We start from the raw sequence: 114,964 nt of genomic DNA, 5'->3' as shown, positions 1-114,964 counted from the left end.
AGGTTTGCCTGTCCTGCGGAGGGAAGACTGCGATACATCGAGAATTCGCTGATCAAAGGGTAGAAATAGCGTCGAGCAAAGACGGCGTTCGCCTTCAAATAGTCATATAGCCCATCGCGGTGCAGCGAAAAATCATGCTCCACGAAAATCGGGAAATAGGAATAGTTCTTACGCTGGGCGCAGTTTGTCTGTGCCATTGATATGCCCTTTACGTCCTTCAGTCCTGCACGGTAGCGCGCGTCAATTTCTTTCCGCCAACTGATCACGTTGTCCATGTGCTTGAGCTGGAGCAAGCCGAACGCAGCCTGGATCTCGTTCATCTTGCCGTTGATTCCGGGGGCAACGACAGTCAATTCATCTGCAAAACCGAAATTCTTGAGGTAGTCGATGCGCTGTTTGGTCTTTGCGTCTGGACAGATAATCGCGCCGCCTTCAAAAGTGTTGAACACCTTCGTGGCGTGGAAGCTGAGCACCGACAAATCACCGTGCTGCAATACGCTGTTTCCGTTGCACTCCACTCCGAAGGCGTGTGCTGCGTCGTAGATCACCCTAAGCCCGTAGGTGTCGGCAATTCTTTGTATGGCTTCGACGTCGCACGGATTGCCATAGACATGCACCGGCATGATTGCCGTGGTCTGGGGTGTGATCGCGGCTTCGATCTTTTTCGGGTCGAGATTCAGGGAAACAGGGTCGATGTCTACGAACACCGGCTTGATGCCGTTCCAGAGAAGCGAGTGGGCGGTTGCGACAAAGGAGTACGGTGTGGTAATTACCTCGCCGGTTATGCGGAGCACTTGCAACGCGGTAACAAGGGCTATCGTTCCGTTCGAGAACAGCGAGAGATGCTCGACGCCGAGATACTCAGCCAACTCTTCCTCAAGTTGCTGATGATAGGGCCCGCCATTGGTCAACCATTTGCTCTCCCAGATCTTCTCCAAGTAGGGAACAAACTCTTCCAGCGGAGGAAGATACGGCTGAGTGACGAAGATGTTTCTCATGCGATTTCCCGAAGCTTGGCCGTGCTGCAGCTCATGGCGCCACCGACTCGTCTTTCTGGTTGCGCTCGCGGTAGTGGCTGAGCAGCACGTCCGGATGGCGTTCCGCGTGAACCCCGAGGTAGCGGAACTTGCGAAAGCGGTTCCAATCGCCCGGCTCAAGGTAACGCCAAGCTCCAATATCCCAAGGAATTGACTTGAACCAGCGATGATAGAAAGCCGATGACGTCGTAACCTGATTCACTGCAAACTTGGGAGCATGATTGATGTGCCACTCATCTGGGATCCTTTCGTACTTGAATGGGTGCCAGACAATATCCGCTCGCTTTTCGCGAATGAAGGCCACGAGTTTTCTGATGCGATCGCGGGGTTGCTCATCGTCGTCATCCAGATGTGTGATGAACTCACCCCGCGCCAACGAAAGCGCATGATTTACAGCCACCGTTCCCGCCACCATCCATCGCAAACGAGGCTCATCCGGATAGCGACCCCGCTCTGGTAAGTTGATGAATTCCACCCGTTGATCCGCCAAAGCGGCCATTCGCTCCGCGGTATCGTCTGTGCAGCAATCGCCAACCACGACTATCTGTAGGTTGCTGTAGTCCTGGTTAAGGATTGACTTGAGTGATCTTTCAAGCAGCAACTCGCCCCTGTTATAAGTGGCTATGCACACCGTAACGAGCGGTGCATCGCACTCAAATGCCCGCTGATAGTCGCGAGACCGCCGCTCGGAACGAAAACGTGATCTTGCTCCCCAGCCTAAATCTGAAAAGGAACGGAATGGCTCCTTAAGGCGAACCAGCGAATTAGAAATGGCCGATTTTAATGTCATGGTGTAGTGACGCTACTCACCGGCAGAAGGAAATATGCCCATACGCTTCATTTGGTGCGAGGGGCTGCGCCCAAGCGCTCCCGATCACCGTCCTTGACTGACTGGAGAACTTCATCGATGAACTTGGCTTGCTGTGTGAAGGCCGCTTTTTCGTCTGGATCCACAGACGAAACTCTGAACAAAAGTCCATCGGGAACTTTTCCTCTCAGGCGGAAGGCAATTTCCGTTAGCTTTTTGTTGATTCCGCCCTGAACCACGCTGTCACCAACCGTTATCCAGTATGTTACGGGCTCGACGCGCTGGCCGAGTTTGGTAACTAAACGCGTGGCGGGAATTGATCCGTTCGGGATGACTATCGATTCATCGTGCCGACTAATTAGAGTGAATCCTTGTGCCGGGTAGCAAACCTCTGGCTTGTGCACTTGAGTCGCACGACTTTGGTCCCCCCCGTACGCTATTGAAAGCATGATGCGATAGCCTCTCGAATTGACGTAGCTTCTAAACAAAGTCTCGCTGTAGATCGTGTCGAGAAATTCCTTCTGCTGAGGATTGACCATATACGCAGCGTTCTGCGCTTCTTGATGCCAGTCGCCAAACTGGGCTGGAATCATTGATTTCAGGTCGAGAGCCGGGCGCTCGTCAGCGAGCTTGGATGATGGGCGCAGTGCAATAGCCGAAGCAGATGCGGCAAGCATCATTAGCAACAACAGAAAGCTCTTGCGGAATAGGTTCATCTAAGCTCAGGGGCAAGGCGCAAGCAAAGGCATTATGGTGACTTGCTGCAGGCGATGATTTCTTGGGATTTGATTTTGCGGCGGACGCGCACCCCTGCCTGCAACAGCGAATCCACGCCGATGATCAGCAACAACGCGCTGAGGAACAACACCATGCCGGAAAAACCGTGCAGGAAGCCCTGCCCCGCCTCGTCGCCCAGATGGTGGGTGATCAGCGTGAGCACCATGACGCGGATGACGTTGGCGGTGAATGAGATGGGCACGATCAGGATCGCCAGCGCGATGTTGCGGAACCATGATTCGCTGCGGATGATGTTGAGGTAAAGAAGGCCCAGCGCTTCGAGGCTGAACAGCGTGTGCAGCCCGGCGCAGGCGTCGGCAACCAGGAGCTCGTACTGCCCGACCTGCAGCACCACGCCGGTGCGGGCGATCGGGTAGCCGACGGTGAAGAGGATGTTCTCGGCTGCGTAGGACGCCGTCATTTTCATCGGCATCGTGACGGTATCGACAATCGCGCCGGGCAGCGGGATCATGAACAGCATGAAGAACAGTGCGAACCACTGGGCCTTGTTGGCGCCGCCGCCGCGCATCAGCAGCAGGACGCCGGCGAGCAGCCAGATCAGCGAGCCGACCTGGCACATTAGGATTTCCTGCGAACGGCCGACGATGTAGAGCAGCAGGCCGACGACGACCACCGGCCAACCCGCCGCCGAGGTTTGCGCACCCTCGCTGCTAGCCCACATCGCCGGCCAGTTGCGCCAAGCCGGCGAGCACGACACCCCGAACACGATCGGCCCGTGGGACTGCTCGTCGGTGCTCCAGATGCCGCGGAAAAGGTCGACAAAACTGGGGCCGTATATGACGCCCAGCCCGGTGACGACCGGGCCCCACGTGAGCAGCGTGGCGCGCTGGTCGGCGGTGGCGGGATGGGGGGCGAGGTTCATGGGGAGAGGATTATGGGACGAGCAGACAGTGCGGCAACTCGGAAGGAAATCGCTGTCTGCAAATGGATTAGGTGCTGCGCTGGGCGCCTTGGTTCAAGGATGCGGCGAGCCTGTTGGCTGCTGTAGCCATTTCGTCGACGCTCATCTCGCCTAGGTAGAGAGGCATACGAGGGGCACGGTTCAACGAGGAAGCCTGGGTTAGGTGGCAGTTCTTGCATGGTAGCCGCTGGCCTTGAACACTGCCAAAAAGTCGTATTCGGGCATTTTCTGCGCGAAACAGGCATCGGTGGCGGACTGGTTGCTCAGGTCGAGTTCGGCATGGGTGCGGGTGAGGATCTCGGTGTAGCCTTTTCGTCCCGAGCTTGCGCACGAGTGGCGAGCCCCGGAGACCCTGGTAGCCGGCGACGAAGATCTTAGCGGTTTTCTTCATTAGTCTGTCTGCAATGGTGTCGAACGGTCAAAAAGCGTCTCGGGGGCAATGTCGAGATCGCCCGGCCAGCAGACTGTATCCAGGGCTACGTAAGCCTGCTTGAACAAGGCCACATTCTGGAGTCGCGTAAAAACACCCTTCTGTAGATAGGGACGCGCGTCGAACAACCGGTGATCGCCTGTGTTGAACCAGAGTTCGAGTAAGTATCCGTCCTTGGGAACAACACGTACGACAGATTCCATAGTCACTCCTAGCGCAATGGGTCGATGGCAAATGGCGTTTGCCCGCTCACGGCGAGCTCCCAGTCGGCAAGTAACGCTTCGCGATGAATCTCGATCCACGCTTGCACGAGCCTCGTCTTGGAAATCGGGATTTCACCGCTCAGAATCGCGCCGTCAAGAATGGAAAAGGAGGCTTCCTGTCCTTGGTACTTGGCGTGAATGTGTGGAAGCTTGTGCCGCTCATCATCGTAGAAGTACAGGCAGATGATGATGCCGTAGAACATGCTTATCGTTGGCATTGTCCTGCCTCCTCTCTCGTACTCGTTGTAATCGAAGGCGGCGTAGCCGTTCTTCTTGAAAAGTTCGTCGCGTTCGGCGCTCTTCAGGTCTTCGCGGACCATCTCGGCTACGAGTTCGTGGAACGCGATCCTTGGTATCCAGCCTGGTGTTTCTTTGGCTTTGGTGGCGTCGCCGAGCAGGGTTTCGACTTCGGTGGGGCGGAAGTAGCGGAGGGCAACGGCGATGATGGGCTGGTCAATGACTGCTGGATTCTGGCCTTCGCCGGACTGACGATGAAAGGGTGCCCCCTCCCCTAGTGCCCCCACCCCCCTCCCGACCTCCCCCTTGAAGGGGGAGGAGATAAGGTATCCATTCTCTTCTATGCCTTGGCCTCGCCAACGGATTTGCATGTCCAGTTCCTTGGCGGCAGCGTTGAAGAAGTCGCGGACGCCGTATTGGACACCGGTGGCTATGACGAAGTCCACGGGCTTTTCCTGCTGGCGCATCAGCCACTGCACTTCGACGCAGTCGCTGCCATGCCCCCAGTCGCGCAGGGATTCCAGTTTGCCGCGGTTCAAACAGTCTCGCAGGCCGAGCGTGATGCGTGCCATGGCGCGGGTGATCTTGCGGGTAACGAAGGTCTCGCGGCGCAGGGGGGATTCGTCGTTGAACAGGCTGCCGTAGCCCTCGCGGTGGTTTACGGTGATCCAGCAGCAGGCAAGAGCTTGACGACCGCGCAAGGGCTGCGCAGGCAGAAGGGCGAGGTTTCCTTCTGCGGGGTTTCCTGCACCAGTCCATAGAGTTCGCTGGTGGATGCCTGGTAGAAGCGAGCCTTCTTCTCCGGTCCGAGGATGCGGATAGCTTCGAGGATGCGCAAGGGGCCAAGGGCATCGAAGTTGGCGGGGTATTCGGGTTCCTCCAAGCTGACCGCGACGTGGCTCTGGGCGGCGAGGCTGTAGATTTCGTCGGGCTGCACCTGCTGGATGATGCGGACGAGGCTTGACGAGTCGGTCATGTCGCCGAAGTGACGGATGAAGTTGCGGTTGTCGACGTACGGGTCCCTGATACAGATGGTCGATGCGGTCGGTGTTGAACAGCGACGCGCACCGCTTGATGCCGTGCACGATGTAGCCCTTCCTCAGCAGGAACTCGGCGAGGTAGGCGCCGTCCTGGCCGGTGAGGCCGGTGATGAGTGCGGCCCTGGTCATTTGTCAGGTCCTGCCAGAGGAGCCTGCGAGGCGTTGGCGCTGTTCAGACGTTACTGAACCAAGCGCTTGGTTGATGAAGTTCGTCTGCAAGTCGTAGGCCCGGGGGGCTTCAGGATCGATGGACGATACGCGGAATGATAGTCCATCCGGGGTCTTGCCGGCAAAGCGGAATCGCATTTCGGCAAGTTTGGTCTGCGCGTTGCCCTGGACGATTCGATCGCCGACTGTGATCCAGTAGGTGATCGGCTCGCGGCGCTGACCAAGCCGTGTGTCGACGTGCGCTACCCGGAGCAGTCCGAAGGGCAATGCAATGCTTGCTACTGCCTTGTTCAGTAACTGAAAACACTGTGCTGGGCAGCAAACTTCGGCCCTGTGCACCTGTGTCAGGTCGCTTTGGTCGCCGCCGTAGGCTACCGAGAGCATGATGCGATACCCCTTCGCATTGATGTAGGTCCGAGACAAGGTCTGCTTGTAGATCTTGTCGAGTACTCCCTCTTGCTGGGGATTGACCACGGCAGCACATTGCGGAGGATCTTCATGGCAATCGGCAAAACGCTTGGGTATCAGCGCAATCAGGTCGATAGGCGAGCGCTCATCGGCAATCCTGGCTGTCGGCCACAGCGCGATCGCCGAGCCGCACGCCGCGGGCATCAGCACCAGCAACAGCAGACTCTTGCGGACCAGGGTCATGGCGTCACCTTGCCGCCGGCGCCGACTGTTGCTTGCGGTGCTGCCGGCGGATGCGAACGCCTGCCTGCAACAGCGAATCCACGCCGATGATCAGCAGCAGCGCGCTGAGGAACAGCACCATGCCGGCAAAGCCGTGCAGGAAGCCCTGCCCCGCCGCGTCGCCCAGGTGGTAGGTGATCAGCGTTAGGGCCATCACGCGAATGACGTTGGCGGTGAAGGAGATGGGCACGATCAGGATCGCCAGCGCGATGTTGCGGAACCATGATTCGCTGCGGATGATGTTGAGGTAAAGAAGACCCAGCGCTTCGAGGCTGAAGAGCGTGTGCAGCCCGGCGCAGGCGTCGGCGACCAGGAGTTGGTACTGCCCGATCTGCAGCACCACGCCGGTGCGGGCAATCGGGTAGCCGACCGTGAAGAGGATGTTCTCGGCCGCGTAGGACACGGCAATTTTCATCGGCATCGTGACGGTATCGACAATCGCGCCGGGCAGCGGGATCATGAACAGCATGAAGAACAGCGCGAACCACTGGGCCTTGACGGCGCCGCCACCGCGCATCAGCAGCAGGATACCAATCAGCAGCCAGATCAGCGAGCCGACCTCGAACATGAGGATTTCCTGCGAACGGCCGACGATATACAGCAGCAGGCCAACGACGACCACTGGCCAACCCGCCGCCGAGGTTTGCGCGCCCTCGCTGCGTGCCCACATCGTCGGCCAGTTGCGCCAGACCAGCCAGCACGACACCCCGAACACGATGGGGCCATGCTTCTGCTCGTCTGTACTCCAGATGCCGCGGACAAGGTCGACGAAACTGGGACCGTACATGAAGGCCAGCCCGGCCACGATCGGGCCCCACGTGAGCAGCGTGGCGCGCAGGTCGGCGGTGGCGGGGCGGGGATGAGAGTTCACGAGACGCGCTTCATTAGCAGGGGTTCGACGGGCGGGAAAAGTCGGCGGTCGCGGGACAGCGGGAGGCGAGGTTGAGTGAGTGCGAGTTCATGTAATCATTCACTCCCCTACGCGGTTGCCGGGATGGCGGGGATCGTGGGGAGCTGCAAGCCTTTGCGGGCGGCGGCGATGACGGTGCCGAGGTACTGCCAGGCGGATGCTCCGCGACGGCGACAGGTTTCGATGAGGCTGGCGAGGAAAGCGAAGGCGCGGGATCCCTCTTCAGAGCGTGTGCCGTGGCTGATGGTGCGCGAAATCACCCAGTGCCGAAGCGCCTGTTCCGCGGCGTTGTTGGAAAGCGGCAGGTGGGGCTCGGCAACGGGACGCAGGATCACGTCCCAGTCGTAGAGGAATTCGCGCACGACGCTACGCAGCACCGAGTGGTCATCCATCCGATGGGCTTCGCACAGGTGCCGCAGTCGCTCAATCTCGTTCGCGTAGCGGGCCGGGAGTCCTTCCGGCGGCGGATCGATCCGCGCCGCGTAGATGGCGGCCATCAGCGTCTTCATGATGCCTTCCATCTCTTGCCCCACCCCGGAGACTCGCGCGTCGCTCGATTCGGCCAGCCCTCTCAGTTTGCGCAGCAGGTGCGGCCAGCAACGCAAGCGGTTTGCCCAGGCGCGATAGACGCCGTAGCCATCGCTGATGAGCAGGCCGGCAAAGCCGTCCTGCAGGGCGTTCTCCAGCATTTCCCGGCTGCGTGGGCCGATCAGGAACAGCACCGTGTGGGTCGTCACCAATGCCCACAGCCACAGCAGCGTGCCGGACTCCGGCCACGAGGTCTCATCGACATGCAGTTGCGCTGCCTGCACGATGTCGGCCACCAGGGCGTCCTCCAGCGGCAGACTGGCGCGGCCCGCTTCCCGGATGGTTTCGTCGATGACGCCCGTACTCAGCGTCAAGTCGAACAGTTCCATCAGCAATTCGCGAATGCTCGCCCGCGACAGGCGCATGCGCACCGCCAGCAGGACGATCACCCCGGCCAGCCGGGGACCCACGAGACGCCATTCCCCGAGCTCAACCTTCTCCCATTGCCCGTCGGCCGGCGCCCGCCAAGCTTGCGCACGGCTGACATGGCCGCAGGAGCAGCTCACTTCAAGCAGCGTGTGACGGGTGACGCTGAACGTCAACCCGATCAGGCTCTCGACCGGCGGCGCAATGTCGACTTCGTCCCAAGCCGTGTAAGCCTGCGACGCGGCATCCGCCGACAACACTGCCGCACAAGCGGCGCAGATCTCGGGACGGTGCTCGCACCGGGCGGTGATCGCCAGCTTCTGACTGCGACCATGACCTGGACTGCCCGGTTGCTTGCCGGGCCGCTTCCCAGACCCCTTCTTGGCCGATTGCCGCTGCCCATCAACCGGTGGAGCCTGTTCCGTCTCTTCCGTAGAGCTTCCAGCCGTCTCCGCGGCGACGTCGGCATTGCCGCGCTCGTCCGCCGCGCCATTCTGTTCCTCCGAGCCACCTGTCTTCGCCCAGGGCGGTTGGCTGGTCGGCGGACGCGAGCTGTTGTCCGGGTTCTGATTCAGCCGATCCTGCAACTCCTTTACGTCGTGCAACAGCCGCTTCGACACTTCCAGCAAAAGCTCCGCCGGCAGCTTCTTCAGCCACTCGTCGTTCATCTGGAACAGGTCATGTTTGCTCAGGTGCATCGTGCCGCGTCTGTCAGGTCGTCTGCAAGTTCCGCAACTATGCCATACAAATCATCAGGCTGGCAGCTTTTCTTAAGGGGGTGTGAACGATTACGAGTTCATGACGCTAGCCGCCCACCTTCCAGTGGCCGCCTTTGTCCTGACCGATGCGAGACAGGCGGTTCTCTTCTTGCCGTTTTTTCAGTGTTCGTTCGATGGTGCGCGTGGTTACGCCGAACTGGATGGCCAAGGCGGAAATCGTCAGCTTCCCGTCCCTGCGCAATGCGGCCAATACTTTCTCCGACATTTTCTCCGACGTTCGTCTGTCCGGCATGACGAAAGTCATGATGACGAAGCCGGCGTTTTCTACGATAGTAGGCGGCTGCAGGCCGGCGTCTTGCATCTGGCTGGCTATCTTTAGCGTGCCGCCACCCCAGGTTTCGATCAGACCCCGGCGGTAGAAAACGCTGGCAATCCATGGGTTCCAAGGGGTTGATTCGTGAGGCTGGAATAGCATTTCCGGTGTCAGGCCGAAGTGAAGTTCTCCTGCGGAGATGATTTTCCAGTCTGTCGTCGTAAAGTGCGACGGCAACGCTGCCCGCGGCGCTTGCATAGTCGCGATGAACAAAGGCATTGGCAAGTGCTTCGCGGGTGGCTTCGGGCGGCAAGGCCGGGGTGTCGATTCGTGCCATTTGTCCGGGAACGATCTTGCTGGCGACCGGCAGCCAGTCGATGAGAAAGCGCTCGGCACGTCGCATCAAGTTAAAGGCGTTGCCTGTGTATTGCCGGTTGTCGAGGAATTCGTCCCGCGTGGCGCCCTTGAAGCGGGCGAGGCGCAGCTTGAACTGGGGGTATTCGGCCAACGGAACATCATCCCTACAGAATAGTGCGAGTGCGGCTCTGGATAGCTGGCCGTGGGGCAACAGGAGACCCAAACCACGCAGGATTGCCTGCGGGTCGCGCGAGCCGGGGTCCTCGCAGCGGCCGCGACGAATGGCTTCTTCAATGGTGGGGAGGATTTCGTTCTGGTCGAGTTGGTCGGCGGTCCAGCCTGCGGCGGGCTCGGTTTCCCAGCGGGTGGTTGCGTGAGCCGATTCGATGATCGGGCGCTGAGAGTGCTCACGCGGCATGACACGGGTGGTGTTGAGTACACGCTCATACGTAACGCCGCGGAATGTAAAGGATGGATTACCTTTGCGCAAGGTGTGGACGACCAGTGCCTGAAGCCCGTTGTCCAGATCGATCCGTTCGATCGATAGCATGAGCGGCGGCTCAAAGCCCTGGAACTCCTGCGCCAACTCTTCAAGAGTCCGGTCGGTCACTTGCTGCCCAACCACTTTACCCGCTGAAGTGACGCCGAATACCAACTGGCCTCCTTGTCCATTGGCAAACGCGCACAGCGTGCGGCAGGCGCGATCCTTTTCCGCAGTCGATTTCTTGAATTCCAGGGTGGCAGATTCGCCTTGGCGGACAAGGTCAGCAAGGCGGGTGACGAGCTGATTGATCATGCTGTGGCGGGACGGGGGGCGAGGTTCAAGGGGCGCGTCGGCAAAGTATGATTATGTGCTACCGGTGGCGACTTTTCTTGGGGTTTGATTTCGCGGCGAAAGCGAACGCCTGCCTGCAACAGCGAATCCGTGCCGATGATCAGCAGCAGGGCGCTGAGGAACAGCACCATGCCGGCAAAGCCGTACATGAAGCCCAGTCCGGCGACGATCGGGCCCCAGGTGAGCAGCGTGGCGCGCCGGTCGGCGGTGTAGATTTTCGAGTTCAGTTCCAAGTCAAAGGTTCAAGTTAAAGAGGCAAGGCCATGGGCAGACTCTTTGCCGTTAGGCGGCCGCCTCGGAATTCTGAATCCAAGCAGGCGGCGTGCCGGTCGCCAACTCGTAAAGCGTTTCCGGAGACAGGTCGAAGCCACACGGCCAAACCAACGTGGGCCACTCATCGAGAAAGAACTTCCGGAACTCGGTTTCGGCCAGGAGCGGTTTCGCAGCCGGGTAGCGCGCAATCACACCAGCAAGATCGACGACATGTGTCTCTCCGTTGCTGAAGCGAAGCTTGATCCGATATTCGCTTTGGTAGGTGGCGCTCTGCACTGAAATCATCCGGTATCTCCTCAGACCAAGGGAGTCAGTTTATGAAACTCCTTGGAGTTCCACATTGCAAGTAGTTCCTGCTGGTGCAACTCGGCCCATTCCTCGACAAGGCCTCGGACCCGCGCCGGCAGTTGTCCTTCCAGCAGGTTGAGGCTACGAATGGCGACCACAGCGCGGTACTCGTTGTATCGCACGTGAAAATGTGGCGGATTGTGTTCGTCGAAATACATGCTGATCACAATTCCGAGAAAGCGGCAGATCTCTGGCATGTGTGTTCCTCACCCGTTGTAGTCCATGAGCTTGTAGCCGTGCTTCTTGACGAGTTCGTAGCGTTCGGCGCGCTTCAGGTCTTCGTGAATAATTTCGGCTACGAGATTGGCAAAGGTGATCCGTGGCGTCCAGCGTGGTTCTTCTTTGGCGGTGGTGGCACCGCCGCGCATCAACAACAGGATACCGATCAGCAGCCAGATCAGCGAGCCCACCTCGAACATGAGGATTTCCTGCGAACGGCCGACGATGTACAGCAGCAGGCCAACGACGACCACTGGCCAACCCGCCGCCGAGGTTTGCGCGCCCTCGCTGCGCGCCCACATCGTCGGCCAGTTGCGCCAGACCAGCCAGCACGACACCCCCAACACGATGGGGCAATGCTTCTGCTCGTCTGTACTCCAAATGCCGGTCAGCAGGTCGTAGAGGCTGGGAACATACAACGCCGCCAAGCCAGCGACGAATCGGCAGCCACGTCAAGAGTGGCGTGGCTTGCACGTTCATCATCATTGGGCCAGTACCGGGGTTCACGCGCATTGGTTTGAGCCAATTGTCTCAAGAAAAAACGGTAGCACGGCCGCGGCCTGAGAGACCGCGCGCTGGCCATATCGGATGCAGTCGACACTGTTGGTGAGTGATAGATCCCCGATTACAGTGCGCGTCGGAGCAGAGTCTCTCTTGCCGACAAGGGAAAGAAGTCGAAATGTCGGCGCGGGTCGCGAGCAACGCTTTCGATCGCGCGCTCTCATCCCGGTTAACCGGCATTGAGGACGGATCCCACCACTGCCGCATTCGTTTCGCCCAAGGTGGCGGTCAGTTGCTGGAGCGACCGGGTAAGGCTGGCGTTCTGACGGGCCACCAGCAGCGCGGATCCGGCGCGGGCGGCGATTGTCTGCGCGTCCCCCATCAGGGCACCGGCGGGTGTGTCAAGCAGGATGACGTCGAACTGCTTCGCCAGGTCGTCGAGCAGGGACGCGAACTGCGGGCGCCCGAGCAATTCGAGCGGGTTGGGCGGGACGAGGCCGGCGGGGAGGACGGAAAGATCGACCATGCTGGTTATGCGAATGACCGCGTCGGTGCCGGCCCTGCCTGCCAGGATAGCCGACAGGCCGGCGCGACTGCCGAGCCGGAAGAGTTCATGCTGGCGGGGATTGCGCAGGTCGGCGTCGATGAGGAGGGTACGTTCGCCGAGTTGCGAGAAGACCACTGCGAGATTGGCTGCCAGGAAGCTACGTCCTTCGCCACGGTCGGCACTGACCAGGGAGAGTGCACGGTGCCCAGGTTCGCCGTTGAACCAGCGCAGCATGAGCTGGCTGCGCAGCGCCCGCAGTTGTTCGACCACGGCGGTGAAGGGCTTGAAGGCGGCGATGACCTCAGCGCTGACGCTCTGGTCGCCGGTCTTCAGATACGGGTATTCGAATTGGGCGGCAAAGGCAAACTGGATGTCCTCGTCACTCACCAAACCCAGCGAGATGGCGGCATCGCCGAAACGCAGGCCCTGCTCCTTCTGCGCCCGGAGGACACGCTCCACAGCCTCCGGGGCAAGCCTGCCGGAATCGACGAGGATCGCACCGAGCGAGCGGTCGCGGCCACACGGAGATATCACCTGTGGAACAGCACAGAGGGTTTGCGACGACATGCTTGCATTCTCCTCGGCGGCCATGGTCAGTGCACCCCACGCTTGAACCTGAGGCGCGCCATGAGGTGGCGCCGGTCCCGCGCGGGCGCAGCCTTGCCTTCTGCTGGTCCGATCACGGCCAGCAGCGGCAGGCCGACAGTCTCCATCAAGTCCTCGGGCGAGCGGATACGGCGGCTGAGCAGTTCGAGCAGCAAGGTAGCAGCAACGCCGAGCAGGGTCCCAAGGAAGATGGCGACCAGAGTATTGAGCAGGATTCTTGGACTCGAAGGTTCGAGTGGCGGCGTCGCCGCGGTCAACACCACGAGGTTGGTTTGCTGGGTCTGGCTTTCGAGGCTGGTCTGTGCGAGGCGCTGGGTGACCAGTTCGTAGGAACGCTGCGCGCTTTCGACATCCTTCTGCAGCACGGAGACCTGGTCGCGCAGATCCTTGAGGGCCAGCACTTTCTCCTTCTGGGCTTCGAGAGCGGTGCGAATCTCGGACTCCCGCCGCACATTGACTTTGGTGGCGGTGCCCAGGCCAGAGGTCACCCGCCTCGTCTCCTGGGTCACGCGCTCACGCAGGGCGTCGATTTCCGAGCTGATGCGCTGGTATTCCGGATGGTTCTTGCCCACCCGGCTGCCGATCTCCTCGCGCTTGGCTTCCTGGCGGGCCACATCGCCCTTCAGCGCCTGGATGAGTGAGTTCTGCAACACCTCGGCGCTGGTTTCGCCGTCCCTACCGGCCTGATTCTGCCGCGACTGGGACTCGGTTTTCTGACCCTCAATGATCACCAACTGGGTGGACAGTTCCGCCAGTCTGGCGTTTTCCACGTCCAGCCGTTCGTCCACGGCGATGATTCCATGCTCGCGCTGATAGGAAGAGAGCTTGCCCTGCGCCTCCTCGACGGCATCACGCAATTGCTTGGTGCGGGCGACAAACCACGCGGCGTACTGCTTGGCCGGTTCAACCTTGAGTTCGAGGGTGGTGTCGATGTACGCCTGAGCAAAGGCATTGGCGACCGCCGCCGCAAAGCGGGGGTCTGCGCCTTTGAAGACGATGTTGATGACGTTGCTCTCGCGCGAGGGCTTGACGTCGAGCTTTTTTTGCAGCGCCTGTGCCAACCACACTTCGACGGTGCCACGGCCTTCGGTCGCGTCCTGCCACTCCTCGATCACGGTCGGGTTCTTGTCCAGGCCAAGCAGCCTCACCGCCAGTTGGGCGACGCGGTCGCTGGTGATGATGTCCACCTGGGTGGCCATGTAACCGGGCAGCACCTGCGCCGGCAGAAGCACCCCGAGGAGCGGATCCGGCGATTTGACATCCACGACCATCGAGGTGTTGGCTGAGTATTGCCTGGGCATGACAAGGCTGACGACAAGGGTGGTCGCCACCGTGGTAGCGAGCGTGCCGAGAAGCACTTTCCAGTGCGCCCGCAGGATGAGGAGAAATTGCTGAAGAGACATGGGATCTGCCGGCGCCCGCTCAGAACAGGCTCTCCTTGACGTAGATGACGTCGTCTGCCTTGAGGGGGTCGTCCATACGAGTTTCGAGGACTTCCAGCTTGCCTTCGGCGTCGCGGCGGTGGACACGGATGCCACGCTCGGTGCCACGCGGGGTGAGGCCGCCACCGGACGCCAGCCCCTGCATCACCGTCATGTCACGTTCGAGACGATAGACGCCGGCTCGCTGCACCTCGCCGTAGATGTAGAACATCGGTGCTCGATGGACATAGATGATGTCACCGCCCACCAGCGGGATGTCACCGCCCGTGCCGCTCTTCAGGAACAGACTCGGGATGTCGATTTCCTGGCGTACCCGCTTGCCCTCGCGCACGCCGGTGAGGATGGCGGTGTCGGCGCCAGTGGCGGCGATGCCGCCTGCCGTGGCGAGCATGTCGGAGAGCCGGGTGTCGAAGGTTTCGAGCGGGTAGCGACCGGGGCGATTGACTTGGCCAAGCACGGCGATCTGGTTGCCGCGAATCTGCAGCAGGAGCAGGTTCACCTGCGGTTGCAGGACGAAGCCACCTTCACGCAGGCGCTGACCAATACGCTGTTCGGCTTCGGGAATGGCCAGGCCGCCCACGGCGACAGTGCCCACCAGGGGATAGGTGATCGAACCGGTTTCGGAGACGCGCGTCTCGACGGTGAGATCCGGATTCTGGAAGACGGAAATCCTGACCACGTCGCCCGGGCCGAGAACGTATTCGGCCTTCTTGTCGGGATCAGCCGCGGCCGCCGCGGTTACGCTCAGCAGGACCATGGACGCCGCCAGCAGCCAGCCCAGAACGCGCGACAGCAACACGCAGCGACCCGTGTCGATGCATCGAGTTACCCGACCCGGAGCCAGATCAAGCGCCGGCATGTGACACCCGGGAGAGACTGCATACAGCATGGACGCAATCACTTGAGGCCCCGGACACCCTTTTCCATATGCGCTGCCGAGGCATCCTTCGATGCCACCGGCGCGGCATCGGGCTGGGTCGCCGGCTGTGCCGATGTGGCGGGCGCACCGGGCGAAGCGGCGAATTCACCGAGGTATTCAATCTTGGCCGCAGCGCGCAGGCGCTTCATCTCTGTCTCCGCCAATTCGGACTTCTTCTTGTTGGCCAGAAACTGTTCAATAGCCGGTCTTGCTGTCTGTTCGTCGACGGGTTGATCCCGCGAGGCAATCAACTGTAGCACCGCGGCACCGCCGGGCATCGTCACCAACCTGATCTGGCCGTCCCGCATCTCCGCCACTATGGGCAGCAGGTTCAGCGGCAACTGCTCGGCACCCTTGGCGCCGCTGCCAGCGTTGAAGGGAATGTTCTGCTCCTTCAGCCAGGCGGCCACGTCGTTGAGCGACTTCGCCCGGTCAACGCGCTCCTGCAAGGCAGGCATCTTGTCTGCGGCAATGGCAACGCCGAGCTCATTGATGTTGTAAATACGGCGAGCGCTGAAGAGGAGTGGGTTGCTCGCGTAGTAGCCATGCACTTCCGCAGCGTCTGGCTTGCCAGCCTGAGCGGTGACGCTATCAACGTAGGCGCGGGCAAGGATCTCCCGCTTGGCCGCTTCGATGGCCTGCACCACGGGTGCGGTGCGATCGAGCTTCTTCTCCATGGCCTCCTGCAGCAGCAACTCCTGACCAATGAGGCCTTCCAACACTTTCCCGCTTGCCTGTCTTGCCTGATCAGCGGGAACGTTGCCGGCGCGAGCCAAGACATCATTGATCTGGTGGACCGAGATTTCGCCACCGTTCACTTTGGCCGCGACCTGGGTGGCGGACTTGGTCTTGTCGTCCTTGCCACTGCAAGCGGTCAGGGCCAGCACCATGACGATGGTGGCGGTAGCCGCGAAGGGCATCCGTGGGTCAATGCAAAACATGAAATCGATCCAATCCTGGCTGATGCCGAGTTCGCGCCGAAAGAAGAGGTCTGTTGCGCCGACAAACCTCCGGCCACATCGGCCAAAACGCATGGCAGGGTACCGCACACGGAGCCTATGAGAATGGCAACCCTCGACATGACCGCCCCCGTCACAGAGCCCCGCCTCCTGATCTATGCAAGGTTCGAGAGCACACCCTACTTGCCGTACGATGTAGCCACGCCACCCCGCCACGCATAATACCAGCAAACATAGGAGTGGCAACCGTCCTACGTCCGATCTCGACACAGAGACGACGGGCAGCTCTCTCCCTGGACTTGGCGCCGATCGTCGACCGGGAAGACGATGCGCCCCGGCTGCTTACGCTCAACAGCCGCCGAGGCCGCGCCTCGCAACAACGGCCCGGCCACCCGCCGGCCGCCTTACCTCGTCAACGCCAGAAACAGCTCCGGCAACCTTTCCGGCAAGCGCTCGACCCTGTCGATCACCGAATAGCGCTGGCCGAAGATCTCGCTGACGTACGCGTCGGCCTGGCGATCGAGGCTGATGCAGTAGGTGAAAATCCCCCGCCGGCCCACTTCGCCAACGGCCTTGCGCGCGTCCTCGACCAGCAGACGCTCGTCCTGCACATCGACATCGGAAGGCCGGCCGTCGGTGAGAATCAGCAACAGCTTCTTCTCTGCCTTCTGCGCGGCCAGGTAGTGCGCGGCGTGGCGGATGGCGCCGCCGATGCGCGTCGAGTAACCGGCTTGCATGGCCGCCAGGCGGCTCTTCACGCTGTCACCCCAGCGCTCGCTGTAGCCCTTGAGATGCAGGTAGCGCACGTCGTGCCGGGTGTCGGAGTGAAAACCGGCAATCGCCAGCGCGTCGCCGAGTTGCTCGATCGACCACGCCAGCAGCGACACCGCCTCCTGACTCAGCTCGAGAACCGTCTGCTGGCCATCGCCCGCCTTGTCGCCGAGGGATTGCGAAAGATCGAGGAGCACCAACACCGCCAGGTTGCGCCCATTCGTCCTGTGGCTCATGTTGATCCGCGGGTCGGGCCGGGCACCGCTCTTGAAGTCGATCAGCGAGCGGATGGCGATATCGAGATCGAGCTCACTGCCGTCTTCCTGGTAGCGGATGCGCACCTTGTCCTGCGGTCGGAGGAGATCGAGCAGGCGCTTCAGGCGTTGGGCCAGGGCGGCGTGTTTTTCCAGGAGCCGGTCGATGATGGCGGCGTCGCCGGCAGGGTGAAGCGATTCGTAGAGGCTGACCCAATCGGGCCGGTAAGTCTGGCTCTGGTAGTCCCACTCCGGGTAGTGACGTGGCGGCAACCGCTCGATTTCGCTCGGCGCGGCCGTCGGCGGCGGCACGTCGAACATCTCCTCGTCGTCGGAGAGTTCGTGGAATCGCCAGAGATGACGGTTGTCGTCGCGGTAGTCGATCACCGTGTCGGCGAAGTAGACGCTGGCCTGTTGGTCGCTCTGCCGGCGCGTGCGCGCGACGTAGGCGAGCGCCAGTTCGGCGATCTGTTCGCTGCTCGATTCGCCACTGGCCATCGTGCGCACGAAGCGGTCGACGAACTCGCCCAGCGCCGCGTCCCGATAGCCGTGCGGCGGATCGAGCAGCGCGCGCGAGAGCATGGCCAGACGATGGCGGAGGCAGGAGTGCGTTTCCGGGTTGCAGGCACCTTCGACCGGCCGGGGGTGCAGCGCCAGAAAAACGCGGCGCAGCCCCGGATACTGGCGGAGGATCAGCGTTTCGATGCGGCTGTCCTCGAAGAACTCGATGGCCAGGCGCTGCATCGGGCTGAAGTTGTCGGCGAACATCGACTGGCTCCAGCGCCGGTGACCAGCGATATGCGCCAGAGTCGCACGATAGCGGTCGATGCCGGCAACGCCGTGAGCATCGTCGAGAGCGTCGGGGAGACGAATCCCCGTGGCATCGTAGTAAGGCAGCAGCGGCAGGGCGATCGCCGGGTCGTCCGCGGCCGGCGCGCTCGCCGAAGGTAGCAGGCTGGTCGAGTACGGCACCAGTTGCGCGCTGTCGTGCCACAGTCCGCGCAGGTAGAGGTCGAGCAGACGCTCGTGGTCGACCAGCAGGGTGCCGTGCCGCTCGCGCTGAAAGACGGCGCGGCTGTCGGCCGACTGCAGGCTGAAGTAGGCGCGCTGTCGATCCGGGTGCGTGGAGTAGTTGCGAATCCCGTAGTCGACCCAGTTCTTCAGGCCGGCGATCGTCAGGCTGTCGAGGAGGGCCGGCGCCTGTGCCAAGAAATCGGGCAGGCCGGGGCTGGCGAAGCTCTTGTGGATTCCGTGGATCGAGCCGGAGGTGCGCTCCATCAGGTCGAGGGTCAGATCGAGGTAGTGCTGCATCTGATCGCGCGTCGCCAAGCGTCGCGATACGGCGGCGAGTGTCTGCAGGAAAGGGGCGATCGCCCTGCCGTTCGGGGACTTCGACAAGGCCTGAATGGTCCGCACGATCGCCGGCAGCGCGTCTTCGCCGATGCTTCTGACGACCGCCGGCCATTCTTCGAGGAAGGCCAACACCGGTTCGACGCCACGGCCCAGGCGCCCGAGCAGACGGCCGGTATCCAGATAGGCGCTGACGCCCTCGGGCGAAAGGACGGCCAGTGCGTCCCGCAGACAGTCCTCGAAGACTTCGCCGACTTGCGGAAAGCGGCAGTCGAGTTGCGCGCGGTACGCCGCCAGACGCTCGGGCCAGGCGCCGTCGAGGGTCTCGCGGGGCGACATCACAGAGCGAAGACGATTCAGGCGAAGACGGCGTCGATCGCGTGATCGAGCGTGTCGCGGATGTCGCGGTCGTCGGTGATCGGCCGTACCAGCGCCATCCGGCAGGCGTCGCCAGCGGCCACACCATTCCTGATCAAGGTGGCCGCATAGACGAGCAGCCGGGTCGAGATGCCTTCGTCGAGGCCATGCCCCTTGAGACGCCGCGCGGCGGCACCGATGCTCACCAGTTGCGCGGCCGTGGCGGCATCGATGCCGCTTTCGCTGGCGAGGATTCGCGTTTCGAGCGCGGCGTCCGGATAGTCGAACTCGAAGGCGGTGAAGCGCTGCTTGGTCGACTGTTTGAGATCCTTCATCAGGCTCTGGTAGCCGGGGTTGTACGAGATGACCAGTTGGAAGTCCGGGTGCGCGTGCAGCAGTTCGCCCTTCTTGTCGAGCGGTAGCGTCCGCCGATGGTCAGTCAGGGGGTGGATGACGACCGTCGTATCCTGACGCGCTTCGACGATCTCGTCGAGATAGCAGATGGCGCCGATACGCGCCGCGGTGGTCAGCGGGCCGTCGAGCCAGCGCGTGCCTGTGGCTTCGAGCAGATAGCGTCCGACCAGGTCGGAGGCCGTCATGTCTTCGTTGCAGGCGACGGTAATCAGGGGTTTGTCGAGCTTCCACGCCATGTATTCGATGAAGCGCGACTTGCCGCAACCGGTTGGCCCCTTGACCATCACCGGCAGCCGCGCGGCATAGGCCGCTGCGTAGAGCGCGACTTCGTTGCGCTGGGGCTGGTAGAAAGGTTCTTCGAGAATCTTGAACTGCTGCGCCTTGTCGGTCATCGCGGATCCCTGGCTGATAGGTGGGCGGCGGAATGGCAAGCGAGGCGGCTGGCGCGGCCAGCGCCATGACCGCGCCGGCCGCTCCGTCACCGGCGATCAGCGATGAACGCCAAGCTTTTCGCGCCAGCCAGGATAGAGCGTGTCGGCGTCGCCCGGGAACGATTCGAAAGCGCGTGCGAACTCCTTGTGCTCCCGCGCCCAGGCGATCGGATCGGCGCCTGCCTTCCAGCATTCGTAGGCCTGGCGCAGCGAAATGGCACCGGCGGCCGGGCTGTCGATGTGCCCGTAGGAGCCGCCACCGGAGGTGTTGATGACGTTGCCGTGACCGAGGTTGGCGAAGAAGCCGGGCAGGCGCAAGGCGTTCATGCCGCCCGAGATGATCGGCGTCGTCGGCTTCATGCCGTACCACTTCTGGTAGTAGGCCGGGCCCTGGTATTCGTCGCGCTCGATGACGTAGGCAATCGCCCGATCGTCGGCGCTGCCCTCCATCTTGCCGTAACCCATGGTGCCGACGTGAATCCCGGAGGCACCCTGCAGGCGGGACATCTTGGCCAGCACGTAGGCGTCGTAGCCGCGCCTGGAACTCGGCGAGGTGACGGCGCCGTGACCGGCACGGTGGTAATGCAGGTACTGGTTCGGATACTGCCGGCGAGCCGTGGTGACCATGCCGGGGCCACCGACGTAGCCATCGACGAGGAAGGCGACCTTGTCCGCGTCGGGTCCGAAGGTCTCGAGAATGTAGTCGGCGCGCGCACACATTTCGTAATGATCGTCGGCGGTGATGTTCGCCGAGAAGAGCTTCGCCTGGCCGGTTTCGTCCTGCGCGCGCTTCATTGCGTCATACACCAGGGGCATCACCTTCTTCATCGGCGCAAACACCTGGTTGCCCTGCGGTTCGTCGTTCTTGATGAAGTCGCCGCCGAGCCAGAACTGGTACGCCGCCTTGGCGAAGGGCTCGGGACGCAGGCCGAGCTTGGGCTTGATGATCGTGCCGGCAATGTAGCCGCCGTCCTTGACCGGTCGGCCGAGCACCCGCCACATGTCGGAGATGTCCTTGGCGGGTCCGTCGAAGAGCTGGATCGCGCGCTCGGGCATGTAGAAGTCGTAGATCTTGGCGTGCTCGATGTCGCCCATTCCCTGGTTGTTGCCGATCACCAGCGTCAGGAAGGAGACGATCATCATCCGCCCGTCGGTAACGTTGCGGTCGAACAGGTCGAGCGGATAGGCGATACGCATTTCCTCGGTCGCTTCGTCGATGTGGTACACCAGCGCATCGACGCCGCGCGTGAAATCGTCGGTGGTGCACACTTCGACATTGGTACCGGTGGACGACTCGGCGGCGAAGTGCGCCGCGGCCGGCAGGTAGTCATAGCCCGCCTTGGGCTTCATCTTGTAGGCCACCAGAATGTGCTTGCCGCCCTTGATCAGATCCTCTTCCTTGAGGCTGAGGTCGGCGTAACGGTTCGATTGATCCATGCTTGTCTCCGTGTCGATGAGGGTAAAGAGATTTTTCGTTCGGTCTAGTCGGCCGCCAGTTTGCCGGCGTGTCGCGGAAGGGTTTTCGTTGCGGCATTGCGGTGCCAGAGGCGAAGCTGCCGCAGATCGACGTACGTACCGGCAAGCGCCTGGCCGCCAAGGCTGCGCGCCGGCGCCGCGGGCTCGCCGAGATTCGAGACGACGGCGTGTGCACCGGCGAAGTCTTGGTTTTCGGTGTAGGCGTGGGTGGTGGTTACCACCGGCAGTCCGCCGGCCATGGCCGCGGCAAACCCGGGGAGCGAGTCCTCGACTGCCAGACAGGCCGCGCGCGGCAGACGCAAGCGCCGCAACACCCAGTGATGGATATCCGGGGCCATCATTGCAAGCGCGCATTCGGTCTGCTGGTCCTGGGACATTGCGTCAGCGGTCAAAGTCGAAGAACAACAAGTTTAGGCGGCTCAAATGATTATTAAAAGTTAAACTTGTTGCACTTTATATTTAGCTTTTACTATTCATAGCGACCCCCTGCGCAGCGCGCACGATCACCCTCGGGCATGGTCGATGGCACTGCCGACGGCGGATTGCAGCGCGCCACAAGGGAAAGTGGCCAAGCGAGCTCTTTTGGTGGATAATTTCACGGTGAGACAGAAACCCCGACTCCTGACTGGCGATTCATTGTGCCCACTGCTTTTACCCCCCTGACCAGCGCCATCCGCGCCCTCGCCATGGACGCGGTTCAGCGGGCCAACTCGGGCCACCCCGGCATGCCGATGGGGATGGCAGAAATTGCGGAAGTTCTCTGGCGGCGCCACCTGCGCCACAACCCGGCCAACCCACACTGGCCAGACCGCGACCGTTTCGTGCTCTCCAACGGTCACGGCTCGATGCTGATCTACGCCGTGCTGCATCTGACCGGCTACGACCTGTCGATCGACGACCTGAAGAGTTTCCGTCAGTTCCGCTCGAAGACGCCTGGCCACCCCGAAGTCGGCCACACCCCGGGAGTCGAAACCACCACCGGCCCGCTGGGGCAGGGCCTCGCCAATGCCGTCGGCATGGCGATCGCCGAAAAGGTGCTGGCCGCCGAGTTCAACCGGCCAGGCCACGAGATCGTCAACCACTCGACCTATGTCTTCCTCGGCGACGGCTGCCTCATGGAAGGCGTTTCGCACGAAGCCTGCTCGCTGGCGGGCACTCTCGGACTCGGCAAGCTGATCGCCTTTTATGACGATAACGGGATCTCGATCGACGGCCGTGTCGAGGGCTGGTTCACCGACGACACGCCACAGCGCTTCGCGGCCTACGGTTGGCGGGTGATTGCCGACGTCGACGGCCATGATGTCCACGCTATCGACAATGCCCTGCTGACAGCGCGGGCCGAGCAGGATCACCGACCGACGTTGATCTGCTGCAAGACCCGCATCGGCCTGGGTTCCCCGAACAAGGTCGGCAGCCACGATGTGCACGGCGCACCGTTGGGGGTTGACGAAGTCGCCGCAACGCGCAGGCTGATCGACTGGCCGCACGCCCCCTTCGAGATCCCCGACAGCGTCTATGCGCAGTGGGACGGCCGGATGCGCGGGAACGTGTTCGAGAGCAACTGGAATTCTCGCCTCACGGCCTACGAGGCTGCTTTCCCCGAACTGGCCGCTGAATTCTCGCGCCGGATGCGCGGCGAACTGCCGACCGACTGGACTGCCTACGCCGCGCAGGTCCTCGCCGAGCTCGCCGCCAGGCGGGACAACGTCGCTACGCGCAAGGCCTCGCAGAACGTCCTCAGCGCCTTCGCTCCTCGCCTGCCGGAACTGATTGGCGGATCCGCCGATCTTGCCGGCTCCAACCTCACGCTCTGGCAGGGATCCAGGGCAATCAGCCGAGCCGAGGGCGGGAATTATCTATACTACGGGGTGCGCGAGTTCGCCATGACGGCAATCGCCAACGGCATCGCGCTGCATGGCGGCCTGATCCCCTACACGGCAACTTTCCTGGTCTTTTCCGACTACGCGCGCAACGCGATTCGCATGGCAGCGCTGATGAAGCTGCGCCAGATCATGGTCTACACGCACGATTCCATAGGTCTCGGCGAGGACGGTCCGACGCACCAGCCGGTGGAACATGTCGCCTGCCTGCGCCTGATCCCGAACGTCGACGTCTGGCGTCCGGCGGACGCCAGCGAAACGGCAGTGGCGTGGCTTGCCGCCATCGAGCGCTGCGATGGCCCGACGGTTCTCGCGCTCTCGCGACAGAATCTGCCGGCGGTGACTGCCGGCGTGGCGCCGACCAGCATTCGGCGGGGCGCCTACGTACTGGCCCACTGCGCGGCGCCACGGATCGTCCTCATCGCCACCGGCTCCGAGGTCGCCCTGGCACTTGACGCGTGTCGAGCGCTTGCCGAAGATGGCGTCGCCGTGCGCGTCGTATCGATGCCATGCGCCGAGGTCTTCGACCGTCAGGACACCGCCTGGAAGGAATCCGTCCTGCCACACGCCGTGCCGCGCGTGGCCATCGAAGCAGGCGTAAGCAGCTTCTGGCGCAAATACGTTGGACTCGACGGTGCCGTCATCGGCATCGATCGTTTTGGGGAGTCGGCACCAGCCGACCAGTTGTTTGACTTTTTCGGTTTCACGGTGGCCAACGTGGTCGCGACCGTGAAATCACTGTTGTAATTTCTCAAGGAGACCGTTTCATGACAATCAAGGTAGGGATCAACGGCTTTGGCCGTATTGGACGCATGGTTTTTCGCGCGGCAGTTCAGAACTTCCCGGAGATCGAGATCGTCGGCATCAACGACCTGCTGGAGCCCGATTACCTGGCCTACATGCTCAAGTACGACTCGGTGCACCGCCGCTTCAACGGCAGCATTGCGGTCGAGGGCAACACGCTCATCGTCAACGGCAAGAAGATCCGCCTGACCGCCGTCAAGGATCCGGCCGAACTGAAGTGGAACGAGGTGGGTGCCGACATCGTCGTCGACTCGACTGGCCTCTTCCTGACCACCGAATCGTGCCAGAAGCATATCGCCGCGGGTGCCCGCAAGGTCATCCAGAGCGCGCCCAGCAAGGACGATACGCCGATGTTCGTGTTCGGCGTCAATTCCGACACCTACGCCGGCCAGGCGATCATCTCGAACGCTTCGTGCACGACCAACTGCCTGGCCCCTGTGGCCAAGGTTCTGCATGACAACTGGGGCATCAAGCGCGGCCTGATGACCACCGTGCACGCGGCAACCGCCACCCAGAAAACTGTCGATGGGCCGTCCAACAAGGACTGGCGCGGCGGTCGCGGCATCCTCGAGAACATCATTCCGTCCTCGACCGGTGCTGCCAAAGCCGTCGGCAAGGTCATTCCCGAGCTCAACAAGAAGCTCACCGGCATGGCCTTCCGCGTACCGACTTCCGACGTTTCGGTCGTCGACCTCACCGTCGAACTGAACAAGGAAGCCACCTACGAGGCCATCTGTGCCGCGATGAAGGCTGCCTCCGAAGGGCCGATGAAGGGTGTGCTGGGCTACACCACCGAGAAAGTGGTGGCCACCGATTTCCGTGGCGAGAGCTGCACCTCGGTGTTTGATGCCGAGGCCGGCATGGCACTTGACGGCACGTTCGTCAAGGTTGTCTCGTGGTATGACAACGAGTGGGGTTACTCCTGCAAGGTGCTCGAAATGGTCAAGGTAATGGCCGCCTAGACGCCGCCGAGGGGCGCTTCCGGGCGCCCCTCCTGTTTTTGTTTCCCGAATACACGTCTGGTCACATCCCAACCGCGCGCGATGGTTTCAGCGGTTCCCCGGCAAACGCAAGCGCCCGCTCGGCACGCTCCCGGCATCGATGTCGGCGGCCCCGGCACCGAGCCGACGTCGCTCTTTCGCCGCCTACGCTTGCTGATGATGCGACTTGCCGCCGACGCTGCCCTGTCCCCGGCAGACGTCTGCCGGCGAAGCAGGCGACCCTGCGCGCGTATCCCGGCGGCACACCGCCACGGATCGCCGGCCGAGCGACAGGCGCATGCCGGTCGACCGGGCACCACGCTACCCGACAAGGCGCCGCGCTCGACAGCGCGTTGTGGACGCCTTTGCCAACGGCGGCACGCTTGCCGATTGTCGCCAGCCACGCACCACACAGCCCCGAAATCCACGGTCGAACAAGCATAGGAAACTCATGTCCCGAGACACCAAAATCGTCGCCACCCTTGGCCCGGCGTCATCCGACGCCGCGGTGCTGGAACGAATGATCCGCGCCGGCGTCGATGTCGTTCGGCTCAACTTCTCCCACGGCAAACCCGAGGACCACGTCGCACGCGCGCAACTGGTTCGCGAGGTTGCTACCCGCGTCGGGCGCCCGGTGGGCATCCTTGCCGACCTGCAAGGGCCAAAGATCCGGGTCGGCAAATTCGCCGACGGCAAGGTCTGGCTGGAGAACGGCCAACACTTCGTCCTCGACGCCAAGTGTGACCTCGGCAATGCCGAGCGGGCCGGCCTCGACTACAAGGATCTGACACGTGACGTGTCGGCCGGCAGCGTCCTCCTGCTCGATGACGGGCGCATCGTGCTCGATGTCGAGCGAGTCATCGGCTCCGAGATCTACACGGTCGTACGCCATGGCGGTGAGCTTTCCGACAACAAGGGAATCAACCGTCAGGGCGGCGGTCTTTCGGCGCCGGCGCTGACCGCCAAGGACATGGACGACATCCGCACGGCGGTCCGCATCGAAGCCGACTTCGTCGCCGTCTCCTTTCCGAAGAGCGCGGCCGACATGTACATGGCGAAACAACTGATCCACGCCGCCGGCGGGCACGCGCACACCATCGCCAAGATCGAACGCGTTGAAGCGGTGGAGGCTCTCGAAGAGATCATCGACGCGTCTGACGGGATCATGGTCGCCCGCGGTGACCTGGCCGTCGAAGTCGGTGATGCCGCTGTACCGGCATTGCAGAAACGCATGATCCGTCTGGCCCGCGAAAGGAACAAGCTGGCGATCACCGCGACGCAGATGATGGAGTCGATGATTCTTTCACCGACACCGACGCGCGCCGAAGTCTCGGACGTTGCCAACGCCGTTCTCGACGGCACCGATGCGGTGATGCTGTCAGCCGAAACCGCCGCCGGCAGGTATCCGGTCGAAACGGTCGAGGCGATGACGCGAATCTGTATGGAAGCCGAGAAGTCCGCCGAAGTGAGCCTTGACAGCGAGTTCCTCAATCAGGTGTTCACGCGTATCGACCAGACGATTTCGCTGGCGGCGATCTGGACAGCACACCACCTTAAGGTGAAAGCCATCGCCGCCCTCACCGAATCAGGCGCCACCGCTTTGTGGATGAGTCGCCTCAACTGCGGCGTGCCGGTCTACGCCTTGACCCCGCAACCCGAGGCGGTCACCAAGATGGCGCTCTATCGAGCGGTCTTCCCACTGTTCATGACCCAGCGTCCGGCGACCCGCGATGAACTCCTGCATGACGCCGAGCAGTTACTGACCAACGAGGGCATTGTCGTCAAGGGAGACTTGATCGTGCTCTCCGCCGGCGATCCGATGGGCACCAGCGGCGGCACCAATACGCTGAAGATCGTCCGGGTCGGCGATCAGAAGCCCTGGAGCGCCTGAGCGGCAGGTCAGTAAACCGGCAGCCGCGACGCAGCCGCAGACCGACAGGTTTTTGGGAAACCGCAGACGCGGCTTCCCGCGTTCAGGAAACTGAACACCACCTGAGCAATCACTGGAGAACGAATCATGCCAATTGTTTCAATGCGTCAATTGCTGGACCACGCTGCGGAAAACGGCTACGGTCTGCCCGCTTTCAACGTCAACAACATGGAACAGGTCTGGGCGATCATGGAAGCCGCTGCGGAAGTCGACGCGCCGGTAATCATGCAGGCCTCGGCCGGCGCCCGCAAGTACGCTGGCGAGCCTTTCCTGCGCCACCAGATTCTCGCCGCGCTGGAAGCCTATCCGCATATCCCCATCGTCATGCACCAGGACCACGGCCAGTCACCGGCAGTATGCATGGGCGCCATCCGCTCCGGTTTCTCGTCGGTAATGATGGACGGCTCGCTGATGGCCGACGGCAAGTCCGTGGCCAGCTATGAATACAACGTCGATGTGACGCGCAAGGTCGTCGAGTTCGCGCACGCCATCGGCGTCTCGGTCGAGGGGGAACTCGGTGTTCTCGGTTCGCTCGAGACGATGCGCGGCGACAAGGAAGACGGTCACGGCGCAGAGGGCACGATGACTCGCGAACAACTGCTGACCGACGTCGAACAAGCGGCCGACTTCGTCAAACAGACGCAGTGCGACGCCCTGGCGATCGCCATCGGCACCTCGCACGGCGCCTACAAGTTCACCAAGAAGCCGACCGGCGACATCCTCGCCATCCAACGCATCAAGGAAATTCACGAGCGCATCCCGAATTGCCATCTGGTGATGCACGGCTCGTCGTCGGTACCGCAGGAACTGCTGGCCGAGATCCGGGAGTTTGGCGGCGACATGAAGGAGACCTACGGCGTACCGGTCGAGGAGATCGTCACCGGCATCAAGCATGGCGTTCGCAAGGTCAACATCGATACCGACATTCGCCTGGCGATGACTGGTGCGATCCGCCGCTACTTCGCCGAAAACCCGTCGAAATTCGACCCACGCGACTACCTCAAGCCGGCCCGGGAGGCCGCCAAGAAGATCTGTCGCGCTCGCTTCGAGGCCTTTGGTACCGCCGGCCAGGCAAGCAAGATCAAGGTCATCGCGCTCGACAGGATGGCAGAGCGCTACAAGAGCGGCGAACTCGAGCAGACCGTTCGCTGATTGCTGTTGTCGATGCCGCGGCACGCCAGCCGGCGGCCGCGGTGCTTCTCTTTCCGGAGCGACCGTGAACGCCGGATTCCCGTTGCCTGGGATCGCACTACATCCACTGCGCGAACTGCTCAATGACGAGTTCCACGCGCGCCCACCCGTCCCACTACGCAGTCCGACGCTGGTTTCGCACCTGGTGTTTACGCACGACGCGTCCACCCAGCAGGAAGAACTGGCCAACCTCCAGAACCTCGGCGAGGTCGCCACCGGCGAACTGCTCGACCGGTCCGAAGCGCACCTGGTGTTTGCTGCACAGGCCTTTCTGCTACGCTGGGAACGGCACAGCGAATTCTCCAGCTACACGGTCTTTCGCGAGCTTACCGCCGGCGAGGGACGGAATCCTGCCGCGAGCGCGCTGCAAGTGGTGCCGGCCGGCTGGTTATCGGCAATTCCCGGTCAGCTGATCGCCGCCACCCATGTCGAACTGCAGGCGAGCCGGGAGGTGTCGCCGGAGTCGGTGACGGCCGGCCTGACGCCAACCGGCCGTCAGGTGGTCGCCGCCCAGGTGGCCGACCAGGCGGCCTGGGTATTCACCGACTTCATGTTCGACAGCGGCTTCTCGCGATTCCTGATCCTTGACGTGGCGCTGACGCAAAGGCAGGCGGGCCGGACGGTGCAGCGACTGCTGGAGATCGAGACCTATCGGCTGCTGGCGCTGCTGGCGCTACCGGTAGCCAAGGAAATCGGCAGTTGGCTGAAGGCTGCCGAAACCCAGTTGGCCGACATGGTCGACCAGATCGGCCAGGCCAGATCACCGGCCGACGAGCGCCAGGTGCTCGCCGCCCTGACCGGACTGGCAGCCGAAGTCGAGCACTCACTGGCCCGCACGGCCTTCCGTTTCGGCGCAGCGCGCGCCTACCACGATCTTGTCATGCAGCGTATCGACGAACTGCGTGAACTGCGCGTCACGGGCTGCCCGACTTTCCGCGAAATGATGCAACGCCGCCTGCTGCCGGCGATGCAGACCTGCATTGCCATGGCCAAGCGCCAGGACGATCTCTCCGATCGACTGGCACGTTCCAGCGAGTTGCTGCGCACCCGCGTAGACGTCGAACTCGAACGCCAGAACCAGGAACAACTGGCGCAGATGAACCAGCGCGCACGCCTGCAACTGCGCCTGCAGGAAACGGTCGAAGGGCTGTCGGTTGTAGCCATCACCTACTATGCTTCGCAACTGGTTCATTACTTGGCCAAGGGATTCAAGGCTCTGCTACCAGCACTCTCGCCCGAGATCGCGGCGGCCGTGTCGATCCCGCTGGTCGCCGCCTTCTCGATACTCGGCATACGGCGGATGCGCCGGCGACTCCGCCAGGAGGCGGGCGGAGACCACTGAACGGCGAGCGATCTGCCCTATAATCCGATCGCGCACCTTCCCCCTGCGACCTCCCATTCCACGACCGGACCAGCGAGTTGACTGAAGCCCTCTTTGAAACATCGATCCAGAGCCTGCCCCTGCTCGGGCGTGGCAAGGTGCGCGACATCTACGCCATCGACGCCGACAAACTGCTGATCGTCACCAGCGATCGCATCTCGGCCTTTGACGTCATCCTGCCCGACGCGATTCCCGACAAGGGCAAGGTGCTGACCCGACTGGCCAGTTTCTGGTTCGCGCGTCTCGCCGACATCGTCCCGAACCAGCTCACCGGGATCGATCCGGAGACGGTGGTCGCCGCCGGCGAGAGGCCGCAGGTGCGTGGACGGGCGCTCGTCGTCAAACGCTTGCGGCCATTGCCGATCGAAGCGGTGGTGCGCGGCTACCTGATCGGTTCGGGCTGGAAGGATTACCAGACCACTGGTAACGTTTGCGGGATCCGGCTGCCGGAAGGGCTGCAACTCGCCAGCCGGTTGCCGGAACCGATCTTTACCCCGGCAACCAAGGCGGCCATCGGCGCTCACGATGAGAACGTCGCCTTCGAACGGGCGCAGGCCGACTGTGCGGCGGCGTTCACAGACTTGCTCGCCACGACGGGCCGCAGCGCCGATACGATTGCCGCCCAGGCACGCGATGTGGCCATCGCCTTGTACACAACAGCTGCCGCGCACGCCGCGGCGCGCGGCATCATCATTGCCGATACCAAGTTCGAGTTCGGGCTCGACGCTGCCGGCACCCTGCATCTGATCGATGAAGCGCTGACCCCGGACTCGTCGCGCTTTTGGCCTGCCGACGACTGGCAAGTGGGCAGCAACCCGCCGTCGTATGACAAACAGTACCTGCGCGACTATCTCGAAACACTGGTCTGGAACAAGCGCGCACCCGCGCCGCGGCTGCCGCAGGCGGTGCTCGAGCGCACCCGTGCAAAGTACGTCGAGGCCTGTGAGCGCCTGACCGGCGAGACTTTCGTCGAATGACGGCGGCGGTTTGCCCGAACGGTAGAGCACAGGCGTCTGCTCGCCACCACGACAGGGAGAACGGATGGGTATAGGAACTGCTGCCCCTGGCCACGACAACGCCGTGCCAAAGGTGCGCAGCGTTTCGCTCGGCCGCCCGCTTGCCTGGCTCACGGCAGGGTGGCAGGACCTGCGCGCCAACCCGATTGCCAGCCTCGCCTACGGGCTCTTGTTCGCGATCGCCGGCGACCTGATCACGATCTTCGCATGGCGTAACGGCCAGATATTCATCGTCGCCACTTCCGGCTTCTTCCTGGTCGCTCCACTGCTTGCCGGGGGACTGTACGAGATCAGCCGACGACGCGAAGCAGGCCAGTCGTCGACCTTCTTCTCGTCGCTCGCCGGCGGCCGCCGCAACGCCCGGGAGCTCGCCAAGCTGGGCCTGCTGCTGGCGACCATCGGATTCGCCTGGGAACGCATCTCGACCCTGCTGTTCGCCCTTCTCGCTCCGGCCATCAGCCCGGACCTGCCCAGCCTTCTGGCCGAGATCCACCTGTCGGCCGACCACCGCGACCTGTTGCTGATCTGGATCCTTTGCGGCGGCACCTTGGCGCTGATGGTCTTCGCCATCACGGTTGTCTCGGTACCCTTGCTGCTCGATCGCCGCATCGACTTCCGCACGGCCATGCTGACCAGTCTGCGCACCGTCGACGCCAACCTTCGACTCATGGTTTTTTGGGGAGCGATCGTCGTCACATTGACCGCGCTCGGTTTCCTCACCCTGTTTTTCGGTTTGATCGTTCTCATGCCGCTGCTCGGCCATGCTTCGTGGCACGCCTACCGCGACCTTGTAGAATAGCGATGCCTTGACCGTATCCGAGCACGGGCAGCCCCGCTCGGGGAACCACGGAATCTCCGATGACCACAGACATCCTGCACGACAATCCGCTTCTCGACTTCTCCGGCCTGCCGCGCTTCGACACCCTGACGCCAGAACACGTGCAGCCGGCGATCAGCAAGCTGCTCGCCGACTGCCGCGCCCTGGTAGACCTGCTGACTTCGGACCAGGTCACAGCGAGCTGGGCGACTTTTTCGGCACCCCTGGCCGACGGATTCGAAGAACTGTCGCGTGCCTGGGGAGTCGTCGTCCATGTCCATTCGGTCAACGACATCCCCGCCTGGCGCGATGCGTACAACCAGATGCTGCCTGAGGTCTCGCGTTTCTACGCCGAGGTCGGTCAGAACCTCAAGCTGTTCGCCAAGTACAAGTCAATTTCCGAAAGCGAGGAATACGCAAGTCTATCGGAACCACAGCGGCGAATTGTCGACCATGAGGTCCGCGACTTCCGCCTCGCCGGAGCGGAGTTGCCCGAAGACCGGAAGCCGCGCTTCCAGGCCATCGCCGAGGAACTCGCCCAACTCTCGGCAAAGTTCTCCGAGAACCTGCTCGACGCCACCAACGCCTTTGCCGAGGTGGTGACCGACGAAGCCGAATTGCAAGGCTTGCCGGACGACACCCGGCAAGCGGCTCGCGAAGCCGCGGCGAAAGAGGGCAAGGACGGCTGGAAGTTCACGCTGCACATGCCGTCGTACCTGCCGGGGCTGCAGTACGCCGACAGCCGCCGCCTGCGCGCCGCGCTCTACCGGGCCTATGCGACACGGGCAGCGGAATTCGGTGCCCCCGAGATGGACAACACGCCGCTGATCCGGCGCATTCTCGAACTGCGCCGGGAAGAAGCAGAACTGCTTGGCTACGCCAGCTTCGCCGAGGTTTCGCTGGTCCCGAAAATGGCCGAGTCGGTGCCGCAGGTGCTCGACTTCCTGCGCGACCTGGCGGTCAAGGCGAGGCCCTTCGCCGAGAGGGACATTGCCGACCTGCGCGCCTTTGCGCGCAAGGAACTTGGGATCGACGAGATGGAAGCGTGGGATGTCGCCTACGTTTCCGAGAAGCTGCTGCAGGCGCGTTATGCGTTCTCGGAGCAGGAAGTAAAGCAGTACTTTACCGAAGACCGGGTTCTCGCTGGGCTCTTCAGGGTAATCGAAACACTCTTCGGCGTCTGCCTGAAACCCGACAGCGCTCCGACCTGGCATGAAGACGTGCGTTTCTTCCGTATCGAGACGCCGACCGGCGAACTGGTCGGTCAGTTCTACCTCGACCTTTATGCACGCGAAACCAAACGCAGCGGTGCGTGGATGGACGAAGCAAGGGGTCGCCGCAGGCGGCGTGCGGCGTCGCTGGCGGCAGGGACGGACACAATCCAGACGCCGATCGCCTACCTCAACTGCAACTTCTCGCGGCCCGTGGGCGAACGCGACGGCAAGCCGCGGCCGGCGACCTTCACGCACGACGAAGTGATCACACTCTTCCACGAAACCGGGCACGGCCTGCACCACCTGCTGACGCGCGTCGACGAACTCGGCGTCGCCGGCATCCATGGTGTCGAATGGGACGCCGTCGAATTGCCATCGCAGTTCATGGAGAACTACTGCTGGGAATGGAGCGTCCTCCCGGGGATGACCGCCCATGTCGACACCGGCGAGCCGCTACCGCGTGCGCTGTTCGACAAGATGCTGGCGGCCAAGAACTTCCTGAGCGGCATGCACATGCTCCGCCAGATCGAGTTTTCGCTGTTCGACCTGCGCCTGCACAGCGATTTCGACCCGACGGGCGATCGCAGCGTCCTCGACCTGCTGGCCGAGGTGCGACGCGAAGTGGCGGTCGTCGTTCCGCCCGCGTGGCATCGTTTCCCGAACACGTTCTCGCACATCTTCGCCGGCGGTTACGGCGCCGGCTACTATAGCTACAAATGGGCCGAGGTCCTCTCGGCCGATTGCTACGGCGCCTTCGAGGCCGCCGGCAACGCCTTCGACCCGCTTACCGGCAAGCGCTTTCTGGATGAGATTCTGTCTGTCGGCGGCAGCCGACCAGCGATCGACAACTTCCGCGCCTTCCGCGGCCGCGATCCCCAGGTTGACGCACTGCTCCGGCACAGCGGCATGATCACCGCCTGAACAGCGAGGAGCTTCAACATGCCCGCCCCCGTCTCCCTGCGCGTCGTCTGCCTCGTCAGTCTCCTGCTCGCCAGCGCCACGCTCGGCGCGCAGACCACTTACCGCTGGATCGACCCAGCAACCGGTCGCACGGTGCTCTCGGACCTGCCACCGCCGGCCGGAGCCAAGCGGGTCGACCGATCTTCGCCCTCGCTTGGCGACGAGGCGCCGCCGACGCAGGCGCTTCCCTATGCGGTACGCCAGGCCAGCGAGAAATTCCCGGTCGTCCTGTACACGAATCCCGGTTGCACGACGTGCAAGCAGGCACGCTCGCTGCTCGATGGCCGTGGCGTGCCATTCGTCGAAAAGGAGCTCGGTACGGCAGAGGAACTGGCCGACGCCGGCCGACAACTCGGCGGCGAGATCCGCCTCCCCAGCATCAGCGTCGGCCGGCAAAACGTCAAAGGCTTCACACCCACTGCCTGGAACGAACTTCTCGACGCGGCCGGATATCCGGCCAGCGCACCCTACCGCGTCAAGCCCACCGGCGAGGCAGCACAATGAACGACGGCAAACACAGCGGCGGCGAGCGACGCGACCCGTGCGGAGACACCGGCCTTCCGCCTCCCGGGCAACTCCAGCCACCGCCGATGACGACGACGAGCGACCGGGCCTGTGCTTCGGGAACCCTGGTGGCAGACGGCGACAGGTGGCTGCTGATGATGACGCACGGCCGGAGCATTCTCCTCGACGTCGCCCCGCTCGACCCCTCGCTGACACACCAGGCAGTGAGTATAGCCGGCAGGATGCGGGTGCCAAGCGATGCACGGCGAGACGCCGCTCTTGGCGTCGAAAGACTTGTCAGGCATGAGGAGATCGCCCAGCGCGCTTATGCGATTTACCAGCTCGACCGTGGAGGCTCGCCCAGCGACCACTGGTTACGCGCCGAACGCGACTTGCTGGCGCTGTCGTCCGCCGGCGACCGGCCGCGGAACGTCCGCACCACGGCCGCCACCGGTGCTGCAGCACGCCCACGAAATGGCCTGGTGAGGTGAGAGGCAGCCACCCTTTGATTGGCACAGGGACCGCGGCGTTACCGGATTTGAGAGCCACATGAAAATTGCCAGCTGGAACGTCAACTCGCTCAAGGTCCGCCTGCCGCAACTTCTCGACTGGCTGGCGGCGGAGCAACCCGACATCGTCTGCCTGCAGGAAACGAAGCTCGAGGACCATGCCTTCCCGCAGCAGGAGGTCGAGGCCGCGGGTTATCACGTCGCCTTCTCGGGGCAGAAGACCTACAACGGCGTTGCCCTGCTGGCGCGCGAGTCGCCGAGCGATGTCGTTTGTGGCAACCCGCTCCATGCCGATCAGCAGAAACGGCTGGTCGCTGCGACGATCGGCGGAATCTGCGTGGTCTGTGCCTATGTACCGAATGGCCAGGCCGTCGGCAGCGACAAGTACGCCTACAAGCTCGCATGGCTGGATGCGCTGACCCGCTGGCTCAAGGGTCGACTGGCCGCCAATCCACGGCTGGTGGTGGCTGGCGATTTCAACATTGCCCCGGAAGACCGCGACGTGTACAACCCGGCGGCCTGGGCCGGCCAGATCCTGTGCTCCGCACCCGAGCGAGCGGCCTTCCAGCGCCTGCTGGACCTCGGGCTGAAAGACAGCTTCCGGCTCTTCGAGCAGCCCGAGAAGAGTTTTTCCTGGTGGGACTACCGGATGCTCGGCTTCCAGAAGAACCAGGGGCTGCGGATCGATCACATCCTCCTTTCCGAGCCGCTTGCCGGAATCTGTACGGTGGCCGGGATCAACCGCCACATGCGCAAGCTGGAGCGGCCGTCGGACCACGCCCCGGTAACCGCCGAACTGACCGCTTGATGAACACACCGCCGGAGGACTTCGCGCACTCGCTGCTCGTTCTCTATCCGGCGCTGCGCTCACTTCCCGCCGACCAGCTCGCGGCGCTCTGCCAGGCAACTGCCTTGCGGACCCTGCCAGCCGGTGCACAGCTATTCACCGAGCAGGAGAACTGCCTGGGCTTCCCGCTGATTCTCGCCGGCACGATCAAGGTCGTGAAGAGCACGGCCGCCGGACGCGAGATGCTGCTCTACCGGGTCGAGCCGGGGGGCTCGTGCATCATCACCTCGAGCTGTCTGCTCGGCCACAGCCCCTATTCGGCACGCGGGGTCGCCGAGACGCCATTGTCTCTGCTGATCTTGCCTGGTTCTCTGTTCGAGCGACTGCTCGCCGGCAACTCGCTGTTCAGAGGTTTCGTCTTCCATCTTTTCGCCGAACGTATCGCGGAACTCATGCAACTGGTCGAGGAAGTCGCCTTTCACCGCCTCGACCAGCGCCTGGCGAAGCTGCTGCTCGCCAGGGGAACCAGCATTCGTACCACCCACCAGGCACTGGCCGAAGAACTGGGCAGTGTGCGCGAGATCGTCAGCCGTCTGCTCAAGGGTTTCGCCGAACAGGGACTGGTAACGCTCGGCCGCGAGCAGATCAGCGTAATCGACCGGCAAGGCCTCAAGGAGCTGGCAGACAACAGGCGGTGACACGCACCCACCACGGACTGTGTGACCCCGGTTACATACAGGGCCAGCACCCTCGCGTATTCTGGCACCATCATTCACAACCCTTGATGGAGTCAATCATGAAAACCAACGTCGGTGGAATCGACAAGATCCTGCGCATCGTCGTCGGCATCGCCCTCATCGCGATGGCCGCCATGGGCATCGTTGGTGCCTGGGGATGGGTCGGCGTGGTCCCGCTGCTCACCGGCCTGTTCGGAACCTGCCCCGCCTACACGCTGCTTGGCCTGAATACCTGCCCGCTCAACAAGAACGGCTGAGATCAGGCCGCTCCGGACTCGCTGCGTGCCGCATGCCGAACGGCACGCCTAAGCGGTCTTCAGGCTGTTGGCCAGGCGAACGTAGTCGTCAACCGACAGGTCCTCGGCCCGACAAGTCGGGGAGACGCCGAACTCGGCGAGACGCGCCTCCCCGACCAGGCTCTTCAGACTGTTGCGCAGCATCTTGCGGCGCTGCGCAAAGGCCGTGGCGACCACTGCCGCGAACTGCGCCTCGTCGTCCGCCGCCAGGTCTCCGGCGAGCCGAGGAATCAGGCGAACTACCGCCGAGTGTACCCTTGGCGGGGGATTGAACGACTCGGGGGGCACCTCGAGCAGCCATTCCATCACGAAGCGATACTGCAGCATCACCGACAGCCTGCCGAAGTCACCACTGCCCGGCGCCGCTACCATGCGCTCAACGACTTCCCTTTGCAGCATGAAGTGCATGTCGCGCACGCCGTCGCCGAAACCGGCAAGATGAAAGAGCAGCGGCGTCGAAATGTTATAGGGGAGATTGCCGACGATCCGCAGCTTGGCCCCGGCCTCGGCCGCCAGGCGTCCGAAGTCGAACGCCAGCGCATCGCCGGCGTGAATGCTCAGCCTCTCCGCCGAATACGCCGCGCGCAGCCGGGCGACCATGTCGCGGTCGATCTCGACCACATGCAGGTGATCGAGCCGCCTCAACAGCGGGTCGGTCAGCGCCGCCAGCCCCGGACCGATCTCGACCACCAGGTCGCGGCGCTGCACCGCGACGAGATCGACGATGCTGTCGATGATCTGTCGATCGACCAGGAAGTGCTGGCCAAAGCGCTTGCGCGCGACATGCGGCATGCTCCGCCTCAGATCCCGCCGCCGGCGCGCGCCGCCATCTCGATCGCCTGCTCGACGGCAACGAAAAGGCTGCCGGGATCGGCTTTGCCGCTACCTGCCAGATCGAGCGCGGTTCCGTGATCGACCGAGGTGCGGATGATCGGCAGACCCAGGGTAACGTTGATGCCGTGACCGAAACTCGCATACTTGAGGGCCGTCAGACCCTGATCGTGGTACATGGCCAGAACGCAGTCACCCCTTGCCAATACCGAAGGAGAAAACATCGTATCGGCCGGCAGCGGCCCAAGCAGTGTCATCCCGGCCTCTGCACGCAGACGTTCGAGCACCGGCGAAATGACGTCGATTTCTTCGTGGCCCAAATAGCCGCCCTCGCCGGCATGCGGATTGAGACCGGCGACCAGAATACGCGGCTGCGCTATACCGTACTTCTTCCCCATCTCGCAGTGCAGGATGCGCAGCGTTTCTTCAACCGCAGCGCAGGTCACGGCAGCCGGCACATCGCGAAGCGGCAGATGCGTCGTCACCAGAGCTACCCGTAGCCCACCGCCAGCCAACATCATCACCACACGGGGCGTTGCCGTATGTTCCGCCAGGTACTCCGTATGTCCCGTGAAGGGAATGCCGGCATCGTTGATCACCCCTTTGTGGACCGGTGCGGTAACCATCGCGGCAAACTCACCACTCCGGCAACCGGCGAGCGCCCGATCAAGCAAGGCCAGCACGTAGCGCGCATTGGCCGGATCCAGCAGACCGGGACAAGCCCTGGCGGCCAGCGGCAGATGGATGACGTCGAGGACACCGGCTTGCGGCGAACTGGCGGGATGCCAGTCGCGGAAAACGACGGACAGATTCAGCGCCGCAGCGGTCTCGACCAGCAAGGAACGATCGGCGAGGACGACGAGCCGCGCCGGCAACGGCTGCGCGCGCACGCGCTCAAGCAGGCGCAGACAGATCTCTGGGCCAACGCCGGCCGGCTCGCCGCTCGTGATGGCAATGGCCGGCAACGGCCCATGGTGGCTCAACGCTCGTCCAGCCGGAGTTCGACGTAGGCCCGGTCGCGCGTCTGGCGCAGCCAGTCCTGATAGGCCTCGTCACGCTTGCGTTCGCGCAGCACCTGCCGTGCGCCGGCGCGTTGGCGGTCACTCGAAACATCCTGGACGCGCCTTTCGAGGACCTCGATGAGATGAAAGCCGAACGGCGACTGAACCGGCTCACTCACCTCACCAGGCGCCAGGAGATTCATCGCCCGCTCGAACTCGGGAACCGTATCGCCAGGGTAGACCCAGCCCAGGTCGCCTCCCTTGGTCGCTGAGCCGTCCTGCGAAAAAAGCTTGGCCAACTCGGCAAAGCTCTCCCCGTGCTTGATCCGTTCGCGCAGACCCTCGAGTTTGTGCCGCGCTTCGGATTCGGAGACGACTTCGTTAACCTTGATCAGGATGTGGCGTGCGTGCGTCTGCTGCACTGCCGCCAGCGTGCCGCCACCGCGCTTGGCCACCAGCTTGATCAGATGGAAGCCGTTCGAGCTGCGCAGCAGCGGCGACACTTCGCCAACCTTCAGCGTGGCAGCGGCCTCGGCAAAGAGCGGCGGCAGGCGATCGAGCGAACGCCAGCCGAGATCGCCGCCTTTGAGACCATCGGGGGCGTCCGAATAGGCGGCAGCGAGCTGCGCGAACTCCTCACCCTTGCGTACACGTTCGGCCACCTGCTCGCCCTTGGCACGAAGCTTCTGGATCTGCTCCGGACTCGCCGACTCGGGAGAACGGAGCAGGATGTGCGCCAGATTAAATTCCTCAACCGCGCCGCCTTGTCCCGACGCACCGGCCAGATAGTTGTCGATTTCGCCTTCCGAAATGAAGATCTTGCTCTCCACTTCGCGTTCGCGCACACGTGCGATCGTCATTTCCCCGCGAATCTCCTCGCGAAAACTCGCGAACGCAATCCCGTCCTTTTCCAGCGCTGCACGGAACTGGGCCAGCGACATCTTGTTGCCGGCCGCAATGCGCTGCAGCGCCTGCTCGAGTTGCGCATCGTCCACGCGCACACCCATGTCGCGCGCCTGCTGCAGCTGCACCTTGTCGATGACCAGGCGTTCGAGCATCTGTCTTTCGAGCACGTCGCGCGGCGGCAATTGCGTTCCCTGTCGCTGCAACTGCGCCAGCGCGCCATCAAGGCGAGTACGCAGTTCGTGCAACGTGATCACCTCGTCATTGACCACGGCAACGATACGATCGACAGGGATCGGCTGAGCGAGGGGTCGAGAAGCGGTCTGCGCCAGCACCACCCCGACCAGACAGGACATGAGCAGCATGCCGCGAAGGAGAAGTATCATCTTGAACCTACTGTTCCGCCAAGCCCTGATCAGCCATCGGCCGCGCCAGGCTGTAGCCGGGAATCCTCCGCTGCAGCACACTCAGCGGACTTGAGCCAACGCGCCCCAGATCGCTCAACTCGAGTTGCACGAAAAACTGCGTGACCGAGTCTGCCTGGGTCGTCTGGATGCGGTGACCCACCGCACGCACGGCCCAGCAGCCGGCGTTGTACTCGAGACCGCCAATGATCTCGACGGGAGTACCACCGGTGCTGGTAACGCTGGTCGTTGTGCCACTGCCGGATGTGTCGTTCTTGAAGGCGTACGTGTAGCGACCAAGCGCCTGCCAGCGGCTGCTGATCGGCCACTGGCCGGACAGGTCGAACTCGTTGATCGGCGTTGCGGCGTCGATGTTGTACCGGTAGGAGGCATTTAGCACCTTGCCCGGCCCCGGCAGGTAACGTGCGCCGACCGCGTAGCGCTGAAAGTCCTGATCGCCGAGGTCGTACTGCAGCGCCGCGTCCAGGTACACCTTCGGCAGCACCTGGCCACTGAAGGCAGCCAGGAAGTCGGACTTGTCCCACTTGCGGGTGGTCGTGCCCGGCAGTACCACCCTGTCGTCAGTGAAGTAGAAAATTTGCCCGATCATTCCGCGCATGATCTCGCCGCCGTTCGACGGATCGATCAGACGCGACGACACTGCAGCCGTCACCTGATTGGCGTTGTTGATGCGATCCCAGCCGGAAAACTGGTTGTCGGCAAAAATCTGCGCAAAGTTGAAGTCCGCCAGCGCCGTATCGAAAATTGGAATGTCGTTCTGGTTCTTGTACGGAATGTTCAGGTAGAAGAGGCGCGGTTCGAGAGTCTGCGTGTAGTCACGACCGAACCAGTTGCTGGGCCGCTCGAACGTCATTCCTGAGTCAACGCTGAAGATCGGCAGCGTGCGATTGATCGAGTTGGGCAGCACACTGCCGGCAACGGGATCCGACAAGGAGTAGTGCGTGACATTGACACCCACCCGCGGTATCACGTACCACCCCGGCGTCACGAAGGGCAGGGAAACCTGCGGCTGCGCTACGGTGCGTTGTCCTTCGACCTGGTTCGTATTCGGACTGACGAACGAGGTATATTGTCCGAAAAAGGCGCTGTCGGTGAAGTACAGATCCGGCTGCCGCGCATTGACGGTGATCTGCGGCAACAGGCGATAAGGCTTGGTGACCGGGTTCTGCGGGTCGGGCTGCAGCGTCTGGTAGGTCTGCACATTGGCCGTCGCCGTCCACCACCCGGCGCCGCCATATGACAACATGCCCTGCTGCAAGAGTTGCGTCTTCGAAGTACTGGAGATCTGACTCGACAGGTCGGTGTAGTAGTCGTTGTCCGATACCCGGTTGTAGTTGACGAGCCCGGAGAAACCGTTGGCCATGGTCTGGCTATGCGACAGGGCGACCCCCCAGCGATCGATCTTGGCTTCCCGGTCGTTCGGCAGGTATTCGACCACATCCGTGCCGCTGTAGGTTCCGCCATACGCGGCGTTGAGATAGCGGAACTCGGTACCGAGCTGTATCCCGCGCTTGGTCAGAATCCGCGGCTCGATGGTCGCGTCCATGTTCGGCGCGATGTTCCAGTAGTACGGCACCCTGACCTCGACCCCACTGTCGCTGGTCGATCCATAGGAAGGCGTCAGGAAACCCGACTTGCGCTCGTTGTTGAGCGAAAACGACACCCAGGGCGAATGGAGGATCGGCACACCGAGAAAGTGGATGGTCGCATCATGGCCCGTGGCAATGTCATTGTCGTAGTCGAGTTTCAAGTCGGCAGCGCTCAGGTGCCAATCGTCGTTACCCGGCTTGCAGGTCGTATAGGTTGCGGAAGTCAGAAGAAACTGATTCTCACCTTCGAGGTCGATGCGCTCCGCCTCACCACGCCCCTCAGTGACTTCGTTGTCCGGTTTCTTGAGCTTGACCCGGGTCTGCCCCGGCTTGATGGCCATCACCCGTGGCGCGGCGAAACCCGTGTTCGGCTCGTCGCCCGACTGCGGCACCTCCCAGCGCGGGTCGGCCAACCCACCCGCCGGTACCCCCGACTGCCGTTTCAGGAAATACGACGCCTGCTCGACGAAGCCGACCTGATCCTCGATCTTGAGGCGCATCTTGGGACCCGCAATGACATCGTCGCCCTGCTGGAGGCGGGCGCTACCGACCGCTTCGACCTCGTCTTCGACCGGCCAATAGGTCAGTCGATCGCCGGTCAACACGGTACCCACCTTGCGCAACTCCGCATCGCCATCAGCGACGAGTTCCCGATCGACGACACCGGAAAGCCGCTGGGCACTCAGGAACGCCGGTCGCGGCACACTGCCCTCCTTCGGCGGAGGCACCATCGTCCTGGCCATCCGCAACAACAGGGGCAGGTCATCGGACATCGCCTGTTCAGCCCCGGCCAGCGCGGCGGCCGGCGGCTCGACGCGCGCCGCGACCGCTGAGTCGACCGGCAGCGTCTGGAGCTCAGCGGGTGCGGGCGGCGAATCCGGCTGACGCGCCTGCGGCGTGGGCGAAGGCGGACTCCCGGGCGAAGCCGAGGCGGCCGGCGCAGCGCTGCCGATTGACGGCTTGGCTACCGCAGATTCCGCCTGTGCCGGAGGCGTCGCGGCCCTTGGCGTCTGCTGCGGCTGCGCCACGGTGGCTGGCTCCGCCGCTGGTCGGGCTGTAACGGCTGGCGGTGGCGCTTGTTGAACGACCGCTGCCGGCCGGGCCTCGCGAGCCGCGGCGGCGGCCGGCGGTGCTGGCAGCGGCCGCGTTTCGACACTGACCTCCTCCACCGGTCTGGCCTCGGCCCCCGGCCGGTCCGCCGGTGCCGCCACCGGCGGTCGATCCACCTTGATTGGCGGCAAGCCGAGCAGGGCAGGATCGACACGGAACAAAGCCGGCGGTTGCGCCTCTACCTGGCCCGCGAAACCGGCAGCCAGCGTGCCGGCACAGCAGAAGATCAGGGTGAGCGGCTTGGGCCGGTAGGGACACGTCATTCCGTAGAGGTCAGAGTAGAGTACTGCAGGTGGTTGTCCCCGGCGGCGGTTTGGCCGGCGGGTCGGATGGTAAAATCACGCCATTTTAGCATCATCGCCCAAGGAGAAGCGGCATGCCGCGTACCGCCCTGTTGCGTGACTGGATCCATGAAATGCTGTCGCCGCGCTTCCCCGGACAGGAGATCGGCCTCGAACCCGCTTCGGCTGACGCGAGCTTTCGACGTTACTTTCGGGTCAGCCTGCCGGATGGAGGCACGCGCATCGTCATGGACGCGCCGCCCGACAAGGAGGACTGCCGCCCCTTCCTGAAGGTCGCCAGCTTGTTCGGCGTGGCGGGCGTGCATGTCCCGGAAGTGCTCGCTCAGGATCTTGAACAGGGGTTCCTGCTTCTCTCGGACCTCGGCGGCACGACCTACCTGAGTGCCCTGCAGGACAGAACGACGGCGCCCCGACTCTATGGCGATGCCAACAGCGCCCTCGTGGCCATCCAGCTGGCCAGCCGGCCCGGAGTCCTTGCCAACTACGACCGCCGGCTGCTGGACCATGAACTGGCGCTCTTCCCCGACTGGTACCTGACACGCCACCTTGGCCTGACGCTCGACGAGCAGACAAAGCAGACCCTGCAGACGGCCTTTGCCGCGATCCTCGCCAACAACCTGGGGCAGGCGCAAGTCTTCGTGCATCGCGACTACCACTCGCGCAACCTGATGCTCGTCGACGGCGACGCACCCTCTGCGTCTGCCGGCTTCCCGGCCAACCCGGGTATTCTCGATTTCCAGGACGCCGTGTACGGCCCGCTCACCTACGACCTCGTCTCGCTCTATCGCGACGCCTACATCGACTGGCCGGAAGATCAGGAACTCGACTTCGTGATCCGCTACTGGGAAGCCGCGCGGCGCGCCGGACTGCCGGTGCCGGCGGACTTCCACGACTTCTACCGGGATTACGAATGGATGGGAGCGCAGCGCCAGCTCAAGGTACTCGGTATTTTCGCCCGCCTCTGTCACCGCGACGGGAAGACCGACTACCTTGGCGACATGCCGCGCGTGCTGGGCTATCTACGCCGGACCTGCCAGCGCTACCACGAGCTGCGGCCGCTCGCCAGACTCCTCGACCGCATCGAGAACCGCCAGGTCGACCTCGGCTACACCTTCTGATGAAAGCCATGATCCTCGCCGCCGGTCGCGGCGAACGTCTGCGGCCACTCACCGACACGACGCCGAAGCCCCTGCTGCGGGCCGGCGGCAAGCCGTTGATCGTCTGGCACCTGGAGCGGCTCGCGGCAGCCGGATACCGCAATGTCGTCATCAACCACTCGCATCTCGGCGAACAGATCGTCGCGACGCTCGGCGACGGGAACGCCTACGGCCTGCACATCACCTACTCGCCGGAACCCGCGGGAGCGCTGGAGACCGCCGGCGGCATCGCCGCGGCGCTGCCGCTGCTCGGCGACCGGGCGTTCCTGGCGATCAATGGCGATGTCTGGTGCGACTGGGACTTCGCCGCCGCGCCACGGCTGGCGGACACCCTCGACCCGCAGCGCGCCGCCCATCTGGTTCTCGTCGACAATCCGTCACACCATCCCGGCGGCGACTTCTGCCTGGCCGGAAACATCGTCCGGTATGCGGCAAGCGACAGCGAACACACCCTCACCTACGCCGGCATCGGCATCTTCCGGCCAGACTTCTTCGCCGCCGTACAGGTCGGCGCGATGATGAAGCTGCGCCCACTGCTCGACCACGGAATAGCGCGTGGATTGATCCGCGGCGAGCGACACAGCGGTCGCTGGGTCGACGTCGGGACACCCGAACGTCTCGCCGAACTGGATAGGGAACTGGTGCCATCCTCATGAACCATCACCACTACGTCAGGCGCCGTCAGCAACTGCTGGCGCAAATCGGTGACGGTGTCGCCGTCATCCCCACGGCACCGGAGCGCGTGCGCAACCGGGACGCGCACTATCCCTACCGCTTCGACAGCTATTTCTGGTATCTCAGCGGCTTTCCCGAACCCGATGCGGTGATCGTTCTCGTCGGTGGCACGCAACCGAAATCGATACTGTTCTGCCGAGAAAAGAACGAAGAGCGCGAGACCTGGGACGGTTTCCGCTACGGACCCGAGACCGCGCGTCAGGCTTTCGATTTTTCCGAGGCGTATCCGATAGTCAGCCTCGAACGGATGCTGCCCGAACTGCTCGCCAACCGCAGCGCGCTCTGGCACTCGCTCGGTCACGACGCGGACTGGGACCAGCGAATCGCCGACGCACTGAATGCGGTGCGCGCCCAGAGCCGCAACGGCACGCGCGCACCAAACGAAATCCGCGACTTGCGGGGCGTTCTCGACCAGATGCGACTGACCAAGGATGCGCACGAGATCGACACCATGCGCCAGGCCGCGGACATCGCCTCGGCTGGCCACGTCCGCGCCATGCGCGCCTGCCGACCGGGAATGGCCGAATACGAACTCGAGGCCGAACTCGCCTATGAGTTTCGCCGACGCGGAGCCGACGGACATGCCTATACCCCAATCGTCGCCGGCGGTGCCAACGCCTGCATCCTGCATTACGTCGACAACAACAAGTTGCTGGCCGGCCATTCGCTGGTGCTCATCGATGCCGGCTGCGAAGTCAGCGGCTACGCTTCCGACATCACCCGCACCTTTCCCGTCGGCGGCCGTTTCAGCGCGGTCCAGCGCGAGGTCTACGAGATCGTCCTCGCCGCGCAGCAGGCGGCAATCGCCGCGGTGCGGCCCGGCGCCGCGTTCACCGACTATCACCTGGCCGCCCTGCGGGTTCTGACGCAGGGACTGATCGATCTCAAGGTGCTCACCGGCAGCGTCGATGGCGCGATCGAAAGCGAAGCGTACAAGCCCTGGTACATGCACCGCACCGGCCATTGGCTGGGCCTCGACGTACACGACGTCGGCGACTACAGAACCGGCGCCACCGACGACGACTGGGTCAGGCTGACTCCGGGAATGGCGCTGACCGTCGAACCGGGCCTCTACTTCCGCCCCGGGGAACCCGTCCCCAGGCATCTGCATGGCATCGCCGTGCGCATCGAGGACGACGTCTTCGTCAATGCCGACGGGTGCACGGTCTACACCAGTGCGCCACGGACCATCGCCGAGATCGAGGAGGTGATGCGCCATGACTGAGAGCAGCAGCCGGGTGGACATCGCCATCATCGGCGCCGGCCCGGTCGGCATGACTCTGGCACTGGCCCTCGCCGGTGGTCCGTACAGCGTCCTGCTGATCGACAATCGCCGGCGCGGCGCCTGGGAGACCGATCCGCGGGCCCTGGCGCTGTCACACGGTAGCCGACAACTCCTCGAACACCTCGGCGCCTGGAACGCCGGCGCCGGCACGCCGATTCGTTCGATCCATGTGTCGCAGCGCACCGGCTTCGGCCGCACGGTCATCGACGCCGACGACTATGACCTGCCGGCGCTCGGCTACGTGATGCGCTACCGCGACCTGGCCGCCACCCTCGCTGCGCGCATCGATCCGGCGCACTTGCTGAACGAGCACGCCCTGATCAGCCTGACGACCGGCGGCGAAGCTGCCGAAATCAGGCTGGCCGGCGACGGCGCTGAGCACGGCGTCGCCGCGCAACTCGTCGTGCATGCCGAAGGCACGCCGGGAGACGAGGCCGACGTCCGCGTCAGCGACTACCGGCAGCACGCCGTCGTTGCCGAAGTGCGCCCCGTCCCGGGGCACGCGCACCGCGCCTGGGAACGCTTTACGCCCGACGGTCCGCTCGCCCTGTTACCGCTTGGACAGGATTACTCGGTGGTGTTTACCGTACCGCCTGACAAGGCCAGGCAACTCCTTGCCCTCGACGAGTCTCCTTTTCTCGCCGCCCTGCGCGCCCAGTTCGGCGGTCGTCTCGATTTTGTCGCCAGCGGCGCGCGCGCCAGCTTCCCTTTGGCGCTACGCGTTCGCCGACAGGTCAGCGCTTCCCGCCAGGTATGGATCGGCAATGCCGCGCAAAGCCTGCACCCGGTCTCCGGCCAGGGCTTCAACCTCGGTCTGCGCGACGCGTGCGAACTCGCCGAGGCCTTGCTGGGCAAGACCGGTGGCGACGCCGGAGCTGCCGGAACGCTGGCCAGCTACGCCCGTGGGCGTCGCCTCGACCGCCAGGGAAGCATGGCATTTACCGACGGTATCGTGCGCCTCTTCTCCAACGACCTGGCGCCGCTGCGCTGCGCGCGCGGGCTTGGCCTGCAGGCGCTCGATCTCTTCCCGCCACTCCGGCACTTCGTCGCCAGGCGAATGATCTGGGGCGCCCGCGCCTGGCTGTAGTCCATCCGCACCGTTCGCGTGGCGCGATAGCGCCTGCCGCGTGTTTCGCTTTTGCCGCCGATTCGGCTAGACTTCGCGGCTTGCCAAATCCACGATCCACCTCGGTGAAGATTCCATGCCGCAAGCCAACAACAAGCTCCAGTTGATCGAATTCAAGGGAATCACGCTGCCTGTCGTCGCGGTCACCGTACGCTCCCTGCAGCCCGACGCCCTGGCCAAGGCCGCCAGCGCCCTGTTCGGCGACGACCCCTTCTTCGACGGCGACGCGGCAGTGCTCGAATTGTCGCAGCTCGGCGACCTGGCGGAAGCCGACTGGCCGCGCGTACACCGGGTGCTGAAACTGTATGGCCTGAACGTGATTGGCGTGCGCGGCGGGAGCGAGGAACTGCGCCAGACCGCCGCGGCGGTCGGCCTGCCGGCCTACGCCAGCGTACACCGCTCGCCCGCAACACCCGCCCCGGAAATGCCGCCCGCGCCACCACCTGCGGCCGAAGAACCGGTCGCCAACGCCGCACCGACGAGCGTCGGCAGCAGCGGGGTAAAGCCAACGCTGTTCGTCGACCGGCCACTGCGCTCGGGACAGCAGGTCTATGCACGTGGCGGTGACCTGGTGGTACTGGCCGCCGTCAACGCCGGCGCCGAAGTCATTGCCGACGGCAGCATCCACATCTATGCGCCCTTGCGCGGCCGCGCTCTGGCTGGCGCCAGCGGTGCCGAGGACGCGCGCATTCTCTGCACGCGCTTCGATGCCGAACTGGTATCGATCGCCGGGCTGTATCGGACATTCGATGCCGGCGTTCCAGCCGCGATGGCTGGCAAGCCCGTTCAGGTCCGACTGACGGAAAACACTGGCGACGATCCGGGAAGACTGCTCGTCGAGCCACTGAAGACCGACTGACGGCCCGGCAAGCGCCGGCACTACCCGCCGACGTCGCCGCCAAGTCAGCAGAAAGGCCAATCTGCAGGTAGAATCTCGGCTTTCACTTGCGGAGAACCACCGGTGACACGTATCGTCGTCGTAACGTCAGGCAAGGGCGGTGTCGGCAAGACCACCACCAGCGCCAGCTTCGCCTCGGGCCTCGCTCTGCGCGGCTACAAGACTGCGGTCATCGATTTTGATGTCGGCCTGCGCAACCTCGATCTGATCATGGGCTGTGAGCGGCGCGTCGTCTATGATCTGGTCAATGTGCTCAACGGCGAAGCGACACTCACTCAGGCTTTGATCAAGGACAAGCACTGCGATAACGGCAACCTGTTCGTCCTGCCCGCTTCGCAAACCCGCGACAAGGATGCGCTGACCGAGGAAGGTGTCGAGAAGGTTCTCAAGGAACTCGAACACATGGGCTTCGACTATGTCGTGTGCGATTCGCCGGCAGGCATCGAGCGCGGCGCGGTGATGGCTCTGACTTTCGCCGACGAAGCGCTGGTGGTCTCCAACCCGGAGGTGTCCTCGGTGCGTGACTCGGACCGCATCCTCGGCATCATCCAGGCGAAATCACGTCGCGCCCTGCTCGGCGGCGAGCCCGTCAAGGAACACCTGCTGATTACCCGCTACTCGCCGAAGCGCGTCAGCGATGGCGAGATGCTGTCGTACAAGGACGTCCAGGAGATCCTGCGCGTGCCGATCATCGGCGTCATTCCCGAATCGGAATCGGTGCTGCAGTCGTCGAATGCCGGGACGCCGGCAATCCATCTGGCCGGCAGCGACGTGGCCGGCGCCTACCTCGACGTCGTTGGCCGCTTCCTCGGCGAGAGCATCCCGCTGCGTTTCGTCGACTACGAGAAGCCCGGTCTCTTCAAGCGCTTTTTCGGGAGCAAGTGAGGATGTCGCTCTTCTCCCTCATCTTCGGCAACAAGCCCAAGACGGCAGCCATCGCCAAGGAACGCCTGCAACTGATCATTGCCCACGAGCGCAATGGCGGCACCAGCACGCCCGACTTCCTGCCCGCCCTGCAACAGGAGTTGATGACCGTCATCTCGAAGTACGTGTCGGTCAACGCGGAGGACATCAAGGTGTCGCTGGAGAAGCAGGGGAACTTCGAGGTGCTCGAGGTCAACATCGTGATGCCCGAGAAAGGCAGCAGAGCCTGAATAGGCGCCTGTCCTCCGGACCGCCATTGTCGCCGCCAGGCGGGGCACTGCCGGCAGGTCGGTACTGGCTGTTTTTCGCGTACCAATCGCGGTAGAATCCGCCTCTTGCCTTGCACCCTCCGGCACCGCACGCCATGGAATTTCTCGGTTTCTCGCTTCGCAACAACCTGTTTGTCGCACCAATGGCGGGTGTGACCGATCGTCCTTTCCGGCAACTGTGCAAGAAGATGGGCGCCGGCCTGGCGGTTTCCGAGATGGTGACGTCGAACTCGCTGCTCTATGGCAGCGCGAAGACGCAGCGCCGAGCCAGGCATGATGGCGAGGTGGCCCCGGTCTCGGTACAGATCGCCGGCGCCAGCCCGGCGATGATGGCGGATGCCGCACGCTACAACGTCGACCGCGGGGCGCAGATCATTGACATCAACATGGGCTGCCCGGCGAAGAAGATCTGCAACGTGATGGCCGGTTCCGCCCTGCTCCGGGACGAGTCGCTGGTTGCCCGAATCCTCGAAGCGGTGGTCACGGCCGTACCCGACACGCCGGTGACGCTGAAGATCCGGACGGGTTGGGACAAGACCAATCGCAATGCGTTGCGCATCCTGCAGATCGCCGAGCAGTCGGGAATCCGGGCCCTGGCGATGCATGGCCGCACGCGCGCGTGCGGCTACAGCGGCGCTGCTGAGTATGAAACGATTCGCGAGGTCAAGGCCGTCGCCCGCATTCCGGTCATCGCCAACGGCGATATCGGCTCGCCGGAAAAGGCCCAATTCGTGCTCGACCTCACCGGTGCGGACGCGGTGATGATCGGTCGCGCCGCGCAGGGGCGTCCCTGGCTGTTCCGTGAGATCGAGCACTTCCTGGAAAGCGGTACCCATCTGATGCCGCCGCGGGTCGGCGAAATCCGCGAGATTCTGCTCGGACACCTTGAAGATCTGTACGTCTTCTACGGGATCGAGACGGGAGTGCGCGTCGCGCGCAAGCATATTTCCTGGTACACCAAGGGCTTGCTCGGGTCGGCCGCTTTCCGCCACATGATGAACAAATTGCCCACCGTCGACCTGCAGCGGCAGGCGGTCGATGATTTCTTCAGCGCGCTCGCCGAAGACCACGAGCACCTCCCTTACCTGGCCGCCGCTGCCGAAGCGGCGGCATCTGGCGATGACAGCTTTGAGGAACTCGCCGCATGAAACAGAATAACGACGAACATGTCGCGGTTTGCGTCGGCAAGGCGCTCGAAAGCTACTTCGAGACGCTCGACGGCGAAAAGCCGGCAGCCGTTTATGAAATGGTGATCAAGATGGTCGAGCGCCCCATGCTCGAGGTCGTCCTCAAGCAGGCACGTGGCAACCAGACGCTTGCCGCCGAGATCCTCGGCATCAATCGCAACACGCTGCGCAAGAAACTGATCGATCACAAACTCATTGCCTGAACCCACTCACTGCCACAACCCCCGCCACCCACTCGCCTGCCTGCCATGAAAATCCGTCAAGCCCTGTTAAGCCTCTCCGACAAGAGTGGTGCCCTCGAATTCGCACGCGGCCTCGTCGCCCACGGAGTCACGCTGCTGTCCACTGGCGGCACCGCCAAGTTGTTGCGCGACGGCGGCCTGCCGGTTACCGAAGTCGGTGACTACACGGGTTTCCCGGAAATGCTTGACGGCCGCGTCAAGACCCTGCACCCGAAGGTGCACGCCGGTATCCTGGCGCGCCGCGATCTGCCCGAACACCTGGCGACGATCGCCGCCCACGGCATCCCGACGATCGATCTGGTGTGCGTCAATCTCTACCCCTTTCGCGAAACCGTTGCCAAGGCCGACGTCACACTGGCCGAGGCGATCGAGAACATCGACATCGGTGGTCCGGCGATGGTCCGTTCGTCGGCGAAGAACTATGCCGGTGTGGCCGTCGTGACCGATCCTGCCGACTACCCTGCACTGCTCGCGGAAATGGCCACCAACGCTGGTACCCTGAGTCTGAACACGCGCTTCGCACTCGCCAAGAAGGCGTTTGTGCACACCGCGCGCTACGACTCGGCAATCGCCAACTGGCTCACTGCACTCGACGAAGCCAGCCAGCCGCAGCCGTTCCCCGAACACCTGCAACTGGCCTTCGATCGCGTCGAGGCGCTCCGCTACGGCGAGAATCCGCACCAGCAGGCAGCCTTCTATCGCGACCCCGTGCCAACCACGGGTTCGATCGCCCACTACCGGCAGCTACAGGGCAAGGAACTCTCCTACAACAACATCGCCGACGCCGACGCCGCCTGGGAATGCGTGAAGACCTTCGCCACGCCGGCCTGCGTCATCATCAAGCACGCCAATCCTTGCGGCGTGGCAATCGACATCAATCTGCTCTCGGCTTATGAAAAAGCCTTCCAGACCGACTCGACATCAGCCTTTGGCGGCATCATCGCGTTCAATGGTACGGTCGATGGCGATGTCGTCGCGGCGATGAATACCCGCAAGCATTTCGTCGAAGTCTTGCTGGCTCCCGCTTTCACCGACGCGGCCCGGGAAATGCTGGCGGTCAAGCAGAACCTGCGCGTCCTTGAACTGCCGCTGGCCAGGATACATCACGCTTTCGAAATGAAGCGCGTCGGTGGCGGACTGCTGGTGCAGACACCCGACCGCTTCAACGTTCAGGCTGCCGACCTCAGGGTGGTGAGCAAAGTGGCGCCGAGCCAAGAGCAGGTGGCCGACCTGCTCTTCGCCTATCGTGTCGCCAAGTTCGTCAAGTCCAATGCCATCGTTTTCTGCGGCCGCGGCATGACTCTCGGCGTCGGCGCCGGCCAGATGAGCCGTGTGGACTCCACCCGCATTGCCGCCAGCAAAGCCCAGAGCGCCGGCCTCGACCTGACGGGCTCCTGCGTCGCTTCCGACGCCTTCTTCCCCTTCCGCGACGGGCTGGACGTGGTCGCCGCGGCAGGCGCCAAGGCCGTCATTCAGCCCGGCGGCTCGCTGCGCGACGAGGAGGTCATCAGCGCCGCCGACGAGCACGGCCTGGCGATGGTGTTTACGGGTGCGCGACACTTTCGGCATTGATCCGGTCAATGAGCGACGGCGCCCGATATACCGGGCATTGTGCCGCCGGTAGCGGAATGCGGCGCTCACTCCAACGATGATCTGGTGGTAAGGGAAGCAGAATGAAGTTACTGGTGATTGGCTCCGGAGGTCGCGAACACGCACTTGCCTGGCGCCTCGCGAAAACCCCAGGCCTGCAGAGAATCTTCGTCGCACCCGGTAACGCCGGCACAGCCCGGGAACGTGAACTCGAGAACGTCAACATCACCGATCCCCGCGCGCTTGCCGACTTTGCCGAGCAGGAACACGTGCTGCTGACTGTGGTGGGACCCGAGGCGCCCCTTGCCGACGGCATCGTCAACCTCTTCCGCGCCCGCGGCCTCAGGATTTTCGGCCCAACCAAGGAGGCCGCGCAACTCGAAAGCTCAAAGGACTTCGCCAAGCGCTTCATGGCCCGGCACAACATCCCGACAGCACGCTTTGCCACCTTCGCCGAGCGAGCCTCGGCGCACGCTTACATTGACCGGCATGGCGCACCGATCGTCATCAAGGCCGATGGCCTGGCCGCCGGCAAGGGGGTGGTCGTGGCCATGAGCCTCAAAGAGGCGCATGCAGCCATTGACACCATGCTCCCGGAAAAATGTGTCGCCGGACCGGGCGGAACGACCGTCGCGCGTGTCGTCATCGAGGAATACCTCGAAGGCGAGGAAGCCAGTTTCATCGTCATGGTCGACGGCAAGAATGTCCTCCCGCTCGCCTCGAGCCAGGATCACAAGCGCATCGGCGACGGCGATACCGGGCCCAACACTGGCGGCATGGGAGCGTACTCGCCGGCACCCGTGGTTACCCCCGAGGTACATGCGAGAACCATGCGCGAAATCATCCTGCCGACGGTCAGAGGCATGGCCGCCGACGGGATCCCCTATACCGGCTTTCTCTATGCCGGACTGATGATCAGCAAGGACGGGGCGGTCAGGACGGTCGAGTTCAACTGCCGCCTCGGCGACCCGGAAACACAGCCGATAATGATGCGCCTGAAGTCCGATCTCCTGACCCTGCTGGAGCACGCCGTCGCCGGCCGGCTCAACGAGGTGGAAGCAAGCTGGGATCGCCGAGTGGCGCTGGGCGTCGTCCTCGCCGCGGCCAACTACCCCGGCAAGCCGCGCACGGGCGACAGAATCACCGGCCTGCCGAAAGGTAGCGACGACAGCCATGTCTTCCATGCCGGCACGACCGACACGGATGGCCTGGTCCTTACCTCCGGTGGCCGCGTGCTGTGCGTCACGACGCTTGGCGACAACATCAAGCAGGCCCAGAAGCTCGCCTACGACACGATCGTCGGCATCCATTTCGACGGCATGCAGTATCGCCACGACATCGGCCATCGGGCTCTCAGCCGATGAGGGCAGGACAAGCCAGGCGTGCGGGTTGCCGCCGCGGCACGTCTTGCCACGCCATTCGCGTGCAGTCGTGGCGAAGATGATCGACCCGGCGCCACTCCGCGACTACTTTACCGGTTTGCAGACGCGCCTCGTCGCGGCCGCCGAGACCGTCGAGGGTGCGGACGGTGGCAGGTTTCGCGTCGACCCGTGGAGCAAGGAAGCCGACCAGGCGCTGGCCGGCCGCGGCTGCACCTGCGTCATCGAGGGTGGTCGCGTCTTCGAGCGCGGCGGCGTCGCCTTCTCGCACGTCCTCGGCGCCGCCCTACCGGCCTCGGCAACCGCCAAACGCCCCGAACTGGCCGGTTGCGCCTTCGAAGCGATGGGCGTTTCGCTGGTGCTGCACCCGGAAAACCCGTACTGCCCGACGGCGCACATGAACGTTCGCGCCCTGGTGGCGACGAAGACTGACCACGAACCCGCCTGGTGGTTTGGTGGCGGCATGGATCTGACTCCCTACTACCCCTTCGTCGAAGATGTCCGTCATTTCCACGCCACCTGCAGGCAGGCGCTGTTGCCCTTCGGCGGCGACACCTACGCGCGCTACAAGAAGTGGTGCGACGAGTACTTCTTCCTCAAACATCGCAATGAGCCGCGCGGCGTCGGCGGCGTTTTCTTCGACGACCTGAACGAGGGTGGCTTCGAACGCTGCTTCGGCCTGACGCGGGCCGTCGGTGACGCGTTTGCGGCAGCCTATCTGCCGATCGTCGAGAAGCGAAAGCGGCTGCCGTACGGCGAACGCGAACGCGATTTCCAGGCTTACCGGCGCGGCCGCTACGTGGAGTTCAATCTCGTCTGGGATCGCGGCACGCTTTTCGGCCTGCAGTCGGGCGGGCGAACCGAGTCGATCCTGATGTCGCTGCCGCCGGTCGTGAAGTGGCGATACGACTGGCAGCCCGAAGCCGGCACGCCCGAAGCTGCACTCTACGAGTTGCTGCCGCCACGCGACTGGGCGTGAGCCCGGCGAGACAGGACGGCGACGACCGGTGGCTCAGGCGAGTTGTTCGGCCGCTGCCCGGTAGTGCCGAACGGCTTCATCCGAACGGTCGGTCTGCTCGAAAAGACGCGCCAGTTCGAGCCGAACCGGGTGCTGATCGGCCAGCGCGAGGGAGGCCTCAAGATAGTTCTCGGCCTTTCCCCACAGCCGCTGCGACCGACAGAGACGGCCCGGTGCCAGCAACAATTGTGCGTCCCCAGGATGCTCGGGCAGCCATTTCTCGGCCCGTGCGTTAGCAGCGGTCGGATCATCGCCCCCCATCTGACCACAAAGCTGCACCAGCTCCGAATCCCAGCGAGCGGCCAGTTGGCGCATCCCTCCTGCGCCCGCAGTTCCAGCCGCAACGCCGCAATGTGCCGCCCGGTGAGACGCTGCAGACCTTGAAGGGTGATCAGCGCGGCCTCGAAGTCACCAGTGTCGAGGAACATCTCGGCTTCGAGCATCCATTGGGCCGACTCCAGCCGCGGATCGTCTCGCCTGACCCGCTCGAGCCAGGCCTTCTCCGTATCCGGTTCGCGCAACAGCGGTGCTGCGCGGGCAGCCAGCAGCGCCGCCAGGCCGGGCGAGTGAGCGGCAGCATGCGCTTCGCCGGCCTTCTTCAGAGCCCGCCCGAAACGCCCTTCGAAAAGCAGGCGCACGGCGTCGTCGAAGGCAATCGCCGCCTTCACCCGCCGACGACGTTCACGAAACGCCTGCACGCGATTCGGCAACGCGAGAGCCAGCCCGATCGCGCGCAGCAAACCGTACACCACTACGAAGATGCTGACGACGAGGAAAATCGCCAGATTGAGCGACACCTCGGCGCGATACGGCAGCAGGACACGAAGCAGATAACCCTCGTTGAAGCGTGCCGCCAGAGCGATACCGACCGCCAGCGCAAACAGCGCCAGCAGCCACGACAGCTTTGTCACCTGCCGTCCCTGCCCAGCCTGAAGGTCCCGATCGCCGCCAGGCTCTCGTTGAGAGTCGGGAGCTCAATACTGATCTCGGCATCCCGGTGGCGTGCCAGATCCTGGTACAACTGCTCGATCATCGCCCGCTGACTCTGCGATTCGGCGAGTATCGCCGCGAAGGCACCGAGTCTGCCCTGAACAACGGCCAATTATTCCTGCGCCTGCCTGGCCAAAGCACGGCTTTCGGCGTTCGCAGAGTCGCTTTCGGCCAGACGACGAGCCCACTCCTGCTAGGTATCGGCAAGCTTGGCTCGCGTCTCCAGCCACTGCCAGCCGGCCAGCCCGAGGGCGAGCATTGCGAGCAGTAGCCAGGGGTTGCGCCAACCGTAGCCGGCCCGCGGTTTTCCTTCATGGTTGCCGCCAACGATACGCGATCAAGGCTGCAAGGATCCCGGCGTCGGCTGGCCCGGTGAGGATCACACCCTGCAGGCCGAGCCCTGCTGCCACCTCGGCGATTCGTTGATGGGGTACGAACAGCGGCGTCTGACGCAGGCGTGCGCGCGCCGGGCCATCCAGCAAATCGACCAGATTGCGCAGCCCCTCGCTTGATGAAACCGTCAGCGCATCAAGCTCGTCGGCGTGCAACAGCGCCTGCAGCGGCCCCGCGTCGGCTGGCGCCGAACGCCGGTAACAGGAGACGAGATCCACGTCGGCACCTCGCGCACGCAGCGTATCGGCCAGCAGTTCGCGCCCACCGTTGCCGCGCAAGAGCAGCGCCCGCTTGCCTGCCACGCGCTGCGCCTGCAATTCCGGAAGTTCGAGCACGGCTTCGGAATCGAAACGCTCGCGCGGAGCGAGCGTATTCTCGATGCCATGAGCGGCAAGCAGATCGACGGTACTCTGACCGATGGCGACCGCCTGCAGAGCCTCTGGCCATCGACGGCCGGCGAGTATCACCGGCACGCTGAAAGCCACTGCGTTCGGACTGATGAAAACGGCCAGTGAGTAGACGTCGAGCTGCGCAATCGCCGCCTGCAATGGTGCCTGCTCCTCGGCCGGAGCAATCTCCAGCAGGGGACAGAGTACCGGCTCGCCCCCCTGTTCGGTAATCCAGGCGGCCAGCCTCGCCGCTTGTGCCCGCGGACGGGTCACCGCAATTCTCTTGCCGCGCAGCAACTCGCTCATTGGCCAGTTGCCAGTTCCCGAAGAATCGCATCGGCACCGCGTTCATGGAGCGCCTGAGCGAGCCGGCAACCGATCGACTCGTCGTCTTCCGGCAGTCCGCGCAGTTCGCCACTCAGGCTGTGGCGGCCGTCCGGCGTCGCAATCCAGCCGCGCAGCCACAAGGCACCGCTGTCGAGTACGGCATGCGCGGCCAGAGGAATCTGGCAGCTGCCGCCGAGAGCACGCGAGAAAGCACGCTCGGCACGCACGCAGTGAGCTGTGGCGACATCGTTGAGGGGTGCCACCAGAGTCAACAGGTCGACGCGCGCCGAGAGGACCTCGATACCCAGCACACCTTGCCCGGGTGCCGGCAGGGACTGCTCGGGCGTCAGCACGGCCTTGATCCTGTCGGTCAGCCCCAGCCGGATCAGACCGGCGGCGGCGAGGATGATCGCATCGTAGTCTCCGGCATCGAGCTTCCGCAGACGCGTATCGAGATTGCCGCGCAAGCTCCTGATCTCGAGTTGCGGATAGCCCGCGCGCAGCATGGCTTCGCGCCGCAGGCTGGACGTACCGACCACGGCATTGGCCGGCAGTTCGGCGAGCCCGCCAAACCGGTTCGAGACGAAAGCATCGCACGGATTCTCACGCACGGAGATGGCGGCCAAGGCAAAACCCTCGGGCATCTCCATCGGCAGGTCCTTCATCGAATGCACCGCGAGATCAGCGCGGCCCTGTTGCATGGCCACCTCGAGTTCCTTGATGAACAAGCCTTTGCCGCCGATCGCAGCAAGCGGACGATCGAGGATCTGATCGCCCCGCGTCGTCATGCCGAGGATGTCGACGGCCGTCTGTGGGTACAACTCCGTAAGGCGACCGCTGACGTGCTGAGCCTGCCACATGGCAAGACGCGATTCACGCGAGGCGATGACCAGGCGCGGCGGGGCTTGGTTTGCAGAGTTCAAGGCAGGATCCCGGTAACCGTACTGACGGGCTCGCCATGCCGCCGGCACACGCGGGCAGCATCGGCGCCACTGACGCCAACATCAAGGCGGCAATTCTAACATGCCTGCTTGAGCCTCCCGGGAAACACGGGGCGCCCTCTGGTGTGTGGCAAGCTATTGTGCGCCGACGTCTTCGCTTCTGATCCGGGCAGCGGCTTCGAGGTCTTCCACGAGCGCACCTTTCTCCGCGCGCTGCCGCGCACGCGGTGGCGGACCAGGCCTCACGAATGGCAGAACGGCTTCGTCCGGGCGAGCGGCTGGCCGCTAGGGCAGCGTCGCTGGGCCCTACTCGGCTTCCTGAATCGCCGTCAGGTAGGCGAGGGCATCCTGGATGTCACCGCCTTTCAGCGTGTACAGCACCCCGTCCCTGGCGCCTTCCTCGTCGTGCGGACGATCGGCCCGCAGATAGGCATCGATCTGTTTCTTCAGATAGCTGGTGTACTGGCCGACGAGCATCGGAAACATGCCACGCCCCTTGCCGGCCTTGCCATGGCAAGCCGCGCAATTCTTCTGGTAGACCGCCCGTCCATTGTCGACATCACCCTCGGCCCGCGGCACGATCATGACTTTCTCCATCGCCAGCAGCCGCGTCAGCGCGTCATCACTGTCCTTGAAAACGGGCTGACGGGTCGGCAGAACGATCTGCGCAAGGTAGGCGGAAACCAGCTTCATGTCCTCGTCCGGCAGCTCGCGCTCCTTCGTGTACGGATACATCGGCAAATTGACGCGAACCTGATTCTGGAAGGCTTTCAACTGCTGCTCCAGGTACTTCGCCGACTGGCCGGCAATGCGCGGGTATTCCCCCTTCTTGCCACCGGCACCGAACTCGCCATGGCAGGCCGCGCAGGGGCCATAGATCTCCCTGGCCTTGTCGCTGTCGAGCTCGCTGTCGAGCGCCCGCGCCGGCAGAACGGCGGATGTTGCCAAGAGTAGACAAGCCAGCGTGCTGGAACGTCCGAGTTGCCGCATGACCACCTCGTCGAAGGGAAGACGCGATTATAGGAAACCCCTTGCCGCACGCCTTGATGAGTGTCAAGAAGCGAGAGTCAAGGATCGGCCGGCCGCATTTTGCCTTATACTCCAGCCCACTCGGCGCGGCGCCTGCCCAGGGCCGCGCCTGATCCTTGCCCAGGAACCCTCCCCCCATGAACCCATCGGATTCTCCCCAGTACACCTGGGCCGGTCGCTTTTCCGAGCCCATGTCGGAAGTCGTCAAGCGCTATACCGCCTCGGTGGCTTTTGACCGCCGCCTGTGGCGCCACGACATACGCGCATCGCTGGCGCACGCGACGATGCTGGCCAGGCAGGAAATCATCAGCGCGGCCGACCTCGCCGACATTGAACGCGGCATGGCGCAGATCGCCGAGGAGATCGAGACAGGCACGTTTGTCTGGTCGCTGGATCTCGAGGACGTACATCTGAACATCGAGAAACGCCTGACAACGCTCGTCGGCGATGCCGGCAAGCGCCTGCATACCGGCCGTTCGCGCAACGACCAGGTGGCAACCGACATCCGCCTGTATCTGCGCGACGCTATCGATGACATCCTCAGCCTGCTCAAGCAGTTCCAGTCGCGGCTACTTGATCTCGCCGAAGCCGAGGCTGCCACCCCCTTACCCGGCTTCACCCATCTCCAGGTCGCCCAGCCGGTGACCTTCGGCCATCACCTGCTCGCCTATTTCGAGATGACGCGACGTGATGCCGAGCGCTTTGTCGACTGTCGCCGCCGCACCAACCGCCTGCCGCTCGGTGCAGCGGCGCTGGCCGGCACGAGCTATCCCATTGACCGCCATCTGGTTGCCGAATTGCTGGGCTTCGACGGCGTTTGCGAGAACTCGCTCGATGCCGTTGCGGACCGCGACTTTGCAATCGAGTTCTGTGGCGCCAGTGCCCTGGTGATGATGCATCTCTCGCGCCTGTCGGAAGAACTCGTCTTGTGGATGAACCCGCGCTTCGGCTTCATCACGATTGCCGACCGCTTCTGCACCGGCAGTTCGATCATGCCCCAGAAGCGGAATCCGGACGTACCGGAGTTGGCCCGCGGCAAGACCGGCCGTGTCTACGGACACCTGATGGCCTTGCTGACCCTGATGAAAGGACAGCCACTGGCCTACAACAAGGACAACCAGGAAGACAAGGAGCCGCTGTTCGACGCAGTGGACACGGTAACCGACACACTGCGCATTTTTGCCGAGATGATCGCCGGCATCAGCACGCGTCCGGAAAACATGCGCGACGCCTTGCGCCAGGGATATGCCACCGCCACCGACCTGGCCGACTACCTGGCGCACCGGGGACTGCCCTTCCGTGACGCCCACGCCGTGGTTGGCCTGGCGGTCCGCCACGCGGAAGCACTCGGCGTCGACCTGTCCGAACTCGCGCTCGCCGATCTCCGGCAGTTCTCGGCACTGATCGACGAGGACGTCTTCAAGGCGCTGACGGTTGACGGGTCGCTGGCGGCCCGCAATCACATTGGCGGCACCGCGCCGGAACAGGTCCTGGCCGCTATTGCCCGCGCTCGCCGCAAGTAGCACCGAGCCACGGCGCGACGCTCATTGCATGGAGAAGGTCGGGAAATACGAACTTGTCCGCGAGATCGGTCGGGGCGCAACGTCCACGGTTTACCTGGCCGTCGACCCGTTCACCCAGCGCGAGGTGGCGGTCAAGGTGGCGGCCCCGGGGATTCTCAAGGATGCCAGGCGCGGCCGGCTATACACCCACCTCTTCCTCAACGAGGCAGCGCTGGTCGGCAAACTCTTGCACCCCCATATCGTTCAGACCTACGATGCGGTGGTCGACTCCCAGGTCTGCTACATCGTCATGGAGTACGTCGCCGGTGGCACCCTGGAGAGGGTGTGTACGCCCGATAGCCTGCTGCCGATCGAGCGCATCGTCGAGATCGTCTTCAAGTGCACGCGGGCGCTCGAGTTTGCTTTCCGGGCCGGCATCATCCACCGCGACATCAAACCCGCCAACATCCTGTTCGCCAGCACCGATCCGAACACCGGTGATATCAAGATCTCGGACTTCGGTGCGGCGATCATCGGCTCGCCTGACCGGACGCTGGTTCTCGGCATCGGCTCACCGGCCTACATGTCGCCGCAACAGGTGAAGGAACAGACGCTAGATCACCAGACGGACATCTACTCGCTCGGCGTCGTCATGTATCAGTTGTTGACCGGGCAACTGCCGTTTCAGGCGCGCAACAGTTACGAAATGATTTATCAGATCATCAACAACGAGCCGCGCCGCCCGTCGTCACTGCGCAGCGAAATTCCGGAAGTGCTCGACACAATCGTCGCGCGCGCGATGAGCAAGAGACTGCAGCACCGCTACCGCGACTGGCCGGAATTCGCACACGATCTGGCACAGGCCTTTCGTGACCGGCAACTGCGGGTGCCGGCCGATCGCATGCCCGACCTCGAGAAGTTCGACACGCTGCGCTCGTTTGCCTTTTTTGCCGAATTCTCCGATGTCGAGATCTGGGAGGTCGTCCGTTTCTCCGAGTGGAAATGGGTTCCTCCAGGCACGGTGCTCATTCGCGACGGCGACGTGGGCGATTTCTTCTACTTTCTTGCGGATGGCGAACTGAAAGTGCTGAAGAACGGCATGGTCCTCAACCTCCTGGCCACCGGTGACTGTTTTGGCGAGATGGCGGTGATCGGGAAGAAGGAATCGAAACGCGGCGCCGACATTGTCACCCTGACCAGAGCCAAGCTGGTCAGGATAACCGGCAGCGCCCTGAAGAGGTCGTCCGAGGCTTGCCGGTTTCACTTCTACCAGGCCTTCGTCGCCGTCCTCAGCGAGCGCCTGACCTCAGCCAACCTGCGCCTGGTCAGCTTCTGAGGGGCGTCCAGCCGCCCGCGCCCGCACCTCGCGCGTCGCTAGTGCCCGCAGAACGGCGCGACGCCGTCGAAGCCCATCAAGGCCTGTCGCTGATAGGCGGTGCGGACAATGCCGGTGGTGCCGTCGAACAGTACATCGAAGCGCGCAAGCTGATTCCAGCTGTCGCAGAACTGCCACTCCCAAACGAGTTCGTCGCGCACCTTGAAGTACTGCGTCCATTGCGGCTCCGACGGACCGATCAGACGCAACACGGATTCCTTGTCGCTACCGGGCTGGATACGCGCGAAATGCTCCATGTTCAGTACTTGCTCTATCCGTTGCAGGCGTCCATCGGGCGCCATGAAAACCATGAACGTCTGTGGACCTGCCGGCCCACGCGGATAGGCCAGTTGTTCGCTGCCATCGGGATCCTTCCAGCTCAAGGCCGGCTTGCCCATCGTCGCAATCACCTCGGGCAAGGTCGCCACGCCCGGCTTCAGCCCGTAGCCACTGTAGCCCGCACAAGCCGACAGCACCAACGCGCCGACCGAAACCGCCAGGTATGTCCACCCGACTGCCCGTTGATCATTCATTCGCCTCTCCTTCATCAAAGCGGGCTTGTGCCCACCGACAGCCCGCCCTCGGTCGTTGGAAGAGAGATTGCCGAGGAAAGCCCTCCAATGTATATTAGAGTTTTCTGATTATTGGAGAGTAGCCGCCATGAGCAAGTCCTTCACCACCATCACGCACGATGTTTCCAAGGCCCTCGGCACCTTTCGACAGGACATGCCCGAAACCTTGCAGGGGTTCAACGCGCTGGCCAAGGCGGCACTCGCCCCGGGCGTGCTGTCGGCGCTCGACAAGGAACTGATCGCGTTGGCGATCGGCGTCTCCAGTCGTTGCGACGCCTGCGTGGGCTTCCATGTCAAGGCCCTGATTCGTCTCGGTGTCAGCCGCGCCCAGTTGATGGAAACGCTGGCGGTATGCACTTACATGGGCGGCGGCCCGTCACTGATGTATGCTGCTGAAGCGGTCCGCGCCTATGAAGAATTCACCGCCAAGGCGACGCTGGCCAACGCCTGAGCAAGGCTGCGACCCAAGAACCAGCTTGCGGCGCCTCAGACAGCCCTGCTCAGGAAACCCGCAGTTCGGTCGCCCCGCAACGCGTTCGCACGCTTCCGGTCGAGCCAGCGCGCGCGCAACGCGTCAAACCGACTCGACCAGACCTTCGAGCAGTTTCTGGAGTTCGCCTTCCTCGTACATCTCGCGCATGATGTCGCAACCGCCGATGAACTCGCCGCGCACGTAGAGCTGCGGGATCGTCGGCCAGTTAGCATACTCCTTGATGCCGCTGCGAATCTCGGGATTCTCGAGCACGTTGACACTCAGGAAACGGGAGACCCCGCAGGCCTTGAGAATCTGCACCGTCACCGCGGAGAAGCCGCATTGCGGGAATTCCGGCGTTCCCTTCATGTAAAGGACGACCGGGTTGCCTGTTACCTGCTCCTTGATCAGTTGCTGTGCATCCATCGCGAAACCCTCGTTCTACCAATAGTTGAGAAAAATTGTCATGAATGAGTGTAGCGGCTGCCGACACTCGCCGTCAACGCAGGCGGCCGCCACTGACTCGCTCTATCCTGGCCAGGTCCTGCCAAGAAGCGACGTCCGACAGCCCGGCTTTGTGCAACTCGTTACGTACCGCCGCTGCCTGATCATAGCCATGCTCGATCAGCAACCAGCCGCCCGGCAGTAGGTGGCGCCGCGCGCCATCGGTGATCCGGCGAATACAAGCCAAGCCATCCCCGCCGGGCACCCCGTCGGTCAGTGCCATCCGCGGCTCGAACGGCAGGCCGTCCCGCTGCAGATGCTCGTCATCGTTCGCAACATACGGCGGATTGGCAACGATCAGGTCGAAACCGCAATCTCCCAAAGGCGTGTACCAGTCGCCGACAAGGAAAGTCGCCTCAACCCCGTGACGTCCGGCATTGATGCGCGCCAAGTCAAGCGCCGACGGGGACAAATCCACCGCGGTGATCCGCGCCGCCGGACACAGGCACCCAACCGTCACCGCGACCACCCCCGAGCCCGTTCCGAGATCGACGATGCGCGGCTCCGCCAGCGACTCCACACACTTGACCGCAAGCGTGACAAGGAGTTCCGTTTCCGGACGCGGGATGAGCACGGCAGGGGTGATCTGAAACTCGATACCGTAAAACCCGGCAGAGCCCAGAAGGTAAGCCAGAGGTTCGCCGGCGGCGCGGCGTTCTACCAGGTCCGCCAGAACCTGGGCCTGCTCTGCAAGGAGCCGTCGCATCGGTTCGCTAATCAACTCGGCATGCGTACAGGCAGCAACGTGCTCGACCAGCAGACGTGCGTCAAGCCGATCGATACGCTGGCGGGCTGCGCGCCAGGCGTCGCCCACAGTCATCGGATGGTCCGGCATTCAGGGTCACGCAGCCCGACGCCGGAGCCGGGCTGCGGCGCCGATGCCGGTTCCGCTCACGGACTCTCGGCGAGCATCGCCAGTTGATCGGCCTGATGCTCGGCGGTCAGGGCGCCCAGAAGTTCGTCGAGGTCGCCGTCCATGATCGCGTCGATCTTGTACAGGGTGAGGTTGATACGGTGATCGGTGACTCGCCCCTGCGGGAAGTTGTAGGTCCGAATCCTCTCGGAACGGTCACCGCTGCCGACCAGACTGCGGCGTTCCGAAGCTATGCTGGCGTCCTGCTCACGCTCCTGCATGTCCCGGATGCGCGCCACCAGAACGGACATCGCCTGCGCCTTGTTCTTGTGCTGCGAACGATCGTCCTGGCATTCGACGACGACGCCGGTCGGCAGATGGGTGATGCGCACCGCCGAATCGGTCTTGTTGATGTGCTGCCCGCCAGCTCCCGAGGCACGATAGGTGTCAATGCGAATATCGGCCGGGTTGACCTGAACCTCCTCGAGCGCGTCCGCCTCCGGCATCACCGCTACCGTACAGGCCGACGTGTGAATCCGGCCTTGTGCCTCGGTATCAGGAACGCGCTGCACGCGATGAGCACCGGACTCGAACTTCAAGCGTGCGTAGACATCGCTGCCGATGATGCGGGCAATGATCTCCCGGTAGCCGCCAAGGTCCGAGGCACTGGCCGAGATGACTTCGACCTGCCAGCGCCGACGCTCCGCGTAACGCGTGTACATGCGAAACAGATTGCCGGCAAAGAGCGCCGATTCGTCACCGCCGGTACCCGCGCGAATCTCGAGAAAGACGTTGCGCTCGTCTTTCGCATCCCTGGGCAACAGCAGCTTCTGCAGATCTTTCTCGATCTGCGGCAGGCGTTCCTTGCTGGCTGCGACTTCCGCTTCAGCCAGTTCCCTCATTTCCGGATCACCGACCATATCGAGGGCAGCCGCCAGATCGGAGCGTGTCCGGCTCCAGATCTGGTAAAGGGCGACGACTGGAGCGATCTCGGCGTGCTCGCGCGACAACCTGCGGTACTCGTCCATGTCGCGAGTCGCGTCGCCGCTGGCCAGCATCCGGTCGAGTTCGTCAAGACGACCCGTCAGGTGCTCAAGTTTGTCGCAAATGCTCTGGTTCATCGGAAAGTCTGTTCAGGCAGTGGTTGGAGAAGCGGCGCGTCAACGAGTCCGTCTTCCGCGCCGGGATGTGCTACTCGTCGACGCGGGACTCGGGATGCAGGTGAAACAAGCGCGAGACGATGGCCTGGAACTGGTCCCGATCAGCGTCGGCCTGAGTCAGAGCCTGCGTTGGCGCGTGCAGGAACTTGTTGGTCAGCCGGTGCGAGAAATGCTCCAGCACGCGCGCCGGCTCTTCGCCCTTGGCCAGCGACTTGAGAGCGTGCTCGACCTCATGCCGGCGCGCACGTTCAGCGGCATCGCGGAGAGAGCGAATCACCGGCACTGTACCACGCGTTGCCAACCAGCGCAGAAAGACGTCCACCCGCTCGGCGATGATCGCCTCGGCATCCACCACGGCTGCCTGACGCGATTCGAGTCCCGACTCGACGACCTGTGCGAGGTCATCGATCGTATACAGAAACACGTCATCCATCTCGCCCACCTCGACCTCGATATCGCGCGGCACCGCAAGATCGACCATGAACATCGGGCGGTGACGACGCGCCTTGATGGCCCGTTCGACCATGCCGAGACCAAGAATCGGCAGCGGACTGGCGGTGCATGAAACGACGATATCGAACTGCGGCAGGCGTTCGCCCAGTTCCTCGAGTTTGATCGCCGTTCCGCCAAACCTGTCGGCCAGCACAAGACCACGCTCGACGGTACGGTTGGCGACGACCAGCTGTTTCGGGTGCTGCGCCGCGAAATGCCTGGCGCACAGGTCGATCATCTCGCCTGCGCCGATGAACAGAATCTTCTGATCGGCGATACGCTCGAAGATGCGCTCGGCAAGACGCACGGCGGCAGCCGCCATCGAAACGATGTTGGCACCAATCGCCGTCGTCGAGCGGACCTCCTTGGCGACGGCGAAGGAATGCTGGAACAGCTTGTGCAGGGTCGTCCCCAGCGTCCCGGCTTCTTCGGCAAGGCGAACGGCCTCCTTCATCTGGCCAAGGATCTGGGGCTCGCCAAGCACCATCGAGTCAAGACCGCTGGCAACGCGAAAGGCATGGCGCACGGCATCGCGCTCGGGATAGGTGTAAAGGTACGGCTCAAGCTCGTGGCGTGCCAGATGATGATAGTCGAGCAGCCACTGAGTCGCGGCCTCGGGCACGTCGGTAGCGAAATACACTTCGGTGCGGTTGCACGTCGAGAGGATCGCCGCCTCGTGAACCGGCTTGCAGCGTGTGAGATCGCCAAGCGCCTGATGCACACGTTCGACATGGAAAGCCACCTGCTCGCGAACGGCGAGTGGTGCCGTGTGGTGGTTGAGGCCAAGGGTGAAGAGCGCCATGCTCGAAAGACGGTAGGCAAGGGTGGTGGCAGGTGAGCGGGCGATTATAGCACCGGCACCACGGGCCTCCCCGGCCGCAACCAGGCACGCTGCGCCGTCCGGTCAGGCGATATCGGGCGCCGGCTTGCCGATGAAGTAGCCCTGCGCATAGTCGACGCCAAAAGAGCGCAGCATCTTGAGAGCGCGTTCGTCTTCGACGAACTCGGCCACGGTCTTCTTGCCGAAACCACGTGCCACCTCGGCCAGCGCCCGCACGAAGACCTGATCATCGGGACTGTCAACGAGGGTGCGAACGAAGGAGCCATCGATCTTGACATAGTCGACGGGCAACTGCTTGACATAATTGAACGACGAAAACCCGACCCCGAAATCGTCAAGGGAGAATGCACACCCGAGTTCGCGTACGGCGTTCATGAAGGTGCGGGCGGCCGAGAAGTCCGAAACTGCAGCCGTCTCCGTGATTTCGAAGACCACATGGCTGGGCAGCAGCGGGCTGCGGGAAAGCTCGTCGCGAATGAACGACAGCAGCCTGGCGTCGTTGATGCTGACCCCCGACAGATTGATCGAGAACTTGTAGCTCCTGCCGATCGCGAACAAGGCCAGCATCTTGCCGAATACCTGATGGATGACGCGACGATCGATCTCGCGGATCAGGCCACTGTCTTCGGCCACTTCCATGAACAGTCCGGGCGGGATGATCGAACCATCGGCACTGCGCATGCGCACCAGCGCCTCATAATGGCTGACCTGACGAGCACGAATGTCCAATATGGGCTGGTAGTAGACAAGCAGCCCCTCATCCAGCAGCGACCGGTTGATCATCTCCTCCCAGTGCAGTCGGCTTTGCATCTTCTCCTGCACACCCTCGCCCTCGGAATAGATGTGCCAGCCGGCGCCGCCCCTGGACTTGGCCTGATACATGGCAATGTCGGCATTGGCAAGAAGCTGCTTGACGTCCATCGTCGCCTCGGAAAAGACGACGATGCCGATGCTCGCCGAGACTCGGTGACTCGCCGCCAGTTCGGGGAACCTGATTTCGGCGAGTCGCTTGTTGATCTTTTCCGCCACCTGGACCGCGCCATCGCGATCACATTCGTGCAGCAGGACGCCCAGTTCGTCGCCGCCAAGTCTCCCCAGCAGATCGCTCGAACGTGCCACGTTGGCGACTTCATCGGCGACGGTTCTGAGCAGGGCATCGCCGGCCTGATGCCCGCTGAGATCGTTCACGTACTTGAAGCCATCCAGATCGAGATAGAGAAGCGCGCCGTCACGAGCCAGACGACGCGCGCTGAGCAAAGCCTTGTCGAGTTCATGCTGGAAATGCTGTCGATTGACCAGACCGGTCAGCGGGTCGTGCTCGGCCAGGTAGCTGACATGCGACTCGGCACGCTTGCGCTCGGTATGATCGATTCCCACCGAGAGAATGACCACCGCATCGTCAATTCGACCAGGCAGGCGAGAGTGGTTCCAGGTGATTTCGTACGACTCACCGTTTGCACCGACGAGAATCGACTCGAGCTGCGTGTGCTGGCGATCGCCGGCCACGATTTCCTCGAGCGCGTGGCGCGTCTCGGCACCGGCCGACTCGTCCGGGCGAAGCAGATCGCCGAAGCGCTTGCCGATCAGTTCCGCTGTGCTCCAGCCGGACAGCAGATGCCCGTAGCGATTCAAGGTCAGGATCCGGCCGTCGGCGTACTGCGTGAGAATGATGACCTGCGCCGTGTCGAGAAGGCCCTGGCTGAAATCGCGCTCTACGGAAATCCGCTGCAGCATTCCCTGCATCTCCGCAGAATGCGCCGCGACATCCCTCTCCAGCGTCTCCAGCCGATACGACAAGGCAGTGGCCGCCTCGTCGAGGCCGTCGATCTCGTCGTCCACGAGTCGCCGGACGCGTGGTGCAATGCGCGTTCGTGCCTCGGCGAACGCACTGCGGCCGAGCAGGGGAATGGCGCGCACCGCCCTTGTCATGCGCTGCAGGGGCGCATGCACGAGCAACGCCAGCAACAACAGCGACACCAGCGAAGCCAGCAGCTCCCCCTGCAGCCGGCTCCACACCGACTTGCGAATGTCCTCCAGTGGCTGCGTCAGGTCGTCGATGACCACCAGCAAGGCGGGGGCGGCAGCGCCATCGGTGGCATCAAGCGCCAGGAACGACAACTCGAACTGCCGGTCGGCATGCGACAGCAGAACCCACGCCACGCCACCCGGCAGTTCCGGCAATGCGGTCAGCTCCTGGAGCAGCGGCAGGTTGCGTTCGGCACCGCTGAGGCCGAGCACCTGGTAACCCAGCCGGGGCAGCAGCTTCCCGTCCGCCGAGCCTGTCGTCCCACTCTCCTTCGCAATGAGGACGCCGAGATCGGCGCCGGACAAGCGATTGAAGGACACCACCACGTCGGCCAGCGAACTACCCAGAACGACTGCCCCGGCAACCCTGCCAGCAGACAGGATGGGAGCCGCCGCAAACTGGGTACAGACAACCCGGCAACGTGTCCAGCGCATGGCACGTTCCTGCACTACGACATCACGGACGCGCGCCTCCTCGGTGAACTCGTCCAGGGCCACGGTACTCCAGGTCACCAGCGGCGGACCTGCCCGCGGATACACCTGCAGCCAATCGATCCCGAGATCAAGCTGCAGAACCGGCCAGTAGCTGTCGAAGTGCTGCCGCAGCAACGCGTTCCCGGCGGTGGTCTGGAACAGGCTCACGCCGACGGAGTCGAGGGCAGCGAGCATCCCGGCCAGCGCCTGCAGGCGCAAGCCGAAGTCGCTGCGCAAGGCGAAGGCCTCGGCAATCAGACGCTCGCGGGTTGCCGTCCGTTGCAGTTCGAAGCGGCTGGTCAGATCGTGGAAATGCAGCCAGGACAAGGCCCCGTTCACCGACAGCATGACGCCCCCGAGTGTCAGCAGGACTTTCCACTTGAGACTGAGGAAGCGGGAGCGGCTGTGCGCCTTCGGCAGGGATGGACTTTCCGGCATCACGCGCGACTAGAAGCGGAACGAGCCCTGCAGCATGACGTTGTCCCAGTAACGGCGCAGCGCCTGGGCGTCGGGGTTGTCCTGTACGGCCAGGAAACCCGTACCATCGACGCGATGCGCCTCGACCCGCAGCATGAACTGCGGCGTGACGTCGAAGCGCAGGCCAACCGACCAGTCCTTGGCAAAGCGTGTAAAGCCCGGTTGCCGGGTTGCCGCAGCGAAGGCTTTGCCATTACGATCATCGTTATCGGCATAGTACGCGTCGTAACGTACGAGCGCCTCCCACTGCGGAGCCAAGCGGTAGGTCCCCTGCAGGTAGTAGCTTCGTCCATCCGCCGTGCCATTGTAGAAGAAGGGGCCGAAGTCGGTGACCGAGGTGCGCCGGAACGCGTACTCACTGGTCAGGCTCCAGGTCTCGGCGTTGTACTGGGCAGAGAGGATCAGCGGCGTCAGTTTGAAGCGCCCGGCCTGCAGCCGATCCCCGAGACCGGGCTTGTAGCGCAGGTCAAGACGTGTCGCCGTAACAGCCAGCCGATACATGCCGCCCGACCCCTCGTACATGACCTGCAGGTCGGGAGCCAGCCTGGAGTCCAGATGACCCGGACGGTTGAGGCCGACCAGGGCCACCAGAGCGGCATCGGTATCGGTCTGCGGCTGCCCGTAGGCGAAGCTGGCGGAGAGAGTACCGGCTTCGCCGTAGCGCTCGACATAAATGTCCGCACCGTCGGCCGATACGGTCAGATTGCGCGTGCGCTCGAAGTAGATCGATTGCGGCAGAATGATGCTGGGGCGGGTGAAGGGAACGTCGCGCGTCGTATTGTACAAGCCGTAGGCGGTCTTGATGCGTCCCACACGGATGCCGCCACGCCCCTCCTCGCTCGACAGTGCAGTCCAATCGACCAGGCCGTAATCGAGCCGCACGCCACCATCGTCTGTGCCGCCGGCCCGATGCGAGAGGACTTCGGCCGACAGTTGCAGGCCTGGCGTCAGCCGCCACGATGCATTCAGGCCGACCTCCGAAAAATTGTTGCTGACCTGGTCGTCACTCTGTCCGAAGAAATTGTTGTCGCTGGTGTTGACCAGAGTGAGCGAGGCGAATCCATGTACCTGAAAGTTGCCGTCGAGCAAGTCCATCGCGCACGTAATCGTGGACGCGAGCGACAACCCGCCGGTCAGGGCAATGCGCGATGCGGCCCTAGCGAATCTTGAGTACGCGCACATTCTGATTGACCTCGCTCGCCCTAGCGTAGCCGATCGCTCCTGGCGTGGATGCCACACGCGCCAGCATCTCCTGCAGCGAACCGACCGACTCGGGATACTGCCCCTGCCCCGAAAAGACCTGCCGATCCCAGGCCATTCGCAACTGGTGCGGAAACACCTGCAGTACGCTCTTGCTGAAAGTGGCATGCTCAGGGGCGTCATCTCTGAGAACGAACACCTTGGTCGGCGTCTCACCCGGCCACTTCTGCAGGAGCATGCCGAAGATGGCACGCAGGGAAGCGCGCGGAATCGAGTCCTGGCTCGTCGCCGGATAGGCAATCGCGACCATCACCGGCTCAGCCGTCTCGGCGTGCGCGACAGCGACCAGGAGGACTGCCGCCAACAGGCAAAGAGCCAACGCTCTCCCCAGCGAAGTCACGAATTTAATGGCAAGAAGCGTTTGCATCGAGACGCATCCTACCAGACAAAGCGGCTGGGCAACTCGTCATCAAGCGATGCTGCCAGGAGTCGCCACGAGCGGCAACCAACAGAAAGACCCGATTTCGCCTAGATTCCCGACCCGCCTTCTTCGAGCGTCGTTGTCGGCGTCGCAAACACGCGCACCTGGCGCGGCTTGAGCCATACCTGTTGCCCTCTGACGAGTGCCAGGGCAGCAGCTCGTTCGCGGGTAAGCTCGACTTCGATCAGTTCCGACGCATGTGCGAGTTCGACGCGTACCCGCGGTCCGATGGCGTGCACTTCCTGGACGTCGGCCTGCAGGCTGCCGGCCACCGGATGACGCTCGATCTCGATATCGTGCGGCCGCACGAAGGCCATCGCCTCGGCATCCGCCGCGGCGCCGGTGTGGACACGGCCGACCTCCGCCCAGGCCCCGTGCACACGGCTGTGGAAAACGTTCACGTTGCCGAGAAACTGATAAACGAACGGCGACGCGGGACTCGAGTAAACCTCATCTGGGGTGCCGATCTGTTCGATCCGTCCCCGGTTCATGACCACCACCCGGTCGGCGACTTCCAACGCTTCTTCCTGATCGTGCGTCACGAAGACGCTCGAGATATGCAGTTCATCATGCAGGCGCCGCAACCAGCGGCGCAGTTCCTTGCGCACCTTGGTGTCAAGCGCACCGAAGGGCTCGTCGAGCAACAGGACCCTTGGCTCGACCGCGAGTGCGCGCGCCAGTGCAATGCGCTGACGCTGGCCGCCCGAAAGTTGCGAGGGATAGCGATCGGCAAGCCAGTCGAGCTGAACCAGTTGCAGGAGTTCCGCAACGCGTCGTCTGATCTCGGGCTCGCCGGGACGCAGCTTTCTCGGCTTGACGCGCAGTCCAAAAGCAACGTTCTCGAACACTGACATGTGGCGAAACAGGGCGTAATGCTGAAAGACGAAGCCGACCTTGCGATCGCGGGCATGCAGATGCGTGGCCTCCTCGCCGGCAAACAGCACCTGCCCGCAATCGGCACTCTCCATTCCCGCAATGATGCGCAGCAGCGTCGTCTTGCCGCAACCCGACGGACCGAGGAGGGCAACGAGTTCCCCGGTCGGAACGTGCAGGTTGACGTTTTCAAGCGCCACGAAACTGCCAAAGCGTTTGCCGATAGAGCGTATTTCAATGCTCATGAAAGTGACCTCACCAATCTGTGGCACGCACAGCGTGCGGATGGCCCGACGGCGGACGACACCTCCCGCGGCGGCAGATTGCCGCTCATCGCTGCCTTTCCGGCGGCAGTGCCACGGCCAGCATGCGCGTTTCCCGGCGCATGCGCCATTCAACGATCGCCTTGGCCAACAAGGTCAGCAGCGCCAGGAGCGCCAGCACCGAGGCCGCGGCGAAGGCGCCGACCGCGTTGTACTCGTTGTAGAGGATCTCGACGTGCAACGGCAAGGTGTTGGTCTCCCCGCGGATATGGCCGGAAACCACCGACACGGCCCCGAACTCGCCCATGGCGCGCGCATTGGCAAGAATCACGCCGTACAGCAAACCCCACTTGATATTCGGTACCGTGACGCGGAAAAACATCTGCCAAGCGGTCGACCCGAGCGACAGGGCAGCCTCCTCCTCCTCCTTGCCCTGCGCCTGCATCAACGGGATCAACTCCCGCGCAACAAACGGACAGGTAATGAACATCGTGACAACAATCATGCCGGGCAGCGCGAATACCACCTTGATGTCATGCGCCGCCAACCATGGCCCGAAGAGTCCCTGTGCGCCAAAGATCAGCAGGAAGACGAGTCCGACCACCACCGGTGAAACGGCGAACGGCAGGTCGATCAGCGTAATCAGCAGACTCTTGCCCCGGAAGTCGAACTTGGCGATCGCCCACGCCGAAGCGATCCCGAAGAGCAGATTTCCGGGCAGAACGAAAAGAGCGATGCAGAGCGTCAGGCCAATCGCCGAGCGTGCTTCCGGATCGTTGAGAGCGTCGGCGTAGGCTGCCCAGCCCGCCGCGAGGGCCTCGACAAAGACCGCCAGCAAGGGCAAGGCAAGGAACAAGAAGAGAAAGCCGAGCCCGAGGCTCAGCAGGAGCATGCGCACCCAGCGCGGCTCGGCGTTGGCACGGCCCATGGTTGGCTTGGTCATCGGCGCTCGCCGGCGCTCGCGGCATGTGCCTGGTGGCGATTGGCAGCCCACCACTGCAGGGCGTTTACCGCCAGCAGCATGACAAACGAGATAATCAGCATGACCATGGCCAGTGCGGTAGCGCCGACGACGTCATATTGTTCAAGCTTGGAAATGATCAACAGCGGCGTGATCTCCGAAATCAGGGGCATGTTGCCGGCGATGAAGATCACCGAGCCGTATTCCCCGATCGAGCGCGAGAAGGCCAGCGTGAAACCGGTCAGGAGCGCCGGCAAGAGCGCCGGCAAGAGGACTCGGAGGAAGGTCTGCAGGCGCGAGGCGCCAAGGCTTGCAGCCGCCTCCTCGATCTCCGGCTCGATATCCTCGATCACCGGCTGCAGCGTCCGAACGACGAATGGCAAACCGATGAAGGTCAGGGCGACGACGATCCCCAACGGCGAAAAGGCCACCTTGACTCCCAGCGGTTCGAGGTGCCGGCCAATCCAGCCATTGCCGGCGTAGAGTGTGGCCAGCGTGATCCCGGCCACGGCGGTGGGCAAAGCAAAGGGCAAATCGACCAGCGAATCGATGAGGCGCTTGCCCGGGAACGAATAACGCACGAGGATCCAGGCGACGATCAGTCCAAAGAAGGCATTGATCAGCGCCGCCAGCAAGGACGCACCAAAAGTGACGCGGTACGAAGCGAGAGCCCGTTCGCCACTGGCGATCGCCCAGAACTCGGAGAGGCTCAGCTGACTCGCCTTGAACGCCAGGCCGGAGAGCGGTAACAGAATCAGCAGCGACAGATACACCAGTGCGCAGCCGAGCGACAGACCGAAACCGGGCAGCACCTTTTGGCGGAGCGAGCGGAGAGGCATCAAACGATTCGCTAGGGCAACGGTTGGTGACGATTGCCAGCGCTCGCCCGCCAGCAGACTCGACGGCAGTGGCCGCGGCTACTTTTGTTGATAAATCTGGTCGAAACTGCCACCGTCCTTGAAGTGCGTCGACGAGGCCTTGGCCCAGCCGCCAAACACTTCATCCACGGTGAAGGTTCTGATCGCCGGAAACTGGGCCGCGTACCTCCTGAGGATTTCCGCGTCGCGCGGTCGCAGGTAGTTCTGCGCGGCGTTTTCCTGGCCGGCCGCCGACCACAGGTAATCCAGGTAAGCCTGTGCCTGCTTGCGCGTGCCTTTCTTGTCGACCACCTTGTCAACGATGGCAACGGGAAACTCGGTGAGGATGGACAATGAAGGATAGACCACTTCGAACTCGCCTTTGCCAAACTCGCGAGCAATCAGCTCGGCCTCACTCTCGAAGGAAATCAACACGTCGCCAATCTTCCGCTGCATGAAGGTGGTCGTCGCGTCACGCCCGCCAGCGGCGAACAGCGGCGCATTCTTCAGTAGCCGGGAGACGAAATCCTGCGCCGTTCGGTCGTTGCCGCCGGGCTGCCGGAGTGCGTAGCCCCAGGCAGCGAGGTAGGTATAGCGGCCGTTACCGGTATTCTTGGGGTGCGGCAGGACAACCTGGATGCCAGGCTTGACGACGTCACTCCAGTCCCTGAGTGCCTTTGGATTGCCCTTGCGGACGATGAATACCATCGTCGACGTATAGGGGGACGCATTGTTCGGAAACTTCCTGGCGTAATCCTTGGCGACCAGACCCTTCTCGGCGAGAAAATCGACGTCGGACGCCTGATTCATGGTCACCACATCGGCGTCCAGCCCGTCGGCTACCGCGCGCACCTGCTTGCTCGAGCCGGCGTGCGACTGTTTCAACTCGATCGTCTCCCCCGCAACCGCTTTCCAGTGCTTCTGGAACATCGGGTTGTAGTCCTTGTAGAAATCACGGGCCACGTCGTAGGAGACATTGAGGAGGCTGACACTCTGGGCCAGCGCCAAACCTGCAAAGAGGAAGGCGGCAAGGGCTACAAGCAGCTGGCGAATCACTTGAAACATGCGGGACTCCATCGAATGCCGGACGAGAAGACGACTACTATAGCCAAGAGTCTTAGAACGACAAAGCCTGGATGTGCATTTGCTTATTCCATCGAGCAATGACTCACATCCGTCTCGACCGCTGCGACGATTGGTAACCCAGGCAGCCGAGTCGCTGATCGATGGTTGGACCTGCCGGCACGCGCAAGGCAGCGCGTCTGCTTGCTGACACCGGCACCCTTGCCGCCGGGAAAAAAAATGGCCACGACATTGCGTGGCCATCCATCAGCTGGAACGCGTCAAACGCGGGTTGGCCCCCGGCCTGAAAGCGACGCGCTCTCCATCCAGCGCTTGATCCGATTGGCATCGCCGATACGAGTCTGCTTGCCGGCCGAATCGAGCAAGACGATGACCACCGGCTTGTCTGCGACACGCGCCTGCATGACCAGACACTTCCCCGCCTCCTGAATGTAGCCGGTCTTCGACAAGCCGATCTCCCAGGTCGGACTGCTGACCAGCTGATTGGTGTTGTGGAAACCAAGCTCGCGACCGTTGATCTCCGCCCGCGCGCCTGAGGTCGTCGAGAACTCGCGGATCAAGGGGTAGCGGTGCGCGGCAGCGACCATCCGTGCCAGGTCGTGGGCCGTGGAAACATTATTGCTGTTGAGGCCGGTCGGATCCTCGAAGTGACTTCGCGTCATGCCCAGCGACGCTGCCTTGCGGTTCATCGCCGCGACGAAGGCCGTGAGGCCCCCGGGGTAATGACGGCCCAGCGCGTTGGCAGCACGGTTCTCCGAGGACATCAGCGCCAGCAGGAGAGCCGTCTCGCGCGGGATGACGGAACCGACCTGCAGGCGGGAACGACTGCCGCGCAGGTAATCCACGTCGTCGTCGCTGATCGTGATCGGTGCCTGCAGGTTGGGCTGGCTGTCGAGCACGACCATCGCCGTCATCACCTTGGTGATCGACGCAATTGGCACGACCGCGTGCGCGTTCTTCTCGTACAGGGGTTCGCCGCCGTCCTGCGGTACGACCAGTGCCGAACCCGAGTGTACGGCCAACTGGCCCGGATCCTGCCAAAGGTCGACGTTGCCGGCGATGACCCGGGTCAGATTCTTCCTTTGCACGCCACGCGAGTAGCCGCCGCTTTCCAACAGGGCAGCAGCCTTATGGCTCTGCGCCAGACGGTCCGACTCCGCCTTCGAGGCCCTGAGCGCTGCCTTGCTCACGCCGGGAGCAGCAACACCCTGCCGCGCCAGAGGCGCCGACTTGGCCTTCCCGGCGACGGACTCCGTCTTGCTCCTCGTGGCAACGGGTTTGGTCGCTCCTTTGCGGGCAACCGGCTCGACCCCGCCCTTGTGCACCAGCGCCTGACCCTTGCCTTTCTGGGCCACCGTCGGAGCTGCGCTCTTTTGCCCTGCCGTAGCGGCCTTGCCCTTGGCAAGTTCGCTCTTTCCTTTGGTCTTCTCCGCCGCCCGCACGACATCGGTCGACGTCAAGCCAGTACCGACCAAGGCACCCAACAGCACCGCTGCTCCCAACGAAATCCGCATCGCAAGCCTCCTGCAACATTTTGTTCATAACGATTCTACAACAGCCCATCACTTCTGAAGCATAGACGAAGAAAAATAGAGAGATAGGCACAGTATGTAATGTAGCACATCAGGAGGCTTCACAGATTCACAGTTCAAGAAATGCGGTGACGTCGTCTCGCCGCGCCATCGCGTCCGTGTAGCCCAGATCGATCAACGCACCGGTATAGGCCTGCTCGAAGAGGAGATAGCTGGTCAGTGCGCCGCCACGTCGATTCATGGCACCCAGGCCGCGCAGCAGGGTCCTTACCGCCCACGGCAGGGCATGTGCATGCCGTGCGGCCAGATCGTCGAGACGCTGGGACGGAGAAATCACAAGAGAGTGCACCGGACGCAGGCGAAGGTCGCCCTGCTCTCGCAATGACTGCGGAATTTGGGAGAGGGTGCGGTTGATACGTTCCATCCGCTCGATATCCACGGCCAGACTGTCGAGGAAAATCGACGCCAGCGCATGCCCCGCAATCTGCGCCAGGGTCGGGTAGCGCCGCGAACTTTGCCGCGTCAACACTTCCCTCACCTGACCAACCCCGATGATCAGAACCTTCTCAGCCCCGAGATGGATTGCCGGTGAGATCGGCGCCAGCTGGCGCATCGATCCGTCGCCGAAATACTCGCGATGGAGATGTACGGCCGGGAAAATGAAGGGAATCGCACTTGACGCCATCAGATGTTCAACCGAAAGGCGTGTTCGACAGCCCGTACGTTGCGTCCGCCGCCACGTCGCCACCTCGGGATGGGCCTGAAAGAAGCTGACGCTGTGACCGGTCGCATAACCAGATGCCGTGATGCTGACCGCATACAGCGAACCCCTGGCAATCGAACGCTCGATGCTGCGAAAATCCAGCTGCCGCTCGAGCAATCGCCGTAAGGGTTGATTGTCGAGCAGCGCCTGCGGACTGCGCCTGATTACCCAGCCGAACAGCAAGGCGCTCAACCAGCGCGCACCGGCCACGCCCATCCCCACGGGATCGGCCCGGTAGATCTGACTGGCGTGCATGTTGCGCCAGACATCGACCAGCGCGTCTACCGCAGCGCTGAAGTTGCCGGCATGGCAAGCCAGGGTCGCGGCGTTGACGGCGCCGGCCGACGTACCACAGAGAATGGGAAAGGGATTCCGGCTGGAATCGCCATGCAGTTCGCGAATGGCCTGCAGGACGCCCACCTGATACGCGGCACGGGCGCCGCCTCCACTGAGGATCAAGGCAGTCTTGGCGTGTGGCATAGGCCCCCGTCGGTGTGCGATCGCGAACCCGGGGGCTGGACCGGTGCTGTCCGTCGGACAGCTCCCGCGGCCCACAGCCCGGAGCGCGCGGCGCCCGCTCCGGGCCTCCCGGCTTGCTCAGCGCTCGTTCATGAGCTTCTCGACGACCGTCAGCGCCGTCATGTTGACGATCCTGCGCACGGTCGCCGTAGCCGTCAGGATGTTCACCGGCTGGGCGGCGCCGAGGAGGATGGGTCCGATGGTGAGGTTGTCGCCAGAGGCAATCTTGAGCAGGTTGAAGGAGATGTTGGCCGCGTCCAGCGTCGGCATGATGAGCAGGTTGGCCTGCCCCTTGAGACGAGCGTCGCCGGGAAAGACCCGTTGCCGGATGGAGTCGTCGAGCGCGGCGTCACCGTGCATTTCTCCCTCGACTTCCAGGCGCGGCGCCCGCTCCTTCAACAAGCGCAGCGCTGCGCGCATCTTCAGCGCCGTCGGCGTGTTGTCGGTACCAAAGGACGAATGCGACAGCAAAGCAACGCGCGGCGTCACACCAAAGCGGCGGACTTCTTCGGCCGCCAGCAGGGTCATGTCCGCCAACTGTTCGGCGGAGGGATCGTAGTTGATGTAGGTATCGGCAAGGAACAGCGTACGATCCGGCAGGAGCAGGACGCTCATCGCATAGAGATTGCTGGCACCGGGTGCCAGACCGACGACATTCTCGACATACTCGCGATGCACGGCGTGGCGACCGAAGGTGCCGCAAATCAGACCGTCGGCATCGCCCATGCGCACCATCAGCGAACCGAACAGCGTCGCCCGACGGCGCACCTCGCGCCTGGCAAAATCGGCTGAAACCCCCTTGCGCTCGGTAAGGCGCCGGTACTCTTTCCAGTAAGGCTCGAAGTGCGACTCGAAGAAGTCGCTGTAGTCGGCGGCAACGATTTCGAAGTCGGTCCCCGGACGCACACGCAGGTTCAGCGTCTCGAGCTTGCGGACGATGTCGCCGGGATGGCCAATCAGGATGGGCTTCGCGATCCCTTCGTCGACGATCACCTGTACGGCACGCAGGACGCGCTCGTCACCCCCCTCGGCAAAGACGATGCGTCTGGGTGCCTGCTTGGCCTGCGAGAAGACTGGCTTCATGATCAGGCCGAAGTGATAGACGAATTCGTCGAGACTCTCCCGATAGGCATCGATGTCCTTGATCGGCCGGGTCGCGACTCCGGATTCCATGGCCGCCTCGGCAACCGCCGGCGCGATCTTGCCGATCAGGCGCGGGTCGAATGGATTCGGAATCAGGTATTCGGGACCGAAGTTGCCGACCTGCTCACCGTAGGCCTTGGCTGCCACCTCGGACTGCTCGACGCGCGCCAGTTCGGCAATCGCCTTGACAGCGGCCAGCTTCATCGCTTCCGTGATCGTGCTCGCCCCGACGTCGAGCGCGCCGCGGAAAATGAAGGGGAAACACAGCACATTGTTGACCTGGTTGGGATAGTCGGAGCGACCGGTAGCGATGATCGCATCGCTACGCACCGCCTTGACCTCTTCCGGTCTGATTTCCGGGTTGGGGTTGGCGAGCGCCATGACCAGTGGCCTGGGCGCCATCCTGGCAACCATCTCCGGCTTGAGAACGCCTCCGGCCGACAAGCCGAGGAAGACGTCGGCGCCCTCGATGACTTCACCCAGGGTGCGCGCGTCGGTCTCCTTGGCGTAGCGCCCCTTGATCTCATCCATCTCCTCGACCCGCCCCGCGTAGACCAGCCCCTTGATGTCGGTCACCCAGATGTTCTCAACCGGGATACCGAGCATGACGAGCAGGTCAAGGCAGGCGAGCGCGGCAGCGCCGGCACCCGAGGTGACCACCTTCACCTGATCGAGTTCCTTGCCCTGCAGGAACAGACCATTGAGGATCGCGGCTCCGACGACGATCGCCGTCCCGTGTTGGTCGTCATGAAACACCGGAATCTTCATCCGTTCGCGCAGCTTCCTCTCGACGTAGAAGCACTCCGGTGCCTTGATGTCCTCGAGGTTGATACCACCAAACGTCGGCTCCAGCGAGGCAATGATCTCCACCAGACGCTCCGGATCCCGTTCCTCGATCTCGAGGTCGAAGACGTCGATATTCGCGAACTTCTTGAACAGGACCGCCTTGCCTTCCATCACCGGCTTCGCCGCCAGCGGACCGATCGCGCCAAGGCCGAGGACAGCTGTGCCATTGGTGATGACGCCGACCAGATTGGCGCGCGACGTCAGCGTACTGACCTCCGCGGGAATGGCGACGATCTCCTCACAGGCCGCGGCGACGCCGGGAGAGTAGGCCATGGAAAGATCGTACTGATTGGTGAGCTGCGTGGTCGGCTGCAGTGAAATCTTGCCCGGCTTGGGATTGCGATGGTAGAAAAGGGCGGCCGTGCGCAACTGGTCCTTGTCGTTGTTCATTTTCATTCTCCTCACGGAATTTGGTGCCGCAGCGACTGCTGGTGGCTTGCCCGATGAGCGCTCGCCGAAGGCCCAGCAGTGTCGTCCAGGCATCGGCTCGACACAACGGCAACTGTCGACGGATCGTTGGTGCGGGGCGCAGCTGTGGCATAATTACACAAACCATCACTTCCTTGTAGCACCACTGCCTAGCATGCTGATCTCACCCCCCTGCACTGGGCTTGTTCCTCGCCAGCCGCGACCGACGCGTCGCATCCCACGGACCTGGACGGACGACTCCGCTCCCCGGCTCTGTTGGTCAGGCTCCGCGCGCGCCGCGCCACGGTAAGTCCCGCTTCTCTACCTTCCTTCGAGAGTGATTACCATGAACCAGACTGTCTCCATCAACGCCCCCGACTACGTCAAACACGAACGCCTGAAGAAATGGGTCGCCGAAATCGCGGCACTCACCGAGCCTGCCCAGGTCGTCTGGGCTGACGGCACGCAAGAAGAATACGATCGCCTCTGCGCCGAGCTCGTCGAAGCCGGTACCTTCACCAAGCTCAAGAAGCGCAAGAACTCCTTCCTCGCATTCTCCGATCCATCCGACGTTGCCCGCGTCGAAGACCGCACCTATATCTGCTCCGAGAAGAAGGAAGACGCCGGCCCGACCAATAACTGGGAAGATCCGGCCAAGATGCGCGGCATCCTCAGCGGCCTCTTCAAGGGCTGCATGAAGGGCCGCACGATGTACGTCATCCCGTTCTCGATGGGTCCGATCGGCTCGCCGATCGCCCAGATCGGCATCGAGATCTCCGACAGCGCCTATGTGGTGGTCAATATGCGCATCATGACCCGCATGGGCAAGGACGTCTTCCCGGTCCTCGGTACCGACGGCGCCTTCGTTCCGTGCGTGCACTCGATCGGCGCACCGAAGGAGCCCGGCCAGAAGGATCCGCGCTGGCCGTGCAACCCGACCACCAAGTACATCGTCCACTATCCCGAAACGCGCGAAATCTGGTCCTACGGTTCGGGCTACGGCGGCAACGCGCTGCTCGGCAAGAAGTGCCTGGCGCTGCGCATCGCCTCCAACATGGCGCGTGACGACGGTTGGCTGGCCGAACACATGCTGATCCTCGGCGTCGAATCGCCTGCCGGCGACAAGCACTACGTGGCGGCAGCGTTCCCGTCGGCCTGCGGCAAGACCAATTTCGCGATGCTGGTGCCGCCGCAAAGCCTGAACGGCTGGAAGATCACCACCATCGGCGACGACATCGCCTGGATCAAGCCGCGCAAGGACAAGGACGGCGTCACCCGTCTCTACGCGATCAACCCGGAAGCCGGCTTCTTCGGCGTTGCCCCGGGCACCAACGACAAGACCAACTTCAATGCCATGGCCTCGCTCGCCGAGAACACCATCTTCACCAACGTCGCGCTGACCGACGACGGCGATGTCTGGTGGGAAGGCATGGGCCCGGCGCCCGCACACGCCATCGACTGGCAGGGCAACGACTGGACGCCGGAAATCGCCAAGGAGAAGGGCACCAAGGCAGCGCACCCGAACTCCCGCTTCACGGCGCCCGCTGCGCAATGCCCGTGTATCGACGACCAGTGGCAGAGCACCGAAGGCGTGCCGATCTCGGCCTTTCTCTTCGGTGGCCGTCGTGCATCGACCGTACCGCTGGTTTGCCAGACCCGCGACTGGGAACATGGTGTCTACGCTGCCGCCACGCTCGGTTCCGAAACGACTGCCGCCGCCTTCGGCCAGCAGGGTGTCGTCCGCCGCGACCCGTTCGCCATGCTGCCCTTCTGCGGCTACAACATGGCCGACTACTACAGCCACTGGCTGAAGATGGGTAGCGTCACCGACCAGCCGGTGCCGATCTTCATGGTCAACTGGTTCCGCATGAATGAAAAAGGCGAGTTCGCCTGGCCCGGCTTCGGCGACAACGCGCGCGTCCTCAAGTGGATCATCGAACGTTGCGAGGGCAAGGCCTCCGGCGTCGAAACGACTCTCGGCTGGATGCCCAACTACGAAGACATGGACTGGTCCGGTACCGACTTCTCCAAGGCGGAATTCGCCGGCGTCACCAGCCTCGACAAGCAGGCCTGGCTGAGCGAACTCGAAGGGGTCAAGGACTGGTTCGGCAAGATGGGCGACAAGTTGCCTGCCAAGCTTGCCGACGTTCGCGACAAGTTCGAGAAGGAATTCCAGGCAGCCTGAGCATTCCGTGTCATCCGTGGAGGCCGCCTGCGGGCGGCCTTTTTTTTCGCATGGTTGACGCCGTATCGGTAAACTGTCCGCTTTCACCAATACCGTCACCAGTTCATGCCGACCTTTCCCGCCAGCCGCCTAGCCGACATCGCCCCTTTCCACGTCATGGAGTTGATGGCGCACGCCAGAGCACTGGCGGCCACCGGGCGCGACATCATCCACATGGAAGTCGGCGAACCGGATTTCCCGACCCCCGAGCCGATCCTCGCCGCTGCCCAGGCGCATGTCGCTACCGGCCGCGTGTTCTATACGCCGGCACTCGGACTCCCCGAACTACGCAGTGCCATCGCCGCGTTCTACGCCACGCGCTACGGCATCACCATCCCGTCATCGCGTATCGTCGTCACCGCCGGGGCTTCCGGGGCACTGCTGCTGGCCATGGCCTGCCTCGCCGAACCCGGCAGCGAATGGCTTCTCACCGACCCGGGTTATCCCTGCAACCGCAACTTCGTGCGCAGCTTCGAGGGAGTGCCCATCGGCATGCTCGTCCACCCCGAGAACAACTTCCAGCCGACACTCGCCGATTTCGAAGCGCACTGGAACGAGCGCACGGCAGGCGCGCTGCTCGCCTCGCCGGCCAACCCAACCGGCACCCTGCTCGACGACGACGTGCTGGCGGCCATTGCCGGCTTTGTTCGCCAACAGGGGGGACAATTGCTCGTCGACGAGATCTACCACGGGCTGAGCTACGAGCGTGACGCCTCGACGGCACTGCAATTTGGTGATGACATTTTTGTCGTGCAGAGCTTCTCCAAGTATTTCAACATGACCGGCTGGCGACTGGGCTGGCTGGTCATTCCCGAACGCTTCAGCCGCGACATCGAAAAGCTCGCACAGAACCTGTTCATCTCACCGTCGGCACCAGCGCAACACGCGGCGCTCGCCGCCTTTGCTCCCGCGACGATCAGCATCCTCGAAGCGCGACGCCAGGAGTTCAGGCGTCGGCGGGACTTCCTGGGCCCGGCCCTGACGGCGCTTGGCTTCCGCTTGCCGGCTAGAGCGGAGGGCGCCTTCTACCTCTACGCGAATTGCAGCGAACTGACCGACGACAGCGAGCGCTTCGCGCACGACCTGCTCGATGCGACCGGGGTCGCCGCGACACCAGGCCTCGACTTCGGCAGCAACGCGCCGGAAAAGCACCTGCGCTTCGCGTACACCACCGGTGTTGAACGCCTGGCGGAAGCCGCCGAGCGAATCCGCAGGTATCTCGGCTGAGCCACGCCGCACGGAGCGGTGTCGCGGGGCGAGTGCGGGCAAAGCCTGCCGACGCGGGACAGGAACGTACCAGCGCGCTCGCAGACCGCTACACGGCCCAGAGCAGGGTCATCGGCGTCGCGGCAGGTCGCCGGGCAACTCGCCGATCGATCCCAGGCGCCGCCAGTCGAAGCAGGGTCCCGGGTCAGTCTTCCGCCCTGGGGAGATATCGCTGTGCCCGACCACCGCGTCGATCGGATAGCCAGCGCACAACCTGCCGACAAGCGCCAGCAGACAGGAGTACTGGGCGTCTTCAAAGGGCGACTCGTCGCAGCCCTCCAGCTCGATTCCCAACGAAAAGTCGTTGCAGCCCTGGCGTCCCTTCCACGCGGAAAGGCCGGCATGCCAGGCACGCTCCCGACAGGAAACGAACTGTATCAACTCGCCGTCGCGACGAACCAGGAAATGCGCGGAGACGCGCAAGCCGATGATCTGCGCGAAGTACGGGTGGGCAGCAGGATCCAGTCGATTGGTAAACAGCCGCGCAATGCCGTCGCCGCCAAAACGCGCCGGCGGCAGGCTGATCGCGTGGATGACGATCATCGACACGACTTCGCCAGGCGGGCGCGGGTCACGATTTGGCGACACGATATGCAGCGCCTCATCAAGCCAGCCACCCGCCGGCATCGCCGGCGCGCCATCGGCCAGACGACTCACTCTTCGATGCCCAGCCGTTCGATACGATAGCGCAGCGAGCGAAAGGTCACGCCGAGCAGTCTGGCAGCCGCCGTCCGGTTGAAGTCGGTCTTCGTCAAGGCTTCGACGATTGCCTGCTTCTCGACACGGTTGATGTAGTCGTCCAGAGTTTCGCCATCCCTGCCCACGCTGTCACTCACCGCCATGACCGGAGCCAGTTGCAGATCGTCGATCAGCACCGTGTCGTTGCTGCACAAGGCGGTAGCCCGCTCGAGGACATTCTCCAGTTCCCGGACATTCCCGGGAAAGCTGTACGCCTTCAGCGCGCGCATGGCTGCCGCCTCGACGCGCGGCGGCTGCGCTCCGCAGATGCGCACCAGCAGCGCCGCGACCAGGGGCTCGACATCTTCCTGACGCTCGCGCAGGGGCGGCATCCTGAGTTCGATGACGTTCAGACGGTAATAGAGATCCTGACGAAACGATCCGGCGTCAACACAGTCCTTGAGCATTCGGTGGGTCGCCGAGATGATGCGCACATCGACCGCCTCCTCGACAGTGCTGCCCACCTTGCGCACTTTCTTCTCCTGGATGGCACGCAGGAGCTTGACCTGCATCAACAGCGGCAGATCGGCAACCTCGTCCAGAAACAGTGTCCCACCGGTGGCCGCCTGGAAGAAACCGGCGCGGTCGCTGTCGGCGCCGGTGAATGCGCCCTTGCGATAGCCGAAGAACTCGCTTTCCATCAGGTTCTCGGGAATCGCCCCGCAGTTGACCGGAACGAACGGCGCGGTGCGGCGCGCGCTGTGGTCGTGGATCAGGCGTGCCGCGAGTTCCTTGCCGGTGCCCGACTCGCCGGAGACATACAGCGGCGCCTGGCTGCGTGCCAGCTTCTCGATCATCTGGCGCACCTGGGCAATCGCCATCGACTCGCCGATCAGTTGCGCCGCAGCGCCCGACGGCTGCCCGGCTTCGCTGGATCCACTCCTTGTGGGAAGACTGAGCGCCGACTTGATCAGGCTGCGCAATTGATCGAGCGCAACCGGCTTCGCGAGATAGTCAAAGGCTCCTGCCTTGAGCGCGGCGACGGCGTTCTGAGCGCTGCCGAAAGCCGTTATCACCGCCACCGGTGTCTCGCCGTAGCGCTCACCGATCAGCCGTACGATCTCCAATCCCTCCCCGTCGGGCAATCGCATATCGGTAAGGCACAGCTGATAGCGGTGCTGTTCGAGCAGCTGCCGCGCCTGCGCCACAGTTGCCGCGCAGTCGGCCGAAAGGCCCATACGAGCCACGGTCAGGTCGAGCAGTTCGCGGATATCCGCCTCGTCGTCGACCACCAGCACTCTTGCCAACTCGCCGCGCGGGCGCCGCTCCGCCTTGCCTAGTGACATCCTGTAGTCCTCCCCAAGAGACGGAAATCGGCACCGGGCCCGGTGCCCAGCAGTTCGAGTTGGGCACCATTGGCATCGGACAACTCGCGCGCGATATAGAGCCCCAGACCGGTGCCGCGGTGGTGCGTGGTGAAGAACGGCTCGAAAATCTGCTCCCGGCAGGCATCATCGATCCCCTCGCCATCGTCGATGACATGCAGTTCGATCTGCCCAGCGACCCGGCCATCAAGAACGACCAGCCGAACGCTGCCCGCCGCACGCCGCGAATGACGTACGGCGTTACCGAGGAGGTTCCACAGCACCTGGTGGAAATGCGAACGATCAAAGCAGAGCGTGGCCGAGCCTGCCAACTCGAGCGTGAGAACGTCTGCAGGCAAGTCCTCCTTGACCAGGTACTCTTCGATGAACAAGGGCAAGGCCTGACGCAGGTCTATCGACTCGCGATAGGCGCGATCACGACGTCCGAGTTCCAGGACGTCGCTGACAATGCGATCGAGCCGCTGCGCGTTGTCCAGAACGATGCGCAGCAAGCGCTCGTGCATCTCGCCACGCCGCTCCTCGCGCAGCAGTTCGCCAGCATGACTGATCGCCGACAAGGGATTGCGGATCTCGTGCGCAATGTTGGCGGTGAGACGACCGAGTGCGGCCAGCTTCATCTGCCGCGCCTGCTCCCGCAAGGAACCCATATCCTCCAGGAACGCCAGCACATCACGGTCGGAAGTCTCGGTCGGCACAAAGCTGGCGCGCAATTCGAAGCCGCTCGCCGGCACCCGTGCGAGCACCGATTCCTGGTCGACACCCTGACTCCAGGCAACGAAACCCTGTGCCAGATCAGCCGAGCACTCGGCCAACAGACAATCGCTTGCCCCACTCAAGCCCAGTAGCCGCCGTGCCCGTGGATTGCTCTGCTTGACCCGGCCGTCGCGGCTAAGCACGAGGACGCCGTCCTGCATCTCTTCGATGACGCGCTGGCTGATCACCGTCTGGTTCTTCAGATCGACACCACGCTGCAGCGCCAGCGCCTCGTTGGCTATCACCCGCCGCGCCAGCAGGCGAGCGGACACCGCGACCGCGAAGAAGGCGGAACTGAACACCCCAGCGTTGAAGAATCCAAGCACGTCGAAGTCGTTCTGGAGTGCCCGATACGATTGCTCAAAGAGAATCGCCAGCGTGGCCATTGCCGCATAGAACACCACCAGGCGCCCCTGACCAACCAACCCGGCACCGGCCAGCGTCACCAGCAGCATTGAGCCGAGGCCACTGCCCAGGCCACCACCGACATGAATCAACAGGGTCATGACCAGCACATCGACCAGCACGCTACCGGTGAGCTGCATGCTCGCGTGCCGACGAAGCTGATAGGCAAGCAACACCGCTATGGCGGTGCTCAGCAGATACAGGCTGGCGAGGACCAGCAGTTGCTGACGACCCTGGTCAGGACCAAGAACGGCAAAGGCCGACGGGTGAAGCAGTGCGGCGGAGAAGAGCAGAGCCGCAACCGCCAGCCGGTAGAGGTTGAAGTAACGTAGCGACTTCCAGTGAGTCTCGGAAAAGCGCTCGCTGCGAACCGGCGTGTTCAACATGGCTACTCAGCGATCGTCGGAGCGTGCTTCGCGAAGATGGGCTGCGCAGCAGTAGTAGCGGCCTTCGTCGAGAATGCTCTCGCTGACCGGCTGATTGACGCCGCAGCGGGCACACTGCACCATCCGTTCAACCTCCCGCTGGGCCGGCCGCGTCCCCGCTCCGGCCTGCGACTTGCGGGCGTGGCGCCAGAGCCACCAGACGGCGATGACCAACGCGATCAGCAAAAGGTATTTCGTCATGGCCAGATGAATTCTGCAGGGCTGACAAGCATAGCAGAAGCTGCCGACGACGGAACCCGGGGCACAACGATTTGGCGCGACTGACGATGACAGCGCCTACGGAAGAACCGTGAGCGCCTTGCGAAACCGCGCGAAGCGCGGCGATTGAAGTGGTCGGGGCGAGAGGATTCGAACCTCCGACTCCTGCGTCCCGAACGCAGTACTCTACCAGGCTGAGCTACGCCCCGACCGAGGCAACGACCGTGCTAGTAACTTCTGGCAACGGCGAAGAGGGACAATTCTAGCAAGGAATCCTTGTATTGAGAAGCAGGCACGACCGAGAGTGCGGCTGCGGCGAGTTCAGCCTCCGCCCTGGCCTTGCGTCGCGCATAGTCCAGCGCCCCGGTGGCGCGAATCGCTGCCAGGACGTTGGGGAAGTCGTCCCGACCGCCGCTCTCGATGGCCCGCCTTACGCAAGCCGCCTGTTCTGTGTTGCCATGCTGCAGCACAAAGATCAGCGGCAGCGTTGGCTTGCCTTCAGCAAGATCGTCGCCCAGATGCTTCCCGGTCTCCACCTCGGCGCCGGAATAATCCAGCACATCGTCGATCAGTTGAAAGGCCGTCCCCAGGTGGATGCCGTAAGTCGCCATGCCCTGCTCGGCTGCTGCAGAACCGCCGCCGATTATGGCGCCCAGTTGCGCCGCCGCCTCGAACAGCTTGGCCGTCTTGTAGCGAATGACTTGCAGGTAGCCCGCCTCGTCGACGTCCGCGTCATGGCAATTCATCAACTGCAGCACCTCGCCCTCGGCGATGACGTTGGTCGCGTCCGACAACACCCGCATGACGCGCATGTCGTCGACCGCAACCATCATCTGGAAAGCGCGCGAATACAGGAAATCACCGACCAGCACGCTGGCCGAGTTGCCGAAGATCGCGTTCGCGGTATCCCGACCCCGCCGCAGGTCCGAGCCATCGACGACGTCATCGTGCAGCAGCGTGGCCGTGTGAATGAATTCGATCACCGCGGCGAGTTCGTGATGGTGCGTCCCCCGATAGTCCAGCGCACCGGCTGCCAGCAGCACCAGAGCCGGACGCAGGCGCTTGCCACCGCCCTGAATGATGTACTCCGCGACCTGACGGACCAGCGCGATGTCGGAATGAAGACGCCTGCGGATCACCGCGTCGACGGCCGTCATATCGAGCTCGATCAGGTTGTAGAACTGCTCCATTCTCACGGCACGGCACCTTGACACAAAAATTGCGGAATCTTAGGCGTCGACCTGCCTTGCGTCAAGCGACGCCGACCTGCAGGGCATTGCAAACCCTTTGACGCAAGCGAAGAACTCCGTATAATGCGCGGTTCTTTGCTTCACTTTGTTTAGTTCTTTGGAGTCCAACATGTACGCGGTCATAAAAACCGGGGGCAAGCAATATCGCGTTGTCAGCGGCGAAAAACTGAAAATAGAACAGATACCGGCAGACGTTGGCGCAGAACTCACCCTTGACCATGTCCTGATGGTGGGCGAAGGCGAGACCGTCAGGGTCGGCACGCCGCTCGTCGCCGGCGCCACGGTCAAGGCAACTGTGCTTTCGCAAGGCCGCCACGACAAGGTCCGCATCTTCAAGATGCGGCGTCGCAAGCATTATCAGAAGCATCAGGGGCATCGCCAGAACTACACCGAAATCCGGGTGGACGTCATCAGCGACGGTGCGGCGCTGCTTGCTTCAGACTGAATCGAGAGGAGTCTGACTCATGGCACACAAGAAGGCAGGCGGCAGCGTACGCAACGGCCGCGATTCGGAAGCAAAGCGTCTTGGCGTCAAGCGCTATGGCGGTCAACTGGTTCGCGCCGGCAACATCATCATTCGCCAGCGCGGCACGGCGTACCATCCGGGCGAAAACATGGGCATCGGCAAGGATCACACGCTCTTTGCGCTCGTCGATGGACATGTCCAGTTCGCGATCAAGGGTGCGTTGCGGCGGCGCACGGTGAGCATCGTCCCGGCAACTGCCGCCTGAACCGCCGCCTGGCGGCTGCCTCGGCAGCCACCCCTGGACAAAGCCCTATCCTTGCCGGTAGGGCTTTTTCTTTGCCAATCTGGCACGATGGAAAGATCGAATCATGAAATTCATCGATGAGGCTCGGATTCTCGTCGCGGCCGGCGACGGCGGCAACGGTATCGCCTCGTTCCGGCGCGACAAGTACGAACCCGAGGGAGGCCCGGACGGCGGTGACGGCGGCCACGGCGGCAACGTGCATTTCGTCGCCGACCGTAACGTCAACACCCTGATCGAGTACCGCTACGTGCGTCGATATCGCGCACAGCGCGGCACCAACGGCGGTTCGAGCGATTGCTACGGAAAACGCGGCAAGGATCTGACCTTGCACGTACCCGTCGGGACCGTGATCGCCGATGTCAACACCAACGAAGTACTCGCTGACCTGGACATCGACGGGAAGAAGTTTCTGTTGGCCCGGGGTGGCCGGGGTGGCCTCGGCAACATCCATTTCAAGTCGAGCGTCAATCGTACGCCACGCCAATGCACGCGTGGCGAGCCCGGCGAGCAGCGTGAACTGCGGCTGGAATTGCGCCTGCTTGCCGATGTCGGCCTGCTCGGCCTGCCCAACGCCGGCAAGAGCACTTTCCTGCGTGCCGTGTCGGCGGCGCGTCCCAAGGTTGCCGATTACCCGTTCACCACCCTCCATCCCCACTTGGGTGTCGTGCGCACGGCTCCGGACAGGAGTTTCGTCATTGCCGACATACCGGGACTGATCGAGGGCGCCGCCGATGGCGCCGGCCTGGGCATCCGTTTTCTCAAGCACCTCGCCCGCACGCGCCTGTTGCTGCACATCGTCGACCTCGCCCCGCCCGACCCGGATGCCGACCCGATCGGCGATTCCCTGAATGTTGTCAGCGAACTCGAGAAGTACGACCCGCAACTGGCCAGCAAGGCGCGTTGGCTGGTCTTCAACAAGCTCGATCTGATTCCCGCGGAAGAACGTGAAGAACGCATCGCCGCCTTCCTGCGAGGAGTCGGCGCGGCAGGCAGCCCCTGTTTTCGCATCAGCGCGATAAGCGGCGACGGCTGCCGCGCGCTGACGCAGAAACTGCAGGAAGCGCTCGACACGCTGCCAACCGCTGCCGCCGTCGAAGCGACAGCCAGCGACGCCACCGTGGTCTTTTCCGAAGACCTGTTCGCCGACCACCCGAGCCCGTGAACATGGCCATCACCCGCATCGCCACTGCCCGCCGACTGGTCATCAAGGTCGGCTCCGCCCTGGTCACCAACAACGGCGAAGGACTCGATCTCGCCGCCATCGACGAGTGGGCCAGACAGATCGCCAGCTTGCGGCGTTCGGAGCGACAGGTGATCCTCGTCTCCTCCGGCGCCATCGCCTGCGGCATGCAGCGCCTCGAATGGCACAAACGCCCGCGCGCCGTGCACGAACTGCAGGCGGCAGCGGCAGTCGGCCAGATGGGGCTGGCCCAGGCCTATGAAAGTGCCTTTGCACGGCACGCCTTGCACACTGCGCAGATCCTGCTCACGCATGACGACCTCGCCGACCGCAAGCGTTACCTCAATGCACGCTCGACACTGACTACGCTCCTCGAACTCGGTGTCGTACCGATCATCAACGAGAACGACACCGTCGTCACCGACGAAATCAAGTTTGGCGATAACGACACGCTCGGAGCGCTGGTCGCCAACCTCGTCGAAGCCGATTGTCTGATCATCCTCACCGATCAGCAAGGCCTGTTCACTGCCGATCCGCGCAAGGACGAAACCGCCACGCTGATCAGCGAAGCGCGTGCCGGGCTGCCGGCACTCGAAGCGATGGCCGGCGGCGCCGGCACGCAGTTCGGCAAAGGCGGCATGATCACCAAGGTCATTGCCGCCAAGCGTGCGGCGCGCAGCGGAGCGCACACGGTCATCGCCAGCGGCCGGGAGAGCGATGTCATGCTGCGACTGGCGCGCGGGGAATCGCTCGGCACCCTCCTGGTATCGGAGACGCAAGCCCTCACGGCGCGCAAGCAATGGCTGGCCGACCACCTCCAGCTCAACGGCAAACTGACGCTGGACAGAGGTGCCGTGCGCGCGCTACGGGAAGGCAAGAGCCTGCTGCCGATCGGCGTCCTTGCCGTCCAGGGAGAATTCGAACGTGGTGCGGCCGTCGCTTGTGTCACGGGCGATGGCAAGGAGATTGCGCGTGGCCTCGCCAACTATGGCAGCAGCGACTCGCGGCGAATTGCGCGCCACGCCAGCCAGGACATCGAAGACATCCTTGGCTACATCGACGAGCCGGAAATCATTCACCGTGACAACCTGATCCTGACCTAGCTCCAGACCGGCCCGTGGAGGTTTCCGGCCGGCAACCCGTCCAGCGCGGAGGCGGCGCGCCGTATGTGCTATCCTCTTTCTCCTTCCGAACGTCGGCCCGTCCAGGGCACCAGATGCCGAGCCACCACATGAGCGACCAGCAGAAAGCTGCCATTCACTTGCCCTTCTCGGACAAGTACACCGATGACCATTCGCAGCAGTACTTCGAGAAACACCACCGCAAGAAACTGTCCGACCGGATGGAACATCGGATGGCGGAACGTGCGCTGGCGCTGGCCGGCAAACCGGCGTCGGTCCTCGACCTGCCCTGCGGTACGGGCCGCTTCTGGTCGCTGCTCGCTGCCGACCCACAGCGCGAACTGCTCGCCGCCGACTACAGCCAAGCCATGCTGGACATCGCCGCCAAGGTTCGCGACCCCGCCGTGGCAAGGCGTTTCCGCCTGCTGCAGTGTTCCGCCTTCGAGATCACCTTGCCCGACAACAGTGTCGATTGCGTCTTCTCGATTCGCCTCATGCACCACATCGGCGAATCGACCAACCGTGTCGCCCTGCTCAAGGAGTTTCGGCGCGTCACGCGCGACACCATAGTGCTTTCGCTGTGGGTCGACGGCAACTACAAGGCCTGGCGCCGCCGCAAACTCGAAGAAAAACGGCGCCAGGGTGGTGAAAAGAGCGACAACCGATTCATCGTGCCGAGTGCACAATTCGAGCAGGAATGCCGCGATGCCGGCCTCGTGATTGTCGGGCACGTGGATTTCCTGCCACGCGTATTCATGTGGCGAACCTATGTGTTGCGCAAGAAGTCTGTCTAGGCAAGGGCTGGCTCGCCGGCCAGACCGGCGCCGGTGACAGTTCGCGACATCTTCCCGAATGCGGCCGCGCGCGCGCAGCTAGCCGCCAGCGGTCTCGCCGATTTCGCGGCGCTGTGGTCACTCGACACCGACTGGCATGAAGCCCCAAACGAGCGACGCGGTGGCTGGAGCGGCGTCAGCCGCCATGTACTGGCAGATGGCACGGCCATCTTCCTGAAACGGCAGGAGAACCACCTGTGCCGAACGTGGCGGCATCCGTTACGCGGCATCCCGACCTTCTATCGCGAGTACCTGAACATCCGGCGCCTGCAGGAGCACGCGATCGGCGCCGTCGAGGCGCTCTATTATGGCGACCGGCTAGCCGCCGGAAAGTGGCGTGCGATTCTCGTCACGCGCGCGCTCGATGACTCGATCAGCCTTGACGAATGGGATGCCGCGGCCGACCGCGGCGACCCCTCGCAGCGGCGCTCGCTGATCAGGGCAGTGGCCCTGGCCTGTGCGCGCCTGCATCATCACCGCCTGCAACACAGCTGCCTCTACGGCAAGCATCTGTTTGTCCGTCGCTCGCCCGCGGCCGGGCCGGATTACCAGGAAGCCGATGTCCGCTTCATCGACCTGGAGAAACTGCGCCTGGGCCTCAGCCGTGAGCGCGTCGGCGCACATGACCTCGACCAGTTGATGCGCCACACCCAGGTGTGGAGCGACGACGACCGGGCCTGTTTTCTTTTAGCCTACCGGCAGCAGCGCGCCGCCTTGAAGGGATAACCGGGTCAGTGCCGAGAGCGCGACGCGTTGCTTTTCGGCGGCGTCGAAATTCGCCGGATCGAGCCAGCGCGCGAAGGCAGCGTCGAGAAGCGGCCACTCCCGATCGATTGCCGCATACCAGGCGGTATCCCGATTGCGTCCCTTGACCACCGTCGCCTGCCGGAAGATACCCTCGAACGACAGGCCCAGACGCAGCGCCGCCGCACGCGACGGCGCATTGAGCGCATCGCACTTCCACTCGTAACGTCGATAGCCGAGTTCGAAAGCGTGCTTCATCAGCAGATACATGGCCTCGGTCGCGGCCGGCGTCTGCTGCAGACGTGGCGAGAAATTGATGTGGCCAACCTCGATCGAGCCACTTGCCGGCGCGACCCGCAAGTAGCTGGCAACCCCGACCGCCGCGTCGGAGGTCCGCTCGACAATCGCGTAGAACAACGGGTCGCGGCCGCGACAGTGCCTGTCGATCCACGCGCAGTAGCTGTCGAAGGTGTCGAACGGACCATAGGGCAGGTAGGTCCAGTTCCGGTTGTCAGCATCCAGAGCATGCGCCGCATACAGGCTGGCGGCATGCCGAGCCACGAGTGGCTCGAGACGGGCCAGACGACCCTCCAGAATCTGACCAGGCGGATGCGGCGGCACCTGCCAGTCGGCAAGCGACTCACCAACCGGTTGTCCGAGAGGGTTCAGGTGCTGGGACATGCCAGGCAATCGTCAGGTCGCCGGCCTGGTCAGCGCGGCCTCCCGGATCGGCAGGTTGCAGAGCGCCGCGCCTGCCGCCAGAACGATGTCGGCGTACCACATCCAGGCATAGTCGCCGAACTCGGTGAGCGCAATGCCACCCAGATACGCGCCGAAGAAGCCACCGATCTGATGCGACAGCAGGCTCATGCCGAACAGCGTGCCCAGATAGCGCACACCGAACAGCTTGCCAACGATGGCGGCAGTTGGTGGCACGGTGGCCAGCCAGGTGAAGCCCAGCCCGGCCGCGAAGACGTAGAAAGTCAGGTCGGTCTTCGGCGCTGCCAGGTACAGTGCAATCATCAGCGCGCGCGAAGCGTACATCCAGAACAGGACGATCTTGCTGCGATAGCGGGCGACGCAGGAACCGGCATAGAGGCTGCCGACGATGTTGGACAGGCCGATGATCGCCAGCGCCCAACTGGCGACGGCGGATGGCAAACCGCAGAGCGCGACCTCGCCCGGCAAATGGGTAACCAGAAAAGCGATGTGGAAACCACAGGTGAAGAACCCCAGATTCAGGAACTGGTAGCTGCGGTCCGCCATTGCCTCCTGAACGCTCCGCCAGAGGCCTGCCTCGCCACTGGCGCGCCGGGGAGGATCGGCGAGCGGCTTCGACACCGCCGGCACCAGCGGCACGGCCGCCAGGGTCATCAACGCCAGCGACCACATCGCACCCATCCAGCCAATCGACTGAATCAGCGCCTGCAGGATCGGCGCGAAGACGAACTGACCGAACGACCCACCGGCGTTGATGACGCCGGAGGCGGCACCGCGTGCTTCGAGCGGCAGGCGTTGGCTCGAAGCGCCGATCAGTACCGAGAAGCTGCCGGCTCCCGAACCGATCGCCGAGAGTAGCCCGAGCGACACGACCAGACCCCAGGTGCTGCTCATCAACGGGGTGATCGCACTGCCCAGAGCGAGCAGCAGCAGCCCGCCCAGCAGCACCCGCCCCGGCCCGTAGCGGTCAGCCGCCGCGCCAGCCAGAGGCTGGACGGCTCCCCAGGCGAATTGCCCGACGGCCAGAGCCAGGCTGATCGACGCGACGCCCAGACCGGTGGCGGTATTGAGCGGCGAGACGAAGAGCCCGAGCGATTGCCGGGCACCCATGGTCACCATCAGGATGCCGGCCGCCGCCAGAGTTACCGTCCATAGAGCCGGCTGATTGAGTGTTCGGAACATCGCGCGAGTCGTCTTGGGAGTTGAGCAGGCTGGTGCAAATGCGGATGGAGTGTACCGACGAGGGGGGCCACCACCGCGAGCCCCAAACTCAGCCGCGGGCAAAACAGACCACGTCAAGCCGCGTGACGTCAAAGCGGACCGGTCATCGCGATCCTGGCGACGAAACGGAAGCGGCCTACAGGTTGCAGAACAGCATGTCGAACTCGACGTCGTTGTCACAATGTCGCGGCCGATGATCGCTGTCCGGGCGGGTGAAACGAATGTTCAGCGCATACTTGTTGGCGCTGATTTCGGGGATGAAAGGATCGTGCAGGCGCAGCGAGATACGTACCATCTGCGAACTGCTGGCGCCCAGCATCAGCTGAAAAGCGCCGCCGGTGGCGATGTGATGCTCCGGACGACCACTGGCACGCAACAGGCGAAGGACGATGGTCAGCGCGTCACGCAGCGGCAGCAGCGGCTGCAGCCAGCCGAGCAAGGCTTCTCGCCGCACACCGGGGGCCTGATGGCGCCAGTAGTGATACGAAGGCAGATCGAACTCGCAGACTCCCCCGGGAATGCTCGCGCGACTCTTGATGCTCATCAGCCAGTCGTTGTCGCGGAGGTGCTGGCCGATCTTGCCGGTCATCCCGAGAAGTGCCGCGGAGGCATGCTCGATCTCGTAGAGGGCGCCGGAGAGCGCTTCCTCGGAGATGTCCGGGTTGTTGCGAAAAACCAGAAGGCTTTGCCGCTGCCGTTCGAGTTCCTGAATCAGATCCATCTTCAGGTCGGCGCGCCCCGCCACGTCAAGGATCTCGAACAGGGTCAGCAACACCACGTGGTGTTCCTGTGAGCCGTCTCCCTGCATGAAGTTGCCGCTCTTCTGGAACAAGTCCTCGAGCCGCAACAGCGTGCGTATGCGTTCGTTGAAAGGATATTCGTAGGTGATCACACAGCCGCCAGCGTCGGATACGGGGATTTCCGATGATTCTGAAGCATTTGCAGCAAAACCTCAACGGGCAGCATGAAGTTTGCTCCTGGCCAGATCAAGGTATTTCTCATGCAGGCCATCCACCTGTGCAGCCAGCGCGGCCATTTCTCCGTCATTGAAAACCAGATCATCGGCGGCTGCCTGGCGCTGTGCCCGCGAAGCCTGTGTCGCCATGATCGCCTCGACCTCTTCGGCGGCAAGCCCGCTGCGCGCCATCACGCGAGCAATCTGCACCGCCTCGTCGCAGTCGACAACGAGCACCCGATCAGCCCGCCGGCGATAGTCGGCCGATTCGACCAGCAATGGGACGATCAGCAGCACATACGGTGCCGCCACGGCAGCCGCACAGGCGACCTCGCTCTGCGCCCTGATCAGCGGATGCAGGATGGCCTCGAGCCGGGCTCTTACCGCGGGGTCGGCGAAAGCCAGGCGCCGCATGGCTGCCCGGTCGAGGCCTCCGTCAGCACGCAGCACACCGTCGCCGAAAGCCGCCGCCAATTCCCGCATGGCACCACCTTGCGCCCCGGTCAGCGCATGAGCGATGACGTCCGTATCGACCAGCGCGGCTCCTCGCTGCGCGAAAAGCTCGGCGACCGTACTCTTGCCGCTGCCGATACCGCCGGTCAAACCGACAACGAAAGTCATGGTGCGGGCTCGCTTCGCACCTTGCAGGCGCTCGGGCTGGAAGCCTTCGGCAGGAGAGCGACTATGGCCTGACGCAGCGCTTCGGCCTGCGCCTCCGGGCCACGGATTTCGAGCGCATTGACCGGTTTGCCCTTGCGCTCGCCAACCCGAGCAGACTTGACCCCTTTCGCACGCAGCGCTTCCAGTCGGGTGTTGGCGGCTGCCTCGCTCCGGTAGGTCCCCAGTGAGATGGCCAGTTGGTTGGGCCCGCCGCCGGTCACGACGAAGAACTCCTGGACCCCCAGTTGCTCCAGTTCGGCCGCCTTCCGGCTCGCTTCGTCCTTGCTGGCAAGCGGAGGAACGAAAACCCAGTAGCCGCTGATCTCGGCCGTCGTCCGCCGGCTCGCCTTGAAGGCCGCAAACTGTTCGCCGAGCAGTCGCTCGACCTGATCGGCATCGGCGTTCGCCAGATCACTCCACACCTGACAGAATTCGCCGTTGCCGTTCCTCTTGTCGACCGTCTTGTCGCTGTCGTCTTTCGTACTCGGCGCGCGTGCCGGCTCCCCGCGCGAGACGATGCGCAACTGCTCCGGGAGCACCTGCTGCGCGACGCGCTGGGCGTCGGGGTTGCCGGACCTGCCGAGGTAGCCCTGCGTCCACGCGAACAGCAGCAGGTTGGCGAGGACAAGAAGAAAGACGGCGAGACGCAGCAACATGCTCACCCGATCTTCGGCAGATGTTCCAGCGAAGCCCGGATGGCCTCGGCCGGATACTCGAAATCCTCGAGCTCACCGGCAAAATAGCGGTCGTAGGCGGCCATGTCGAAGTGTCCGTGGCCTGTAAGATTGAAGAAGATCGTCCTCGCCTCGCCGCTCTGCCGGCAGCGCTGGGCCTCGTCGATTGCCGCCCGGATCGCATGGTTGGACTCGGGCGCCGGGATGATGCCTTCAGCACGGGCGAACATCACGCCGGCTTCGAAGGTGGCCAGCTGCGTCACGGCAACCGCTTCGAGCAGGCCCTCGTGGTAGAGCTGCGAAACCAGCGGCGAATCCCCGTGATAGCGCAGGCCGCCGGCGTGGATGCCAGGGGGCATGAAGTCGTGGCCGAGGGTATACATCTTCATCAGCGGCGTAAAGCCGGAAGCATCGCCGAAGTCATAGGCGTAGCAACCCTTGGTGAGCGTCGGACAAGAACTCGGCTCGACGGCGACCAGCCGCGTCGGCTTGCCCTTGCGCCCTCCCGCCGCATTGTCGGCGATGAAGGGGAACGCCACACCAGCGAACGACGAGCCGCCACCGCAGGGGGCGAAAACGACATCCGGCCAGTCACCAGCCTTCTCGAACTGCTTCCTCGCTTCCTGACCGATGATCGTCTGATGCAGCGCCACGTGATTGAGCACCGAACCGAGAGCGTAACTGGTGTCCGCCCGTGACGCCGCCTCCTCGACGGCCTCGGAAATCGCGATGCCCAATGAACCTTGATTCTCGGGATCCTTCGCCAGCAGATCGCGTCCGGTCTGCGTCATGGCCGATGGACTGGCGAACACTTCGGCGCCCCAGGTCTGCATCATCGAACGCCTGAAAGGCTTCTGCTGGTAGCTGATCTTGACCATGTAGACGCGCACTTCGAGACCGAACATCTGGCCGGCAAAAGCCATCGAGCAGCCCCACTGCCCGGCGCCGGTTTCGGTGGTGATGCGCTTGATTCCCGCCTGCTGGTTGTAGAAAGCCTGCGGTACGGCGGTGTTTGGCTTGTGCGAACCAGCAGGCGAAACGCCTTCGTACTTGTAGTAGATCCGGGCCGGGGTCGCCAGCGCTTCCTCAAGGCGGCGGGCGCGAATCAGTGGCGACGGACGCCACAGTCGATAAATCTCACGTACCGGCTGCGGGATCGGGATCCAGCGCTCGGCCGACATTTCCTGCTCGAGAATGGCCGGCGGAAAGATCGCTCCCATCTGCTCCGGCGACACCGGTTGGTGGTCCGGGCCCAGCGGCGGCAGGGGCGGATTGGGCATGTCGGCGACGACGTTGTACCAATGCGTCGGAATCTCGGATTGCTCGAGCGTGATACGAAGCGATTCCACGCAGCCCCCTGACGTTGCTGTTGATCGAAAACCGCGAGTATACCCTTCGCCGCCTCGCCTATTCACTTCCGCCGACCCGCCCCGGAGCGGCGACCGCGTCCGGAACACCGCGAGCCAACTCGCGCTGGACCACGCGGCACGGCGCAAAGGCGCGGATCAGTCGGTCGCAGGCAAGACGCGCTGCGGCACTGTTGTCCTGGCTGAAGTTGCACACGTAAAGATCGAGCGTTACCGCCCGCACTTCGGGCCAGGTGTGAACAGCCAGATGCGACTCGGCCAGGATCACGGCGCCGGTCGCGCCAGCCGGTTCCCGCGCACTGCCGAACTGGTGAAAGGCCTGCGCAACGGGCGTCAACCCTGGGGTCGAACACACCGCCAGGCAGGTTTCCTGCAGCGTCGCCACGTCATCCAGGAAGCGCGCCTCGCAGCGGCAGTCGTAGAGTTCGGCGATCAGGTGCAGGCCATGCATGACAGCTCCAGGACGTCGTAGCGCGAGCGGCGAAGCGAGCGGCGAAGCGATTGGCGAGCCGCGGCCTGGGCGGCGGCGGCCCGCGCGAGCCACCACCCGGCGGCAGTCACCGGTCGCCCCCGGCAGCGCATGCCTCTCAGCCCTTGGGGACGAAGTTGGTACTCGTCCTGGTCACCACACCGCGGTCACTGAAATGGACATTGAAGTACCACTCCATTCCCGGCTCGACCTTCGTCTTCCAGTCCCAGACGGTTTCCTGGTTCAGCGGAAAACGCACCTGATGAGCCGGCTGGCCGAGCAGGTAGCGGACATCATCCATGCGCATGCCGGGCCTGACTTTGCTGAAATTCTCCTCGGTCAGCACTTGCCGCACCTCGCGCAGGACCTGATCGGGGCCAATGACGAGCATGTAGTTGACCATTCCCTCGGGGGTGCGCGGATACTCCCAGATGCGCGTACCATCCTCGTCGCGCCACTCGAGGTTCGGCTTGCCCATCACCTGCCGCACCTCGTCGGCGCTGGAACTGCCGGGTCTGAGACGGCTCAGCTTGTCGACGTCGCAGGCGGACACGACGAGGGCGAGCGCACCGGTCAGTAGCAAACCTGCAAGGAGTTTCCCGAACATGTCTTTCCGTGCTCCACTCACACCGGCTAGAATCGCTGGCGCCAAGCCGCGAGTATAGACGAACGCAGGCGAAGGAGTTCCGTGAGCGCGCGCGAATCCCCCGGATGCACCCGCCATCTGCCGACGGCGCCGCTGCCCGGGCGGCGTGGCCCCGGGTACCGCCCGAGAACTGACCGCTGGCGTGCCGGCGGCCGCAACATCGCTGGTACAGACGGGAAACGGCAGTGAACGCGAGCGAGCACGGCCACCCGCCGGCCGCCGTCGCGTGGAGTGTGTGGGGGCTGGCGGCTCTGCTGTACCTGATCGGCTTCTACCAGCGCGTCGCCCCGGCGGTGATGACAGACCGCCTGATGCAGGAGTTCGCCATCGGCGCCAGCGAACTCGGCAATCTCTCGGCGTTCTACTTCTATTCCTACGTGGCCATGCAGATCCCGACCGGAATACTCGCCGATCGCTGGGGACCGCGCCGCCTGTTGACCGCGGGTGCGGCGGTGGCCGCCATCGGCACGGCAATTTTCGCGTGCTCGCCCGACTTCTGGTGGGCCAGCGCCGGACGCTTGCTGATCGGCGCGTCGGTCGCCGTTGCCTTCGTGTCGATGCTCAAGCTCGCCACACACTGGTTCGCCGCACGGCAGTTCGCCCTGGCGTCCGGAATGGCGCTGACCTTTGGCGTCGTTGGCGGCGTGATTGCCGGCGTGCCGCTACGAATGCTGATCGAAACCTGGGGCTGGCGTCCGGTGATGGGCGTCTCGGCGGCCGTCACCGGCCTGCTCTCGCTGGCCATCTGGCTGCGCGTCCGTGATGACCCGCGCGATCTGGCCCACGCCAGCCATGCGCCGGCAGCGTCGGCTGGCGGGCAGCACGGGTCGATCCTGCGCGGAATGGCCGAGGTCCTTTCTTACCGGAACATCTGGATCCTCCTGATCGCGCCGATTGGCGTTGCCGGCGCCGTTCTCACGTTCGCCGGACTGTGGGGTGTTCCCTATCTGCGCCAGGTGCACGGTCTGGAGACGCGGAGCGCGGCGGCGATCACCTCGCTGCTGCTGATCGCCTGGGCCATCGGCGGGCCACTGCTCGGCACGCTCTCCGAACGTCTCGGCCGTCGCCGGCCGCTCTACGTGTGGACGACCGCCGCGGCGCTCGCCGGATGGTTGCTGATCATCTTCGCGCCGCTACCGCTCTGGCTGTTGATCGTCGCCCTGCTGTTTACCGGCCTGTTCTCGGGCAACCTGATCATCGGCTTTGCTTTCGCCAAGGAGTCGGTACCCACGCGTCTGGTGGGCACCGCCGCCGGCATCTGCAACATGGGGCCGCTACTCGGCGGCATGCTGCTGCAACCCGCTGTCGGCTGGCTTCTCGACCGCCACTGGCGGGGAGCCACGGCGGCGGGTGCGCGCCTCTACGACGCCGGCGCGTATCAGGCGGCCTTCAGCCTGATGGCCGCCTGCATCGTCGTCTCGCTGTGCCTGCTGCCGTTTGCCAGGGAAACCGGTGGCAGGCAGACCGGATGAGGCAGCAAACGCTTCGCCGTTGATGAATCAGCGTGGCGAAGATACCCAGCAGCAGCAGGCCGCCCATGCCCAACGCCAGAGAGAGCGTCGATCCCCAGAGCGCGGGGGCGATCAAGGCGGCCGCGAAAGCGTTGAATCCGGCCTGCAGGAAGCCCTGGCAGGAAGCCGCCAGGCCACGCTTTTCGGGAAACAGATCGAGCGCCTGCAGGGTCAGGCAGGGCATGGCCAGCGACATGCCGAGCGTGAATACGAAGATCGGCAGCACGCTCCACGGCAGCGCTGGCGGCCAGGCCAGATTGAGGCCAATATTGAGCACGACGGCGAGACCCATCACCAGGTAGCCGGCGGCGATCGTGCGCGGCAGCGACAACTTGCCGGCGCAGCGGCCCGACAACCAGGCGCCGATCATCAGGCCGCCCATCGCCGGGCCGAACAGCCACAGGAAACCGGTCGCCGCAACGCCCAGGTGGTGCATCAAGAAGACCGGGGCCGAGAGCACATAGATGAAGAAGGCGGCGAAATTGAACGCCAGTGCACCACAAACCAGCAGGAACGGCCGCGAAGTGAGTACCTGCCAGTAGCTGCGGACCAGATAGCCGGCGTGCAGCGACTGGCGCCGATGCCGTGGCAGCGTTTCCGGGAGCAGATACCAGGAGGCCAGCCACAGGGCAGCGCTGCTCAGCGCCAGGAAGGCAAACACCGAGCGCCAGCCGAACCAGGCCTGCAACCAGCCGCCGAGCACGGGCGCCACCGCCGGGGCCACGGCGAACATCATGGTGATCTGCGAAATCAGGCGCTGTGCCGGTGGCCCATCGTACAAGTCGCGAACGATCGCCCGGCTGATGACGATACCGGCACCGCCGGTCATCCCCTGCAGCGCCCGCAGCAACCAGAGGTGTTCGATGCGTGTCGCCAGCATGCAGCCGGCCGAGGCCAGCGCAAACAGGGCGACCGTGACGAGAATCACCCGCCGCCGGCCCAAGGCATCCGAGATCGCGCCATGCCACAGCGTCATCAGCGCGAACGGCAACAGGTACGCGGTCAGCGTCTGCTGGACTTGCAGGGGCGTGGCGTGCAGCGACGCGCCGATGTCGTGAAACGACGGCAGGTAGGTATCGATCGAGAAAGGACCGAGGGCCGCCAGCGCGGCCAGCATGAAGGCAATCCCGCGCGGCGCCGGCGAGAGCTGCGAATCGGCCACATCAATCCTTCGCGAAGCGGCGGTACTGCACGGCTTCAGCCACGTGCTGCGCCTCGATGGTGTCGCTCCCGGCCAGATCGGAAATTGTCCGCGCCACCTTGAGCAGGCGGTGGAAAGCTCGCGCCGATAGCTCGAAGCGGCTGATCGCGTGTTTCAGCAGCGCCGCCGCTGCCGCCGCGGGCTGACAGTACTGGTCAATCTCCTTCGCCGTCAGCCGCGCATTGGCTTTCCCCTGTCGTCTGATCTGCCTCTCCCGGGCTTGCGCAACACGCGCGCGAACGCTCGCCGAGGCTTCGCCATCGGGCGCCTGCTGCAAGACTTCGGCGGGCAGCGCCGGGACTTCGATCTGCAGGTCGATACGGTCGAGCAGTGGGCCGGAGAGCCGGCGACGATAACGCAGCACCTGATCCGGCGTACACCGGCAACGGCCGCGCGAATCGCCGTGATAACCGCAAGGACAGGGGTTCATCGCCGCGACGAGCTGGAACTGGGCCGGAAACTCGGCCTGACGCGCGGCGCGCGAAATGTGAATGCGCCCTGAGTCCAACGGCTCGCGCAGTGCTTCCAGTACGCGGCGGTCGAACTCGGGAATCTCGTCGAGGAAAAGAACACCCTGATGGGCGAGCGAGATCTCGCCCGGGCTCGGGATGCTGCCGCCGCCGACCAGCGCCGCCGACGACGCCGTATGGTGCGGCGCCCGGTAGGGATGGCGGCGAAAGCGATCGGGCCGGAACTGCCCGGCCAGGGACAGCACGGCCGCCGATTCGAGCGCCGCCGCCTCGGTCATCGGCGGCAGCAAGCCGGGCAGCCGGCTGGCGAGCATGGACTTGCCGGTACCCGGCGGGCCGACGAGGAGGATCGAATGCCCACCCGCGGCGGCGATCTCGAGTGCGCGCTTGGCCTGCACCTGACCCCGCACGTCGGCGAGATCGGGATAGTCCGCGTCCTCGTCGGCAAGCTCGACGACGGCCAGGCATTCGCTGAGTTGGCCCTGCCCGATCAGATGTGCGCAGACCTCGAGCAGGTTGTCAGCCGTGAGCACCCGCACCGTCCCGGCCAGGGCGGCCTCGCGGGCGCTGCTTGACGGCAGGACAAAGCTGCGCCCGCGGCTGCCGGCGGCGAGAACCATGGCGAGCGCGCCGCGAATCGGCCGCAGTTCCCCCGAGAGCGACAGCTCACCAGCGAACTCGTAGCCGGCGAGTGCCGACGTCGGGATCTGGCCCGAAGCCGCGAGGATGCCCAGCGCGATCGGCAGGTCGAAGCGACCGGACTCCTTCGGCAGGTCGGCCGGCGCGAGGTTGACCGTGATGCGCTTGCTCGGGAAGTCGAAACCCGAGTTCTGCAGCGCCGCCCTGACCCGATCGCGCGCTTCCTTGACTTCGGTATCGGGTAGCCCGACCAGCGTGACACTCGGCAGACCGCCAGCCAGATGCACCTCGACAGCCACCTCCGGAGCGAAGAGTCCATCCAGACCACGACTGTGAACAATGGCGAGCGGCATGGCAAGGAGCCTTGGAAAACCGCAGTCTAGACAAACTGCACGTGAAAAGGGGCGCCTGCTACTGCGAGTGACATGGCGCGGGACGACCGGCCATAGGCGCCGTGCGCCGCCCTGTCGTCGGCGAATCCGGCCGCACCCTGCTTCCAAGAGTGGCGCCGCCACCCCCTGGGCAACCGTTGAAGGCGCGGGGCACTCTTGACCAGCGGCCGGCCTGCGCGGGTCAGGCCGGCCGGTCGGGCGGGTTTTCCAACCGGTCGAGGCGCGCCTCCAGCGCCTTCAGCTTTTCTCGGGTGCGCTGCAGGACCTGTGTCTGGATATCGAACTCCTCGCGCGTCACCAGATCCAGCTTGGCAAAGACGCTGGCGAGCAGGACACGGGCGTTCTTCTCGATGTCGGCCGCCGGACTGGCAGCCAGGAGGCCGCTCAGGCGGGCACCGAGGTCTTCAAGGATTCTGGGGTCGAGCATCGTATCCACCGGTCGGCGAAAGGGTTGGCAGGAAGCCGAGTTTAGCATAGGCCTGCCCCCCGGCAGGTCACGCACCACAGCGGTGCAAAAATCCCCGTCGCCGCGCTAACGCAGTGCGACATAGTGCGGCCGGGGAAGCCGACGAGCGACAAGCAACGGATTTATCAAAAAAACATTTCTGGCATGGAAAGTGCTAGGAAGTAGCCAGCATCCTTTTCTTTCCCTGCTTGAGGATTTCACCATGAAGAAACTCGCTCTTGCCACGACGCTGTCGGCAGCCCTCGCGGCGCCGGCCATCGCCCAGACTCCCGACCCCGGGCAGGCCGACGCGGCACCTGTAGCCGCCACCACCACGGCACCGCTGACTGGCAATCTCGGACTTTTCAGCAGCTACCGCTTCCGCGGCATCGACCAGACTTTCGGCAAGCCTGCCCTGCAGGGCGGCTTCGACTACGCGCATGCCAGCGGCTTCTACGTCGGCAACTGGAACTCGAACGTCAGTTCCGGCGCCGGCTTCCCGGACGGCAACCTCGAAATGGACTTCTACGGGGGCTACAAGGCGACATTCGGCGATTTCGGAATCGACGTCGGCGCGATCTACTACTACTACCCCGGTTCTGACGCCAGCGGTCTCGGGATCGGCGCCAACTCCGGGGCCGTTAACAACAAGGAGTTGTACATCGGCGGCTCCTGGAAGTTCCTGTCTCTGAAGTACTTCTACTCGGTCGACGACTACTTCTCGCTGCGCGGCGTCGATAGCGCTGGCGTGTCCACGGGCAAGAACACCCATGGCAGCCAATACCTGGACCTGTCCGCCAACTACGACCTTGGCGACGGCTGGGGTATCAACGCTCACGTCGGCAGGCTGAACCTGAAGAACGTTCATAACGGCGATTACACCGACTGGAAACTCGGGGTAACCAAGGACCTGAGCGGGTGGCTGGTGGCACTCTCCTACGTCGACACCAACGCCTCCGGCAATTGCTCCGGGGCGTCCACCTACCAACCGTATTGCTTCACCAACTCGAACTCCGACAACCATGGGGTCATCACCTTCGGCTCACACACCAAGGACGCCGGTCGTGCCATAGCCGTGCTTTCGGTCAGCCGCACCTTCTAGGCAATCATTCGTTCAACCGGGGAGGGAAGGTCCTCCCCTGAATATGGAGTACAAAATGAAACTGGTTACCGCCATCATCAAGCCATTCAAGCTTGACGAAGTACGAGAAGCCTTGTCGGCGATCGGTGTGCAGGGCATCACGGTCACCGAAGTCAAGGGCTTCGGCCGCCAGAAGGGCCATACCGAGTTGTATCGCGGCGCCGAGTATGTCGTCGACTTCCTGCCGAAAGTGAAAGTCGAAGCGGCGATCAAGAACGACATTCTCGACCAGGTGATCGAAGCGATCGAAAAATCTGCCAGTACCGGCAAGATCGGCGACGGCAAGATCTTCATCTCGTCCATTGAACAAGTCGTCCGCATCCGCACCGGTGAAACCGGTGAGGATGCCCTGTGAGGAGCCAATCATGAAACACCTATTTGCCATCCTCGCCCTGCTTGGCGCCGTAAGCTTCGGCGCTCCGGCCTGGGCTGAAGACAAGCCGGCCGCCGCCGCAACGACCACCGCGGTTGCGGCACCCGCTGCCGCGCCAGCAGCTGGCGCACCGAGCGCCGACCCTGCCGCCCCCGCGGCTGCACCGGCACCTGTCGCCAACAAGGGCGACAACGCCTGGGTGATGGTCAGCGCAGCGCTCGTCATCCTCATGTCGATCCCTGGGCTGGCGCTCTTCTACGGTGGCCTGGTGCGCACCAAGAACATGCTCTCGGTGCTGATGCAGGTCTTCGTCACTTTCTCGCTGATCAGCGTGCTCTGGGTGGTCTACGGCTACTCGGTAGCGTTTACCGAGGGCGGCGCCTTCTTCGGGGTGCTCGACAAGGTCTTCCTGAAAGGGATCACGGTCGACTCGGTCGCCGCCACCTTCTCCAAGGGCGTGGTGATCTCCGAACTGGCCTACGTCATCTTCCAGGGAGCCTTCGCGGCAATCACCTGCGGACTGATCGTCGGTGCCTTCGCCGAACGCGCGAAGTTTGCCGCGATCCTGATCTTCATGGTGATCTGGTTTAGCCTCTCCTACCTGCCGATGGCGCACATGGTGTGGTACTGGGCGGGTCCCGACGCCTACATCGATGCCGCCGCCGGCGATGCGGCAGGCAAGACCGCCGGCTTCCTGTTCCAGAAAGGCGCTCTCGACTTCGCGGGCGGTACCGTGGTGCATATCAACGCCGCCATGGCCGGTCTGGTCGGCGCGCTCGTCATCGGCAAGCGGATTGGCTACGGCCGCGAGTCAATGGCTCCGCACAGCCTGACCTTCACGATGATCGGTGCTTCGCTGCTCTGGTTCGGCTGGTTCGGTTTCAACGCCGGCTCGGCACTCGAAGCGAGTGGTGGTGCGGCTCTGGCAATGGTCAATACCTGGGTGGCCACCGCCTGCGCGACGATGTCCTGGATGCTGGCTGAATGGATGCTCAAGGGCAAGCCCTCGATGCTCGGCGCTGCTTCGGGTGCGGTAGCCGGCCTCGTGGCGATCACTCCGGCCGCCGGCTTCGTCGGTGTCATGGGCGCCATCGCCATCGGCCTGCTGGCCGGCGTCATCTGCCTGTGGGGCGTCAATGGCCTCAAGCGGCTGATTGGTGCAGACGATTCGCTGGACGTCTTTGGTGTGCATGGCGTCGGCGGAATTCTCGGTGCGATCCTGACCGGTGTGTTCGTCGATCCGGCCCTGGGCGGTACTGGCGTCTATGACTACGTCACCAACAAGGTCGGCGACTTCGACATGGCCACGCAGGTAATCAGCCAGTTGTGGGGCGTCGGCACCGTGATCGTCTGGTCTGGCGTCGTCTCACTGGTGGCTTTCAAACTAGTCGACATGGTCATCGGCCTACGGGTCCCGGAAGAAGAAGAGCGCGAAGGCCTGGACATCACCTCGCACGGCGAATCGGCTTACCACTACTGAGCCCGCCCGGCCCATCTGAACTCTCCCCTTGGGGCGCCCTTGCGGCGCCCCCTTTTTTTGGGGGATACCCATCATGCGCTCGGCAGCTGTCGGCTCCCGACGACGAAAACCGGCCACCGCATGCGCCTCGGCCGCGCGTCGAGTCGATCCCACGTCATGCCCCTGGGATGGCGACTGCGATTTGGCTGGTGAGAGCTCCGGAATGTTGCAGGGAGAGCAGTCGCGAGCGTTGGCGTTCCTTGACAGGCATCAGTCCCTTGCCTATAATCCGCCGGCTTTTCGGGTTGGTAGCTCAGTCGGTAGAGCAGTGGACTTTTAATCCATTGGTCGTGGGTTCGAATCCCACCCGACCCACCAAACCCGGCAGACAAGCCGTTTCTTGTTGTTGTTGATTACTTGCCATCACGTTGGGGCGTTAGCTCAGTCGGTAGAGCAGCGGACTCTTAATCCGTAGGTCCAGAGTTCGAGTCTCTGACGCCCCACCACAGACAGATCCGCAAGTTGCAGACGGCCTAGCAACACTGCCAATACAGTAGCGGCCAGTGTCTAGCTGTAATGCCGCCAAGCCAAGTCAAGCCAGATCGACATCCGACAGGAAACTCCGGCCCAGCGCCAAGGCGATAGCGAGCTCAGAGTCCCCGGCCACGCTCTTGCGATGCAAGCATCATCGCGGGCGTCGCCCGCAGGCAGGCAGAAATGAGCCGCACTGGCGAACTGCCGCCAGGCCATACCATATACGCCAGCAGGGTCTAGTCGGGCCTTCAACCCATGCCTTGCGGGTGTAGCGTAGGAAAGCCTGTAGCTGACTCAATCGCCTGCGGGTCAAAGCGTGAGGCGCCGCGTCACTTCGGGCCGCTCTTGCGGATTGCCGGCAGGCGCTGGTCGCAAACAAGGCTCTTCTCTTCACCCACTCGGTCTTCATGATCCGCTGCGCCTCGTCGCCGCCGAACGCAGAGGACACGTCGAATCCGTCTTCGAGCGTCCGCTGCAGTGCAACGAAATCCGCCCAAAGGTAATGCCCGGCACCAGCGACGCTACGCATTTCGAGAATCACTTGATCGCCAGCGGCATCAGGAATTGCTCGGCGGTCACGATGGGACAGCCAAACGAATCACCAACACTGAGCAGATCCTGATCCCCCGTGACCAGAGCATCCGCCCGACCTGCCATAGCCAATCGCAAGAAGGGCAGATCGAAAGTCTCGCGACACGCGGGGACTTCGAGAGCAGGGTCAGGAATGCACAGAGTGATGCAATACGGCAAGTAGTCAGCGAGAAGCTCTCACTGTTGCCCGGGTTGTCTTGATGGTGCGCAGAAGATGGGGGAAGGATTGGCGATTCTGGAGAAGTATGGCCAGGTGATCTACTTCGGCGGAGGGGATCGTCACCGCAGGCATTTCGAGGCCGAAGCCTCAGGAGGGGCAACGTTTTCCAGGGGTTTGTGCGGCAGAATGCAAGATTGACGCCCCCTTGTGGCGGCTCATATACTCTCGTTGGCACCGTTGGATTGCCGATGCTTTTTTTTCAAGACACCCTTGCTGCTGCGCGCTACGGGCGGCAAGACGTTCGACACTTGAAACGTTCCGGTAGAGAGCCCAATGGTCCGTATCTACGCGCTCGTCTTCGCCCTTTCGGGTATTTCGGGACTGATCTACGAGTCGGTGTGGAGCCACTATGTCAAGCTGATCCTTGGCCACGCTGCCTTCGCACAAACACTGGTATTGGCCATCTTCATGGGTGGCATGGCGGTAGGCTCATGGCTGGCGTCACGCGTCTCGCAGCGCTTGCGCAGCCTGTTGCTGGCCTACGCCGCCGTCGAACTCGCGATCGGCATAATCGCTATCGTCTTTCAGCCCCTGTTCGAGGCGAGTACCCGTCTCCTCTTCGACGCTGTTCTACCTGCGATGGAGCCCGGTGCGGCAAGCATGGCGACGAAGTTGACTCTCGCCACGCTGCTGATCCTGCCGCAGTCGCTGCTGCTCGGCGCCACCTTCCCACTGATCAGCGGTGGCGTTCTGCGCCTCGACCAGAAGGCAAGCGGTGGGACGGTATCGCTGCTCTACTTTGCCAACAGCATCGGGGCAGTCATTGGCGTGTTGTGGTCGGGTTTCTGGCTCATTTCGGCGGTTGGCCTGCCGGGCACCCTGCTCGTTGCCGGCTCGATCAACGTCGGCCTCGCGTTTCTCGTGCTCGGCTTGGTCAAGTTCGGGGAGAAGGAAGCGATCGCCACCCCGGGCATTCAGAAGGATGTCGCCGACGGCGAGGGTCTGCGCTGGATACTTTGGGCCGCCGCCATTACCGGCGCTGCGTCGTTCTGCTATGAGATCGCGTGGATCCGCATGCTCAGCATGGTCCTGGGCGCCTCGACGCACTCGTTCGAACTGATGCTCGCCGCCTTCATTCTCGGCCTTGCCTTGGGCGGCCTGTGGATTCGCAGACGCATCGATACGCTGCCGAATCCGAAGCTGTTTCTGGGCATCGTGCAACTGGTGATGGGGAGTCTCGCGCTGGCCACCCTGCCCTTTTACAACCACTCGTTCGACATCATGGCGGCGGCGATGCAGGGTCTGAGCCGCACCGATAGCGGCTACGTGATGTTCTCCCTGACCGGGCACGCGATCGCCATGCTTGTAATGCTGCCGGCGACGTTCTGCGCCGGCATGACTCTGCCGCTGCTGACCCTGATTCTGTGGCGCAGCCGCTGCGGCGAGCGCGCCATCGGCCAGGTCTATGCCGCAAACACGCTGGGCGCGATCGTCGGGGTGATCACTGCCGTACACCTCGTCCTGCCAGCCGTCGGTCTCAAGGGGCTGGTACTCTTCGGCACGCTGCTGGACGGCGCCCTCGGGCTCTATCTCATCGCCGGCGCGTTCGCGAAGACGACGGCGCGGCGCCGCTACGGTTGGCTCACCGCTTTTTCATTGGCCTGGCTTGCGTGCCTGGCCAGTGTAGAGTTCGACGCGCACCGGATGGCCGGCGGCGTCTTTCGCCATGCCACGGCCACGGTGCCAGAGGGCGTCGAGATTCTGCACTGGAAGGACGGCAAGACGGCCTCGATCGGCCTGCTTCGCGACGGCAGAGGCCATGTCGAGATCACCACCAACGGCAAGACGGATGCCACAATCAACGTCAGCGGCCAAGGTGCTCCGTCGCCAGACGAAATGACGATGGCGATGGCAGCGGTGATTCCCATGCTACACACCCCACAGGCCAGGACGGTGGCCAACATCGGCTTCGGTTCGGGAATGACGACGCACATGCTGCTCGCCTTTCCGCAGGTTCAGCGCGTCGACACCATTGAGATCGAGCCGGAGATGGTCAGGTTGGCACGCATTGGTTTCGAGGCGCGTGTACCGCGAGCCTTCAACGACCCGCGCAGCAAGATCTTCATCGACGACGCCAGAGCGCATTTCTCGAGTCACAGCGTGCGCTACGACCTGATCGTGTCGGAGCCCTCCAATCCTTGGGTTTCTGGCGTTGCATCGCTGTTCTCGGAAGAGTTTTACCGGCACGTCACGCGCCACCTATCATCCGAAGGATTGTTCGTCCAGTGGCTGCAGATGTATGAGACCTCGATTCCCATCGTGGCTTCCGTAGTGGGCGCACTGGACAGCGTCTTTGCGGACTACCGCGTATATGCCACGGACAATTTCGATCTGCTGGTCGTGGCTCGCCCTTCGGGAACCATTGCGCCTCCTGACTATCGACTTCTCGACGAACCGGCCGTCCGCAGTGAACTGGACCGTCTGGGCATCGCCGGCCGCGCCGACATCGCCCTGCGTCTGGTCGGCAGCAAGGCGTTGTGGTCACCGATGTTGGCCGTACGTGGGGTGCCGAAAAACTCCGATTATTTTCCCTTTGTCGATCAGAATGCAGCCCGCTATCGCTTTCTCAGCAAACTGGACGCCCTCCCGCTGGCTGATCTCGGTGACTATCCCGTTCCTGTACTGGAAGCCCTACAACTTCGGCGGGAGCCCGAACCGGGTCCGGTTGGCGCCAGCACCTTTTTTGACAACTCTGACAATGCACACGTGGCGCAGCAGATCCGCGATTACCTGCTCGAAGGACGTACATCCGCATCCTTGCCCGTGGCGTTCTGGTCGAGCCTGGCGACGATCCGTGAGGGGCATGATTGCGAACGCATGGCAACAGCCAAAATCTTCGCGCTCCTCGACTTGTCCCGAAGAACGCACCCTTCGCTGACTTCTCGGGAGATCGACGCCGTGTGGTCAGGGATAGGTTCAGCCTCTCCGTGCAACGAGCCAGGAACACGTGTGGGCAGGTGGGTGGCGTTTCTCCACGCGCTCAGCATGCGTGATTGGCCAGCTACTGCCAAGCGAGCCGGCGGCATCCTGGCAGCGGAGGGATCCGAACTAGCGGGCCCTCCCCTGGAGATACTGCTGCTTGCGGATCTCAGCGCCCGTCTTGCCACCAACGACAGAGAGGGCTTCCTGCGAACCGCAGAAGATTACCCGTTGTCCGCCGTGCAGGATGGCCGTGGAGCGGCCCCTCTACTTATGGAGCTTGTCCTTGCGCAGGCACGCAACCTTGGCTGGCGCGGCCCGCTGGTTGCGGATACCGCAGCCAGATAGTTCAGCTTTCCGGATCTCGGCGGGGTATGGAGGTGGAATTCAGGAATTCGAGACAACACTTGACTCCTTTTCCTCCACCGAGCGACAGCTTGCTCTGGACATGATCTGGCGCCTCACGTAGCCAAGGAGTGCGAAGGTGTTGAGACAGTCGTGGCTTCCGGGTTTTCCTGATGGTGCGCGGAAGGTGGGAGAAGGATTGGCGATTCCGGAGAATGACGGCCAGGAAACCTATTTCGTCGGCGAGAACAACGATTTTTCGCAAGCGACAGGAGACGGAGCCAACCGAAGATTCGCGCTGGCCAGCCTGATGGGAAACGGGCACATCAAAGTGTCGCGGGGCACCACCGACTACTGGGCCAATGATGCCCTCGTTCACCCCTTCTTCGTGGCGCCGCCGCCACTCAATGACGGGCTCGCCGAGACCGTGCTCAAAGGACATCGTCCCCCGGCTGCTGGACATCGTCCCGGGACGGTCGTAACCGGGCGAAGTGGACGCCGACCCGACCCTGCATCGGCTCGTGATGGTCTTCGATCGCCAAGGTGCCACCCAGAGTCTCCTCGGCACTCATTGATCACCTGCGTGGAAATCGTCGGCTGCCTGGTAAACAGCGCGCAGGCAATAGCGCGTTTGCGTTCGTCATCGCCAAGCGCATAGAGCACCAACTTGCTGTCCAGAAAAGGCGCCATTTCAGGCCCTGACGTCGTCGTAGAACGAGTCCCGACTCAGGATGGGCTTAGCGCCGCCGAAGGGGACTCGAATGACAGACAAGCGTTCGAGCGCTTCGCGCTGCGCTGGAGCCAGTTCTTCCCCTTTTCCCTGGGGAGCCACGCCGTAGCGCTGCGCCAGGAACTCGATGAAGTCGAGCGCCTCGCGTGCGGCGGGTTCGGGGAGTCGCTGGCTGCGTTCGTAGATCATTTCGGCCAATGTCATCGGTTTTCTTCAGATCAATCAAGCGTGCGTCGACGTTGTATCTACTGTACCAGCAGCGAACCGGTCTGCCGACCCTCGCGCTGTTGTCCTCACAGATTATGGTCAGTGCACCGTGCACACCATGCACGGATCGAACGACCGCACGACGTGCTGGACGGCCAGCGGCACCCTTTCGTCCTCGCCCACCGGCAGCCCGACGAGCGCCTGCTCGAGCGCGCCGGGAACTCCCGCCGCGTCGCGTGGCGAGAAGTTCCAGGTGGTCGGGGCGATGATCTGGTAGCCGGCGATCTTGCCGCCTTCGATGCGCAGCCAGTGGCCGAGAGATCCGCGCGCGGCTTCGACGAGGCCGACGCCACTCGCCTGATCGGGCAACTGCCAGGCATGGCAGAAGGCTTCGCCCGGTGTCAGGGCGCGTACCCAGCCTTCCATCGCCGGCACCACCAGGGCGAGTTCGAGCAGCCGGGCGACGACCCGCGCCAGAACGCTGCCGCCTTCCGCCGCCACCAGCGCGCGCACGAGCGGCTGCCCGGCGACCATCTGGCGAGCCAGGGCGCCGGTCTCGACGATGCGTCCGTCGTAGCGCGGCGCCTTGCACCAGGTATAGGCGCTGGCCTTGTCGGCAAACTCGCCGGTGAGCGGACGCGTTTCGCCTTGCCGCGGATGCAGCGGCCGGTCGCCGTGCAACCACGCATGCGTCACGTCCTCGCGGATCAACGGTTCCTCGAACGGCCGGCGTTGGCCATGCCAGACGCCGCGCGCAAAGAGCGGCTGGCCGTCGCGACCACCATGGGCGTAGGCTCCGTAACTCAGAAAGGTGTCGCTGGCGCGTCCGCAGCGAGCGAGATCGAGATCGCCGGCGATTTCGAGGAAACGCGGCAGATCGCCCGGCCTGCCCTCGGCCCAGGCGGCGAGTTCGTCGGCGCTGCCGATCGCGGCGACGTTCTCGAGTGCGTCGCCAAAGACGGTGCTGCTCAAGAAAGCGCGGAACTCGCGCAAGACGACGAGCAGGCGCACCTTCTCGGTTGCCGTCACGGCGCGCGTCGTGCCGCCCGGCTGCAGCGCCAGACTGTGCGGCCACTTGCCGGCGAGATAGCCCATCAGGCGCAGCAGGTCGGCGCGCGCCGGCAGCACCTCGCGCAACGCCTCGCCGACGGTGGCCTGGAAACGCCGTTCGGTCGTGGCATGCCAGGAGCAGCCGCGGTAGGCGGCACGCGCGAAGTCGGGCATGAAGAAGAGGTAGAAATGCGTCAGATGATCGGCCAGGTTTTCGCAGGCGAGGATCAGATTGCTCGCCAGGCGGCCATTCGGCGGCATATCGACGCCAGCCGCGGCAGCCAGCGCTGTGGCGGCAGCGGCCGACTGCGACACCGAACAGATGCCGCAGATGCGCGGCACGATGACCAGCGCGTCGAGCGGGTGCTTGGCGAGCAGGATGTGCTCGAAGCCGCGGTAGAGCGACGAGCTGACCTGCGCCGAAGCGACGCGACCATCGGCGATGTCGAGCGTCACTTCGAGGTCGCCTTCGACGCGATTGAAGGGACCGATAGTGAGGCGCCGCGTCACTTCGGGCCGCTCTTGCGGATTCCCGGCGCGATCAGCGGATGGTCGGAACGTGAGTTCTCGCGCACGCGCTTCGGGGTGGCCGACTTGGAGAGCGCGGCGAGGGCGACGAACCACGCCTTCGGCATGTCGATCGGCAGGCCGGTCGGGATGCCGGCGATCTTCGGCGTCTCCATGAACGGATGCCCGGGCTCCTCGAAACCGGGCTCGGTGCAG

The 114,964-nt window shown here is 63.5% G+C and carries 105 protein-coding genes, 3 tRNA genes and 3 pseudogenes (2 of these 111 running past the window's edge); 43 read left to right on the top strand and 68 right to left on the bottom strand.

Features of this window, described 5'->3' with window-relative positions; genetic code table 11:
- From CAP2UW1_RS04250 to CAP2UW1_RS04135, 24 genes and pseudogenes are all read right to left on the bottom strand, one after another.
- Positions 1–998, bottom strand: partial view of a DegT/DnrJ/EryC1/StrS family aminotransferase gene (locus CAP2UW1_RS04250; RefSeq protein ID WP_015765432.1) — the 5' portion only. Its footprint begins 115 nt before the window's first position; 998 of the gene's 1,113 nt are visible here — the first part of the coding sequence; it begins with the start codon at positions 996–998; its stop codon lies beyond the left edge, outside the window.
- Positions 999–1,029: 31 nt separating this feature from the next.
- Complete coding sequence (locus tag CAP2UW1_RS04245) at positions 1,030–1,827, bottom strand: glycosyltransferase family 2 protein (RefSeq protein ID WP_015765431.1); 798 nt, start codon at positions 1,825–1,827, stop codon at positions 1,030–1,032.
- A 47-nt stretch (positions 1,828–1,874) separates the two neighbouring features.
- Positions 1,875–2,561 (bottom strand): exosortase-associated protein EpsI, B-type, encoded by a 687-nt coding sequence (epsI, locus tag CAP2UW1_RS04240; RefSeq protein WP_015765430.1) that lies wholly within the window; start codon positions 2,559–2,561, stop codon positions 1,875–1,877.
- A 32-nt stretch (positions 2,562–2,593) separates the two neighbouring features.
- Positions 2,594–3,505 carry an exosortase B gene (gene xrtB / locus CAP2UW1_RS04235; RefSeq protein WP_015765429.1) on the bottom strand — a complete coding sequence of 304 codons (912 nt, stop codon included), beginning with the start codon at positions 3,503–3,505 and terminating at the stop codon, positions 2,594–2,596.
- Between the two features lie 429 nt (positions 3,506–3,934).
- Entirely contained in the window at positions 3,935–4,177 is a 243-nt protein-coding gene (locus CAP2UW1_RS04230) for a DUF2442 domain-containing protein (protein ID WP_015765428.1), read from the bottom strand.
- Between the two features lie 8 nt (positions 4,178–4,185).
- A pseudogene (locus tag CAP2UW1_RS25965) lies at positions 4,186–4,419 on the bottom strand (DUF4160 domain-containing protein); the annotation flags it as partial.
- A 57-nt stretch (positions 4,420–4,476) separates the two neighbouring features.
- Positions 4,477–5,643, bottom strand: a pseudogene (gmd, locus tag CAP2UW1_RS04225) (GDP-mannose 4,6-dehydratase); the annotation flags it as partial.
- Positions 5,644–5,646: 3 nt separating this feature from the next.
- Positions 5,647–6,333, bottom strand: coding sequence for an exosortase-associated protein EpsI, B-type (epsI, locus tag CAP2UW1_RS04220; RefSeq protein WP_015765427.1), 687 nt, complete (start codon positions 6,331–6,333; stop codon positions 5,647–5,649).
- A 4-nt stretch (positions 6,334–6,337) separates the two neighbouring features.
- Positions 6,338–7,243 carry an exosortase B gene (gene xrtB, locus CAP2UW1_RS04215; RefSeq protein WP_015765426.1) on the bottom strand — a complete coding sequence of 302 codons (906 nt, stop codon included), beginning with the start codon at positions 7,241–7,243 and terminating at the stop codon, positions 6,338–6,340.
- A 107-nt stretch (positions 7,244–7,350) separates the two neighbouring features.
- Positions 7,351–8,934 (bottom strand): IS66 family transposase, encoded by a 1,584-nt coding sequence (tnpC, locus tag CAP2UW1_RS04210; RefSeq protein WP_012806762.1) that lies wholly within the window; start codon positions 8,932–8,934, stop codon positions 7,351–7,353.
- Between the two features lie 106 nt (positions 8,935–9,040).
- Positions 9,041–9,430 (bottom strand): ATP-binding protein, encoded by a 390-nt coding sequence (locus CAP2UW1_RS25960; RefSeq protein WP_041567693.1) that lies wholly within the window; start codon positions 9,428–9,430, stop codon positions 9,041–9,043.
- 622 nt (positions 9,431–10,052) lie between these two features.
- Positions 10,053–10,421, bottom strand: a pseudogene (locus CAP2UW1_RS25955) (AlbA family DNA-binding domain-containing protein); the annotation flags it as partial.
- Positions 10,418–10,693, bottom strand: coding sequence for a hypothetical protein (locus CAP2UW1_RS04190; RefSeq protein WP_041567690.1), 276 nt, complete (start codon positions 10,691–10,693; stop codon positions 10,418–10,420). The gene CAP2UW1_RS04190 and the pseudogene CAP2UW1_RS25955, both read right to left, overlap by 4 nt.
- Before the next feature lie 49 nt (positions 10,694–10,742).
- Positions 10,743–11,018, bottom strand: coding sequence for a DUF2442 domain-containing protein (locus CAP2UW1_RS04185; RefSeq protein ID WP_015765425.1), 276 nt, complete (start codon positions 11,016–11,018; stop codon positions 10,743–10,745).
- Positions 11,019–11,029: 11 nt separating this feature from the next.
- Positions 11,030–11,278, bottom strand: coding sequence for a DUF4160 domain-containing protein (locus tag CAP2UW1_RS04180; protein WP_015765424.1), 249 nt, complete (start codon positions 11,276–11,278; stop codon positions 11,030–11,032).
- Positions 11,279–11,287: 9 nt separating this feature from the next.
- Positions 11,288–11,719 (bottom strand): archaeosortase/exosortase family protein, encoded by a 432-nt coding sequence (locus CAP2UW1_RS04175; RefSeq protein WP_049778515.1) that lies wholly within the window; start codon positions 11,717–11,719, stop codon positions 11,288–11,290.
- A gap of 311 nt (positions 11,720–12,030) precedes the next feature.
- Positions 12,031–12,915 (bottom strand): chain length determinant protein tyrosine kinase EpsG, encoded by an 885-nt coding sequence (gene epsG, locus CAP2UW1_RS04170; RefSeq protein ID WP_015765423.1) that lies wholly within the window; start codon positions 12,913–12,915, stop codon positions 12,031–12,033.
- Positions 12,916–12,941: 26 nt separating this feature from the next.
- Positions 12,942–14,357, bottom strand: a complete 1,416-nt coding sequence (gene epsF / locus CAP2UW1_RS04165) for a chain length determinant protein EpsF (RefSeq protein WP_015765422.1) — start codon at positions 14,355–14,357, stop codon at positions 12,942–12,944.
- A gap of 19 nt (positions 14,358–14,376) precedes the next feature.
- Positions 14,377–15,153, bottom strand: coding sequence for a polysaccharide export protein EpsE (gene epsE, locus CAP2UW1_RS04160; RefSeq protein WP_199931651.1), 777 nt, complete (start codon positions 15,151–15,153; stop codon positions 14,377–14,379).
- Positions 15,154–15,293: 140 nt separating this feature from the next.
- Positions 15,294–16,256, bottom strand: a complete 963-nt coding sequence (locus tag CAP2UW1_RS04155; RefSeq protein ID WP_015765420.1) for an EpsD family peptidyl-prolyl cis-trans isomerase — start codon at positions 16,254–16,256, stop codon at positions 15,294–15,296.
- A gap of 422 nt (positions 16,257–16,678) precedes the next feature.
- Entirely contained in the window at positions 16,679–18,988 is a 2,310-nt protein-coding gene (locus CAP2UW1_RS04150; protein WP_015765419.1) for a nitric oxide reductase activation protein NorD, read from the bottom strand.
- Between the two features lie 17 nt (positions 18,989–19,005).
- Entirely contained in the window at positions 19,006–19,812 is an 807-nt protein-coding gene (locus tag CAP2UW1_RS04145) for a CbbQ/NirQ/NorQ/GpvN family protein (RefSeq protein ID WP_015765418.1), read from the bottom strand.
- A 96-nt stretch (positions 19,813–19,908) separates the two neighbouring features.
- Positions 19,909–21,288 carry a ribulose-bisphosphate carboxylase gene (locus CAP2UW1_RS04140; protein ID WP_015765417.1) on the bottom strand — a complete coding sequence of 460 codons (1,380 nt, stop codon included), beginning with the start codon at positions 21,286–21,288 and terminating at the stop codon, positions 19,909–19,911.
- A gap of 44 nt (positions 21,289–21,332) precedes the next feature.
- Positions 21,333–21,668 carry an HAD family hydrolase gene (locus CAP2UW1_RS04135; RefSeq protein WP_049778514.1) on the bottom strand — a complete coding sequence of 112 codons (336 nt, stop codon included), beginning with the start codon at positions 21,666–21,668 and terminating at the stop codon, positions 21,333–21,335.
- A 297-nt stretch (positions 21,669–21,965) separates the two neighbouring features.
- Here CAP2UW1_RS04135 and tkt point away from each other — a divergent pair, with 297 nt between their 5' ends.
- The 13 genes from tkt (at position 21,966) to CAP2UW1_RS04070 (ending at position 36,294) form a co-directional block, all read left to right on the top strand.
- Positions 21,966–23,954: a transketolase gene (gene tkt / locus CAP2UW1_RS04130; protein WP_015765416.1), complete on the top strand. Its 1,989-nt coding sequence runs from the start codon at positions 21,966–21,968 to the stop codon at positions 23,952–23,954.
- 20 nt (positions 23,955–23,974) lie between these two features.
- Positions 23,975–24,973 (top strand): type I glyceraldehyde-3-phosphate dehydrogenase, encoded by a 999-nt coding sequence (gene gap / locus CAP2UW1_RS04125; RefSeq protein WP_015765415.1) that lies wholly within the window; start codon positions 23,975–23,977, stop codon positions 24,971–24,973.
- A gap of 469 nt (positions 24,974–25,442) precedes the next feature.
- A complete protein-coding gene (pyk, locus tag CAP2UW1_RS04120; protein WP_015765414.1) occupies positions 25,443–26,882 on the top strand; it encodes a pyruvate kinase in 1,440 nt (479 codons plus the stop codon).
- Between the two features lie 126 nt (positions 26,883–27,008).
- Positions 27,009–28,073, top strand: a complete 1,065-nt coding sequence (fba, locus tag CAP2UW1_RS04115) for a class II fructose-bisphosphate aldolase (protein ID WP_015765413.1) — start codon at positions 27,009–27,011, stop codon at positions 28,071–28,073.
- A 64-nt stretch (positions 28,074–28,137) separates the two neighbouring features.
- Entirely contained in the window at positions 28,138–29,454 is a 1,317-nt protein-coding gene (locus tag CAP2UW1_RS04110) for a DUF3422 family protein (protein ID WP_015765412.1), read from the top strand.
- 77 nt (positions 29,455–29,531) lie between these two features.
- Positions 29,532–30,470, top strand: coding sequence for a phosphoribosylaminoimidazolesuccinocarboxamide synthase (locus CAP2UW1_RS04105; protein ID WP_015765411.1), 939 nt, complete (start codon positions 29,532–29,534; stop codon positions 30,468–30,470).
- A gap of 64 nt (positions 30,471–30,534) precedes the next feature.
- Positions 30,535–31,308, top strand: coding sequence for a DUF2189 domain-containing protein (locus tag CAP2UW1_RS04100; RefSeq protein WP_015765410.1), 774 nt, complete (start codon positions 30,535–30,537; stop codon positions 31,306–31,308).
- 59 nt (positions 31,309–31,367) lie between these two features.
- The gene (locus tag CAP2UW1_RS04095) at positions 31,368–33,461 is read left to right on the top strand and encodes a M3 family metallopeptidase (RefSeq protein ID WP_015765409.1); all 2,094 of its coding nucleotides are present in this window, start codon (positions 31,368–31,370) and stop codon (positions 33,459–33,461) included.
- 18 nt (positions 33,462–33,479) lie between these two features.
- Positions 33,480–34,004: a glutaredoxin family protein gene (locus tag CAP2UW1_RS04090; protein ID WP_015765408.1), complete on the top strand. Its 525-nt coding sequence runs from the start codon at positions 33,480–33,482 to the stop codon at positions 34,002–34,004.
- Positions 34,001–34,495, top strand: a complete 495-nt coding sequence (locus CAP2UW1_RS04085) for a DUF2934 domain-containing protein (RefSeq protein WP_015765407.1) — start codon at positions 34,001–34,003, stop codon at positions 34,493–34,495. Before CAP2UW1_RS04090 ends, CAP2UW1_RS04085 begins: the two co-directional genes overlap by 4 nt.
- Positions 34,496–34,553: 58 nt before the next feature.
- Positions 34,554–35,321: an exodeoxyribonuclease III gene (xth, locus tag CAP2UW1_RS04080; RefSeq protein ID WP_015765406.1), complete on the top strand. Its 768-nt coding sequence runs from the start codon at positions 34,554–34,556 to the stop codon at positions 35,319–35,321.
- Positions 35,321–35,998 carry a Crp/Fnr family transcriptional regulator gene (locus CAP2UW1_RS04075; RefSeq protein WP_015765405.1) on the top strand — a complete coding sequence of 226 codons (678 nt, stop codon included), beginning with the start codon at positions 35,321–35,323 and terminating at the stop codon, positions 35,996–35,998. Before xth ends, CAP2UW1_RS04075 begins: the two co-directional genes overlap by 1 nt.
- Positions 35,999–36,096: 98 nt before the next feature.
- Positions 36,097–36,294: a YgaP family membrane protein gene (locus CAP2UW1_RS04070; protein WP_015765404.1), complete on the top strand. Its 198-nt coding sequence runs from the start codon at positions 36,097–36,099 to the stop codon at positions 36,292–36,294.
- A 48-nt stretch (positions 36,295–36,342) separates the two neighbouring features.
- Here CAP2UW1_RS04070 and rsmA read toward each other — a convergent pair whose 3' ends face one another.
- Genes rsmA through lptD form a run of 4 tightly spaced genes read right to left on the bottom strand, consistent with a single transcriptional unit; the run spans position 36,343 to position 42,455 of the window.
- Complete coding sequence (gene rsmA / locus CAP2UW1_RS04065) at positions 36,343–37,125, bottom strand: 16S rRNA (adenine(1518)-N(6)/adenine(1519)-N(6))-dimethyltransferase RsmA (protein ID WP_015765403.1); 783 nt, start codon at positions 37,123–37,125, stop codon at positions 36,343–36,345.
- 8 nt (positions 37,126–37,133) lie between these two features.
- Complete coding sequence (gene pdxA, locus CAP2UW1_RS04060; protein WP_015765402.1) at positions 37,134–38,147, bottom strand: 4-hydroxythreonine-4-phosphate dehydrogenase PdxA; 1,014 nt, start codon at positions 38,145–38,147, stop codon at positions 37,134–37,136.
- Positions 38,144–39,454 (bottom strand): peptidylprolyl isomerase, encoded by a 1,311-nt coding sequence (locus CAP2UW1_RS04055; RefSeq protein WP_015765401.1) that lies wholly within the window; start codon positions 39,452–39,454, stop codon positions 38,144–38,146. Before CAP2UW1_RS04055 ends, pdxA begins: the two co-directional genes overlap by 4 nt.
- Before the next feature lie 7 nt (positions 39,455–39,461).
- On the bottom strand, positions 39,462–42,455 hold the full coding sequence (lptD, locus tag CAP2UW1_RS04050) for an LPS assembly protein LptD (protein WP_015765400.1): 2,994 nt from the start codon (positions 42,453–42,455) through the stop codon (positions 39,462–39,464).
- A gap of 113 nt (positions 42,456–42,568) precedes the next feature.
- Between lptD and CAP2UW1_RS04045 the strand changes: the two genes are divergently transcribed.
- From CAP2UW1_RS04045 to hemF, 12 genes are all read left to right on the top strand, one after another.
- Positions 42,569–43,612 carry an aminoglycoside phosphotransferase family protein gene (locus tag CAP2UW1_RS04045; RefSeq protein WP_015765399.1) on the top strand — a complete coding sequence of 348 codons (1,044 nt, stop codon included), beginning with the start codon at positions 42,569–42,571 and terminating at the stop codon, positions 43,610–43,612.
- On the top strand, positions 43,612–44,307 hold the full coding sequence (murU, locus tag CAP2UW1_RS04040; RefSeq protein ID WP_015765398.1) for an N-acetylmuramate alpha-1-phosphate uridylyltransferase MurU: 696 nt from the start codon (positions 43,612–43,614) through the stop codon (positions 44,305–44,307). Before CAP2UW1_RS04045 ends, murU begins: the two co-directional genes overlap by 1 nt.
- A complete protein-coding gene (locus CAP2UW1_RS04035; RefSeq protein ID WP_015765397.1) occupies positions 44,304–45,611 on the top strand; it encodes an aminopeptidase P N-terminal domain-containing protein in 1,308 nt (435 codons plus the stop codon). Before murU ends, CAP2UW1_RS04035 begins: the two co-directional genes overlap by 4 nt.
- Complete coding sequence (locus CAP2UW1_RS04030) at positions 45,604–46,758, top strand: FAD-dependent oxidoreductase (RefSeq protein WP_015765396.1); 1,155 nt, start codon at positions 45,604–45,606, stop codon at positions 46,756–46,758. The genes CAP2UW1_RS04035 and CAP2UW1_RS04030 overlap by 8 nt, the downstream gene beginning before the upstream one ends.
- A gap of 115 nt (positions 46,759–46,873) precedes the next feature.
- Positions 46,874–47,656 carry a septum site-determining protein MinC gene (minC, locus tag CAP2UW1_RS04025; RefSeq protein WP_015765395.1) on the top strand — a complete coding sequence of 261 codons (783 nt, stop codon included), beginning with the start codon at positions 46,874–46,876 and terminating at the stop codon, positions 47,654–47,656.
- 102 nt (positions 47,657–47,758) lie between these two features.
- Positions 47,759–48,580 carry a septum site-determining protein MinD gene (gene minD, locus CAP2UW1_RS04020; RefSeq protein ID WP_015765394.1) on the top strand — a complete coding sequence of 274 codons (822 nt, stop codon included), beginning with the start codon at positions 47,759–47,761 and terminating at the stop codon, positions 48,578–48,580.
- A gap of 2 nt (positions 48,581–48,582) precedes the next feature.
- On the top strand, positions 48,583–48,849 hold the full coding sequence (gene minE / locus CAP2UW1_RS04015) for a cell division topological specificity factor MinE (RefSeq protein ID WP_015765393.1): 267 nt from the start codon (positions 48,583–48,585) through the stop codon (positions 48,847–48,849).
- A 134-nt stretch (positions 48,850–48,983) separates the two neighbouring features.
- A complete protein-coding gene (dusB, locus tag CAP2UW1_RS04010; protein ID WP_015765392.1) occupies positions 48,984–50,036 on the top strand; it encodes a tRNA dihydrouridine synthase DusB in 1,053 nt (350 codons plus the stop codon).
- Positions 50,033–50,278, top strand: a complete 246-nt coding sequence (locus CAP2UW1_RS04005; protein ID WP_015765391.1) for a helix-turn-helix domain-containing protein — start codon at positions 50,033–50,035, stop codon at positions 50,276–50,278. The genes dusB and CAP2UW1_RS04005 overlap by 4 nt, the downstream gene beginning before the upstream one ends.
- 45 nt (positions 50,279–50,323) lie before the next feature.
- On the top strand, positions 50,324–51,889 hold the full coding sequence (gene purH / locus CAP2UW1_RS04000) for a bifunctional phosphoribosylaminoimidazolecarboxamide formyltransferase/IMP cyclohydrolase (RefSeq protein ID WP_015765390.1): 1,566 nt from the start codon (positions 50,324–50,326) through the stop codon (positions 51,887–51,889).
- 101 nt (positions 51,890–51,990) lie between these two features.
- The gene (purD, locus tag CAP2UW1_RS03995; RefSeq protein ID WP_015765389.1) at positions 51,991–53,271 is read left to right on the top strand and encodes a phosphoribosylamine--glycine ligase; all 1,281 of its coding nucleotides are present in this window, start codon (positions 51,991–51,993) and stop codon (positions 53,269–53,271) included.
- A gap of 76 nt (positions 53,272–53,347) precedes the next feature.
- Entirely contained in the window at positions 53,348–54,265 is a 918-nt protein-coding gene (hemF, locus tag CAP2UW1_RS03990) for an oxygen-dependent coproporphyrinogen oxidase (protein ID WP_015765388.1), read from the top strand.
- Here hemF and CAP2UW1_RS03985 read toward each other — a convergent pair.
- The 5 genes from CAP2UW1_RS03985 to CAP2UW1_RS03965 form a co-directional block, all read right to left on the bottom strand.
- Positions 54,232–55,215 (bottom strand): heme biosynthesis HemY N-terminal domain-containing protein, encoded by a 984-nt coding sequence (locus tag CAP2UW1_RS03985; protein WP_015765387.1) that lies wholly within the window; start codon positions 55,213–55,215, stop codon positions 54,232–54,234. The genes hemF and CAP2UW1_RS03985 overlap by 34 nt on opposite strands.
- Positions 55,212–55,406, bottom strand: coding sequence for a hypothetical protein (locus tag CAP2UW1_RS03980; RefSeq protein ID WP_015765386.1), 195 nt, complete (start codon positions 55,404–55,406; stop codon positions 55,212–55,214). Before CAP2UW1_RS03980 ends, CAP2UW1_RS03985 begins: the two co-directional genes overlap by 4 nt.
- A 199-nt stretch (positions 55,407–55,605) precedes the next feature.
- Positions 55,606–56,382: a uroporphyrinogen-III synthase gene (locus CAP2UW1_RS03975; protein ID WP_015765385.1), complete on the bottom strand. Its 777-nt coding sequence runs from the start codon at positions 56,380–56,382 to the stop codon at positions 55,606–55,608.
- A complete protein-coding gene (hemC, locus tag CAP2UW1_RS03970) occupies positions 56,379–57,326 on the bottom strand; it encodes a hydroxymethylbilane synthase (protein ID WP_015765384.1) in 948 nt (315 codons plus the stop codon). The genes CAP2UW1_RS03975 and hemC overlap by 4 nt, the downstream gene beginning before the upstream one ends.
- 324 nt (positions 57,327–57,650) lie before the next feature.
- A complete protein-coding gene (locus CAP2UW1_RS03965) occupies positions 57,651–58,334 on the bottom strand; it encodes a c-type cytochrome (protein WP_015765383.1) in 684 nt (227 codons plus the stop codon).
- 176 nt (positions 58,335–58,510) lie between these two features.
- On the opposite strand from CAP2UW1_RS03965, the gene argH reads away from it, so the two are divergent.
- Both argH and CAP2UW1_RS03955 read left to right on the top strand, forming a co-directional pair.
- Complete coding sequence (argH, locus tag CAP2UW1_RS03960; protein ID WP_015765382.1) at positions 58,511–59,896, top strand: argininosuccinate lyase; 1,386 nt, start codon at positions 58,511–58,513, stop codon at positions 59,894–59,896.
- A gap of 28 nt (positions 59,897–59,924) precedes the next feature.
- Positions 59,925–61,211 (top strand): serine/threonine-protein kinase, encoded by a 1,287-nt coding sequence (locus tag CAP2UW1_RS03955; protein WP_015765381.1) that lies wholly within the window; start codon positions 59,925–59,927, stop codon positions 61,209–61,211.
- A gap of 38 nt (positions 61,212–61,249) precedes the next feature.
- Here the strand turns inward: CAP2UW1_RS03955 and CAP2UW1_RS03950 are convergent, their stop codons facing one another.
- Entirely contained in the window at positions 61,250–61,783 is a 534-nt protein-coding gene (locus CAP2UW1_RS03950; RefSeq protein ID WP_015765380.1) for a hypothetical protein, read from the bottom strand.
- A gap of 127 nt (positions 61,784–61,910) precedes the next feature.
- Between CAP2UW1_RS03950 and CAP2UW1_RS03945 the strand changes: the two genes are divergently transcribed.
- Positions 61,911–62,273: a carboxymuconolactone decarboxylase family protein gene (locus tag CAP2UW1_RS03945; RefSeq protein ID WP_015765379.1), complete on the top strand. Its 363-nt coding sequence runs from the start codon at positions 61,911–61,913 to the stop codon at positions 62,271–62,273.
- Between the two features lie 123 nt (positions 62,274–62,396).
- Here CAP2UW1_RS03945 and grxD read toward each other — a convergent pair whose 3' ends face one another.
- The 14 genes from grxD to CAP2UW1_RS03875 all read right to left on the bottom strand — a co-directional run bounded on the left by grxD (position 62,397) and on the right by CAP2UW1_RS03875 (position 80,031).
- Entirely contained in the window at positions 62,397–62,720 is a 324-nt protein-coding gene (grxD, locus tag CAP2UW1_RS03940) for a Grx4 family monothiol glutaredoxin (protein ID WP_015765378.1), read from the bottom strand.
- A 73-nt stretch (positions 62,721–62,793) separates the two neighbouring features.
- Positions 62,794–63,618: a peptide chain release factor N(5)-glutamine methyltransferase gene (prmC, locus tag CAP2UW1_RS03935; RefSeq protein ID WP_015765377.1), complete on the bottom strand. Its 825-nt coding sequence runs from the start codon at positions 63,616–63,618 to the stop codon at positions 62,794–62,796.
- 71 nt (positions 63,619–63,689) lie between these two features.
- A complete protein-coding gene (gene prfA / locus CAP2UW1_RS03930; RefSeq protein ID WP_015765376.1) occupies positions 63,690–64,772 on the bottom strand; it encodes a peptide chain release factor 1 in 1,083 nt (360 codons plus the stop codon).
- Positions 64,773–64,842: 70 nt separating this feature from the next.
- On the bottom strand, positions 64,843–66,105 hold the full coding sequence (hemA, locus tag CAP2UW1_RS03925) for a glutamyl-tRNA reductase (protein WP_015765375.1): 1,263 nt from the start codon (positions 66,103–66,105) through the stop codon (positions 64,843–64,845).
- A 102-nt stretch (positions 66,106–66,207) separates the two neighbouring features.
- Positions 66,208–69,081 (bottom strand): EAL domain-containing protein, encoded by a 2,874-nt coding sequence (locus CAP2UW1_RS03920; protein WP_015765374.1) that lies wholly within the window; start codon positions 69,079–69,081, stop codon positions 66,208–66,210.
- Between the two features lie 9 nt (positions 69,082–69,090).
- Positions 69,091–70,215, bottom strand: coding sequence for a TonB-dependent receptor (locus tag CAP2UW1_RS03915; RefSeq protein WP_049778513.1), 1,125 nt, complete (start codon positions 70,213–70,215; stop codon positions 69,091–69,093).
- Between the two features lie 61 nt (positions 70,216–70,276).
- The gene (locus CAP2UW1_RS03910; protein WP_015765372.1) at positions 70,277–70,747 is read right to left on the bottom strand and encodes a type 2 periplasmic-binding domain-containing protein; all 471 of its coding nucleotides are present in this window, start codon (positions 70,745–70,747) and stop codon (positions 70,277–70,279) included.
- 101 nt (positions 70,748–70,848) lie between these two features.
- On the bottom strand, positions 70,849–71,919 hold the full coding sequence (locus CAP2UW1_RS03905; RefSeq protein WP_015765371.1) for a sulfate/molybdate ABC transporter ATP-binding protein: 1,071 nt from the start codon (positions 71,917–71,919) through the stop codon (positions 70,849–70,851).
- Positions 71,920–72,004: 85 nt separating this feature from the next.
- Positions 72,005–72,880 carry a sulfate ABC transporter permease subunit CysW gene (gene cysW / locus CAP2UW1_RS03900; protein ID WP_015765370.1) on the bottom strand — a complete coding sequence of 292 codons (876 nt, stop codon included), beginning with the start codon at positions 72,878–72,880 and terminating at the stop codon, positions 72,005–72,007.
- A complete protein-coding gene (gene cysT, locus CAP2UW1_RS03895) occupies positions 72,877–73,737 on the bottom strand; it encodes a sulfate ABC transporter permease subunit CysT (RefSeq protein WP_015765369.1) in 861 nt (286 codons plus the stop codon). The genes cysW and cysT overlap by 4 nt, the downstream gene beginning before the upstream one ends.
- 78 nt (positions 73,738–73,815) lie before the next feature.
- The gene (locus tag CAP2UW1_RS03890; RefSeq protein WP_015765368.1) at positions 73,816–74,820 is read right to left on the bottom strand and encodes a sulfate ABC transporter substrate-binding protein; all 1,005 of its coding nucleotides are present in this window, start codon (positions 74,818–74,820) and stop codon (positions 73,816–73,818) included.
- A gap of 278 nt (positions 74,821–75,098) precedes the next feature.
- On the bottom strand, positions 75,099–76,352 hold the full coding sequence (gene pbpG / locus CAP2UW1_RS03885; protein WP_015765367.1) for a D-alanyl-D-alanine endopeptidase: 1,254 nt from the start codon (positions 76,350–76,352) through the stop codon (positions 75,099–75,101).
- A gap of 127 nt (positions 76,353–76,479) precedes the next feature.
- Positions 76,480–77,613, bottom strand: a complete 1,134-nt coding sequence (locus CAP2UW1_RS03880; protein WP_015765366.1) for a patatin-like phospholipase family protein — start codon at positions 77,611–77,613, stop codon at positions 76,480–76,482.
- Between the two features lie 117 nt (positions 77,614–77,730).
- Positions 77,731–80,031, bottom strand: a complete 2,301-nt coding sequence (locus tag CAP2UW1_RS03875) for an NADP-dependent malic enzyme (RefSeq protein WP_015765365.1) — start codon at positions 80,029–80,031, stop codon at positions 77,731–77,733.
- 364 nt (positions 80,032–80,395) lie between these two features.
- Here CAP2UW1_RS03875 and CAP2UW1_RS03870 point away from each other — a divergent pair, with 364 nt between their 5' ends.
- Together CAP2UW1_RS03870 and CAP2UW1_RS03865 are read left to right on the top strand one after the other, a co-directional pair.
- Positions 80,396–82,234, top strand: a complete 1,839-nt coding sequence (locus tag CAP2UW1_RS03870) for a phosphoenolpyruvate carboxykinase (GTP) (RefSeq protein WP_015765364.1) — start codon at positions 80,396–80,398, stop codon at positions 82,232–82,234.
- A gap of 105 nt (positions 82,235–82,339) precedes the next feature.
- On the top strand, positions 82,340–83,500 hold the full coding sequence (locus CAP2UW1_RS03865; protein WP_015765363.1) for a pyridoxal phosphate-dependent aminotransferase: 1,161 nt from the start codon (positions 82,340–82,342) through the stop codon (positions 83,498–83,500).
- A gap of 108 nt (positions 83,501–83,608) precedes the next feature.
- Here the strand turns inward: CAP2UW1_RS03865 and ampD are convergent, their stop codons facing one another.
- The 6 genes from ampD to CAP2UW1_RS03835 all read right to left on the bottom strand — a co-directional run bounded on the left by ampD (position 83,609) and on the right by CAP2UW1_RS03835 (position 88,594).
- Positions 83,609–84,166: a 1,6-anhydro-N-acetylmuramyl-L-alanine amidase AmpD gene (ampD, locus tag CAP2UW1_RS03860; protein WP_041568110.1), complete on the bottom strand. Its 558-nt coding sequence runs from the start codon at positions 84,164–84,166 to the stop codon at positions 83,609–83,611.
- Positions 84,167–84,192: 26 nt separating this feature from the next.
- Positions 84,193–85,563 carry a sigma-54-dependent transcriptional regulator gene (locus CAP2UW1_RS03855; protein ID WP_015765361.1) on the bottom strand — a complete coding sequence of 457 codons (1,371 nt, stop codon included), beginning with the start codon at positions 85,561–85,563 and terminating at the stop codon, positions 84,193–84,195.
- Positions 85,554–87,146 carry a two-component system sensor histidine kinase NtrB gene (locus CAP2UW1_RS03850; protein ID WP_015765360.1) on the bottom strand — a complete coding sequence of 531 codons (1,593 nt, stop codon included), beginning with the start codon at positions 87,144–87,146 and terminating at the stop codon, positions 85,554–85,556. Before CAP2UW1_RS03850 ends, CAP2UW1_RS03855 begins: the two co-directional genes overlap by 10 nt.
- 6 nt (positions 87,147–87,152) lie before the next feature.
- Positions 87,153–87,386, bottom strand: coding sequence for a PP0621 family protein (locus tag CAP2UW1_RS03845; RefSeq protein WP_015765359.1), 234 nt, complete (start codon positions 87,384–87,386; stop codon positions 87,153–87,155).
- 150 nt (positions 87,387–87,536) lie between these two features.
- Positions 87,537–87,613: transfer RNA gene (locus CAP2UW1_RS03840), tRNA-Pro, on the bottom strand.
- An 18-nt stretch (positions 87,614–87,631) separates the two neighbouring features.
- Positions 87,632–88,594: a polyprenyl synthetase family protein gene (locus CAP2UW1_RS03835; RefSeq protein ID WP_015765358.1), complete on the bottom strand. Its 963-nt coding sequence runs from the start codon at positions 88,592–88,594 to the stop codon at positions 87,632–87,634.
- A gap of 169 nt (positions 88,595–88,763) precedes the next feature.
- Here CAP2UW1_RS03835 and rplU point away from each other — a divergent pair, with 169 nt between their 5' ends.
- From rplU to CAP2UW1_RS03805, 6 genes are all read left to right on the top strand, one after another.
- Positions 88,764–89,099, top strand: a complete 336-nt coding sequence (rplU, locus tag CAP2UW1_RS03830) for a 50S ribosomal protein L21 (RefSeq protein WP_015765357.1) — start codon at positions 88,764–88,766, stop codon at positions 89,097–89,099.
- A gap of 19 nt (positions 89,100–89,118) precedes the next feature.
- Positions 89,119–89,385 (top strand): 50S ribosomal protein L27, encoded by a 267-nt coding sequence (gene rpmA / locus CAP2UW1_RS03825; RefSeq protein WP_015765356.1) that lies wholly within the window; start codon positions 89,119–89,121, stop codon positions 89,383–89,385.
- A gap of 103 nt (positions 89,386–89,488) precedes the next feature.
- Positions 89,489–90,586, top strand: coding sequence for an Obg family GTPase CgtA (gene cgtA / locus CAP2UW1_RS03820; protein WP_015765355.1), 1,098 nt, complete (start codon positions 89,489–89,491; stop codon positions 90,584–90,586).
- A 2-nt stretch (positions 90,587–90,588) separates the two neighbouring features.
- A complete protein-coding gene (gene proB / locus CAP2UW1_RS03815) occupies positions 90,589–91,707 on the top strand; it encodes a glutamate 5-kinase (RefSeq protein WP_015765354.1) in 1,119 nt (372 codons plus the stop codon).
- 128 nt (positions 91,708–91,835) lie between these two features.
- Positions 91,836–92,519 carry a class I SAM-dependent methyltransferase gene (locus CAP2UW1_RS03810; protein WP_041567684.1) on the top strand — a complete coding sequence of 228 codons (684 nt, stop codon included), beginning with the start codon at positions 91,836–91,838 and terminating at the stop codon, positions 92,517–92,519.
- A gap of 33 nt (positions 92,520–92,552) precedes the next feature.
- Positions 92,553–93,284, top strand: coding sequence for a lipopolysaccharide kinase InaA family protein (locus CAP2UW1_RS03805; protein ID WP_015765352.1), 732 nt, complete (start codon positions 92,553–92,555; stop codon positions 93,282–93,284).
- Here CAP2UW1_RS03805 and CAP2UW1_RS03800 read toward each other — a convergent pair.
- The 8 genes from CAP2UW1_RS03800 to bamE all read right to left on the bottom strand — a co-directional run bounded on the left by CAP2UW1_RS03800 (position 93,246) and on the right by bamE (position 99,975).
- On the bottom strand, positions 93,246–93,983 hold the full coding sequence (locus tag CAP2UW1_RS03800; RefSeq protein WP_015765351.1) for a GNAT family N-acetyltransferase: 738 nt from the start codon (positions 93,981–93,983) through the stop codon (positions 93,246–93,248). The genes CAP2UW1_RS03805 and CAP2UW1_RS03800 overlap by 39 nt on opposite strands.
- Positions 93,984–93,995: 12 nt before the next feature.
- Positions 93,996–95,204 (bottom strand): MFS transporter, encoded by a 1,209-nt coding sequence (locus tag CAP2UW1_RS03795; RefSeq protein ID WP_015765350.1) that lies wholly within the window; start codon positions 95,202–95,204, stop codon positions 93,996–93,998.
- Positions 95,205–95,379: 175 nt separating this feature from the next.
- Positions 95,380–96,135 carry a cell division protein ZapD gene (zapD, locus tag CAP2UW1_RS03790; RefSeq protein ID WP_015765349.1) on the bottom strand — a complete coding sequence of 252 codons (756 nt, stop codon included), beginning with the start codon at positions 96,133–96,135 and terminating at the stop codon, positions 95,380–95,382.
- 60 nt (positions 96,136–96,195) lie between these two features.
- Complete coding sequence (coaE, locus tag CAP2UW1_RS03785) at positions 96,196–96,819, bottom strand: dephospho-CoA kinase (protein WP_015765348.1); 624 nt, start codon at positions 96,817–96,819, stop codon at positions 96,196–96,198.
- Positions 96,816–97,514, bottom strand: coding sequence for an SPOR domain-containing protein (locus CAP2UW1_RS03780; RefSeq protein WP_015765347.1), 699 nt, complete (start codon positions 97,512–97,514; stop codon positions 96,816–96,818). Before CAP2UW1_RS03780 ends, coaE begins: the two co-directional genes overlap by 4 nt.
- 2 nt (positions 97,515–97,516) lie before the next feature.
- Positions 97,517–98,881, bottom strand: a complete 1,365-nt coding sequence (locus tag CAP2UW1_RS03775) for a TrpB-like pyridoxal phosphate-dependent enzyme (RefSeq protein WP_015765346.1) — start codon at positions 98,879–98,881, stop codon at positions 97,517–97,519.
- Positions 98,882–98,939: 58 nt separating this feature from the next.
- The gene (speD, locus tag CAP2UW1_RS03770; protein ID WP_015765345.1) at positions 98,940–99,350 is read right to left on the bottom strand and encodes an adenosylmethionine decarboxylase; all 411 of its coding nucleotides are present in this window, start codon (positions 99,348–99,350) and stop codon (positions 98,940–98,942) included.
- Between the two features lie 136 nt (positions 99,351–99,486).
- Positions 99,487–99,975 (bottom strand): outer membrane protein assembly factor BamE domain-containing protein, encoded by a 489-nt coding sequence (gene bamE / locus CAP2UW1_RS03765; protein WP_015765344.1) that lies wholly within the window; start codon positions 99,973–99,975, stop codon positions 99,487–99,489.
- A 224-nt stretch (positions 99,976–100,199) separates the two neighbouring features.
- Between bamE and CAP2UW1_RS03760 the strand changes: the two genes are divergently transcribed.
- Complete coding sequence (locus CAP2UW1_RS03760) at positions 100,200–101,486, top strand: MFS transporter (protein ID WP_015765343.1); 1,287 nt, start codon at positions 100,200–100,202, stop codon at positions 101,484–101,486.
- Here CAP2UW1_RS03760 and CAP2UW1_RS03755 read toward each other — a convergent pair.
- The 3 genes from CAP2UW1_RS03755 to CAP2UW1_RS03745 form a co-directional block, all read right to left on the bottom strand.
- A complete protein-coding gene (locus tag CAP2UW1_RS03755; RefSeq protein WP_015765342.1) occupies positions 101,404–102,687 on the bottom strand; it encodes a multidrug effflux MFS transporter in 1,284 nt (427 codons plus the stop codon). The two genes, CAP2UW1_RS03760 and CAP2UW1_RS03755, sit on opposite strands and share 83 nt — an antisense overlap.
- Position 102,688: 1 nt before the next feature.
- Complete coding sequence (locus tag CAP2UW1_RS03750; protein WP_015765341.1) at positions 102,689–104,188, bottom strand: YifB family Mg chelatase-like AAA ATPase; 1,500 nt, start codon at positions 104,186–104,188, stop codon at positions 102,689–102,691.
- Between the two features lie 220 nt (positions 104,189–104,408).
- A complete protein-coding gene (locus CAP2UW1_RS03745) occupies positions 104,409–104,654 on the bottom strand; it encodes an accessory factor UbiK family protein (RefSeq protein ID WP_015765340.1) in 246 nt (81 codons plus the stop codon).
- Positions 104,655–104,895: 241 nt separating this feature from the next.
- On the opposite strand from CAP2UW1_RS03745, the gene CAP2UW1_RS03740 reads away from it, so the two are divergent.
- The 6 genes from CAP2UW1_RS03740 (at position 104,896) to CAP2UW1_RS03710 (ending at position 112,257) form a co-directional block, all read left to right on the top strand.
- Entirely contained in the window at positions 104,896–105,774 is an 879-nt protein-coding gene (locus tag CAP2UW1_RS03740) for a TorF family putative porin (protein ID WP_015765339.1), read from the top strand.
- Positions 105,775–105,829: 55 nt separating this feature from the next.
- Positions 105,830–106,168, top strand: a complete 339-nt coding sequence (glnK, locus tag CAP2UW1_RS03735) for a P-II family nitrogen regulator (RefSeq protein ID WP_015765338.1) — start codon at positions 105,830–105,832, stop codon at positions 106,166–106,168.
- 10 nt (positions 106,169–106,178) lie between these two features.
- Positions 106,179–107,666 (top strand): ammonium transporter, encoded by a 1,488-nt coding sequence (locus CAP2UW1_RS03730; protein WP_015765337.1) that lies wholly within the window; start codon positions 106,179–106,181, stop codon positions 107,664–107,666.
- 281 nt (positions 107,667–107,947) lie between these two features.
- Positions 107,948–108,023 (top strand) — tRNA-Lys (locus CAP2UW1_RS03725).
- A gap of 52 nt (positions 108,024–108,075) precedes the next feature.
- Positions 108,076–108,151: transfer RNA gene (locus tag CAP2UW1_RS03720), tRNA-Lys, on the top strand.
- 1,112 nt (positions 108,152–109,263) lie between these two features.
- Positions 109,264–112,257 (top strand): fused MFS/spermidine synthase, encoded by a 2,994-nt coding sequence (locus CAP2UW1_RS03710; RefSeq protein ID WP_015765336.1) that lies wholly within the window; start codon positions 109,264–109,266, stop codon positions 112,255–112,257.
- Positions 112,258–112,945: 688 nt separating this feature from the next.
- Here CAP2UW1_RS03710 and CAP2UW1_RS03705 read toward each other — a convergent pair.
- From CAP2UW1_RS03705 to CAP2UW1_RS03695, 3 genes are all read right to left on the bottom strand, one after another.
- Positions 112,946–113,188 (bottom strand): DUF2281 domain-containing protein, encoded by a 243-nt coding sequence (locus CAP2UW1_RS03705; protein ID WP_015765334.1) that lies wholly within the window; start codon positions 113,186–113,188, stop codon positions 112,946–112,948.
- A gap of 102 nt (positions 113,189–113,290) precedes the next feature.
- Complete coding sequence (locus tag CAP2UW1_RS03700; protein WP_015765333.1) at positions 113,291–114,751, bottom strand: nickel-dependent hydrogenase large subunit; 1,461 nt, start codon at positions 114,749–114,751, stop codon at positions 113,291–113,293.
- Positions 114,748–114,964, bottom strand: the end of a protein-coding gene (locus CAP2UW1_RS03695) for an NADH-quinone oxidoreductase subunit B family protein (protein ID WP_015765332.1). The gene runs 782 nt beyond the window's last position; 217 of the gene's 999 nt are visible here — the last part of the coding sequence; its start codon lies off the right edge, out of view; it ends in the stop codon at positions 114,748–114,750. The genes CAP2UW1_RS03700 and CAP2UW1_RS03695 overlap by 4 nt, the downstream gene beginning before the upstream one ends.

The organism is Candidatus Accumulibacter phosphatis, assembly GCF_000024165.1.
Lineage (GTDB): Bacteria > Pseudomonadota > Gammaproteobacteria > Burkholderiales > Rhodocyclaceae > Accumulibacter > Accumulibacter phosphatis.
The sequence above is the reverse complement of the archived record's forward strand: the minus strand, read 5'-3'. Positions and strand labels throughout refer to the sequence as shown.

Bases quoted from the DNA above. Each gene is read 5' to 3' on its own strand.
- CAP2UW1_RS03800 (WP_015765351.1), bottom strand. From the start codon at position 93,983: ATGTCCCAGCACCTGAACCCTCTCGGACAACCGGTTGGTGAGTCGCTT.
- CAP2UW1_RS03905 (WP_015765371.1), bottom strand. From the start codon at position 71,919: ATGAGCATTGAAATACGCTCTATCGGCAAACGCTTTGGCAGTTTCGTG.
- CAP2UW1_RS03710 (WP_015765336.1), top strand. From the start codon at position 109,264: ATGGTCCGTATCTACGCGCTCGTCTTCGCCCTTTCGGGTATTTCGGGA.
- CAP2UW1_RS04230 (WP_015765428.1), bottom strand. From the start codon at position 4,177: ATGGAATCTGTCGTACGTGTTGTTCCCAAGGACGGATACTTACTCGAA.
- pbpG (WP_015765367.1), bottom strand. From the start codon at position 76,352: ATGCGGATTTCGTTGGGAGCAGCGGTGCTGTTGGGTGCCTTGGTCGGT.
- CAP2UW1_RS03865 (WP_015765363.1), top strand. From the start codon at position 82,340: ATGCCGACCTTTCCCGCCAGCCGCCTAGCCGACATCGCCCCTTTCCAC.
- hemF (WP_015765388.1), top strand. From the start codon at position 53,348: ATGATCGACCCGGCGCCACTCCGCGACTACTTTACCGGTTTGCAGACG.
- prmC (WP_015765377.1), bottom strand. From the start codon at position 63,618: ATGACTGTGGGCGACGCCTGGCGCGCAGCCCGCCAGCGTATCGATCGG.
- purD (WP_015765389.1), top strand. From the start codon at position 51,991: ATGAAGTTACTGGTGATTGGCTCCGGAGGTCGCGAACACGCACTTGCC.
- grxD (WP_015765378.1), bottom strand. From the start codon at position 62,720: ATGGATGCACAGCAACTGATCAAGGAGCAGGTAACAGGCAACCCGGTC.
- coaE (WP_015765348.1), bottom strand. From the start codon at position 96,819: ATGACTTTCGTTGTCGGTTTGACCGGCGGTATCGGCAGCGGCAAGAGT.
- CAP2UW1_RS03955 (WP_015765381.1), top strand. From the start codon at position 59,925: ATGGAGAAGGTCGGGAAATACGAACTTGTCCGCGAGATCGGTCGGGGC.
- cgtA (WP_015765355.1), top strand. From the start codon at position 89,489: ATGAAATTCATCGATGAGGCTCGGATTCTCGTCGCGGCCGGCGACGGC.
- tnpC (WP_012806762.1), bottom strand. From the start codon at position 8,934: ATGCACCTGAGCAAACATGACCTGTTCCAGATGAACGACGAGTGGCTG.
- CAP2UW1_RS03875 (WP_015765365.1), bottom strand. From the start codon at position 80,031: ATGAACAACGACAAGGACCAGTTGCGCACGGCCGCCCTTTTCTACCAT.
- CAP2UW1_RS03730 (WP_015765337.1), top strand. From the start codon at position 106,179: ATGAAACACCTATTTGCCATCCTCGCCCTGCTTGGCGCCGTAAGCTTC.
- CAP2UW1_RS03845 (WP_015765359.1), bottom strand. From the start codon at position 87,386: ATGACGAAATACCTTTTGCTGATCGCGTTGGTCATCGCCGTCTGGTGG.
- CAP2UW1_RS03920 (WP_015765374.1), bottom strand. From the start codon at position 69,081: ATGCCGGAAAGTCCATCCCTGCCGAAGGCGCACAGCCGCTCCCGCTTC.
- CAP2UW1_RS03745 (WP_015765340.1), bottom strand. From the start codon at position 104,654: ATGCTCGACCCCAGAATCCTTGAAGACCTCGGTGCCCGCCTGAGCGGC.
- ampD (WP_041568110.1), bottom strand. From the start codon at position 84,166: ATGCCGGCGGGTGGCTGGCTTGATGAGGCGCTGCATATCGTGTCGCCA.
- rpmA (WP_015765356.1), top strand. From the start codon at position 89,119: ATGGCACACAAGAAGGCAGGCGGCAGCGTACGCAACGGCCGCGATTCG.
- lptD (WP_015765400.1), bottom strand. From the start codon at position 42,455: ATGACGTGTCCCTACCGGCCCAAGCCGCTCACCCTGATCTTCTGCTGT.
- rsmA (WP_015765403.1), bottom strand. From the start codon at position 37,125: ATGCCGCATGTCGCGCGCAAGCGCTTTGGCCAGCACTTCCTGGTCGAT.
- epsI (WP_015765430.1), bottom strand. From the start codon at position 2,561: ATGAACCTATTCCGCAAGAGCTTTCTGTTGTTGCTAATGATGCTTGCC.
- cysW (WP_015765370.1), bottom strand. From the start codon at position 72,880: ATGACCAAGCCAACCATGGGCCGTGCCAACGCCGAGCCGCGCTGGGTG.
- CAP2UW1_RS03890 (WP_015765368.1), bottom strand. From the start codon at position 74,820: ATGTTTCAAGTGATTCGCCAGCTGCTTGTAGCCCTTGCCGCCTTCCTC.
- CAP2UW1_RS03795 (WP_015765350.1), bottom strand. From the start codon at position 95,204: ATGTTCCGAACACTCAATCAGCCGGCTCTATGGACGGTAACTCTGGCG.
- CAP2UW1_RS04100 (WP_015765410.1), top strand. From the start codon at position 30,535: ATGGGTATAGGAACTGCTGCCCCTGGCCACGACAACGCCGTGCCAAAG.
- epsI (WP_015765427.1), bottom strand. From the start codon at position 6,333: ATGACCCTGGTCCGCAAGAGTCTGCTGTTGCTGGTGCTGATGCCCGCG.
- epsE (WP_199931651.1), bottom strand. From the start codon at position 15,153: ATGGTCCTGCTGAGCGTAACCGCGGCGGCCGCGGCTGATCCCGACAAG.
- rplU (WP_015765357.1), top strand. From the start codon at position 88,764: ATGTACGCGGTCATAAAAACCGGGGGCAAGCAATATCGCGTTGTCAGC.
- CAP2UW1_RS03870 (WP_015765364.1), top strand. From the start codon at position 80,396: ATGAACCAGACTGTCTCCATCAACGCCCCCGACTACGTCAAACACGAA.
- CAP2UW1_RS03975 (WP_015765385.1), bottom strand. From the start codon at position 56,382: ATGAGCGAGTTGCTGCGCGGCAAGAGAATTGCGGTGACCCGTCCGCGG.
- epsF (WP_015765422.1), bottom strand. From the start codon at position 14,357: ATGTCTCTTCAGCAATTTCTCCTCATCCTGCGGGCGCACTGGAAAGTG.
- CAP2UW1_RS04005 (WP_015765391.1), top strand. From the start codon at position 50,033: ATGAAACAGAATAACGACGAACATGTCGCGGTTTGCGTCGGCAAGGCG.
- CAP2UW1_RS04245 (WP_015765431.1), bottom strand. From the start codon at position 1,827: ATGACATTAAAATCGGCCATTTCTAATTCGCTGGTTCGCCTTAAGGAG.
- CAP2UW1_RS04085 (WP_015765407.1), top strand. From the start codon at position 34,001: ATGAACGACGGCAAACACAGCGGCGGCGAGCGACGCGACCCGTGCGGA.
- CAP2UW1_RS04075 (WP_015765405.1), top strand. From the start codon at position 35,321: ATGAACACACCGCCGGAGGACTTCGCGCACTCGCTGCTCGTTCTCTAT.
- CAP2UW1_RS04150 (WP_015765419.1), bottom strand. From the start codon at position 18,988: ATGTCGCCCCGCGAGACCCTCGACGGCGCCTGGCCCGAGCGTCTGGCG.
- CAP2UW1_RS04055 (WP_015765401.1), bottom strand. From the start codon at position 39,454: ATGATACTTCTCCTTCGCGGCATGCTGCTCATGTCCTGTCTGGTCGGG.
- CAP2UW1_RS03780 (WP_015765347.1), bottom strand. From the start codon at position 97,514: ATGTTGCTGCGTCTCGCCGTCTTTCTTCTTGTCCTCGCCAACCTGCTG.
- xth (WP_015765406.1), top strand. From the start codon at position 34,554: ATGAAAATTGCCAGCTGGAACGTCAACTCGCTCAAGGTCCGCCTGCCG.
- speD (WP_015765345.1), bottom strand. From the start codon at position 99,350: ATGCATGGCCTGCACCTGATCGCCGAACTCTACGACTGCCGCTGCGAG.
- CAP2UW1_RS03705 (WP_015765334.1), bottom strand. From the start codon at position 113,188: ATGACATTGGCCGAAATGATCTACGAACGCAGCCAGCGACTCCCCGAA.
- CAP2UW1_RS03910 (WP_015765372.1), bottom strand. From the start codon at position 70,747: ATGCAAACGCTTCTTGCCATTAAATTCGTGACTTCGCTGGGGAGAGCG.
- CAP2UW1_RS03950 (WP_015765380.1), bottom strand. From the start codon at position 61,783: ATGAATGATCAACGGGCAGTCGGGTGGACATACCTGGCGGTTTCGGTC.
- CAP2UW1_RS04090 (WP_015765408.1), top strand. From the start codon at position 33,480: ATGCCCGCCCCCGTCTCCCTGCGCGTCGTCTGCCTCGTCAGTCTCCTG.
- CAP2UW1_RS03965 (WP_015765383.1), bottom strand. From the start codon at position 58,334: ATGCGGCAACTCGGACGTTCCAGCACGCTGGCTTGTCTACTCTTGGCA.
- pyk (WP_015765414.1), top strand. From the start codon at position 25,443: ATGTCCCGAGACACCAAAATCGTCGCCACCCTTGGCCCGGCGTCATCC.
- hemA (WP_015765375.1), bottom strand. From the start codon at position 66,105: ATGGCGCTCTTCACCCTTGGCCTCAACCACCACACGGCACCACTCGCC.
- murU (WP_015765398.1), top strand. From the start codon at position 43,612: ATGAAAGCCATGATCCTCGCCGCCGGTCGCGGCGAACGTCTGCGGCCA.
- CAP2UW1_RS03945 (WP_015765379.1), top strand. From the start codon at position 61,911: ATGAGCAAGTCCTTCACCACCATCACGCACGATGTTTCCAAGGCCCTC.
- argH (WP_015765382.1), top strand. From the start codon at position 58,511: ATGAACCCATCGGATTCTCCCCAGTACACCTGGGCCGGTCGCTTTTCC.
- CAP2UW1_RS04140 (WP_015765417.1), bottom strand. From the start codon at position 21,288: ATGGATCAATCGAACCGTTACGCCGACCTCAGCCTCAAGGAAGAGGAT.
- xrtB (WP_015765429.1), bottom strand. From the start codon at position 3,505: ATGAACCTCGCCCCCCATCCCGCCACCGCCGACCAGCGCGCCACGCTG.
- CAP2UW1_RS04035 (WP_015765397.1), top strand. From the start codon at position 44,304: ATGAACCATCACCACTACGTCAGGCGCCGTCAGCAACTGCTGGCGCAA.
- prfA (WP_015765376.1), bottom strand. From the start codon at position 64,772: ATGAACCAGAGCATTTGCGACAAACTTGAGCACCTGACGGGTCGTCTT.
- CAP2UW1_RS03835 (WP_015765358.1), bottom strand. From the start codon at position 88,594: ATGGAGCAGTTCTACAACCTGATCGAGCTCGATATGACGGCCGTCGAC.
- CAP2UW1_RS04135 (WP_049778514.1), bottom strand. From the start codon at position 21,668: ATGATGGCCCCGGATATCCATCACTGGGTGTTGCGGCGCTTGCGTCTG.
- CAP2UW1_RS04145 (WP_015765418.1), bottom strand. From the start codon at position 19,812: ATGACCGACAAGGCGCAGCAGTTCAAGATTCTCGAAGAACCTTTCTAC.
- CAP2UW1_RS04070 (WP_015765404.1), top strand. From the start codon at position 36,097: ATGAAAACCAACGTCGGTGGAATCGACAAGATCCTGCGCATCGTCGTC.
- CAP2UW1_RS04180 (WP_015765424.1), bottom strand. From the start codon at position 11,278: ATGCCAGAGATCTGCCGCTTTCTCGGAATTGTGATCAGCATGTATTTC.
- proB (WP_015765354.1), top strand. From the start codon at position 90,589: ATGGCCATCACCCGCATCGCCACTGCCCGCCGACTGGTCATCAAGGTC.
- CAP2UW1_RS04185 (WP_015765425.1), bottom strand. From the start codon at position 11,018: ATGATTTCAGTGCAGAGCGCCACCTACCAAAGCGAATATCGGATCAAG.
- CAP2UW1_RS04030 (WP_015765396.1), top strand. From the start codon at position 45,604: ATGACTGAGAGCAGCAGCCGGGTGGACATCGCCATCATCGGCGCCGGC.
- CAP2UW1_RS03915 (WP_049778513.1), bottom strand. From the start codon at position 70,215: ATGGACTTGCTCGACGGCAACTTTCAGGTACATGGATTCGCCTCGCTC.
- gap (WP_015765415.1), top strand. From the start codon at position 23,975: ATGACAATCAAGGTAGGGATCAACGGCTTTGGCCGTATTGGACGCATG.
- CAP2UW1_RS04155 (WP_015765420.1), bottom strand. From the start codon at position 16,256: ATGTTTTGCATTGACCCACGGATGCCCTTCGCGGCTACCGCCACCATC.
- purH (WP_015765390.1), top strand. From the start codon at position 50,324: ATGAAAATCCGTCAAGCCCTGTTAAGCCTCTCCGACAAGAGTGGTGCC.
- CAP2UW1_RS03810 (WP_041567684.1), top strand. From the start codon at position 91,836: ATGAGCGACCAGCAGAAAGCTGCCATTCACTTGCCCTTCTCGGACAAG.
- minE (WP_015765393.1), top strand. From the start codon at position 48,583: ATGTCGCTCTTCTCCCTCATCTTCGGCAACAAGCCCAAGACGGCAGCC.
- dusB (WP_015765392.1), top strand. From the start codon at position 48,984: ATGGAATTTCTCGGTTTCTCGCTTCGCAACAACCTGTTTGTCGCACCA.
- glnK (WP_015765338.1), top strand. From the start codon at position 105,830: ATGAAACTGGTTACCGCCATCATCAAGCCATTCAAGCTTGACGAAGTA.
- CAP2UW1_RS04045 (WP_015765399.1), top strand. From the start codon at position 42,569: ATGCCGCGTACCGCCCTGTTGCGTGACTGGATCCATGAAATGCTGTCG.
- minC (WP_015765395.1), top strand. From the start codon at position 46,874: ATGCCGCAAGCCAACAACAAGCTCCAGTTGATCGAATTCAAGGGAATC.
- fba (WP_015765413.1), top strand. From the start codon at position 27,009: ATGCCAATTGTTTCAATGCGTCAATTGCTGGACCACGCTGCGGAAAAC.
- bamE (WP_015765344.1), bottom strand. From the start codon at position 99,975: ATGTTCGGGAAACTCCTTGCAGGTTTGCTACTGACCGGTGCGCTCGCC.
- CAP2UW1_RS04095 (WP_015765409.1), top strand. From the start codon at position 31,368: ATGACCACAGACATCCTGCACGACAATCCGCTTCTCGACTTCTCCGGC.
- CAP2UW1_RS03740 (WP_015765339.1), top strand. From the start codon at position 104,896: ATGAAGAAACTCGCTCTTGCCACGACGCTGTCGGCAGCCCTCGCGGCG.
- CAP2UW1_RS03750 (WP_015765341.1), bottom strand. From the start codon at position 104,188: ATGCCGCTCGCCATTGTTCACAGTCGTGGTCTGGATGGACTCTTCGCT.
- CAP2UW1_RS03855 (WP_015765361.1), bottom strand. From the start codon at position 85,563: ATGTCACTAGGCAAGGCGGAGCGGCGCCCGCGCGGCGAGTTGGCAAGA.
- cysT (WP_015765369.1), bottom strand. From the start codon at position 73,737: ATGCCTCTCCGCTCGCTCCGCCAAAAGGTGCTGCCCGGTTTCGGTCTG.
- CAP2UW1_RS03850 (WP_015765360.1), bottom strand. From the start codon at position 87,146: ATGTTGAACACGCCGGTTCGCAGCGAGCGCTTTTCCGAGACTCACTGG.
- epsG (WP_015765423.1), bottom strand. From the start codon at position 12,915: ATGTCGTCGCAAACCCTCTGTGCTGTTCCACAGGTGATATCTCCGTGT.
- CAP2UW1_RS25960 (WP_041567693.1), bottom strand. From the start codon at position 9,430: ATGCTATTCCAGCCTCACGAATCAACCCCTTGGAACCCATGGATTGCC.
- CAP2UW1_RS03880 (WP_015765366.1), bottom strand. From the start codon at position 77,613: ATGCCACACGCCAAGACTGCCTTGATCCTCAGTGGAGGCGGCGCCCGT.